This window comes from Pseudonocardia sp. CA-142604 (assembly GCF_050948475.1).
Taxonomy (GTDB): domain Bacteria; phylum Actinomycetota; class Actinomycetes; order Mycobacteriales; family Pseudonocardiaceae; genus Pseudonocardia; species Pseudonocardia alaniniphila.
The window spans coordinates 5962374-6074167 of the sequence record NZ_CP192045.1 but is presented as its reverse complement, the minus strand read 5'-3'; the positions used below and the strand labels follow the sequence as shown (position 1 = coordinate 6074167).

Sequence of the window (111794 nt, the reverse complement as noted above, 5' to 3'; positions counted from 1 at the left end):
TCGATCTCCGCGGTGAGCGCGCCGGGTTCGGCCGCGGCGAGCGCGGGCGTTCCGATGACCTTGCGCATCAGCCAGATGCCCGCGATCAGCGAGAGCAGCAGTTCGGAGCGCTCGCCTGCCGCGGCGCCGCTGAGTTGCGCGGCGACGCGGCCGCCGACGTGCCGTTCGATACCGGCGCGGATGATCTCTGCGGCCCGCGGATTGGGCGCCGACCGCAGCATCAGGAGGAACGGGTCGAGATGCTCGGCCTCGGGAGCGGTCCTGGCGACGAGTTCGGTGGCGGCTCCGTGTGCCAGGCCGGGCCCGTCCTCGACGAGGATCGTCCGCGGCGCGAAGGCGATATCCACCACTTCGGCGAAGAGTTGCTCCTTGGTGCCGAAATAGCGGTTGACCATCATCGCCGTCACGCCGGCGGCCCCCGCGATCTCCCGGAGGCCGGCCCCGTCGTAACCGCAGCGCGTGAAGGCGCTCACCGCGGACCGCAGGATGGCCTCGCGGGTGGCGGCGGCATCGCGCCGGTGTGCGCGCGGTCGGTCCTGATCGTCGCCGATGACGTCGTGAGTCATATATACGACTGTAGACTTTGCTGGTCACTGCGGTCTACGGTGGAAAACATGGATCTGCGACTCACCGGCAGGCGCGCTCTGGTGACAGGGGCGAGCGCGGGGCTCGGCCAGGCGATCGCCACGACCCTCGCCGCCGAGGGTGCCGCCGTGGTGGTGCACGGCCGCGACGAGGGCCGTGCCGCAGCCGTGGCCGCGGCGATCCGTGCGGCGGGCGGGCGCGCCGACATCGCGATCGGGGACCTCGCGACCGACGCGGGAGCCGACGCGGTGGCCGCCGCCGCGCTGTCCGGCGGCCCGATCGACATCCTGGTCAACAACGCCGGGAGCTACGACCACCTGTCCTGGGCCGACGCGACGCCCGAGGTGTGGGCCAGTGCCTACGAGGTGAACGTGATCTCCGGCGTGCGGATGATTCAGCGGCTGGTGCCGGAGATGCGGGAGCGAGGCTGGGGCCGGGTGATCCAGATCGGGGGAGGGCTGGCGATCCAGCCGACGTCCGGCCTGCCGCACTACAACGCCACGCTCGCCGCGCGGCACAACCTCGCGGTGTCACTCGCACGGGAGCTCGCGGGGTCGGGCGTCACCTCGAACGTCGTGGCGCCCGGAGCGATCATGGTCGACACGGTGCGTGCCCATCTCGCGGACATCGCTCCCGGCCGCGGCTGGGGGGAGTCCCCGGAGGAGATCGAGGCGGCCGCGGCCGCGGACTGGATTCCGAACGACGTCGGCCGTTTCGGCCGTCCGGAGGAGATCGCCGGCGCCGTGGCCTACCTGGCCGGACCGCACGCCGCGTACGTCAGCGGGGCGACGTTGCGAGTCGACGGCGGCACGATCCGATCGGTCCACTAGCGGCCGCGCCCACGGCCCGCGGCGTCAGGCGCGCGCGTCGTCGAAGGCAGTGGAGACCGCGACGTCGCGCCATGCGTCGAGCTCGGCGTGGATGGCGGCGAGCCGCTCCTCGACGCGCGCGACGCAGTCGGCGCCGAGCTGCAGGCGCACGGGCTGCTCGGCCGCCTCTGCGACGTCGACGATCACCTTCGCCGCCTTGGCTGGGTCGCCCGGCTGCTGGTGGTTGGCGCTGGTCGCCCGGTTGCGGACCGGCCCGACGGTCGGGGCGTAGTCGCTGAGTACGGCCTTCGCGGCGTGGAGGCTGCTGCCGTCGAGGAAATCGGTGCGGAACACCCCGGGCTCGACGATCGTGACCTGCACGCCGAGCGGGGCCAGCTCGCGACGCAAGGCCTCGGAGATGCCCTCGACCGCGTATTTGGTGCCCCCGTAGATGCCCCAGCCCACGCCGCCGGCGATGCCGCCGACGGAGCTGAGGTTGAAGATCCGCCCGGAGCGCTGCCGCCGCATGATCGGCAGGACGGCCAGGGTGACGGCGAGCAGCCCGAACACGTTGGTCTCGAAGATCGCCCTGACCTCGGCGTCGTCGGCCTCCTCGACCGCGCCGAGGAGGCCGCGGCCCGCGTTGTTCACGAGCACGTCGATGCGTCCGAACTGCTCCATGCCGGCGTCGACGGCCGCCCGCACCTGCGCCTGGTCGGCCACGTCCAGCGGTGCGACCAGCAGCGCATCGCCCGCGTCCGGGAAGGCGTCGTGCACAGCCTGCGGGTTACGGGCCGTCGCGACGGCCTGCTCCCCGCGGGCGAGCGCCTCGCGGATGATCTGGGCACCGAAGCCTTTCGAGGCTCCGGTCACGAACCACACGCTCATCTGGCTCTCCTCGGCGGCAGCAATAGTGAACTGTACGGCTAGTTTAGTATGGCGCCGGGGATCATGAGAGAAGGGCCGCGACGCATGTCCGCGTCGCGACCCTGGATGCGAGGTTCTCGGAGCTGTCGGGGACCGTCAGGAGACGTGCCGCTTCTGGTGGTTCCAGTACCGGTCCCGCAGCTGACGCTTGAGGATCTTGCCGGCGCCCGACATCGGCATGGAGTCTACGAACTCGAAACTGCGCGGAACCTTGTAGCCGGCGATGCGTTCCCGCACGTGCCTGCGCAGCTCCTCCTCGGTGGCCCGGACGCCGCCTGCCGGCAGCACCACGGCGTGCACGCGTTCGCCCCACCGTGGATCCGGAACGCCGATGACCGCGCACATCCCGACGCCGGAGTGGGTGGCCAGCGTGTTCTCCACCTCGGTCGAGTACACGTTCTCGCCGCCGGAGATGATCATGTCCTTGACCCGGTCGACCACGAAGAGGTAGCCGTCGTCGTCGAGGTATCCGGCATCGCCGGTGTGCATCCAGCCGTTCGCCAGCGCCTCGGCGGTCTCCTTCGGCCGGTTCCAGTAGCCGAGCATCCGGCCGCCACCACGGGCGACGATCTGGCCGGCGGTGCCGGGCGGCACGTCGTTGTCGTCCTCGTCGACGATCCGCATCTCGACGTGCGGGGCTGCTCGTCCTCCCGAGCGCCGCAGGAGCGGATCGTGATGCTCCTCGGGTCCGAGCAGTGTGATGACCGGCGACATCTCGGTCATCGCGTACGCCTGCGTGAGACGGGTGCCGGGCAGCCGGGCGATGGTCCGTTCGATCAGCGCCTCCGACATCGGGGAGCCCCCGTACAGCAGGCGCTGCAGGCTCGACATGTCGGCGTGGGCGGCCTCGGGTGAGTCGACCAGCATCTGGATCATCGTGGGCACGAGGATCGTGTCGGTGATGCGGTGCTCCTCGATCATCCGCGCCACCGCCCCGGCATCGAAGCGGGGTGTGAACACATGGGTGCCGCCGACGAGGTTCACGGCGACCCATCCGGAGATGTCCGCGGCGTGGAACATCGGAGCGGTGTGCAGGTAGGTGGCCCCCGGCCGGGTCCAGTGGCCGGAGGCCATCGAGCCGAGCGCCGAGACGATCAGGTTGTCATGGCTCAGCATCACGCCCTTGGGCACGCCGGTGGTGCCGCCCGTGTAGAAGATGGCGGCCAGGGCGTCACCACCGCGACGCACATCCGCAACGGGCTCACTGCCGGCGATGAGCTCCTCCACGGAGGACGAGTCGTCCGGGCCCGAATCGTCGCCGTCGAACAGGACGTGCTTCAGAACCGGAGCCTGCGTGCGGAGATCGAAAATCGACGAAGCGAAGTTCTCGTCGACGAGCAACACCGCGGTGCCGGCGTCCTGCAGCGAGAACGCGATCTCCGCAACCGACCACCGGGTGTTCACGGGAACGAACGCCGCGCCGATCCAGCACGCCGCGAGCATGAACTCGTGGTAGATATCCGAATTGGCCGAGAGGATGGCCACGCGGTCGCCGGTCTGCACGCCGAGCCCGCGCAGGGCGCCGGCCAGCCGGGCGATCCGTTCGGCGGACTCGGCCCAGGTCCGCGTCCGTCCCATGAAGACGGTGGCTGGTGCGTCGGGGCCCTGTTGCACTGCGCGCAGCAGCCCTTGGGTGATTTCCATGGGGATCCCCTGTTCGACCGCGGATTTTCTGTGATCCTGCGCGACATCCGGTGCGCCAACCGTACCAGGCCGGTAGGAAAGCTAAACGTTCGACAAATCACCACAGGAGGATCGCCGCAATATCGGAAGAAAGCATTCAGGTCGGTCGATCGGGCTTTTCCGGCCGTGCGGGATCTCAGGTGCGGTACAGCCAGTCCACGTGCCGGTAGTCGGTGGGGTCGCGATCGCTCAGGTAGGCATTGCGCACGGATCGGAAGAGTCCGTCGCAGTGCCACAGCTCGCCCCAGGTGCGAGCCACCCGCTGGACCTGGGCCGTGCGGTCGGTGCGCAGGTCCGCGTAGTCGGTGAGCGCGGCGTCCCACGCGTTCCGGCCGGAGGTGCCGGCGCCGGCGTGCTTGGTGATCTGCCCGGCGAGGCAGTCGGCGTCCTCGAGGGCCTGGCAGGCGCCCTGGGCGAGGTACTGCAGCATCGGGTGGGCGGCGTCGCCGGTGAGAGCGAAGCGGCGGTCGACCCAGCCGGTGATCGGCTCGCGGTCGTACATCCGCCACCAGCGATCGCGCCACAGGTCGGGCAGGGCGGCGCGGATGGCCTCGCAGGAGCCGGCGAACGCCGCGTCCAGCTCGTCGGGGGTGCCCCAGTCGGGCTCGCCTGCGAGTGCGCGTGGTGAGCGGAACACCGCCACCTGGTTGAGGATCTCGCCACGACGCAAGGGGTACTGCACGAAGTGTCGTGTCGGCCCGATGTAGACGACGACGTCGTCGAGGGTGTGTGCGCTCGTGTCGGGCAGGGCGTCCACCGGCAGCGTTCCCCGGTAGGCGACGTAGGCGGAGCTCACCGGCTCGTCGTCGCTGAGCAGCCGGCGCAGCCGGGAGTTCAGCCCGTCGGCGGCCAGCACGAGCCTGCCGGTGTCCCGCCGCTCGCCCGACACGGCCGTGGCCTGCTCGTCGTCGATCTCGATGTCGGTGACCGCGGCCTCGGTCACCAGGTCCACGCCCGCCCCGCGGCAGGCCTCCAGCAGGATCGAGTGCAGGTCGCTGCGGTGGATCACCACGTACGGCGCCCCGTAGCGGCGCTCCAGGTCGGCCACGTCCAGGTGGGTCAGCTCCCGCCCGTCGAGGGCATCGCGCAGGACGAGCCGCCGGGGGAGCACGCCGTGGGCGACGACCTGGTCGAGCAGTTCCCACGAGCGCAGGATCCTGGTGGCGTTGGGTGCCATCTGCAGCCCCGCGCCGACCTCTCCGAACTCGGATGCCTGCTCCAGCACCCGCACCTGCAGCCCGGCGCGGGCGAGCGCGAGTGCGCTGCCCAGCCCGCCGATCCCGCCGCCGACGACGACCACGTCGACGTCCGTGTCACCCGAGGACACCACCATCCGTCCACCTCCGCATCGAGCATGCCGCTAGCCGCCATGCGATCGGCACCCCGGTGCCCAAGATCTGGACCGAGGTGCCGATCGCAGGGTCGATGGCGGCTCAGCGGAGCGAGACGGCCACCTGCTCCAGGTGGTCCAACGCCTCCTGCATCCCGTCCTCCATGCCGGAGTTGATGTGGCCGTCGCGGTTCTCCTGGTTCTGGTGCTGCACGAGGACCGTGAGCGTGGAGCGCCCGTCCTTCTCGGTGATCGTGACTGTGTTCACGGCCTCGGCGTCGGGTATGCCCTCGTAGACCTCAGTGGCGACGATGCGCTCGTTCGGGACGATCTCGCGGTACTCGCCGTGGAAGCCGAACTCGGCTCCGTGCGCTCCCAGCACGAAGCGCCAGGCGCCGCCGACCCGGAGGTCGACCTCGGCGATCGTGACCTCGCCGCGTTCCCCACCCCACCAGCGCTTGATCAGTTCGGGCGTGGTGTACGCCCGGAACACCAGATGCCGGGGTGCATCGAATTCACGGGTGATCAGGATCTGCGTGTCCGTCGGGAGCGTCACCACGGCGCTACGGCTGCTCGTTCCGCTGTTCATCGTCGCCATTGTCCTCATTCTCCAGTCTCTTGAGATCTTCGAGTACGACATCGAGCCGATCGAAACGCTGCGACCACCACTGCTCGTAGTTCTGCACCCAGTCGTGAATGGTTTTGAGGGGGCGGCCGTCGAGCCGGTACATCCGCTGCCGTCCTTCGTCGCGGACGCTGACGAGTCCCACCTCGCGCAGTACGCGCAGGTGCTTGGACACCAGCGGCTGTGCCAGGCCGAGCAGTGCGACGAGTTCGTTCACGGAACGCTCCCCGCCGGCGAGGACGTCGAGGATCTGCCGTCGCCGGGGCTCGGCCACTGCGTTGAACGCGTCCGACGTCGTCGGTGCCCGTGCCATGAGGGAATCATATACCCATATGGGAATACGTCAAGACGCCGCTGCGGTCCGGATACTTCGGTCCATGGACGAGCCGGCCTCCAACGAGATCACTTTTGCGGATCTCGAGATGTTCGTGAGCTTCGCCGAGCGCGAACACTTCGGGCGCACCGCCGCTGACCTGGGCGTCAGTGTGGCCACCGTCCAACGTGGAGTTCGCGCCCTCGAGCGCAAGCTCGGCATCGCGCTCGTCGAGCAGGCCGGCCGCCAGGTCCGGATGCTGAACGCGGGGCGCGTGCTCGTGCGCGAGGCGCAGGCCGTGCTACGCGCCCGCCTCGACGCCGTGGACACCACCCGGGCCGAGGCCGGGCGCCCGCAACGGCTCCTCCGGATCGCGCACACCTACTCGCTGGGGCTCGGCTTCGTGCCCGGTGTACTCGCCGAGCTGCTGCAGCAGCAGGCAGGACTGCGGTTCCACTGCCGGCAGAGCTCCGCCAACGAGGTGGTGTCCACGTTGCTGCGCGGCGAGTGCGACGTCGCGTTCACCTCGGTCTCGCCGACCGAGGCCGACGTCGTGGTGGAGCCGCTGTTCACCGAGTACGTGCTCCTCGCGGTCCCGGCCGACGACCCACTGGCGGGGCGTGACCAGGTGTCGTTGCGCGAAGTGGCGAATCGGCCGTTCATCTCGATGGAGCTCGGAGCCAGCAGCCGGACCCACATGATCAACGCGTGCGCGCGCGCCGGGTTCGTGCCCCGGTTCGCGATCGAGGTCAGCGACCTGTTCGTCGTGGAGGCGATGGTGGGCGCCGGGATCGGTGTGTCGGTGGTGCCCGAGGGGATGAACGACCATCGGCATCCGCGGGTCGCCCGGATCCGGATCCACGATCCGGACTGGGCCGGGCGCACGATCTTCCTCGCCTACCAGCGCGCGATCGGGCAGCACCCCACCGTCCAGGCCCTCGCCCGCATCGCACGGAGACGGGGCCGGGAGCGCGTCTCGGCCCGTGGCTCCGCAGGGTGAGCATCGGCCGAGTCGATCATTGCGCTGGGTGCAACGGTTCCGGCCGGGGATGGCGTTGTTCCGTCGCCTTCGCGTTTCTAGCGTCGCTCCCATGCTCCCCGCTGTGTCCGTCGGCTCCACGACGTCCGAGTTCTGCACGCGGCTGGTGGCCGCAGGTGCCACCCCGCTGCCGCCGAAGGTCGCCCGGGCCGCGCGACGCAGCCTGTTCAACGTGCTCGGCACCGCCATCGGCGCGGCCAGGACGGCCGCTGTGGACGTGCTGCTGGCGACGGCGCGGGAGCAGAACGGCGCAGGGGACGGCGGTGCTGAGAACAACGTGAGCGTCGCCGGGCGCGACGACACCGTGGACGCCTACTGGGGCGCCCTGCTCGCGGGCACGGCGGCTCACCTCGACGACTTCGACGACACCCACCTCGCCACGGTGATCCACCCCGGTGCCGCGATACTCGGGACGCTGCTCGCGCTCGCTCCCGAGCTCGATGTGGAGGGGGAGCGCTACCTCGCCGCGTTCGCGCTGGGCTGCGAGTCGCAGCTGCGCATCGGGAACGCCGTGTCCCCGAACCACTACGACCGGGGCTGGCACATCACCGGCACGTGCGGGGTGTTCGGCGCGGCCGTGTCCGCGTCGCTGCTGCTGGGACTCTCGGCAGCGCAGCTGGAACACGCGCTCGCCATCGTCTCGACGATGGTGCTCGGGCACCGCGAGGGGTTCGGCTCGATGACCAAGCCGTTCCACCCCGGCAAGGCAGCTGTCAACGGTGTGCTGGCCGCGCGGCTGGCCGCCGCCGGGATGACCGGCGTCGCCGACCCGCTGGGTGACGGGGGAGTGCTCACGGTGTTCGCGGACGTCGTCGACCGCTGTGCGCTCGGCGGCAGCTGGGAACGGGACTGGGAGCTCGAGTACAACGCCTTCAAGCCCTATCCGTGCGGGATCGTGGCGCACCCGGCGATCGACGCCGCCCGGGCCGCGTCCGCCCAGCTCGACGATCCGGCGGCGATCACCGCGGTGGAGCTGATGTGCCACCCGCTGGTGCCGGAGTTGATGGGCAGACGACAGCCACGTGACGGGTTGCAGGCGCGCTTCAGCGCGTACCACGCCGGAGCGGTCGGCCTCCTGGATGGGGAGGGCGGGCTGGCGCAGTTCGGCGACGACCGCGCGGTTGCCCCCGACGTGGAGCGGCTGCGGGAGCTGATCACGCTGCGGCCCAGCGACGACTGTGCGCGTGACGAGGCGACGATCCGGGTGAACCGGGCCGGCCGTGACCCGATCTGCGTCCACGTTCCGCACGCCCGCGGGAGCCTCGAGCGGCCGCTGACCGACGAGGAGCTCTTCGAGAAGGTCGACCGGCTGGTAGAGCCGGTTCTCGGCACGGGGGCAGCGCGACGTGTCGCCGCTGCCGTCGATGCCCTCGCCGGGGCGGTGGGGTTCGACGCGGTGATCGCCGCGATCCGCCCGGGCGGGATCTGCGAGGGGGAGAAGAACCAATGAGGGGGAGACAAACCGATGATCACCACCACCGAGGTCGTGGACTTCGTCCGGGAGACCGCGCCGCCGCCCGCGGCCCTCGACCGCGCGGTTGCTGAGCTCGGCCGCTTCCGGCAGGCCGCCCGCCGCGGATCCGACGCGGCCCCTGTGCGCGCACTGAAGCAGGTCGCGGTGCGCCCGAGCAGTCTGCTCTGGACCGCGTGGATCGACGGTGCGGCCGCGGCGGCGGTCCACGACAGACCGGCATGGGTCGCGGTATGCGCCGCCGCGAACGCGCTGGCCGCCGACGATGCCGCCGCCGCGGAGGCGATCGCCATCGGTGAGGTGGTGGCCGACCGCATCCGTGCCGATCTCGGTGACGCGCACAGCGAGTCCGGATGGAGTGTGCAGGCCACGGCCGGAGCCATCGGCGCAGCCGCGGCGGCCGGTCGGGCGCTCGGCTTGGAGGTCGGCCACCTGCACCACCTGGTCGGTATCTGTGCGACGCAGGCGACGGGCCTCGCCGCAGCAGCCGAGACCGACACCGGACCCGTGCAGATCGGCAAGGCCGCGGCCAACGCGGTGGAGGCCGCGCTGCTGAGCCGGAACGGGTTCACCTCCGCGGCCCAGCCTCTCGAAGGCCGACGGGGCCTGTTCGCGTTGATGTCCACCCTCCCCGGAGCGGAGGAGCAGGACACGGAGAAGGCGCGGCCCGCGCGCCTGGGCGAGGGCTGGCTCGCCATGGGCTGAGCCCTGCAGGACGACGAGGTCCGCTACCTGATGAAGGGACGACGGCGTGAGCCGCAGCGTCGGCGAGGTCGCCGAGCGGCGCCGTAACGCGCTCGGCCTCTGTACCAAGGAGCTGTGTTCCGCTCTGTTCGTGTCCGGACGTCGCGGGTCCGACGTCGTCGAGCACGACCTGAGAATGCTGTGCACCCGGTTGGCAGGCGGCGTCCTCGATCCCGATGAGATCGCGTTCGCCGTCGGCCCGGGCATCGTGGTCGGCGCGTTGTCCGACGGGAGCAGGCAGCGTGCGGTCGCGTCCGGTGACAAGGGCGCGGCGTTGGTCGCGTCCGGCCGGCCGGATGTCTCCGGACGCCCGCTTCGAGCCCGCGAGCTCGACGCGAGGGAGTGGCCCCGGGGGGACGGCTTCCGAGCCGTTGCGGGGTACGCACCGCTGCACGATGCGGTGCGTACCCACCTCGCGACCTCCGGCGGCCGCGGTGTCGCCGTGGTCCACCGTGGCGTGCTCGTCGCCCAGGACTTCGCGCCGGGATTCGGCCCCGCGGTCCCGACTCGGGGCTGGGAGACGGCCACGACCTTGACTGCTCTGATCGTCGGGCGGCTGGTGCAGTTGGGACTGCTCGACCCCGAGGCCGCCCCCGTCCCGATCCCCGCCTGGCACGGCGACGGCGACGTGCGGGCGGACATCAGCGTCCTCGACCTGCTCGGCCTGCAGAGCGGCCTGTCGGTCACGTGCTCCGAGGACGGCTCCGACGACATGCTCATCGACGCCGACGAGTACTTCGCCCCGTACTTCCGGCCGGTCTCGGTTGCCCAGATGATGGGGGTGGCGCGCAGCACGACCTCCCCGGGCAAGACGTTCTCCTACAAGAACATCGACCATCTCGCGGTGTCGCTCACGTTGCGCGAGATCCTCGGCCCGGACGTCCACGGCTTCCTCAGCGGCACGGTTCTTCCCGCGCTGGGGCTGCGGCACTCGGTGCTGGAGACCGACGCTGAGGGGGTGCCGCTGCTCTGCGGTGCCTGGTACACCACGCCGGGCGACCTGGCCCGGATGGGCGCGCTGCTGCTGGCACGGGGGCGGCCGGCCGGGGAGCAGGTGCTCCCCGGGGCCTGGGTCGACACGATGCTCACCGAGTCGGAGGCCTCCGGCGCCGGCCGCACGGAGGGGCCTTCGGCCATGTGCCACCCCTACGGCGCCTCGGTGTGGCTCAACCGCGACGGCCACCTCGCCGCCGCACCACGCCGCACGTTCTACGCGCTCGGCAGCTTCGGCCAGGCGGTCCTCGTCCTGCCGGAGCAGGACCTGGTGATCGCCCGGACCGGGCTCGACCACACACCGGACCACAACCGACTGATCGGCGCGGTGCTGACCGCGCTGTCCCTCTGCGAGGTGTCACGATGACCGTCACCGCGAGGCTCGACCGCATTCCCTGGTCTTCTTATCAGCGCCGGGTGGCCGGCGTCCTGGCCCTGTGTTTCGCCTTCGAGCTAGCCGACATCAACACGTTCGCCTACGCCGCTCCCGCTCTGCGCACATCCCTCGGCATCAGCGTCAGAGAAGTCTCGGTGATCACGTCGGCCGGGTTCTTGGGGATGTTCCTCGGTGCCGCCGTCGGTGGCCGGGTGGCCGAGCGGTTCGGCCGCCGCCGGTCGCTCCAGGCCGCGGTGGCGTGGTTCTCCGTCTTCTCGCTGCTGAACGCCGGGGCGTTCGACGCCACCACCCTGTTCGTGGCGAGGATCGCGACCGGCATCGGGCTGGGCGCCATGACGATCACCGCCATCACCTACCTGGCCGAGCTGGCACCGGCCACGCAGCGCGGACGACTGCAGTCGATCACACTGGCCATGGGCCTGCTGGGCATCCCCGCGATGTCGTTCTTCGCGCGCGGAGTGATCGGAATCAGCCCTGACGCCTGGCGACTGGTCTTCATCTTCGGAGGGCTCGGGCTGCTGCCGCTCCTGCTGATCCGCAGGCTTCCGGAGTCGCCGCTGTGGTTGCTCGCGCGCGGCCGCAGCGGAGATGCCGAGCGGGTGGTCGACGGCATCGAGGTCGAGGTGGCGGGCAAGCACACGCTGCCCCCGGTCATCGCGGAGCCTGCGCCGCCCGAGGCGACCGGCCGGCCGAGCGTGCGGACCCTGTTCCAGGGTGCGCTGGCGAGGCGGACGATCATGCTGATGCTGGTGTGGACGTTCCTCACCACCAGCTACTACGGGTTCGCCTCCTTCGCCCCGACCCTGCTGCACGAACACGGGTTCACCGTCACCGCCAGCGTCGGCTACTCGGCCCTCACCACGCTCGGAGCGGTGCCCGGCGCACTTCTGGCCTGGCCGGTTGCCGACCGGTTCGGACTACGCGGGCCGGTCGCCGTGTTCGGACTGGCGTTCGCCGCCTGCGGGCTCGCCTACGGGCTGACGTTCGAGCCCGTGGCGATCGTCGTCTTCGGCCTTCTCGTCTCGGCGCTGAACCAGACGCTGGTCGCGCTCATGTACTCCTACACCCCGCGGTTGTTCCCGAGCGGCGTCCGCGCCACCGGCACCGGCTTCTGCTACGGCGTCGGCCGCGTGCTCAACGCAGTGGGTCCCCTGGTGGTGGGGCAGATCTACCTGTCGCTCGGGTACGTACCGGTCTTCGTGTTCATCGGAGCTTGTGGCGCGATGATCACTCTCTCCGTCGTGCTGCTGGCCCCCGCCCGGAAACGCATCGACATCGACAGAGACACGGACACCGGCACACGCATGCAAGCCGGCCCCGCTCGGCCCGCAACGGCCTGAGCGGGGCGCGCAGGTCCTACTCGGCGAACTCGGGGAGTTTCAGCTCGTGAGCGCGTGACCAGGTGAACCCGCAGCTCGGGCACCGGTAGTGCGCGTCGAGCCTGCCGCCCGAAACCACGGCCGCGTACGGCGCGGGAATCGGAACGGGGCCCGAGCACTCGACGCATGCGTCGGCGAAGGGGAGCGCGGCGCTCATCTCGCAGACGACCTCGAGCCACCGCGACTGCTCGAGTTCGTCGCCCGCGCGGCGGGACGCCTGGCTCAGCGCGTCGAGCGCCTTGCTCGCCTCCGCGTACTCCGGGAGATGGACGACGGCCGTGTGGTCGAACGTGTCGATTCCCGTGGGGTTCTCGGTGGTGACGCGCGGGGTCATGAGGGGTGGCCTCCAGGCGGGGAGCATTGGGGGTACACCTGATCTTTCCGACGCCGGTGCAGGATCGTTACTCGATGTGGGTTACCCGATCGAGGGATATTGCGGACGATCGCGAGTCCGGTAGAGGCACATCACGCCCCGGTCGCCACCCGCCCCGCCGCCGCCAGACGCGGGCCGATGATCGTCCCGAAGGCCGTGACGTCGGCCGCCGGCAGGTCGTATCCGGTCTCCGCGGTGTGGGACGGGAAGAAGAACACCCGCTGCACCCCGGACTCCTCGTGGGCGCGCAGCAGGCGGTCGGCGCAGTACTCCGGCGGCCCGAACAGCCCGAAGGCGTCGCACACCCGCGCCGCGAGCTCCGGGGAGAGGTCCTCGGGCCGGTGGTCGGCGGGAATGTCGATCCCGGCGGCGTGCAGCCACCTCAGGTTGGCGACGCTCGGGTAGTTGAGGAAGGGCTGGCCGGGGCGGAACCAGCGCCGCGGCCACTCCCGGGCCGTCTCGAAGTCCTCGACCGCCGTGGGAACGATGAAGATCTCCTCCACCTCGGCGGCCGAGCGTCCGGCACGCGCCGCCCCCGCGCGGACGTGCTGCCGAGCCGCCTCGATCCCGTCAGGGTGCAGCCCGACGAGCATCACGACACCGTCGGCCACCTCGCCCGCGAGCTCCAGCATCTTCGGGCCGGCGGCCAGGATGAAGATCTTCGGGGCAGGTGTCGCCACGTTGTTCATCCGCAGCTCCTGGCCCTCCACCACCGCCGGGCGTCCCGAGAGCAGCAGCCGCAGAGCGGTCACCACCTCGCCCAGCTGCTGGCGCCGGGCCTGCGGTTTGCCCGCCTTCTCGACCGACAGGAAGCCGGGCGCGAGGGTGAGCATGATCCGTCCGGGCGCGATCTCCACCAGCGAGTTGGCGATCGCGGCGAGCACGAGCGGGTGCCGCGTGACCGTGTTGGTGGTGGCCGGGTAGAGCGTGAGGCGCTCGGTGGCCGCGGCGGCCAGGGTGAGCGCGGCGTACACGTCGCGACCCGAATGGTGGTGGTCGTGGATGCCGACACCATGGAAGCCCGCGTCCTCGCAGGAGCGGATGAAGTCCATCAGCTCGGGCAGCGGGCGGCCAACGGGCACGCGGATGTCCACCTCTACGGCCATCGTTCTCCTCGTCGTTCGTCGTGCTGGTTCGTCGTGAGGGGCGAGCGGGGTCACTCGGGGAGCGGCTCGCCCTTGGTCTCGGGCAGGAACAGCACCGCGAGGATGCCGACCAGGTAGATCGGAGCGAAGATCGCCGCGGCACGGCCGAACCCGCCCAGTGCGGTGGCGAGGCTGCCGGTGAGCACCGCGCCCGCCATCGCGATGTAGCGCGAGCCGCTGAACACCACGCTGATCGCCGTCGCGCGATGCCGCGTGGAGAAGAGCTCGGGCGTGTGCACCGTGTACCAGCTGTAGACACCGCCGGTGAGGAAGCCGGCCGCCAGCTGTAGCCAGGTCGCGGCCACCGCGTCGTGCACGGCGAGGAACACGACCGGCACGATCACCAGGCAGCCCACGAAGTACAGCTGGATGGAGGCCTTGCGGCCCCAGGACTCCGCGAGGAAGCCGAACGCGATGCAGCCGACGATCTCGCCTGCGTTGTAGAGCGCGGCGGCCCAGCCGGTGAAGAACGCGATGCGGCTCGGGTCGTGGACGAGTCCGCCCACGAAGCTCGGTAGGTAGGAGCTCACCGCCCACCACCCGCCGGTGATCGCGATGGACACCACCAGCGCACCGAGGAAGTTGCGGCGCACGCCGCGCCGGAGCAGATCGGCGATCGACGTCCTCGACCGGCGCCTCGCCCACATCGCGGACTCCGGGATGCGCCTTCGCACCAGCAGCACGAGAACCAGCGGCAGGATGCCGAACAGGTACATCCAGCGCCAGGACAGCTGCAAGGTGGAGCCCATCAGCACCCAGAGCGCCGAGACCAGGAGCCCGCCGACCGAGAAGCCCGCCTGCAGCAGGCCCGCGCCCTTGGCGCGCCATCGCTGCGGCCACACCTCCTGCAGCAGGGAGGTGCCGACCCCCCACTCGGCGCCGATGCCCACCCCGGTGAGGAACCGCGCGATCCCGAAGATCCACCAGTTGCCCGCCAGGCCGGACAGCGCGGTGAACACGCTGTACACGACCACCGCGATGATCATCGTGCGCCGTCGGCCCAGCCGGTCGCCGACGATGCCGCCGATGATCCCGCCGGTCGCCCACCCGGCGAGCGTGATGGCCACCAGGTAGCCCTGGTAGGCGGGAAGGTTGTGCAGCTGGTCGGCCGGCAGCAGTTCGGTGAGCGTGGGGCGGGCCGTGATCAGCAGGACGAACGTGTCGTAGCCGTCGGCCACCCAGAACACCATGGTCAGCGCGAGCACGCCCCATGCGCGACGGTCGAGCCCGGCCTCGGGCTCCGCGAGGAGCTGTTCGGTCACGTCAGGTCCGGGAGTCGGCGAGTGCGGAGGACCCGAACAGCTCGGCCATGGCCGGCGGCTCGGACACCAGGCCCTGCTCGGCCAGGTAGCCGGCGAAGGTGTCGAGCGTCTCCCGGTTCTCGGCGTAGCCGTAGGACCAGGGGTCCTCGCCCAGGATCTCGGCCTGACGTTCCAGCGTGTCGAGGAGGAAGGGAATCGTGTAGCGCAGGGCCGGCCGGTCCGCCGCCTCCTCCACTGCGATGCGTTTGGCCTCGCTGAACGCCTTGTACAGGCTGCGCACCACCCACGGATGGGCGCGGTGCACGTCGGCCCGCACCACCATCATGTGCATGATCGGAAAGATCCCGGTGCGGGTGAAGTACTCCGCCTCGCGCGCGGCGTAGTCGGGCCACAGCCGGCGCATCCGGGAACCGATGCGGAACTCCGACGGCACGCGCGCAGCCATCAGGGCGTCGATCGAGCCGTCGACCAGCGCCTGCGAGAGCGGCTGCTCGACGTGCTCGATGCGCACCCACTCGGGCAGTTGCAGCGTCCGGGGCTCGACGCGTCCCGGCTGCTCCAGCCCGCCCGTGCACCAGACGATGCCGGAGGTGTCCACGTCGAAGTCGTGGCGCAGCAACGCCCTTGCCCACACCGCGGCGGTCAGCTGGTACTCGGGCACCCCGATGCGTTTCCCCGCGAGGTCACGGGCGTCGGTGATGTCGGAGTCCTTGCGCACGTACAGCGTGGAGTGCCGGAAGCTGCGGGACAGGAACACCGGCACCCCGACGAAGCGGTCGTCCCCGTTCGCGTGGGCGATGGCGTAGCTGGACAGCGACATCTCGGAGGCGTCGAACTCGGCGTTCGTGAGCATCCGCGAGAAACACTCCTCGGGTTCGAGCCTCACGAGGTTGAGGTCGATGCCCTCCGGCCGGACGCGGCCGTCGGCCAGCGGCCACACCCGGTCGTAGTCGCCGCAGGCGAGCGTCAGGGGAACGCGCGTCATGGGGTTGTTCCTCAATCGTCGAGATAGGTACGGATCACCGAGAACCGGAGGTACTCGTCGTTGACGTGCGCCACGGTGACGGCGACGGGCTGCTCGTCGGCACGGATGTGGATGTGCCGCAGCCGCAGCAGCGGATGGGTCGCGGGGACCCGCAGGGTCTCCGCCAGCGCGGGGGAGGGGAGCACGGGACGTACCTCGGCCACCGAGTAGCAGACCGGCGGCCCGGCGTGGGCCTCGACGAACTCGAAGGTCGACCGGCGCGCGTCCAGGTGTTCCGGATCGTCGCCGAGCAGGTGGGCAGGCACGAGGTCGACGCTGTGCACCGCGGGCTTGCCGCTCGCGTCGAACACCCGCTCGATCCGCACCGCCTGCGCCCCGGCGTCGAGGCACAGCGACGTCGCGTCGCCCTCATCCAGTTCGACGACCTGCTGGCCCACGACCCGCATCGACGGCTCGTACCCGGCGCGGCCGAGCAGGTCGACGAACGGGCCGGCCTCGGCGAGGTTGGCGCCGACGCCGAGCGCGTACCGGTTGATGAACGTGCCGCGCCCGTGCAGCCGGCGGATGCGCCCTTCCTGCTGCAACGCCTGCAGGGCCGAGCGCAGGGTTGCCCGGCTCACGCCGAGGGCGGCCGAGAGCTCCGCCTCGGACGGCAGCCGGAGCGTGCCGTTCGCGCCCAGCCGGATGACCATCTCGCGCAGCTGGTCGCGCACCTGCCGATAGCAGTCGGTGGTGATGGCCTCGACCTGCAGCAGCTCGGCGAGCGCCGCGTCACCGGTCTTCCTGATGGCCATGGGATCAGCCGTCCGACGGCTTACCGATCGGTCCGTGGTAGCCCCGCAGCCACTCCACCAGCTCGGCGAGCCTGGTCACGATGTGGTCGTGGTAGCGCTTGCCCTTCTCCTCGGAGAGTCCGAGGGAAGAGCTGAAGCTCCCGGTCGGGGTGAAGGCGCGCTGCTCGTCGCCCGACCAGATGATCTCCACGCCGTCCGGGGCGGGACCGAACAGATCGTTGCCGACGAACCCGCCGAACACCTCGTCGAAGTCGACGGAGGCATCGGTCACGCGGTCGGTGCGGATCTTGCCGGGGAAGCGGTAGTGCACGTGGGAGAGCTCCAGCTCGCCGGCGTGGTGCTCGTTGGTCTCCTTGATCGTGGGCGCGCTGGAGCGGGCCAGATGCAGGGGGTCGGCCACGGCGAAGAGCACCTGCGGCAGCTCCTCGTCGTGCAGCACACGCACCGCGCTGTTCAGAGCGGGAAGGTTCGAGCCCTTGTGCCCGTTGAGCAGGATGATCCGATCGAACCCGTGGCGCGCCAGGCTGCGGGCCACGTCCCGGATGAGCAGGGTGAGTGTGTCCGGGCGGATGGTGATCGTGCCGGGGAAGCCACCGTGGTGCGACGAGTCGCCGTACCAGATCGGGGGCGCCACGAGCACGCCCGTGCGCTCGGCCACGTCCTCTGCCAGCGTGATCGCGACATAGGTGTCGACGCCGAGCACACCGGCAGGCCCGTGTTGCTCGGTGCTGCCCACCGGCACGATCGCGATTCGATCGTGCTGGAGGTAGGAATCCACTTCTTCCCACGTCAGGTCCTGGATCCAGACCGACGGTCGGCTCCCCGTCATGGCACCTCTCACTCTTTAGGCTAGACGTCTGACGTCTAACCTAGACTCGCTCGCAGTCGCGAGCGAGGAGTGTGATGGACGGCTCTACCAGCACGGATGAATCCACCGGGGACGTGCCACGTCGGGTACGACTTCGGGTGCCCCCGTTGCTCGGTGCCGCCGTACTGATGGCGATGAGTGCCGCAGGCCCGGGCTTCATCACCCAGACCGCCTCGTTCACGGTGCTCTACGGCGCCTCGTTCGCCTGCGCCGTGGTGGTCTCGATGCTCATCGACATCGCCGTGCAGCTGAACGTGTGGCGGATCCTCGGGATCTCCGGGCAGCGGGCCCAGGATCTCGCCAGCAAGGTCTTCCCCGGCGCGGGCCAGATCCTCAGCGCGTTCGTCGTGCTGGGCGCGATCGTCTTCAACATCGGCAACGTCGCGGGCGCGGGCCTCGGGCTGCACGACCTGCTCGGCATCGATCCCCGGATCGGCACCGCGATCAGCGGCTGCCTCGCCATCGCGATCTTCCTCGGCAAGTCGGTCTTCACGGCGGTCGACCGGGTCATGGTGGTGCTCGGCCTGGTCAAGATCGGGCTGATCGTCGCCCTCGTCGCCGTCACGGCTCCGCCCGTGGGTGAGGCCGTCATCGGCACGGTGGACCCGCAGGGCCTGCCGTTCTTGCCGATCCTCACGCTGATCGGCGGCACCGTCGGCGGTTTCATCACCTACTCCGGTGCCCACCGCCTCATCGACAGCGGGATCACCGGGGCCCGGAACGTCTCCCGTATCAACAGCGGAGCTCTCACCGGCATCCTGGTGGCGTGCATCCTGCGGATCGTGCTGTTCCTCGGGTTCTTCGGTGTGGTGGCCACCGGGGTGCATCTCGCCAACCCCAACGACGCCGCAGGCTCGAGCTTCCTGGCCGCGTTCGGCCCCGTCGGACTGCACCTGTTCGGACTGGTGTTCTGGGCGGCCGGGATGACGAGCACGATCGGCAACTCCTACACCACCGCCACCTTCCTGCGGTCCTACGCAGCCCCGATCCGCCGGCACATGAACCGCACGGTGATCGTGCTGATCGCGCTGGCCACCGTCGTGTTCGTGGCCGCGGGGCAGACGCCGCAGTCGATGCTGGTGTTCGCCGGTGCGATCAACGGCCTCGTCCTGCCGATCGGACTCGCCATCATCCTGTGGGTCGCGCTGCGCCGCCGCGACCTGATCGAGCGCTACCGGTATCCCACCGTGCTGCTCACCGCCGGCATCGCCGCGTGGCTGTTCACCGCCTACGCGGCGGTCGTCTCACTGACTTCCATCGGATCGATCTTTCACTGAGGAAGCGCCATGACCATTCCAGCTCAATCCACTTCGGCACCGGCTCTCCCGGTCCCTGGCCCTGCCGCTTCGACGGTCGGCCCCGCCGAGGCACGTAGCCGCTTCCGCGCAGGCGTGCGGGTGCCGACCGCGGGCTGGGCGCCCGGCTATGCGCAGGCCAACATGATCGTCGTCCCGCGCGAGTACGCCTACGAGACGCTCCTGTTCGGACAGCGCAACCCCAAGCCGTGCCCGATCATCGACGTGACCGAGCCGGGCAGCCCCTACACCGCGCTGGCCGAGGGTGCCGACCTGCGCACCGACCTGCCCGCCTACCGCGTGTGGCGCGACGGCGAGCTGGTCGACGAGCCCGACGAGATCACCCGCTACTGGTCCGACGACCTCGTCGCGTTCCTGATCGGCTGCAGCTTCACCTTCGAGACGCCGATGCTGGCGGCGGGCATCGAGGTGCGCCACATCAGCCGGGGAAGCAACGTCTCGATGTACCGCACCAACCGGCAGTGCCGGCCAGCCGGGCGCCTGAGCGGCCCGCTGGTGGTGTCGATGCGGCCGATCGCCGCCGACCGCGTGGCCGACGCGGTGCGCATCAGCGCCCAGTTCCCCTCCGTGCACGGCGCCCCCGTGCACATCGGCGAACCGGAGGCGCTGGGAATCACGGACCTGTCCGCTCCCGACTTCGGCGCCCGGGTCGAGATCCGCGACGGCGAGGTGCCCGTCTTCTGGGCCTGCGGGGTGACACCCCAGGCCGCGATCATGACGTCCCGGCCGCCGTTCGCGATCACCCACGCGCCCGGGTACATGTTCATCAGCGACGTGCCGGACCACACCTACGCGGTCTGACGCGCCCGGTCGTCCGCTGCTGTCAGGGCAGCTGCTCGAGGTCGACGCCTGCCAGGTCGGTGTCGATGTAGCGGCTTGCGTCCCGCGTGACCAGTGGCCACCCGCGATCCCGCGCGCAGAGCAGCGCGTGGGCCTCGAGCAGTTCGCCACCCGCCCAGCCGACCGTGCGGGCACGCGCGGCGGTGAGGTCGTCGATGACGGCCACCGGTAACTGCAGCAGAACCTCCAGCACCGGACGGTCCTTCTCGTCCAGCAGCGCCCATGCCGCTGCGACCCCCGTGGAGGGGATCGAGAGCACGAGCCCTTCCTCGACGGCGGTCCACACCAGGGCGGCGGAGTACACCGACCGCCCGGAGGCGAACGCGACCACGGCTGAGGCGTCGAGCACACGGCCGCCGATCACGCGGACGCGAGTCCCAGGTCGCGGCGCACGGTGTCGAGCACCTCACGCGGTGGGCGTCCGCCGAGCACGCGCTCGAGCTCGGCCAGTGCGTGGGCCCGCGTCAGCTGGTTGCGCAGGGCGTCGGCGACGAACGCCGACAGGCTCTCGGCTGCGCCGGCGGCCACTGCTTCGCGGGCGCTGCTCAGTATGTCCGGCGGGAGACTTACCGTCACACGCTCAGCAGTCATACTCAGAGCTTACTTCAGTCATACCGCACCGCTTGCAGCGTTCCTCCGTCCGATACCGCGCCGGGGGTCCGCCTACGGCCGCCCGGCGGCTTGGCGGGTCCGCTGCACGCTCACGTCCGCCCCCACCCCGTCCGCCTCGGCCGCGGCCAGCACGCTCGCCAGCAGGCCGGGAAAGCGTTCCTCGATCTCGTCGCGGCGCAGGCGCACGAAGCAGCGTGTGCCTTCCTTCCGGGTGCAGGTGACCCCGGCGTCACGCAGGAGCTTCAGGTGGTAGCTCAAGGTCGATTTGGCGACCGGGGTGCGCAGGTCGCCCCATCCCTGCTCCGAGCCGTCGGCGAGCGCGCGGACCAGCCCGATGCGCGTCGGGTCGCTCAGCGCGGTGAGCACACGGGGCAATGTCATCTCGCCGGTCTCCTCCATGTGACCATGCTACCTTCGTTCTATGGTCGACGAACATCGAACGAATTCCCTCGCCGGGCTCGCCGTGATCGTGACCGGGGCGGGTTCGGGTATCGGGCGGGCGGCAGCGCGCGCGCTCGGCGCGGCGGGGGCCGACGTCCTCGTCGTGGGCCGGCGCCCCGAAACGCTCGCCGCCACGGCGGAAGGGCTCTCGTCGATCGTCCCGCTCGCGGCCGACGTGCGGGCCCCGGACGCGGCCGGAGCGATCGTGGCGGCGGCCGCGGACCGGTGGGGCCGGATCGACGTCCTGGTCAACAACGCCGGAGTGTTCGCGGCGATGCCGCTGGCCGACGTCACGGCGGAGGGCATCGCCGACCTCGTCGACACCAACATCACCGCACCGAGCCTGCTGGCCGCGGCTGCCCTGCCGTGGTTGTGCGAGAGCCGCGGCGCGATCGTCAACGTGTCGAGCACGTTCGGCCACCTGCCCGCCCCCGGCTTCGCCCACTACGGCGCGTCCAAGGCGGCGCTCGAACACCTCACCCGAAGCTGGGCGCTGGAACTCGCGCCGCATCGCGTGCGGGTGAACGCTGTCGCGCCCGGACCGACCGAGACCGGCGCCCTCACCGCGGCCGGGCTGTCCGAGGCGGTCATCGCCCAGGTAAAGGACGAGGAGGCCGCACGCATCCCGCTCGGCAGGCGCGGTGAGGCCGACGAGGTGGCCATGTGGATCGTGCAGTTCGCCGACCCGTCGGCCTCATGGGTCACGGGCCAGGTCCTGTCGGTCGACGGTGGGCTCGGGCTGACGTGAGCGGGCCGGCACCGCTGCTGACGCGTCGGTGCGGCTGGGCCGGCTCGGGAGGTGGGCGAGGGGTCGGCGGGCCGGTCGTTCGTCCACCCGTTCGGTCCGGGCGGTCTCATGATCACCGATCCGGGCTCGGCAACCGGGTCCTCTTGGCGTCCAAATGTGTGGACAGCCAGCCGAAGATCCGTTGGGCGGTCTGGCGAGGCGCGAGGGGCTGGCAGTGGAAGTTCGCCCCGTCGGCCACGCCGAACGGCGCGAGCTCGTGCGGCGCCGTCAACAGGTCCGCGAGCTGCTGGGACTGGCCGGGCCAGAACTGCTCGTCCTCCGGGTCGGTGATCAGCAGGGGAGTGCGGATCTGGGCAGCGACATCGCGAAGCTGGTAGGTGCGCACCGCGGTGAACAGGTCGAAGGGGTCGTCGATGCCGTAGGGGCGGGCGCGGAAGGCGAAGGTGCGCTCCAGCTCGGGATCCTGGCCGGCGGCCTCGGCCATGTACGCGTTGAAGGTGTCCTTCTGGCCGTTGTCGAGCAGCGCGATCATCTCCCGTGGCATGTAGCTCATCCAGGAGGTCGACACGTCGACGACGCCCGGATCGGCCACGGCCGCCACGAAGCGGTGCTCGAACGCCAGCGCCCGGGGGAGCCAGTACCCGGCCTGGCTGATCCCGTACGCCGTGAGTGCCTGCGCGTCCACGTCAGCACGGCCGACGAGCACGTCCACCACCGGCGTCAGCACGGCCTCCCAGTCGGGCCGGAACGTCACACCGCGTTCGAACAGCAGGGACTGCTGGCCCGGGCCGTCGTACACGAAGGCGTTCCACCCTCGCGCGAGTGCTTCGGCCGCGCCGCTCGACCAGAGGCCGGTGAGGGCACCGTCGCTGCCGTTGGTCATGACGAAGGTCGGGCGCGGCGCACCGGAGGCGTCGGGCCGCAGCAGGTAACCCGGCAGCCTCGCTCCCTCGTAGGGGATCTCCACGCGGACGAATCGGCCGCCCGACGAGTCGATCATCGCGTTCCAGCTGCGGCGTGAGCTGCGGAACGTCGGAAGCATGAGGTCAGCGGCCTCCCCGGCGGGGAGCCCGTCCACCGCGGCGAGGGCCCGGGAGTAGGCGGCCGACGCGGACAGGTGCGCCCACATGGCCCCGGGTGGGTCGGCGGCGCTCGCGACACCGAGCGCGGCGAACAGGTCGCCCCTGTGCGTCCACGCGGAGAACCAGCCCCGCCAGTCGCCGTCCGCGATGCCGTTGACGGTGGCGAGCACGCTGCCCGGGTCGCCGACGCCGTAGGCGGTGGCACCGAGGGCGAGGCGCGTCTCGAAGTCGAAGTCGGTGTTGGCGAAGAACCCGCCGGTAAGGGCACGGGAGCCGGTGGCGGCGGGACGGACGGACTGGGAGGTCGTCATTGTCGGTCCTTCCGGGCTGGTTCGGGTCGGCCGTGATGGCCTCCGCGGCTTTCGCCGGATGTGCCGTCACGCGTGCGGAATGCCCCGTGCGCCGCGGCACGAGTCCTCATCGGGGCCGGGCAACTCCATCGGCTGACACGTACGGCGACGCTGGTCAGGCGGTTCGAGGCCGGTCGGACCGGGGGGTGGCGTGCGTCTGAGCCGCCTCGTGCGGGCCCTTGCTGTTTCGGATGGTGTAGCTGACCGCCCACCAGATCACCGCGATCGGCAGGATCCAGTTGAAGAACAGATCGATCGGCCTGCTCGGCACGCCGACGTCGGTCCCTACGGAGATGAACAGGGCCGCCAGGAGGTGACTCGCCGCCATCACGGCGATCGCGACGCCCCAGGCTGCGCTGATGCGGCGGTTGATCGACCGGAACCGGGCGGTGTGCCAGTACTCGCGGGGCACGCTCTCCCGCGCATATTGCTCGGTGAACGGCATGAACGGCAGCATCGCGAAGATCACGATCGCCAGCGTCCAGGTGGCGAGTGAGCGCCCGTAGGTGGCGAGGAAGGCATCCGCCCTCGGATCCACGAGGGAGGCGATGGCGATCGCCGCGAACGCAATTGCTGCGGTCACCTCGAGCACCTTGGGCGACTCGCCGCGGCGAGCGTCCCGAATGATGAACAGCACGGCGACGACGCACGCCAGGAACCCGGCCGTGGCCACGGTGCCCGTGCCTGTTCTGGTGGCGAACAGGCTGAAGACGATCCACGGGATGAACCCGGCAAACACCTTGAGTTTTGACATGTGACGACTGTTACGCCGCTTCGCCGCGGAAAACAGCCCCCGATCCGCTCGTTTCTGCTGGTGATCTCCCGGTGTGAGGGAAACGCTCGCCTCGAGCGCGCACAGCTCCGCGGTCGATCGCAGAGCGGGCGGCAACGGTCTCACTTCGGGTGATCACAATGCCGGGTCGGGTGTGTCCGGAGAGTGGTCATCCTCCCGCCATGAACGCGTGGTTCTTGCGTCACCAGATGATCACTATTACAGTTTCGAACACATCATCTGTGTGCTGAGTGTCAATCACAGGTAAAAGCTGGGAGTCGATCCAGGAATGGGGGACCGCGTGGCCGACGGCATTTCCGGCGTGCCGACATCGCCTCCCCATTTCCGGCGAGCCGCGAAGAGCCCGGGCCCGGGACGGGGAAACGGTCCGTCCTGTGGTGGTCCGCCCAGCCGGCAGGCGGACGGCTGTGCCGGACGCCCGGTGCGGCTGCGGAAACCAGGGGCGTGGCCGCAGTCCTCGACGGATGGTCCGGTCGACGGTGCGGATCGGCAGCGGACGCAGGTCCGGTCGGTCGGCGCTGACCGACCGGGTGGACTACATGTCCATACCGCCGTTGACCGACACGACGGACCCGGTGATGTACCCGGCCTCGTCGTCGACGAGGAACTGCACCGCGCGGGCGATCTCGTGCGCCTGCGCCAGCCGTCCCACGGGGATGCCGGAGACGATCTTCTCGAGCACCTTCTCCGGCACCGCGGCCACCATCTCGGTCTCGACGTAGCCGGGAGCCACGCAGTTGACGGTGATCCCCTTGCGGGCCACCTCCAGGGCCAGGCTCTGGGTCATGCCGAACAGGCCGGACTTCGACGCCGCGTAGTTGACCTGCCCGATGTTGCCCTTCTGCCCGATCACCGAGCTGATGTTGACGATGCGCCCGGAGCCACGCTCGAGCATGTGGTCGAGCACGGCCTTCGACATGTAGAACGCGCCGGAGAGGTTGATCCGCAGCACCGCGTGCCAGTCGTCCACCGACATCTTCCGCATGGTCTTGTCGACGGTGATGCCGGCGTTGTTGACCAGGTGGTCGACCCGGCCCCGCTCGGTGAGCACCTCGTCGACCACCCGGCGGCAGTCAGCGGGTTCTCCCACGTTGCCCTGGTGCACCGACACCGAGCAGCCGTCGGCCTTGAGCTTCTCGGACAGTTCGTCGGCGGCCTGCCGGTTGGTGCTGTACCCCGCAGCCACGTGCACGCCCGAGTGGGCCAGCACGCTGGTGATCGCAGCGCCGATCCCGCGCGCGCCCCCGGTTACGATGGCCACCTTCTGGTCGGTCATGTCGAGCCCCTTTTCGTCGACGTCCACCCGCCCGCGGCCTCCTGGCTCGGGCCACGTATTTCTGGTCTTTCCCGGGGGTGTACCCGGGACATGACGCCGCTCACGTCGCGCTACTGTCCGAACGCGACCCGAACGTCCTCGCTGGTGGGGTTGGGAGGTGTCCGCGGCGCGGGCAGGTCGGCCACGGCCGGCTCCGGGGCTGCGATCGCGGGGTCCATCGTGAGCACCGCGTACCCGCCGACGGCACCGGCGCCGAAGCCGGGCGCGAACACCCTGGTCGGACCGGTGATCACGCCGTCGCGCACGGCGTCGTACAGCGCGATGGGGATGCTTGCGGCGGAGACGTTGCCCATCTCGGCGATGTTGAAGTAGAGCTGCTCCTCCTTGAGGCCTGCCTTGCGCGCGAGGTCGACGACCATCGTCTTGTTCGCCTGATGGGGGACGATCAGCTCGATGCTCTCCAGCAGGCTCCGGTCGGCGGAGTCGGGGTCGCTCTGCTCCTCCAGCTCGGAGATCATCTGTGCCAGGTAGCGTCGCACCAGCGACTTCACCTCGGGCCCGTACACCGTGATGTCGTTGTCGAACTCCGGGTTCGGCCAGACGATCGAGTTCACCTCGCTGGCCGGGCCGCTGGCGTAGGTCTGCAGTACCTGCACGTCACCGGCCTCGTCCGCCGTGGCAGGCGCGACGACGATCGCGGCGGCGCCGTCGCCGAAGATCATCCGGGAGGTCCGGATGCTGCCGATCTTGTCGGAGAACTTCTCGACGCAGACCAGCAGGACCGGGCGTCGCACCTCCTGCAGCTGACGCACCGCTTCGGCGAGGCCGTAGGGCAGACCCGCACAGGCCGCGACCAGGTCGACCGACGCGTGCGTCTGCAGGATTCCGAGCTCGCCGGAGAGCCAGCACGCCGTCGACGGGATCAGGCGGTCGCTCGTGCAGGTCGCGACGAGCACGGCGCCGATCTCCTCCGGTGCACGTCCGGCGTGCGCCAGCGCGGCCCGCGCGGCGTCGAGCGCGAGCTGCTCGAGCGGACGTGCCGAGTAACGGCGCTGCTCGATGCCGGTCTTCGCGCTGATCTCCGCGGCACTCATCGGCGACCACGAGAAGCACGAGTTCCGGATGACGTCGTCGTTGCTGCAGACGTGCTCGCCTCGGACGACCGACAGTGCCTCCAGCTTCGGCAGCACCGCGAAGGCCTCGCCCACGCGGACGGGCGGGTAGGGCCGGATCGGGGGCCGCGCCTCGGTCACCGTCCTGCCCGTCGACCCGAACGCGACCGGTGCGTCCTCCGCGCCCTCGGCCCGGGCCCGGTCGATGAACGCCGCGACCTCGCGGCTGCGCGGGTGCAGGGCGATCACGAAGTCGTCGTCGCCGATGGTGCTCACCGGACGCAGGGCGGTGTGCTCACGTGCCCAGGGGTACTGGTTGTGCAGCACCATCGCCCACCGCAGGAGCGCCTCCAGCTCGGGCACGTCCTCGTTGGCGTCGAGGATCTGGCCGGAGCGGAACACCGGGTAGTCCGGGTCGTGCTGGTGCAGCACGTAGGTCAGCGAGTCCGGCCGCGCCGTCATCTCGGCCACGGTCGGCGGGATCACCGGAAGCTCGGTGGCCTGGTGGCGCTTGTTCCGGAACACGTCGAAGAGCAGGTCGAAGATCCGGCCCTCGGCGTCGGCGTCCCACGCCGCGGGCAGCTCCTTGTAGGCCTGCTCGACGGCGGCCACCTTCCGGTCGGCGTCCTCCCAGGGGTGGAGCAGGGGGAGAAAGACATCGGAGCGGTTCCGTGGCATGTCGCGCCAGCGGGTCGGCCGCTTGTCGAACATCGGCAACGCGTACCGGTTGACCCAGTACAGGTTCTGACCGAGGTCGCGCAGCAGCGCGAAGCGGTTCGGGTACTCGCCGGAGTTGACCCGGGCGAGGATGTCGGTGCCGGTCGGGGCCTTCGCTTCGAAGTCGCGTCCGATCACGGCTCTGAACTGATCGATTGTGTCGAGTACTGAGAAGTCGAGTGCTCCGAGGACGTTCGCAGGGAAAACGATCCGTCCGTGCCGGTTCACGACAAAGGGCTTCATTTCGGGTTACCCCCTCCTGCGGCGGGGCCAACTGAACTCGCCGGAGCCACACGCGCACAACCGACGAGTGGGGGAACCGGATCCGCCGATTGCGCCGATCAAGAAGCGGTACCGTTGGCGAGCCGTTGCCTGTCATTGGTCTTCGTGGGGGATCCTCGGGTCAGCCGGCACTCTCTGTGGTGAACGACACTGCCTACTCTGCGATATGTCAGGACATCCAGTTGGGACGTGTGTTGCTGTGGATACGCTGAGGAGATAGGTGATCTCGGTGTTTTCTCAGGGTCGCTTCAGGCGGCCTTCCTTACAATCTCGCGTCATGCACGTAACGAGCTCGCTTTGCCATGGCGTATGCCCGCTTACGGGCGGATTTATCGGGACCGTCGCGATCGCGTCGGGCTTTCCGTTTCAGGGGGATCAGACATGATGGTGCGCCGCACCGAACTGGAGGGCGTTCTGCTCTTCGAGCCCACGCCGCACCGTGACACGCGGGGCTTCTTCAGCCGCACCTTCGACGCCGGCGTGGCGGAATCGGTAGGGCTGCGACCTGCGACGTTCCGGCAGGACTCCCAGTCCCGCTCGCATCGCGGCGTCGTGCGCGGTCTACACGGCCGGCAGGGCTCAGGTGAGGGAAAGTTGGTGCGTTGCTCGTTCGGCGCAGTCCACGACATCGTCGTGGACGCGCGGCCGCAGTCGCCGACCTTCGGACGGTGGATTGCGTTGCGGCTCGATGACCGGGACATGGTGCACGTGTACGTCCCGCCCGGATTCCTGCACGGCTTCCAGGCGCTCTCCGACGTGGCCGACGTCTGCTACCGGATCGATCGGGAGCACGACCCCGCCGCCGACGTCGCCGTCCGCTACGACGACGCCGTGCTCGGTATCCGCTGGCCCCTCGACGTCAGGGACGTCAGCGCACGGGACCGGAAAGCGGGCAGCTGGTCGGATCTCTGCGAGCTGCTGAGTGCCCCCGCCGCATGATCGCTCACGACGAGAGGGGTTCGATGACTGCGTCGGGCGGTGCCGCGGGCGGGAGTGACCGCGTGGTCGACTTCGTGATCGTCGGGTCCGGGTCCGCAGGTTCGGTGCTGGCCAACCGGCTCAGCGCGGACCCGGCCAACCGCGTGCTGCTGCTGGAGGCCGGACGACCCGACCACCTGTGGGACGTCATGGTCCACATGCCGGGCGCGTTGGGCTTCCCGGTGGGTAGCCCGTTCCACGACTGGCGCTACGAGTCCGAGCCCGAGCCGCACATGCACGGCAGACGCATGCAGCATCCGCGCGGCAAGCTGATCGGCGGCTCCAGCAGCATCAACGCGATGGTCTTCCAGCGCGGGCACCCCCTGGACTACGAGCGGTGGGGCGCCGATCCCGGCATGGAGGACTGGGACTACGCCCATTGCCTGCCCTACTTCAAGCGGCTGGAGACCAGCGCGATCGGGTCGGCCGGGTCCGTCCGCGGCTACGGCGGCCCCCAACGGCTCGAACGCGGCCCCGTCACCAACCCGCTGTTCGCCGCGCTGTTCAGCGCCGCGCAGCAGGCCGGTCATCGGTTGGCTGCGGACCTCAACGGGACCGACCCGGAGGGGTTCGGCGCGTGGGAGCGCACGATCCACCGCGGCCGTCGGCTGTCGGCGGCCCGGGCGTTCCTGCACCCCGTGGCCGACCGGCCCAACCTGAAGGTGCGCTCGAACGTCCTGGTCACGCAGGTCCGGGTCGACGGGGACCGGGCGATCGGCGTGCGCTACGAGGAGCGGTCGGGCCGGATGGTCGACGTCACCGCGGGCGAGGTCGTGCTGGCCGCGGGCGCGTTCAACTCCCCGCAGCTGCTGCAGCTGTCCGGGATCGGCAACGCGAGCGAGCTCGCTGCCGCCGGTGTCCGGGTGGTGCACGACCTGCCGGGCGTCGGGGACAACCTGATGGATCACCTGGTGGCCAAGGTCCAGCACGCCTGCGCGCAGCCGATCTCGATGGGCGAGATGCGGCGCAAACGCAACTGGCCCGGTATCGGGCTGCAGTGGCTGGCCGGGCGTGGACCTGCGGCGACCAACATCTTCGAGGCCGGCGGGTTCCTGCGCAGCAACCCCGGGGCGGCCTATCCGGACCTCATGCTCGGCTTCGCACCCGTCGCGATGCGGTTCCACGACGACGCCCCGGAGCACGGCTACCAGCTGATCATGGCCGGGATGCTGGCCGAGGCCACCGGCACCGTGCGGATCACCTCGCCCGATCCGCACAGCCCGCCCGCGATCCGGATGAACTACCTGTCCACCGAGGCCGACCGGCGGTTCTGGGTGGACGCGCTGCGGATCACTCGCGAGATCTTCGCGCAGGAGGCGTTCCGCGACCTCGACGCGGGCGAGACCTGGCCAGGCCCGGACGTGGCAACCGACGAGGACGTCGTGGACTGGGTGCGGCGCACCGGTGAGACCGACATGCATCCGACGTCGACCTGCCGGATGGGCACCGGCCCTGGCTCCGTGCTGGACCCATCGACGATGCGGGTCCATGGTCTCGACGGTCTCCGCGTGGTGGACGCGTCGGCGATGCCCTACTGCCCGAACAGTGCCACGCACGCGCCCACGATGATGCTCGCGGAGAAGGCGGCGGACCTGATCCTCGGCAACACGCCACTCCCGGTGGAGCGACCGGCGGGAGTCGGTGGGGCGAGCGGGCGCGGGTCGGGCTGAGGCTCTCAGTGTCGCCGATCACGGCGTGGGAGCCGGTTGGCTCCGGGTCGGACGTTCGGTTCGACGGCGCAAGGTCGCCTGGACGTCGTGCTCGTGGATCCAGGCGATCTCCTGCGGGAGGCGCGCCAGCGCCTTGTTGCGTTCGTCGGCCGCGGCGCCGTCCGGCAGATGCAGCAGGGAGTTCGTGAGCCACGACAGGCGCTGGATCCGGCGGGTCCGGCCGCGCCGCAGCGCCTGGTAGGTCGCGAACGCGCTGGGCAGCTCGATCGTGTCCGGCACCTGTGCGAGGAGCGCGGCCAGCGTGAAGGCGTCCTCCACGGTCGTGTTCGCGCCTTGCCCCTGGTGGGGCAGCATGGCGTGGGCGGCATCGCCGAGCAGGACGGCACGGCCTCGGTGCCAGCGCGGGAGCGGGCGCACGGCGAACAGGCCCCAGCGCACGGCGTGCGTCACCGCGCCGATCATCGCGGTGGCCGCCGGATGCCACCCGTGGAACGCGCGCAGCGGTTCGTCAGCGGCGACGTCGTCGACCCAGCCGTCGGTGCGCGCCCACGCCTGCGGGCCTTCGACGACCGCGAGGAAGTTGACGCTGTCGCCCGTCGGACCGATCGGGTAGTGCAGCAGGTGCGCGCCCGGACCCGTCCAGAACTGGATGGACTGTGGATCGGGCAGGCCCGGTAGTCGGTCGACGGGCACGATCCCACGGAAGCCACTGGTGCCCGAGTAGATCTCGTGGTCGTCGCCTGCCACCCAGCGCCGGACGGTGGAGCGGATCCCGTCGGCGCCGACCACGACGTCGGCGTGCGCGGTGTCCCCGTCGGGGAACCCGAGCACGAGCCCATCGGGTCGCTCGGTGAGGCCGACGAGCCGGCGCCCCAGGTGCAGCGTGCCGGCGGCGAGCTCGCTGCTGAGGATCACCTGCAAGTGCGCGCGACGGATGCCGTGGACGGGGGCGTGGAACCGGTTCCGGTACCACGATCCGCTGCGGACGGGGTGCGCGGCGAGCCTGGCGCCGTCCCGCCAGTGCCGGTGGATCAGTTCCTCGGGAGTCGTCGACGCCGCGGCGAGCCGGTCGCCCAGGCCGATGCGTTCGAGCTCGCGCGTGGCGTTGGCAGTGAGCGCCACCGCGGCCCCGATCTCGGTCAGTTGTGGTGTCTGTTCGTACACGTCCGCTGTGAGTCCGTGCTCGCGCAGCGCGAGAGCAAGGGTCAAGCCGCCGATTCCGCCGCCGATGATCGCCACTCTCAGTGTCGAAGCCATGACAGAACGGTAGATCGGGCTTTTGTCGTTCGTCCCCGGTTTCGATCACAAACCGACGCGCGGCGCGACCGGTGGCTCAGCCGACCACCCCGACCGCCGACCACGCGACCGCCCTGATCTCGAACGGCGCCGGGGGCAGCAGTTCGGCGCAGTGGGCCCGGAGCGCCGCCCGCCGTTCGACGTCGAGCTCGGCGATGTAGGTCCCGCCCGGCCCGACCCCGAGCATCATCGGATCCCACCAGTCGTCGAAGGTCGGGTAGGCGACCGTGACGTGGAGCTCCGACGAGCGGATGTCCCGCAGTCCGGCGGCGGCGAACAGCTCGGCCAGCTCGCCCTCGCGTGAGCCGGGACGGTCGGATTCGCCGGGTGCATCCGGGTCGAGGTCGTACACCGCCCGCCAGAGCGGCGACAGCGGTCCGCGGTCGCCCGCGTGGTCCCAGACGCAGGCGGCGACGACGCCGCCGGAACGCGTGACGCGGGCCATCTCGGTGAGGCCGGCGCCGGCGTCCGCCATGAAGTGCACGACGAGCTGCGCGGCTGCGACGTCGAACCCGTCGTCCTCGAACGGCAGGTGCTCCGCGACGCCCTGCCGGATGTCGACGCCCGGCAGGCGCGACCGCGCGGCGGCCACGAACGGCTCGGAGGGGTCGACCGCCGCAACGGCACCGGCTCCCAGGCGCTCGACGAGCACCGCGGTCAGGACTCCGGGTCCGCAGCCGACATCAAGTGCCCGCTGCCCGGCGCGGAGCCGGAGCGAGTCGGCGAACCCGCCGGCGAGCGGTTCGGAGTAGCGGCCCATGTATCGCTCATAGGCATCAGGGGCGACGACGAAGCTCATGCAGGCGATCGTGCCCCGCGGGGCCAGGGGCCGCGACTGCCGGAGGCCGGCCCGGTGCGTCACCACGCTGTGTGACGCAGGGGCTGCGCTACCAGATCGGGCGATCGATCCATACCCCCGATCCGGCCCAATGGCTCGCTGTAGCCTGCCGGAACTCGCCGAGTCCGCCATCCTGCTCGGCATGCGCTCGAGACGACTGCTGATCCTCGGCCTGCTCTGTGTCCCGCTCGCTGCCTGCGGAGGTGGCGGTACGGCTCCGGCGGCGCCCCCGTCTCCCGCTGCACCGCCGGCCGCCGGCGAGACCATCCGGGCGAGCGGCACGTTCGCGGCGCCGCCTCCTGGAGTGGCGGTGACCTACGACCAGACGCTGGTCCCGGTCGGTTCCACGGCCGTCGTCGACGCCACCGAGGGCGACGGCCGCACCACCGTCACGATGGACGTCACCGGGCTCGAGCCGAACCGGCGCTACGGTGCCCACGCGCACACGAAGCCGTGCGGTGCCACGGGCGCCGATGCCGGACCGCACTTCCAGTTCACGCCCGACCCGGTTCAGCCCAGCGTCGACCCGGCCTACGCCAACCCGCAGAACGAGATCTGGCTCGACTTCACCACCGACGCACAGGGCGCCGCCACGGCCACCTCAACCGTGAACTGGGAGTTCCCGGAGGATCGGCGTGCCGAGTCCGTCGTCATCCACACCATGCCCACCTCCATGGAGCCGGGCAAAGCCGGTACCGCGGGGGACCGCGCAGGCTGCATCACAGTGGGGTTCTAGGCGCAGCAGGGGTCTGGGCGGCCCACGACGTCGGCAGTCCCGTCAGTAATGGATGGTGCCTCGGCTGCCGCCGCCCACGGGGATGGCGTCGCCGGTGATCGCGACGCTGCGCGGTGAGGCGAGGAAGGCCACGACGTCGGCCACCTCCTCGGCGGTGATCAGCCGCCCGATACTCGTGGAGGCGGCGAAGCGCGCGGCGATGTCCTCCGCGGTCACACCGGCGCGCTCGGCCATGCCGGCGAAGAGCTCGGGGATGCGCTCGGTGACCGTCGTCCCCGGGTGCACGGCCGTGACCGTGATGCCGCTCGGCCCGAGCTCGTCGGCGAGGTTCTTCGTCATCGCGACCACGGCCACGTTGCGGATGGAGCCCACGATCGAGCCGGTGAGGCGGGCGGCGAGCCCGCTGACGCTGACGATGCGGCCCCACCCACCAGCGCTCATGTGTGGCGCGACGGCACGTGCGCAGCGCAGGTAGCCGAGAACCTTGGTCTCGACCTCCGCACGGAGCGCGTCGTCGGGGAGCTCCGCGAGCGGAGGCACGGGGCCGCCTGCAGGTTCTGCCGCGGCGTTGACCAGGATGTCGACTCCGCCCAGCGCGGCGACGACGTCCTCGACCATGGCGCGCACATCGCCGTCGTCGCGGGTGTCCGTGGGGCGGACGAACACGGCGGTGCCGTGCCGCGCGACCTGTTCGGCGGCCTTGTCGAGTGCGACGCGGTCGCGAGCGACCAGCGCAACGGACGATCCTTCTGCGGCGAGCCGGTCGGCGACGGCCAATCCGATACCGCGGCTGCCGCCCGTGACGACGGCGCGCTTGCCCTTGAGTTCGAGATCCACTCGGTCCTCTCTACCAGGTGCCGGAAGAGAGGGTTCGCATACCACATGGGGGATTGAAGACGTACGCCGGGTACATCACCCTTGCCTGAGGGCTCCGATCGGGTGATGATCTTCTTGCACCGACAGGAGCGCTCCGATCACGGAGAGTGATAAGCGGTGAGCACGGCGGTCAAAGGGGACGTGGATGTCGAGCGATCACGAGTACACCGGTGATTACGGCTACGACCTGCTGCACGAGGTGCGGCGGATGAAGGTCTTCGTCCCGGCCGCCCGGACGCCCCTGCCGGTTCGTGGTGTTCGTGCCTCCGGCAGTGACCTCGACCCGGACGGCGACCTCGGGTACGACCAGGCCCACGAGAAGTAATTCGCATTTTTCGAGCGCGACAGTATTCCTCGGTTCGCCGCGCTGACTCCGGCTGTTAGTGTCAGTGATACCCCCTCGGGGCTTCGTGCGGCAGAGTTGTCCTTTTCGGGCCGTGGAATTTCGGTGTCCGGATCGTGTTCGTCCGCCTCGGGGGCGGAATTCCTGTGGCGATGTCGCCCGCGCCCCGCTCGAGGAGTGAGTATGACCACTGCGGCCACCCGTCCTTCCCCGAGGGACGTGGACCCCCTCGCGCTCCCGGACGTACTGCGCCCGGCCATCGAAGCTCAGCGCGCAGAGATCGAGAGCCAGCGGCGATTGCCATCGGAGCTGGTGGCGACGTTGCGCGCGTCGGGGGCCTTCCGCATTTTCACCCCACGCGAATACGGCGGTTTCGAATCCACCCTGACCGACATGGTGACGGTGCTCGAGGCCATCGGCCATATCGACGCCTCTGTCGTATGGACGATGTGGAACGGCAACCTGGGATTCTTCGCCGTATGGCTTCGCGATGCCGGGGTCGCGAAGATCTGGGACGCGCAGCCCGACCCGATCATCGTCAACTCGACCCGCCTGACGGGCAGTGCCACCCCCGCGGAGGACGGCTACACGTTGTCCGGGCGGTGGGACATCGTCACCGGCGTGGACGCCGCCGACTGGATCGCACTCTTCGCACTTGTCCCCCCACCGGGCGGAAGCGACGATTCCGAGCACCCGGAGGTCAGGGTGTTCTGTGTGCCTCGGGACGCCGTCACGGTCGTCGACACCTGGCATGTCGGGGGGATGCGCGGCACGGGGAGCAACAGCGTGGTCGTCGACGAGCTGTTCGTTCCCACCGAGTTGACGAACGACGTGTTCGCCCCGTTCCGGATCGACCGGCCGCTCTACCGCATCCCCGCCTTCACGCTCGCCTCGACCGGTGGCGCGGGCGCGGTGCTGGGCATCGCCAGGGCCGCGGTGGACGAGATCGTGGAGCTGGCCGGCACCAAGATCACCGAGATCGGGACGCCCCTCGGGCACGGCGAGCACGTCCAGGATGCGATCGGACGGGCGGAGGCCGCTCTGCGGTCAGCGCGGCTGCTGCTGGCCGCTGCGACCGGAGCGATCGACGATGCCGCGGCGGCCGGTGACCCGATCACCGAGGCGATGCGCGCCGAGCTGCGGGCGGCGATGAGCAACGCCGGCGAGATCAGCCGCACGGTGCTGACCAGCATGTACGAGCTGGGCGGATCGTCGTCGCTCTACACGGGGAACCGGCTCGAGCAGCTCTTCCGCGACGGCCTCGCGGGTACGCAGCACGGCATCCTGGGCCGGGCGCAGTTCGCGCTCGCCGGCCGGGTGCGCCTCGGTCTCGACCCACAGAGCCCGATCTTCTGACGGGGCGATCACGCCGGGGACCGGGCCTCGTCGGGCATGCTGAACGGCCAGCGCCGCCCGATCCCGACGTAGAGGACCACGGAGGTGCCGATGCTGTTGAGGGCGACGTGGCCGACCCAGTCCTGAGGAGTCGCCTTCGTCCACGACAGGCTGTCGGCGCAGACCGTGAGGACCATGTAGAGGGCCGCGGCCAGGAGTACGACGATCAGGAACGAGCCGATCTGGGAGCGGATCCAGCCCTCGAACAGCATCCCGATGACGAGCCCGGCAGCGATGACGGAGCCCGCCCCGGCGGTGATCACGGCCGAGGGCACACCGGCGAGATCGTGGACGACCGCGTAGGTCAGCAGACCGCCGCCGATCACGACGATGTTGCCGGCAACGATGCGCTGCCAGCGCCGCCGCCACTCCGCGAAGGGCCATCCGCGCCAGACGACGAAGAACAGCACCTGCCATGCCCCGATGACGGCGAGGATGGCACCGACCTCGGCTCCCGGCAGCGGCCCGCTGTGGGCGGTGAGGCCCGAGCCAGGGGCCGCGTCGACGTCGACGACGGCGGCGTAGAGCGCGAGGGCGACGACCCACGACACCACCAGCGCGGCGACCCCCGCCGGGAACCGCCCCAGCCGCCGCAGCGGCCAGCCCTCGCAGACGAGCGTCAGCTGGAGGATCGCGACGAACGCTGTGCCGGCCAGCGGGAGCGTGGCGGGGTAGGTCGTGAAGTGCCCCGGCGCCGGATCGAAGATCCCGCGCACGTCCAGGTGGCCCACGACGATCTGGCCGAGCATCGCCAGCAGGATCGCCGCGATGATGACGAGACCGGTGTCGAGCAGCCCGGACCAGCCCGGACGCAGGCTCGACCCCGGCCAGTCCTCCCACCAGAAGGCGATCATGGCCACGGCCGGGAGCGCGAACGTCACCAGCGGCCCGAGCACCAGCGCCGAGGGTTCGGGGCCGCCCGCGCCGACCGCGATCAGGACGGCCACCGGGACGACGAGCAACAGACCGGCCAGGCCGAGCGCAGGTTGCCGGGCGAAGCGTCCGCGGCCGGGGTCGGCGGGCGTGCGCCCGCGCGCGGCCGGGTTGCTGATCGTCGGGCGGTGTGGCAGAGCGCGTGAGGACATGCCGGCGTCCGCGGGCTGCGCGAGCGGGACCTCGGGCGGGGGAGTGGTCATGCGGGGACGGGTGCCGTGTCCATGACCAGCTCGGCTGCCATGGGTAGCTCCCTGATCCGGCGCCCCGTGGCGTGGAACACGGCGTTGGCGATCGCCGCCGCGACACCGACCTGCCCGATCTCGCCCACGCCCTTCACGCCGAGCGGGTTCACGATGCTGTCGCCGACCTCGACGAAGTCGACGGTCACCTCCGGTGCATCGGCGTTGACGGGCACCAGGTACTCGCCGAGGTTGCTCGCGCCCCAGCGCCCGTACCGTGCGTCCATCCTGTTGCCCTCCAGCAGTGCCTGTCCCAGGCCCCAGATCATTCCGCCCATGAGCTGGCTGCGGGCCAGCTTCGGGTTGAGCACGCGCCCCGGCGCGAACACCCCGACCATCCGCCGGACCCGCACGAGCCCGATGTCCGGATCGACGGCGACCTCGGCGAACTGCGCACCGAAGGTCAGCAGGCCGTGCGGTGTGTCGAGCGCTGGTGGCGTCCAGCTGCCCGTCGCCTCGATGGTCGCCTGCCGGTTGCGCTGCATCAGCTCCGCGCAGGTCTCGCTGCTTCCGAGGCCGTCCCGGCGCGCGATGCGCCCGTCGCGCACCTCGATCGACGCAGGGTCGGCTCCGTGCAGTGGCGCCCCCGGATCGGCGAGCTCCAGCGCGACGACCTGGTCACGCAGCGCCCTCGCCGCGGCGTGCACGGCCGCGCTCACCATGCCCGCTCCCGCCGACCCGACCGCCGCCGTGGTGTTCGGCAGGTCCGTGTCGCCCGCTTCGAACCGCACCGAGCCCAGCGGGAGGCCCAGGCCGTCGGCGGCGACCTGCGTCATCGCCGTCAGGACCCCGGTCCCGAACTCCTGGGTCCCGGTCTGGACGACGGCGCTGCCGTCGGCGTAGAGGCGTGCCCTCGCGTGCTGGGTCGGCATGAACAACGCCACCGGGTACGCGGCCGCCGCCATACCGGTGCCGATCAGCTGGTCACCGTCGCGGCGTGACCGCGGTGTCGGGTGGCGATCGCTCCAGCCGAAGAGCTCAGCGCCGCGGCGCATACACTCCTCCAGCCCGTCGCTCGACCACGGGTTGCCGTGATCGTCCGTGTCGCCGTGGTTGCGGACCCGCAGCTCGATCGGATCGACCCCGAGGTCGTGGGCGAGCTCATCCATCGCCGTTTCGAGCACGAACACGCCGAGCGACTCACCCGGCCCGCGGGTGAACGTGGGCGTCATCGTGTTGCCGTGGATCAGCCGGTGCTCGCCGAGGTAGTTCGGGCAGGTGTAGAGCTGCGACGAGACACCTGTGGCCGGTTCGGCCCAGTCGTCGAACGGCGAGGTGATCGACAGCTTCTCGTGGTGGATCGCGGTCAGGAGCCCGTCCCGTGTCGCGCCGACGGCCATCCGTTGCTCCTGTTCCTCCCGGTGGCCTGCGGAGGTGTACATCTGCGGGCGGGTGAGGCTGAGCTTCACCGGGCGGCCGACGTGCCGGGCGGCCATCGCGGCCAGCGTGGAGTGTGGCCAGACCATCGCCTTGCACCCGAACCCGCCGCCCACGAAGTGGGTGACGACCCGCACGTCGGAAAGCGGCATGCCGAGCAGCTGCGCCACCGTGAGCTGGCTTGCCCGGATGCCCTGCGTCGACTCGTAGATCGTGAGTCGTCCGTCTTGCCACACCGCCGTGGTGGCGGAGGGCTCGATCGGGTTGTGGTGGTTGGCCGCGAACCGGTAGACGACGTCGACCCGCACGTCGGCCGCGGCCAGCGCCGTCTCGACGTCGCCGCGCTCGTTCCGTCCGGGGAGGAGCCCCCCGAACAGCCTCTCGGCGTCGTAGGCGGCTGTGCGTCCCTCGTCGATCGTCGTCGTCGAAGGGGTTCGCTCGTACCGGACGTCGACCAGCGATGCCGCGTACTGAGCGCTCTCGTGGCTCTCGGCGACGACCAATGCGACCGGCTGCCCGGCGTAGTGCACGACGTCGTCCTGCATCGGGAAGAAGCTCTCGCCGGGGGCTGCGGCGCCGACGAGGGAGGGCAGCAGGTGCGGCTGCGCCGCCACCTTCGGCAGGTTCGCGTGGGTGAGGATCGCCAGGATCCCGCCTGCCGCGCTCGCCCGCGTGGTGTCGATCGCGGTCACCGTGCCGCTCGGGATCGCAGCGCCGACGATCGCGGCGTGCGCCAGGTGTGGCAGCGGGATCTCGGCGGAGTAGCGGGCGGCGCCGGTGACCTTCTGGTGGCCGTCGACCCGGTCGAGCGGGGTGCCGATCGCCGGGCTCATCGCGGGCCTCCCGGTGCCGCCGCGGCCATGGCCTCGCTCAGGCCGCGCACGATCGCCCGCTGGGCGAGCGGGACCTTGAACGCGTTGTGCTCGCGCACCACCGCGAGGCGCAGCTCGGCGGCCGCCGCGTCGGCGAACGACGTCGTGGTGGCGGGCGCGCCGATCAGCTGTGCCTCGGCTCGCCGCGCCCGCCACGGGATGGTGCCGACGCCGCCGAGAGCGAGCCGCACGTCGGCCACCAGACCGTCCTGCACCCGCAGTGCGGCGAGCACCGACACGAGTGCGAACTCGTAGGACTGACGATCGCGGAACTTCAGGTAGAGCGACTGCGCGGCGAGGGGGAGCGCCGGAACCTCCATGGCGACGATCAGCTCACCGTGCTCCAGCGGATGTTCGATGTGCGGTGTGTCGCCGGGCTGCAGGTAGAAGTTCTCGATCGCCACGGTCCGGGTTCCGCTCGGGCCGATCGAGTGCACCTGCGCGTCGAAGGCCACGAGAGCCACCGCGACGTCGGAAGGGTGGGTGGCGATGCAGTGCTCGCTCGTGCCGAGGATCGCGTGGCCGCGGTTCTGCCCGTCGAGCGCCGAACACCCCGTCCCTGGGTCCCGCTTGTTGCACGGCGAGACACCGTCCCGGAAGTAGGCGCAGCGCACCCGCTGGCAGAGGTTGCCGCCCATCGACGCCATGTTGCGCAGCTGCTCGGACGCCCCCAGCAGCAGCGCCTGCGAGATCCCCGGATACCGCGCGACGACCCGGGGATCTCTCGCCACGTCGGTCATCCGGGCCAGCGCGCCGATCCGCAGGCCGCCACCGGGCAGGTCCTCGATGTCGTCCAGCGGCAGGTCGTTGATGTCCACGAGCAGGTCGTGCGGGGCTACGCCGAGGCGGACGAGATCGACCTCGGTGGTGCCGCCTGCGAGGAACGCACTCGCAGGATCCGCGCTGACCGCCGCGACGGCCTGTGCGACCTCGGTGGCCCGCGTGTAGCGCAGCGGTCGCATCGGTCTCAGCCCTTCGCGCCCGCGTCGCGAACGTCGCGGATCGCGGCGCGGATGTTGGGATACGCCGCGCAGCGGCAGATGTTGCCGCTCATGGACTCGGCGATCTCCTCGTCGGTCGTCGCATTGCCCTCCTCGATCAGGGCGACGGCGGACATGATCTGGCCGGCGGTGCAGTAACCGCACTGGAACGCGTCGCGTTCGATGAACGCCTGCTGCATCGGATGCAGCGTCCCGTCGTCGGCGGCGAGCCCCTCGATCGTGGTGACCTCCCGGCCCTCGCACGTGATCGCGAGCGTCAGGCACGCCAGCACGCGCCTGCCGTCGACCCAGACCGTGCATGCGCCGCAGGTGCCCTGGTCGCAGCCCTTCTTCGAGCCGGTCAGCTCCAGGTGTTCGCGCAGCGCGTCGAGCAGGCTCACACGAGGTTCGAGACCCACCACGTGAGACGCGCCGTTGATCCGCAACGTCACCGGGACCGTGGCCGGGCCGCAAATCCCGGGCGGCGCCGGTGCGGCTGCGACGGCCGCGGTCGTGCCGGAGGCGGTTGTGGCTGTGGGCGGGGCCATCACGGTTCCTCGGGTGCTCGGTATCCGCAGGTCATCGGCGGGATGTCACGACCGAAACCACGACGGTCCGAAATTCTCCGCAGGTAAGTCGATGCCGGCGACGGCCACCCGGACCAACCCGGTCGCCGTACGGACTGCCCTGGATGGCGCCCTTCGGGCTTCTCCGCGGCACCCGTGGGGACGCGCCGGACGTGAGACTCCCGGCCACCGTGCCCTCCAGTCTCCTGCCGGAGACGAGAGCGACGGTGACCGGGAGCCGGATCCTCCTGAGGCCGCGATCAGGAGGTCGATCCACGGGCGGGCGGTCACACCCGCAGCGGGTTGCGCAGGCCTCGAACGGCGATGACCACCCCGATCATGATCAGCCAGACGAGGCTCGGGTAGCTGGCGACGCGCTGCATCCCGCCACTGCCGAGGCCCAGGTAGAGGGACGTTCCCGCGTACTCACCGATGGTGCCCATCACGGTGCCGAAGAGTCCGATGGCAGCCAGCACCATGCCGATGCGGCTGAGCACCGGATCGCTGCGGAAGAGCACCATGCTGAGCAGGAGGATCCCGAGGGCGCCGAGCTGGACGTTAAGACAGCCGACCAAGTGAAGGCCGATGTTGGTGTTCTCCGGGGCAAGGCCCACGAGGATCTTGCCGAAGCCGAGCATGACCCACAGCACGGTGGCCGTATCGGCGAGCCACCCGGTGGGCCAGTGCTTCCAGAGCAGCAACGCTCCGACGATCACCAGCACGCCGTTGAGCACGAACGACGCGTTCATGACCGCATGCAGGGGGGAGCAGACGTAGATGGGCTCCCCGTTGGGGACCGAGAACAACCCGCACTGTGTGTTGGCGAGATCCCCGATGTGGTTGCGGGACCAGCTGTAGGCCGGGTTCCACGCGGCCGCCACTGCTACGTGGGCGACGACGAACTGCACCGCTGCGAGCGCCCACGCCGCGCCTCCGACCACGACGGCGCTCTGAGGAACCTCCCACGTATCGCCGCCGGTTCTTGGTCGGAAGAAGGTCGCGTTTCCTGCCGTTGTCACTGGGGTGGTCGCCTGTCTCTCGTCGTTGCGCCTGAACCGCCCTAACGGTCGATGCGGGCGGTGTCTACTGCATGGAGTATTCCGTCCGACGATGTGAGTCGACATCAGTCATGTGACTGCATGACTGAGGCCCGGCGACAGAACGACGGCGACAGGCTCAGGCGGCGAGCCCGAGGCGGCGCTTGCGGCTGTGGTAGCGGGCGATCAGAAGTGGTCGCAGCGCCCGGGTGGAGAACGGGATGCTGTTCAGCATCGAGGCGTAGCCGGCCGTCGGCGTGGGATCGGACATGAGTCCGAGCACCAGGTCGGGCCGCGCCGAGGGAGCGCTCCTCGCCATCGCCGCGCGCAGGGTCCGCACAACCGGGTCGTCGAGCAGCGCGAGCAGCGCCTTGAGGAGCGCCTCCTCCTCGTCGAGGTGGTCGGAGATGCTCACCGCCGCGGACTCCAGCGCCGCCAATGCGGCCTCGGCCATCGCGCGTGCCTCCGGCGAGGCGGCGACGGCGCTGAGCTCCTCGAGACGGTCGAGGCGCCGCGCGAGCCCGTCCAGTTCCCGGTCGATCGCGACGTGCTGAACGCTGAGGTCGTGGAGCTCGACCACGTCGGGCGGGGAGGCCTGCGCGAGCGGCCTCCACAACACCTCCTCCTCGCGGCGCTGGTGGGAGTGGACGAACTCGATGAGCCATCGCCCCACCCCGACACAGCTGTCGACCTCGCCGGCGGTGGCCGGTGCGTGCTTCAGCGCCGCCCGCATGAGGTCCACGCCCCGGCGCATGATCGTGTGCGCGGCGATGAGCTCGTCGTAGATCTTGTCGCTCTCGGACTCCGCGCTCCGCATCCGATCCTCCTCGGTATACACACTGTTCGTTTATCCGAGTGTGGATCCGCCTTACCGTGGCGGGCATCGGTCAAATGACTCCGGGCCTTCCGCCCGATGTGACCTGCGTCAACGAAGTGTCGGCGATCACGCGGGAGCGCCCGGCCGAGCGGGTTCGATCCGGCTTGTGAGGTGACAACCCGTCGCGCATGATTCAGTTCCGGAGCGTGACGATCACTGGCGATCAGCGTCGCCTGCCCGGCTGCCGTGCGGCGTGCCGGAGGAGGAACGGAGGGGACCACCACCCATGACGGCCGACCCGGCGCCGCCCCTGTGCCCGCGTGTCCCGATGGGCGAGGGACTCTCCGCCACGCGAGTCGTCGCCATCCTCCGGGCCGGCGATGCCTCCCGCGCGGAGGCCGTGGTCGACACGTTGGTCGAGGGCGGTATCCGCTGCCTCGAGCTGACGATGACCACCCCCGGCGCCCTCGACGTCGTCGAACGACTTGCGGCCCGGCTGCCCGCCGAGGTCGAGGTGGGGATGGGCACGGTGCTCACCGCAGGGGAGGTGGACCGCGCCGTCGCGGCCGGCGCGCGTTTCGTCGTCTCGCCGTCGGTGGTGCCCGCCGTCATCGACGCGGCGTTGCGCCACGGCATCGCGAGCTACCCCGGGGCGCTCACGCCCACCGAGATCCACAGCGCGTGGACGGCGGGTGCGAGCGCGGTGAAGCTGTTCCCTGCAGGTTCGCTCGGTCCCGGGTATCTGACGGCGGTCCGTGCGCCGCTGCCGGACATCCCCGTCGTGCCCACGGGCGGGATCGACATCGCGGCGGTGCGGGCGTGGCTGGGTGCGGGCGCCTGTGCCGTCGGAATGGGTGGACCGTTGATCGGCGACGCCCTCGGCCCCGCCGGTGACCTTGCCGCGCTCGCCGGACGGGTCGCTGCCGTCCGTGCCGCGGTGGCCGAGGTCTCCGGAGCACAGCGGTGACCGCACCCGGGGACATGCCCGCCGCCGGCCTGGTCACCCTCGGCGAGACGCTCGGGCTGCTCGTCGCCGAGGACACCGGGCCGCTCGCGCTCGCCCACGGGATGCGCCTGAGCATGGGGGGTGCGGAGTCGAACGTCGCCATCGGGGTGTCGCGGCTCGGGGTGCCCGCCACCTGGATCGGACGTCTCGGCCGCGACCCGGTCGGCGACCTCGTGGAGCGCCACCTGCTCGCCGAGCGGGTCCGGCCGGTGGTTCACCGTGACGACGCACCCACCGCGCTGATGCTGAGGGAACGGCGCACGGGCACCTCGTCGCACGTGTCCTACTACCGGCACGGCAGCGCGGGTTCGCACCTGTGCCCCGCCGACCTGCCCGAGCGCGTGATCGAGGAGGCCGGCATCCTGCACGTCACCGGGATCACCCCCGCGCTCGGGGCGGAACCCGCCGCGGCCGTCCGCGAGGCCGTGCGGCGGGCGCGGGCGGCGGGCGTCCTGGTCTCGGTCGACCTGAACTTCCGGTCACGGCTCTGGGGTGCGGCAGAGGCGGGCGTGGTGTTCCGGGAGTTGGCGGCCGCGGCCGACATGCTGTTCGCGGGCGACGACGAGGCGCGGATCGCCCTCGGCATCGACGACCCTGCGGCGGCCACGCCCGCGGACCTCGCGACCGCGCTCGCCGATCTCGGGCCGGGCGAGGTGGTGGTGAAGAGAGGCCGCCACGGCGCCACCGCCAGGATCGACGGCACCGTGATCGACGTGCCTGCCGTGCCGGTGACGGCCGTCGACACCGTGGGCGCGGGTGATGCCTTCGTCGCCGGCTACCTCGCCTGCCGGCTCACCGGGCGCGACGTCGACGAGCGGCTCTCCACCGCCGCGATCACCGGGGCCTTCGCCGTGACCGTGCCCGGCGATTGGGAGGCGTTTCCCCGTCGTCACGAATTGGATCTCCTCACCGCGGAAGAGACGGTGCATCGCTGAGTCACGCGTCCGATCTCCGGGGTGGGACGGACCGGATGGTGATGTTCGCGAACAAGCAGTGGCTCTGCACCTTCGTGCCGGAGTGATGATGTTCAGCTACTCCGCGCTGCTGATCGCGATCAATCGCACGATGCTCCCGAAGTGGATCCGCATCAGCGGTCCGCGGGTGGCTGGTGCGGCAGCAGATCGGCGACCTCACCGCCTTTCCTGGGGGCGGGTTCCGTTCGTCCTGACGCATCGGCGGCGCCCCTGCAGATCGCTCCCTATTCACCGGTTCCCCACAGGCCCAACGGAAGTGCGCACGAATCGACGCGGTGGTCCGGTCACTCGCTTGGAGGTGTCCTTCGTCACTCCGCGCGGACAGGCCCCCGTTCGTCCTATGCCCGATCCACCCAGATGGAGGAGACAAGGTCCCTTCGGTGACATGTGTCGATGTAATGCCGGGTACGGAGCGCTGTCCGTATGCAGTATGTACGTCGGGTTCATGTCGAAGCGTCGGGCGGTGATCCGGCTATAGCGGTGACGGGCGTCACAAGATTCGTCTCCGAGTCCCATGGCACAACGGGAGCCGCAGCGCAAATCGCGGATATGTGAGCCTTCGTTGACAAGTGCTCGCCACCCGGTCGGCGTCCTTGCTGAGGGGGATTCCCGCCGGTTAGGTTGTCCTTCCCGCCGAGGAGATCGTGCTGACCCGGTGTTTCGCAGCACCGGGCCCTGGGTGCTGCAACACCTGGGTTCCAGTGTCGTATCAGTCACGCCCTCGGCCTCGCGGCGAGCGCCGTCCCTCATGGGAGCGTCGGCGTCGTGATCGGATGCGGTCGATCACTGGGGGCCTGCGCTCCCGGCGTGACCACTGACATCTCTGGAGGCATGTGTTGAGCGATCCTGACCCTGGTCGGGCGGGCATCGCCGCCGGCCTGGTCGGACGTGACGAGGACCTCGAGCGGGTCTGCTCGTTCCTGAAGTCGGCGGCGGCCGGCGGTGCGGCCCTGCTCCTGGTCGGGGAACCGGGCGTGGGCAAGTCGGTGCTGGTGGACGTCGCGGTGGCAGAGGCGTCGGAGCTCGGAATGCTCGTACTGCGCGCAGGTGGCGCGGAGTTCGAGGCGGATGTCAGCTTCTCGGGCCTGAACCAGGTGCTGATCCCGTTGCTGGGTGAGTTCGGAAGGCTGCCGGAAGCGCACCGGGCGGCCCTGTCGGTGGCTCTGGGTATGGAGGAGGGGTGTACCCCGGACCGCTTGGTGGTGTCCAGCGCGACGCTCGGGTTGTTGCGCGCGGTGGCTGCACAGCGAGCGGTCCTGGTGGTGGTGGACGACGTCCACTGGATGGATCGGGCCAGTGCTGCCGTGCTGGCGTTCGTCGCCCGGCGGCTGGCGGGCAGCCGCGTGGGGTTCCTGGCCGCCTCACGGCCGGGCATGGAGAGCTTCTTCGAGGGTGCGGGCCTGCCCGAGCACGAGCTACGGCCGCTGGACGACGACGCGGCGCTGGCGCTGATGGGCTACCGGTTCCCGGCCCTCGGCACGAAGGTGCGTCGCCGCGTACTGGCCGAGGCGCGCGGCAACCCGCTCGCGCTGCTCGAGCTCCCTGCCGCGCTGACGGGACCGCAGCGTCCGGCCCTCCGGGCGCTGCCCGCCGTGCTGCCGCTGAGCCGACGGTTGCAGGCCCTGTTCGTGTCGCGGATCTCGGAGCTTCCCGCGGCCTCCCGCCAGTTGCTGCTGCTCGGTGCGCTGGACAGCACCGCCGACCTGCGCGTGCTGAAGGCGGCCACCAGTGAGCCCGACGACGAGGACCCACTCGCGCCGGCGGAACACGCACAGCTGCTGCACGTGGAGGAGAGCACCGGGCGGCTGACCTTCCGCCATCCGCTCACCCGCTCGGCCGTCGTCGAGCTGTCGACAGCCGACCAGCGCAGGCGGGCCCACATGACGCTGGCCGACATGTCACAGCGGCCCGAACACCGGGCATGGCACCTGGGCGAGGCGACCATCGAGCCCGACGAGAGGGTGGCCGGCCTGCTCGAAGAGGCCGCCGACCGGATCCTCGGCCGGGGGGACCCTGCCGGAGCCGTCGCCGCGCTGAGCCGGGCGGCCCAGCTCAGCCCCCTACGTTCCGACCGCAGCAGGCGGCTGGCCGAGGCCGCCTACGTCGGCCTCGAGACCGGTGACATGGAGGTCGCGTCCCAGCTGCTCGGTGACGCCCGGCGGGCCGACCCTGCGCACGGCGGCGGGTCGCTCTACGCCGCCGCGACCGCCGCATACCTGCTCAGCGTCGGGGACAACGACGTCGAGACCGCACATCGCCTGCTGGCGCGGGCGATCGAGACCCGTACCGATCCCGACGACGGTGCGCTGGTCGAGGCGGTGTGGACCCTGTTGCTGCTGTGCTGGTTCGGCGGCGAGGCCGAGATGTGGAGGCCCTTCCACACGGCGGTTGCCGAACTCGGATCGCGGCTGCCCCCGGACCTGGCGCTGATGAGCGCGACCTTCCCTGATCCGGTCCGCACCGCCGGCCCGGTGCTCGACCAGCTGAACAGTGCGATCAACGGGCTGCGCAACGAGGTCGATCCGGTCCGCATCGCCCGCATCTGCCACGCCGCCGTCAACGTCGACCGGCTCGCCGGCTGCCGCGACGCGCTGTGGCGGGTCGTGAGCCGGGCCCGCGAGGTCGGGCCGTTCCCGCTGGCCGTGGTCGCGTTGATCCACCTGTGTCTCGACGACTACATCAGCGGACGGTGGGACCAGATCTCCGAGCTCGCCGACGAGGGTCTCGAGACGGGTGATGCGCAGGGCTACCGCCACTTCGCGTGGCCGTTCCACTACTTCCTGGCGCTCGTCGCCGCGGCCCGCGGCGACCAGGACACCTCACGGGCCCAGATCGACAAGGCGTTGCAGTGGGCCACGCCGCGAGGGGCGAGGGGTGTGCAGCACTACGTGCACCACGCGCAGGCCGTGGCCGCTCTCGCGCGGAGCGACTTCGAGGACGCCTACCGGCACGCCGTGGCGATCAGTCCCGCAGGGGAGTTCGCCTCGCACGTGCCCACCGCCCTCTGGGCGATGATGGACCTGGTCGAGGCCGCGGTACGCACCGACCGGCGGGCCGAGGCGGCGGCGCACGTGAAGGCGATGGAACAGGCGAAGGTCGCGGAGCTGTCCCCCCGCATGGCCCTGCTGGCGACGGGATCGGCGGCCATGGCCGCCGACGACGACAGCGCAGGCGAGCTGTTCGAGAAGGCGCTCGCTCTTCCCGGTGCGGACCGCTGGCCGTTCGAGGCGGCCAGGGTTCGCCTCGCCTATGGGGAGCAACTGCGCCGCGCCCGCGCCACCAGCGAGGCGCGGGTGCAGCTCACCGGCGCGTTGGAGACGTTCGAGCGACTGGGTGCCCGGCCGTGGATGGACCGAGCGGGCCACGAGCTCCGTGCCGCCGGGCTCGGCACGGCCCATGCCTCGGGTGCCGGGCTTCTCACGCCTCAGGAGCGTGAGATCGCCGTGCTCGCGGCCGCAGGTCTTTCCAACAAGGAGATCGGACAACAGCTGTTCCTGTCGCATCGCACGGTGGGTGCGCATCTGTACCGCGCATTCCCGAAGCTCGGAATCACGTCGCGCGCTGCGCTGCGGGACGCGCTGGCTACCCTGCCGACCGGTCCTAGTGAGAGTTGAAGCGCTGTAAAAACAATTCGTTCCCGCTGTCTGATATGAATGAATTCGATTTCTTGATCGCCTGTGGATCGGGTTAGGCTGGGTCGGTGTCGGGGGGATTGGCAGCTGCGGCGGTGCCGGAGAAAGTCGAAGCCGCATTCATGTACCAGCTGGAGTCCGGTACGCCCGCGCCCGTCGCGACCGACATGGGAATGGCCTCGGAGTGGATCGGCGGCGGTGCCGTGCTCGCGATGCGCCGGGACGTCACGGAGTACTGGAACAAGGCGCTGGGTTTCGGATTCGACGAACCGGTCACCGCCGAGCTGATCGGCCGGGTGTGCGAGTTCTACCGGGAGCATGACGCCCCGATGGCCGTCCTGCAGCTCGCGCCCGCCGTGCTGCCCGACGACTGGGACGACATCCGTGCCCGCTACGGCCTCGAGCCCGGTGGGGCCGTGGTGAAGTCGACGCACGACCTCGTGTCCATCGACCCGCCGAAGACGGACCTGCGGATCGGGGAGGTCGACGTCCACAGCGGGCGGCAGTGGGCGTCCACGCTCCTGCGCGCTTTCGGCATGCCCGAGGAGGGGCTGGCGGAGATGAACGCCGCCGCTGTCGGGAGCCCGGGCTTCCGGTGCTACGCGGCCTGGGACGGTGACGAGATCGTCGCCGTCGGCGGCGCATTCGTCCACGGCGACGTCGCCGAGCTGTGGGGAGGCGCCACGCTGCCCTCCCACCAGCGGCGCGGCGCGCAGTCCTCGTTGCTCGCCATCCGCCTCCTGGACGCGAAGGCCGCCGGGTGCCGGATGGCCGTGGTGGAGACGGGGGCCGAGGGTCCCGGCGAGCGCAACCAGTCGTTCCACAACGTCATGCGGCTGGGCTTCTCCCCGCAGTACGAGCGGCGGAACTGGGTGTGGCGCCCGGCCCGTCAAGCGCGCTGAGCTGCTGGGTCTCTTCTGGGGACCGTATGATTCGCCCATGAGGCGCACATCATTCGCACAGTGGCCGTGCTCGGTCGCTCGCACCATGGACCTGTTGGGCGACTGGTGGACCCCTCTGGTGTTGCGTGACGCCTTCTACGGCATCCGGCGGTTCGACGAGTTCCAGCAGGGGCTCGGGATCGCCCGCAACACGCTGGCCGATCGCCTGCGCCGGCTGGTGGACGAGGGGTTGCTGGAGAAGCAGCCGTACCAGACCGACCCCGTGCGCTACGACTACGTGCTCACCGAGAAGGGCCGCGACTTCTGGGGCGTGCTTGTCGCGATGGCGCGCTGGGGTGATCGCTGGCTCGCCGGGGAGGGCGGACCGCCGGTCACGTTCCACCACGATCGCTGCGATCACGACGCACACGCGGAGGTGGTCTGCTCGCACTGCGGGGAGCCGCTGACCGCCGAGGACACGACCATGCGGATGGGGCCGGGCTACCCCCCGAAGCTGGCCCGCCACCCGGAGGCGCTGAAGCGGTTCGGCGACGGTTTGACAGGTGGGTCTATCTAGGCAACTCTACTGGTGAGGCGCTCACGCAACCCCGAGGAGTGCGCACGCCATGGAGTGGACCGGTGCCCGTTACGCGGACAAGCCGACGGTCGAGGCCGAGACCTGGATCGACGCTCCGCCGGAACGGGTGTGGGCGATCGTCGCCGACGTCGAGCTGATGCCGACGATGAGCAACGAGCTGGAGTCGGTGCAGTGGTGCGACGGCGCCACCGGGCCGGCCGTGGGCCACAGGTTCGTCGGCCGCAGCAGGCACGACGCTCTCGGAGAGTGGGCCACCACGTCGCACGTCGTCGAGTGCGAGGAGCCGCGGGTGCTCGCGTGGGCGGTGCACGACCCGGAGAACCCCACGGCGCTCTGGCGGTTCACCCTCGAGCCCGCCGAGGGCGGCACCCGGCTGTGCGAGTGGATGCAGATGGGACCCGCCCGCTCGGGGCTGAGCCACGCGATCGATCGGATGCCCGACAAGGAGCAGAAGATCGTGTTCGTCCGGATGCGTGAGTTCGAGAACTCGATCATCCACACGCTCGCTGCCATCAAGAAGCGGGCCGAGGGCTGATCCGGATGCGCACCGCAACCACGATCGAAGCCTCAGAGGCGGACGGCTGGCCGGAGACGGTCGAGTTCGTCCTGGAGGCCGAGCGTCTCGGTCTCGACGTCTGCTGGGTGGCCGAGGCGTGGGGTGCGGACGCGCCGTCGGTGCTGGGCTACCTCGCGGCGCGCACCGAGCGCATGCTGCTGGGTTCGGGTGTGATCCAGCTCGGCACCCGTACACCCGTCGCGATCGCGCAGGCGGCGCTCACACTGGCCCAGATGTCGCAGGGACGGTTCCTGCTCGGCCTCGGTCCCTCGGGTCCGCAGGTGATCGAGGGCCTGCACGGGGTGCCCTTCGCCGCCGCTCGCACCCGGGCGCGGGAGACGGTGGAGATCATCCGCCAGGCGTTCGCCGGCGAGAAGATCTCCTTCTCGGGCACCCGGTTCCGGATCCCGCTGCCGGGCGGGGAGGGCAAGCCGATGCGGCTCTCGATCGCCCCCAACCCGGACATCCCGATCTACCTGGCCGCGATGTCGCCCCGGCTGCTGGAGCTGACCGGCGAGATCGCTGACGGGTGGCTCGGCACGAGCTTCGTTCCCGAAGGCTCGGCCGCCTACTTCACCCACCTCGACGAGGGCCTTGCCTCCTCGGGGCGGACCCGCGCCGACATCGACGTCTGTGAGGGCGCCGAGGTCGCCTTCGCCGAGGACGAGAGCGAGCTGCGGGAGATGGTGGTCCCTCGGAAGAAGAAGCTCGCGTTCAGCCTCGGCGGCATGGGCTCGGCCAGCACGAACTTCTACAACGACGCCTACAGCCGGCAGGGCTGGGCCGAGGCGGCCGCTGCGATCCACGAACGCTGGCAGGCCGGCGACCGGGACGGGGCCGCCGAGCTCGTGACCGACGAGATGGTGCTGGGCACCACGTTGATCGGCACCGAGGAGATGGTCGCCGCGCGCCTGCGGGTCTGGCGCGACGCGGGCGTCGACACCGTCCGGCTCTACCCGGCAGGCGACACCCTCGATGCCCGGCTCACCACCCTCGGCCGTGCGATCGACATGGTCCGGGCCCTCGACGCTCTCGACCCCGCCTGAGTGACAACAGGAGAAGACATGCCTGCCGACTGGCACAAGACCGCGTGCAGCCTCTGCTACCTCAACTGCGGGCTGGAGGTGCAGATCGAGGACCGGTCGATCACGCGCGTGCGAGGGGACAAGCAGCACCCGCGCTCGCAGGGGTACCTGTGTCAGAAGGCGCAGCGGCTGACCTTCCTCGGGAACCACGACGACCGGTTGACCACTCCGCTGCGGCGCCGGCCCGACGGCACGCACGAGCCGATCGACTGGGACACCGCGTTGAGCGAGATCGCCGACCGCCTCACCGCGCTGCGTGACGCCGACCGCGCCGCGGGACGCCCGGGATCGCTGGCCTATGTCGGCGGTGGTGGGCAGGGCAACCACTCCGGTGGCGGCTACGGAAAGGCGCTGCTGAGCTGGATGGGCGGCACCCGGTACTTCAACGCGCTGTCGCAGGAGAAGACCGGGGACTTCTGGGTCAACGGCAGGATGTTCGGGGACCAGACCTGCCACACCGCAGAAGGCGTCGAGGAGTGCGACCTGCTCGTCGTCCTGGGCTGCAACCCCTGGCTCGCCCACGGCTTCAGCAACGCCCGCAGCGCGCTCAACACGATCAAGAACGACCCGGCGCGGAAGATGATCGTGGTCGATCCGCGCCGCACCGAGACCGCCCAGGCGGCGGAGCTGCACCTCGCGCTGCGGCCGGGCACCGACGCCTACCTCCTCGCCGCGATGATCGCGATGATCATCGAGCGGAACGGGCAGGACGCGGAGTTCCTCGCTGCCCGCACCGAGGGCTTCGCCGAGGTCGCCGAGGTGCTCGGACGGGTGCCCGTGGACGCGTGGATCGCCCATGCGGAAGTGGAGCGCACCGACGTCGAGCGCGCGGTCGACATGATCCTCGACGCGCGGGCGATGACGGTGCGGGTCGAGCTCGGCATCCAGCAGGGACGCCACTCCACGCTCAACAGCTACCTCGAGAAGCTGCTCTACCTGGTCACCGGCAACTTCGGCCGCGTCGGCACGAACAACCTGCACACCTGGCTGCTCCCGCTGTGGGGCAACTCCCGCGGCCAGCGCTCGGAGATCACGGGCTTCGAGTACATCGGAGGCCTCCTGCCGACGAACACGATGGCCGAGGAGATCCTCACCGACCACCCGCACCGGATTCGGGCGCTGTGGGTGGAGTCGTCGAACCCCGCCAACACCTACGCCGACACCGCGCGCGTCGAGGAGGCCATCCGCGCGTGTGAGCTGTCGGTGGTGGTCGACGTCGCCTACACCGAGACCGCGGCGCTGGCCGACTACGTGCTGCCGGCGGCGGCGCAGCACGAGAAGTGGGAGTTCACGCTCTTCGACTTCGAGTGGCCCACCAACTACTTCCAGGTCCGGCGCCCGCTGTTCGAGCCGCTCGCCGGCACCCTCGTCGAGGCGGAGATCTACGCCCGGCTGTTCGAGAGGCTGGGTGTGCTGCCCGACGCCGCCACGCTGGCCGAGCTCGCCGAGACCGCCCGCAGTGACCGGACGAACCTGCTGCGGCGCGCGGGCGAGGTGATGTCGGACCACCCTGGTCTGGCGGAGATCGTGCCCGTGCTGCTCTATCGCACGCTCGGTGCGACGCTGCCCGACGGCGCCGCGTCCATCGCGCCCCTCTGGGCGGGATGCCAGCGGCTGGCGGGGCGGATGACCACCCCGCTGCAGCGGGCGCTCGGCTCCGACTCGACCGGGCCCGAGCTGGGGAACGAGCTGTTCGACCGCATCCTCGCCTCGCCCAGCGGCACCCCGTTCAGCCGCCACACCCATGACGAGGTCTGGGAGCTGGTGAAGCGCGAGCGGGTGCAACTCGCGGTGCCGGAGCTGCTCGAGTGGCTCGACCGCCTCGATCCCGACACCGAGCGCCCCGACCCGCAGTACCCGTTCTCGCTGGTCAGCGGACAGCGCCGCTCGCACAACGCCAACCAGATCCTGCGGCCGCCCGCATGGCGCAAGACGGATCTCGACGGCGCGCTGCGGGTGCGCTCTGCCGACCTGGCGTCGATCGGCGCCGACAACGGCGACTGGGTGGCGGTCGCCACCCGCACCGGGCGGATCGTGGTGCGCGCCGAGGTCGACGAGAGCATGCGCCCGATGCAGCTGGCGCTGCCGCACGGCTTCGGCATGTCCGTGCCCGACGGCCAGGGCGGCCGGGTGGTCAACGGACCGCGGATCAACCTGATCACCGACGCCGCCGATCGCGATCCCATCGCGGGCACGCCGCACCACAAGGACGTCCCGGTGCTGCTGGAGCCTGCCACCGCCGCGGAGCGTGAGCTGGCGGAGCGGGACAGCCTGCGCGTGCGTGAGGTCGTCGCTGCGACCAAGGGCTGAGCGCGCCTTCCGGGTGTCTCAGGCACGCCCGGCGGCGAACGGCCCTCCGGCGGCGAAGGCCGCGGCGGCGAAGCGCTCGCCGATGCGGCGGTGCGTGGCAGCGTCCGGGTGGAGCTGGTCGGGCAGCGGGAGCTCGGCGAAGTCGGCCTCGCCGTAGAGGTCGCGGCCGTCGAGGTAGTGCAGGTTCGCGTCGTCGGCCGCCCGCTGCTTCACGATGCGGGCCAGCTCGTCCCGGATGACGGACAGCGTCAACTTCCCGGCTGCCCGTTCCGCCGGGTCGCCCATCGCGCGGAACTGCAGTCTCCCTTCCGCGAGGTTGCTGAAGTCCGGGGCGCTGGGGCCGGGGGTGTCCTCGTGGATGGGGCACAGGATGGGCGAGACGACCAGCAGCGGAGTGGTGGGATGCCCGTCGCGGATGGTGTCGAGGAAACCGTGCACCGCCGGGGTGAAGGCACGCAGGCGCATCACGTCGGTGTTGACCAGGTTGATGCCGATCTTGATGCTGATCAGGGCGGCCGGGGTGTCCCGCAGGGTTCGGGCGGTGAACGCGTCGAGCAGGGCGCTTCCGCCCAGACCGAGGTTGATCAGCTCCACGCCGCCGAGAGACGCTGCCAGCGCCGGCCAGGTCGTGGTGGAGCTCGCTGCGTTGGAGCCGTGGCTGATCGAGCTGCCGTGGTGCAGCCACACGCTGCGGCCCGCCTCCGGCACGGGTTCGACGGGGGCGTCGGTGCGCAGGGCGACCAGCTGTGTGATCTCGTTGTAGGGCAGCCAGATCTCGACGTCCTTCACCCCGTCGGGCAGACCGGGGAATCGGACGGTGCCGACCGGGCCGGGCCTGGTCTCCGCGGATCCGGTGGCCATGTCCACCATCAGGACGTTGCCGCCGGTCACGCAGGCCTGCCCGGTCAGGCGGCCGTCGACGAGCAGGTCGTACACGCCGTCCGGTCGGGGCGGGGTGCCTTCGTATGCCACCTTGGTGCGGAGTGCGTCCAGCTCGATGGCCGTGGCCCGGGTGCGGAACACCACCCGTACGCCGGAGGGCTGGGCCTCCGCCATGGCCAGTTGCCCGTCGGCGCACTGTGCGCGAGCCCTGGCGGGCAGCCGGTGCGGCAGCACCCCGCGCTCGGTGCGCTCCACGTCGAGCGCGCCGCGCAGGAGGTCCGCGGTGACGGGTGTCGTGGTCCAGTCCGTCGATCCGGACGGGGTCGAGGAGTCGTGCGGGGAGCTCATGAACTCACCCTGTCAGGCGATCCGTGATCCGCACCTGAATTCGGGCAGGGGCGTCAGAGATCCGCGAGGGCGGTGGTCACGTCGGGATGCAGCGGCAGGATCTGCTGCAGGTTCATCGTCTCCCACGGGCGGATCACGGCCTGGTTGTCGGGCGGCGCCACGAGGCGCAGCGCCGGCCGGGGAGTCTGGCTCGGGGCGGGATAGGGGCCGGGGCCCCGGCTTGCCGTCGTACGGGTGGCGAGCTCGGCGAGCGTGCCCAGCCCGGAGGAGCCGAGGAAGCTCACCGCTGTGAGATCGATCACCAGCGCGCTGAGGTCGGGCCATGCCAGCGTCTCGTCGACCACGGACATGAGCTTGCGCGCGGTCTGCAGGTCCAGCTCGCCCGTCACCGTCACCACAGCCGCGGATCCGATGCGGGTCGCGTTCAGTGTCAGCAGGTCGGCGGGCGCGGACGACGCGTGGTCGGGAGCAGCGTTGTCGCGGTCGGTCACAGCATCACCGTAGTGGCTCAGGGTCGCCACGCCGGATTGCCGCGGCGGCGCGCGCCGTGTCAAGCCACCGGCGGCGTCACCCTGTGTTCATCCGATGTCATCCGCGAGAAACCCCAAACTGTATACCGTTTGATCGTGATGGCTTCCGGGATCAGATCGACGGCGGGGGTAAGCGCCTTGGACGACCGGCAGCGCGCGGTGCTGACGCGCGTCGCCGACGCCGAGCGGGCCGCGATGCCGGCCCTGCCGACCGACGATCCGTGCGATGCCGAGCGCCGCCGCAGGGTGGAGGCGACTCGCGATGAGCTGCTCGCGCAGCCCGCGGTCGTGGACCGCAACTGGGCGGGCAACCGTGACGTCCTCGACGAGGTCGCGCCGATGATCGCCGTTCGCGAGCTCGACCGCGCCTTCCTCGTGGGAGTGGGCGACTCGCTGGCCGTGCCTGCGGCAGCCCGGATCGTGCTGGAGGCGATGCTCGGCGTGCCGTGCGAGCCGGTGCAGAGCCTCGATCTGGCCTCCTACCTCGCGCCCGCGGTCACCGAGCGGTCGCTCGTGATCGCGCTCTCGCGTTCGGGCGAGACCACGCGCACGGTGGAGGCCGTGCTCGTCGCGCAGTACGCCGGAGCCCTCACCGTCGCCCTCACCGACACGGCGGGCTCGACCCTCGACGAGGAGAGCAACTACGCGCTGCACGTCGACGCCGCGCGGCTGGGCTGGCCCACCCAGTCGTCCACCGCAGCGCTGGCCCTGCTGTTCCGGCTGGCCGGGCTCGTCGGCCGCGCCCGCGGTGCGGCCGGAGCCGATGCCCTCCTGGCGGAGCTCGCCATCGTGCCCGGGCTGATGTCGGCGGCACTCGCGATGAGCGACCCGATCGTGGCCGAGGTGGCGAGGCGGGAGGCCGGGCGGCACGTGTACCTGTTCTCCGGCGCCGGGCCGAACTGGGCCTCTGCGGTGCTGGGCGCGGCGAAGGTCGAGGAGTGCACGCCGGACCACGCCATCGCCGTCCAGCTGGGGGAGTGCCACCGCTACAACTCCCAGAAGGCAGGCGATCCGCTGTGGCTGCTCGTGCCGAGCGGCCCGTCCATCGAGAGCGCGGTCGACACGGCCAGGAGGGCACGTAGGTTCGGCGGGCAGGTCTACGTGGCCACCACCGCGGGTGAGCACGCGTTCGACGGTCTCGCCGACGCGGTGGTGCGGTTGCCCGACGTCGCCGAGGTACTCAGCCCGTTGCTGTACCTGCTGCCCGCCCAGCTCATGGGCTACCACGTGGCGATGGCGAAGTTCGCGGCCGCCTGCGCCTGATCGGGCGTGCCGCAGGGTGATCGGCTGAATACGGAACTTGTCGATTGACCCGCCGAAGGCCCGTTTTTGCTGACGTTGAATACAAACTGTATACAGTTGCGTGGGTGCAAGCGAGACACCGCACCGCTGCGTGTCGGTGCCCACATCTCGCGCAAGGGGCTCGGCCGGCACGCGGTCGCCGCGCTCTGCGTCGGCCGAGGTGCGCCGGGTCAGGCCGGCTCGTCGTGGATGTCGCTCGACGCGCGCAGCGCCCGCAATGAGTCGAGCCGGTAGTGCTCGATGTGGGTGTATGCGACGGCCTCCGCCACGCGCTCGTCGCCCGACTCGATGGCGGCGAGCAGTTCTTCGTGGCCGTTGTGGGCGTGGAGCGGGCCGGGCTCGTGTGTCATGAAGAACAGCCACATCATCCGGCCGGCGAGCGAGCGCATCACCGCTCGCATCAGGGCGTTGTCGGTGAGATCCACGATCCCCTCGTGGAACCGGGTGCTGTCGTCCGCGATGCGGTAGGCGTCGCCGCTCCCCACGCTGCCCCGCGCGGTCTCGAGCGCAGCCCGTAGCGGGGCGATCGAGGCGCCTGCGGCGATCCTGCGTGCGGCGTACCGGGCGGCGCCGACCTCGAGGCACAGCCGCAGGTCGAACAGGTCGTGCACCGATCTGATCGTCCACGTGGTGACGATCGCGCTGCGGCGGGGCAGTGTGGAGACGAACCCCTCGATCTCGAGCACGGGCACGGCCTCGCGCAGCGGGACGCGCGATACCTGCAGTTCCTCGGCCAGCCGCTGTTCCGCGAGCCGGGAGCCCTGCGGGTAGCGGCCGCGGATGATGCCTTCGCGCAGGGTGGCGTAGATCTGGCGCGAGAGCGAATCCGGCCTGGTAGTGGGGTCGATCGGCGCCGCCATGACGGGATTGTCCAGCACCGGTGGGGCTCCCTCCAAGCCGCAGGATCCGCTCTTGACCACAGACGCGATCGACTTCACTATGGGCACCTAACTGTTAGGGGCCCTTAGTTAGGAGATCGCGTGAGCTCAGGACCGAGCGGTGAACGCAGGGACGAAGACCTCGGCGTGCTTCTCGTGTCGGTCTCGGCTCGTCTCACCCGGCTCTACGGCCGGGTGCTCGGGCAGCTCGACACGCCGTTGACGTTCCGTCAGCACCGGATGCTCCGACGGGTCTCGGAGGGGCACACGTCGATGGCGGCGCTCGCCGCCTTCGGAAATCTCACCGTCCCGACGGTGTCCGAGAGCGTCGAGGTGCTCGTGCGGCGAGGCCTGATGAACCGGCAGGAGAACCCGCAGAACAGGCGGTCGCTCCTGCTGAGCCTCACTCCGGAGGGGCAGGCCGCCAAGGAGGCGGCCGACGTGGCGCTGGCCGATGCCGGCGAGCAGCTGTTGCAGGCAGTGCCGGAGGAGCGGCGGCAGCTCCTGCAGGAGTCGCTCGCGTCGATCTTCGACGCGGCCACGGAGATCTTCCAGCAGCCGAGCACGGCCGGCCCGGCGACGGCGGCCGCGCGGGGGTCGAAGTAGCAGCTACAGGTGCGAGAGGAGATCACAATGAAGTGTTCGAAACGGTGGCGCTGGCAGGTGGCGCTGCTGGGGGTTGCGAGCCTCGCCCTGGCCGCATGTGGCGGCGGGGGTGGTGATGCGGGGTCACCCGAGGCGGCGAGCTGCGCGCCGCTCACGTCGAAGCAGCCGCTGAAGCTCGGGGTCAACCCGGGTGCGCAGGATCTCGTCACGTTCGTCATGCAGGAGCAGGGCTTCGCGGCCAAGCACAACCTCGAGGTAGAGGTCAGCTCGTTCCAGAACCCGTCCGCGCTGCACGCGGCGATCGGGCAGCACACCGTCGACGTCGGGTTCGGCGGGCTCACCGCGATGGCGGTGGCCCGTCAGCAGGGGCGCGGCGCGATGATCTTCGACGTCCTGACCAGCCCGTCGAACGTCGTGATCACGCGCAACGACTCCGACATCCGCACCTTCTCCGACCTGCGAGGACGCAAGCTCGGGGCGTTCGGCGGCCGGTCCAGTGCCACGTTCGCGATCACGTCGATCGTGGCCAAGGAGAAGTACGGGATCGACGATCTCGGCGGCCAGGTCGACATCATCGAGGCCCCCGACGCCGCGATGCTGGGCCTGCTGGACGCCGGCAACATCGACGCAGCCCTCATCGGCACGACGGCGACGGTGCAGGCTCTGCTCTCGGGCAAGTACCGCACGCTGAGCGACATCTCCGAGGACTACCAGGCCGCGTTCGGCAAGCTCCCTGGTCACGTTCTCGGGGCCACCACCGACGAGTACGCGGAATCGCACTGCGGCGTGCTCAACGCGTTCAGCGGGGCCCTCGACGACACGGTGGCGTTCATCCAGACCGATCCGAACGTCTGGGCCGACTACGCGAAGAAGATCGAGCTGACCGACCCGCGGGCGCCGCAGATGCTCAAGGAGCGCGTCGGGTCGCGCTACATCGCCGACTGGAACCAGGAGCAGGCCGACGCCGAGTCCAAGCTCATCGAGCAGCTCATCCCGGTGCTCGGCGCGGACAACTTCGTGCCGGCCGTTCCTGAGGGTCTCTTCCGCACCGACCTGCGGACGGCCACGTCATGAGCACGCTGCACAGTGACAGCGAACCGGATGTCTCGCTCGCCACGGCCGTGGTGCCGGTCGCGGGTGAGGCCGACCTCGTGCCGGTGGTCCGCCGCTCCTGGCGGGGCGTGTGGCTGCGGGCCATGTCGCTGGCCGCGCTCGTGGTGGTCTGGTTCATCGCGTCGCTGTTCTTCGACGAGAGCGTGCTGCCCGGGCCGATCCGCGTGTTCGGCACGCTGGTCCAGAACCTGGGCGACTCCGAGACCTACTTCCACCTCTGGACCACCGTCTACCGGGTCGTCGCAGGCATGATCATCGCCGTCGCCTTCGGCCTGATCATCGGTCTGGCGATGGGTCTGTCGAAGTTCGGCGAGGAGTTCCTCGACTCCTGGGTGCTCGTCGCGTTCACCGTGCCCTCGGTGGTGTACGGCATCCTCGCGATCCTCTGGTTCGGGCTGAACGACCTCGCGGCGATCGTCGCGATCGGCGTCACGGCCGTCCCGGCGGTCGCGATCAACATGTGGCAGGGCGTCAAGGCGATCGACCTGTCCCTCGTGCGCATGGGGCAGGCGTTCCACTTCTCGCGCGGCGCGATCCTGCGCAAGCTGGTGGTCCCGCAGGTGATCCCGTACCTGCTCGCGGCGCTGCGCTACGCGCTCGGGTTGTCCTGGAAGATCGCCACGGTCGTCGAGCTGATCGGCTTGTCCAGCGGCGTCGGCTACCAGCTGAGCTACTGGTTCGGGCTGTTCAACATGACCCAGGTGCTCGCCTGGACGATCTTGTTCACGATCGTCCTGCTGCTCATCGAGTTCCTGATCCTCAAGCCGACGGAGCACTGGCTCACGCGTTGGCGTCCGTCGATGCAGAACTGACCAGGGAGCCATGGTGTCCGAAAAGGTGTCCCGTAGCGACGGTGACCAGCCCTACCTCGTGATCGACAACGTCCGCAAGCAGTTCCCGCGCCGCGGGGAGCCGCCCCTCACCGTCATCGACGGGCTGAACGTGGCGGTGGAGCACGGCTCGCTGCTCTCCATCCTGGGCCCGTCGGGATGCGGGAAGTCGACCCTGCTGAACATGATCAACGGACTGGACGACGTGACGTCGGGCCGGATCATGATCAACGGGCACGTCGTCACCGCCCGCTCGCGCTCGGCGGTCCGCATCGGCGTCGTGTTCCAGGAGCCGCGCCTGCTGCCGTGGCGCACGGTCCGCGACAACGTGCGGCTGCCGCTCGACGAGCTGGACGTGCCGCGCGAAGAGGCCGACCGGCGGGTGCAGCGCTACCTCGACCTCGTCGGCCTCGGCGAGTTCGGCGACTACTTCCCGCTGCGGCTCTCGGGCGGCATGCAGCAGCGGGTGGCACTGGCGCGGGGTCTGGCGATCGAGCCCGACCTGCTGCTGGCAGACGAGCCCTTCTCCGCGCTGGACGAGATCACCGCCCGCAAGCTGCGCCAGGAGTTCACCGACATCTGGCGTGCCACCGGGCGCACCGTCCTGTTCGTCACACACAACATCCGGGAGGCGGTGTTCCTGTCCACGCGGATGCTCGTCGTCACCGCGCGGCCGTGCACCACGCACATGGACATCGCGATCGACGTCCCGTACCCGCGGGTGCCGGAGGACGACCGCCTCTTCGAGATCGAGAAGCAGGTCACCAAGGACTTCATCCAGATGGAGGAGGCGGCGGCCGTATGACCCCAGTGGTCGAGCGAAAGGAAACGAAGTGAACGGAGCAGACGACGTCGAGCAGGAACTGCGCTATACGAGAGTGCGCGCAGCGATGGCCGAGCAGGGCCTCGACCTACTTCTTGCCTACGGTCCGGGCTGGCGCCGGGAGAACATCCGCTACCTGACCGACGCACGTGTCACGGGCAGTGCCGCGCTCGTGCTGGTGCCGGCGACGGGGGACCCCTCGGCGTTCTCCGTGCGACCGGCCGACCTCGCCGTGATCGCGCAGCGCGGATGGGTCACCGACGTGTCGCGGCTGGACTTCCCGGCCGCCACGGTGCTGACCGAGCGGCTGCGTGACCTCGCCCCGACGCGGATCGGGGTGGCTCACCTCGAGTTGCTGCCGCAGGCGCTCGCCGACGCGATCGCCGCGGGCGCGCCCAACGCGGAGGTCGTGTCGGCCACCGGCCTGCTCGACAACGCGCGCATGGTCAAGAGCGACTGGGAGCTCGCGCAGATGCGCCGCTCGGCCGCTGTCTGTGCGGCGGGCTGGCAGAAGTTCGTCGACGTGCTGGAGCCGGGCCTGCCCGAGTACCGCATCGTCGCCGAGGTGGAGGCCGAGCTGAAGCGCCTCGGCGCCGAGGACAACTTCATGCTCATCGCCTCCGGCGGCGACGAGGTGATGGGGATGACGCCGCCCGGCCCGCGGCTGCTCGAAGAGGGCGACATGGTGCGCACCGAGCTCACCCCGCAGATGAACGGGTACTGGCTGCAGATCTGCCGCTCGGCGGTCGTCGGGAAGGCGAGCGACGCCCAGCGCCGTTCGTTCGACCTGTTCAACGAGGCCGTGGAAGCCGGGCTCTCGGTCGTGCGGCCGGGGATCACGGCGCACGAGGTGGCGGTGGCGGAGAACGACGTGTTCCGCAAGTACGGCTACGGCGAGTACTGCACGGCCAAGTACACGCGCGTGCGGGGTCACGGCCACGGGCTGCACCTGGACGAGTCCCCGATCATCGAGGGCAACCACACGGTGCTGCCGGAGCGGGCCGTGTTCATCGTCCACCCGAACACCTACACGCCGATCGCCGGCTATCACGTGCTGGGCGACCCGGTGGTGGTCACCGCCACCGGATACGAGGTGCTGATCGAGACGGAACGGGTGCTCTTCGAGACCCCGCAGGGAGTGGCGGCATGAAACGCGGACTCGTCGTACTGGACACGGCGGAGGTGCCGGAGCAGGAGCGCCCCGACCGGGTCGCGCGGCTGCAGCGGCGGCTCAAGGACGAGGGTGTGACGATCGGCCTGGTCTACGCCGACGTCCACCGCTCCGACGACGTCGGATACCTCACGAACCTCTGCATCTACTGGAACGAGGGCATCCTCGCGGTCCCCGCGGAGGGTGACCCCGCGTTCCTGATGAAGCTGTCGCCGCGGGTGCACCCGTGGATGCGGCGCTCGTCGACGCTCACCGATCTGCGCAGCGGCAAGGGGTTCACGGCTCTCGTGCAGGGGTTCGTCGAGAACGCCGCCGAGCCGGGCGTGATCGGACTTGTCGACGGCGCCCTGTGGCCGACCACCACCGTGGACGAGGTACGGGCCGCCGCACCCGGCTGGGACGTCCGCCCGCTCGGCGGGCTCGTCCGCGAGCAACGGCTCGTCCCGTCGGCTGCGGAGCTGGGTCTGCTGGGCACGGCCGCCGGTCACCTGCGCACCGCGCTCGACGCCGTGGTCGGCCCGGACCTGCCGGACGGCGAGCGCATCGCGCTGCTCGAGCAGGCGCTGCGCGGCGCCGGCTACACCGACCTGATGGTCGAGGTGGTGCACGGTCCGGACGAGGTGTCGGCCGTGGAGGTGACCGGGCAGTTCCGGTTCAGCTGGCTGCGTGCCGCGCGGCTGGTCACTTCGGCTTCCGGCGCGCCGCAGTGGGCCGCGTCGCTGCAGGACGCACTGGCCGCCGCCCGCGGTGCCGTCGCACCGGGAGAGGCGGCCGCCGTGCCCGCCGCGGCCGCGGAGAAGACGCTCACCGGGCTCCCGGCAGGCGCCACGGCGCACGCCACCGTCGTGCACCAGGCCGACCTCTCGACGGGCGGCGACTACGCGAATCCCGACGAGCAGCTTCCCGTCGGCGCCGTCGTGGTCGTCTCGGTCGAGGTGCTCTTCCCCGACGGCGGCCGGGTGGCCGTCGCCGACACCGTTCGCGTCGGAGAGACCGGCGCCGAACAGCTCGATGACAAGGAGCTGCACGCATGAGGGTGCTGTCGAACGCCGACATCGAGCAGGTGCTCACCCCGGCGGAGTGTCTCTCCGCCCTGGAGACCGCCTACGTCGAGCTGGCGCAGGGCAAGGGCGCGAACCGCCCGCGCAACCACACCTACTTCCCGGTGGAGGACGCCCGGCACCCCGGGTTCCGCTTCCGGTTCAAGTCGCAGGAGGGCGGCACGGTCAGCAGCGGCGTGTGGGCCCTGCGGATCACCTCCGACATCGCGGGCGTCGAGACGCTGGCCAACGGGGTACAGCGGCGCCGCCTGATCCCCGCGGCACCGGGCGGTCGCTACGTCGGCCTTGTGACGCTCTACAGCATGACCACGCTGGAGCCGCTCGCGATCCTGCACGACAGCGTCGTGCAGAAGATGCGGGTCGGCGCCACGTCGGCCCTGGGCATCCGGGAGCTGGCGGCCACCGACGTCACCGTCGCGGGGATGTTCGGTTCGGGCTGGCAGGCCGAGGCCCACCTGGAGTGCCTGCTGATGGTGCGCCCGGAGATCGAGGAGGTGCGGGTCTACAGCCCCACCCCCGGCAACCGGGAGAAGTTCGCGGCCACCTGGAGCGAGCGCACCGGCAAGCGGATCGTGGCTGTGGACTCCCCGCGCGGAGCGGTGGAGGGCTGCCGGATCGTCACGTGCGCGACCGCGGCCATGGACCCCTGCTTCGAGGGTGCCTGGCTGGAGCCGGGCAGCCACGTCACGGCGATCACCTCGCCGGACGGCACCGCCACCCGTCGTGAGCTGGACGACGCCACGTTCGACCGCGCCGACCGCATTGTCGTGCTCTCCCGCGAGCAGGTGCACCACGACAAGCAGTACGACATCCTCGGCCCGGTCGACCGGGGCCGGATGAGCTGGGACGACATCAACGAGCTGGGCGACGTGCTGGCCGGCACCGTGCCCGGCCGGACCCGCCGCGACGAGACCACGATCTTCGCCAACAACACCGGCATGGGCCTGCAGTTCGCCGCCGTCTGCGCCAGGGCGCTCGCGCTGGCGGAGGAGCGCGGCCTCGGACACGAGGTCCCGACGGACTGGTTCCTGGAGGAGACCTCACCGTGAGCACGGAAATTGGTAAGCAGGGTGTCGTCGGTGGGACGGCGATCGTCTTCGGCGACGACGTCAACACCGACGTGATCATCCCGGGCCGCTACCTCGTCAGCATCGATCCGGCCGAGCTCGCCGAGCACGCGTTCGAGCCGCTCGGGGCCGAGGTCCAGCAGCGGCTGCGGGCGAGCGACGTGGTGGTGGCCGGGCGGAACTTCGGCTGTGGCAGCGCCCGCGAGCAGGCCTCGACGTGCCTCATCGGGGCCGGGATCAGCGCGGTCGTCGCGCGGTCGTTCTCCCGCGTGTTCTTCCGCAACGCGATCAACACCGGGCTGGTGGCCGTCGAGTGCCCCGACGCCGTGGATGCCGTCGAAGACGGTGCCGAGGTGCTGGTCGACTACGCCGCGGGGACGGTCACGGTGGGCGAGCGGAGCTTCGGCTTCGCCCCGTACCCGCCGGGCCTGCGCGTGATCCTCGAGGCCGGCGGGCTCATCCCGCACCTGATGCAGCAGGCTGCGGCGGCGAAGGACAAGGCAGGTGCAGGACAACGTGGGTAGGACGTTCGCGCAGAAGGCACTGGAGCGCGCGTCGGGGGAGAAGGACCTTCAGCCCGGCCAGATCGTCGACGCCTTCCCCGACCTCTACATGAGCCACACCGCCAGCTGGCGGTGCATCCGGACGCTGGAGCGGATGGGCGTCGACGAGCTCTACGACGTCGACCGGATCGCCATGGTGATGGACCACATCGCCCCGGCGGACAACGCCAAGACGGCGGGTTACCACGCGCTGTGCCGGGACTTCGCCGACCGGATGGGCGTGCGCAACTTCTTCGACGTCAACGCGGGGATCGCGCACGTCGTGCTGATGGAGCGCGGGCTGATCAAGCCCGGCGAGCTGATCATCGGCACCGACTCGCACTCCACGATCTACGGCGCACTCGGTGCGCTCGGCACCGGCGTCGGGTTCAGCGAGATCACCGCCACCTGGGTCACCGGCAAGCTCTGGATGAAGGTCCCGGAGTCGATCAAGGTGGAGGTGGACGGGCCGCTCCCGCGCGGCACGTACCCCAAGGACGTCATGCTGAAGCTCATCGGCGACCTCGGGGCCGACGGCGCCACCTACTGCTCCGTGGAGTTCCACGGCACCTACGTGGAGCAGATGTCGGTGTCGGAGCGGATGACGCTCTGCAACCTCGCGATGGAGATGGGCGCGAAGAACGCCTTCGTGCCCCCTGACGAGATCACGCTCTCCTACCTCGACGACGCGGGCGCCGACCGTGCCTCGTACGACGTGCTGCTGCCCGACCCGGACGCCCAGTACCGGCAGGTCGAGCGCGTGGCGGGAAGCAGCCTCCTGCCGCAGGTGGCGGTGCCGCACAACGTCGACAACGTCGTGGGGGTGGACCAGGTCGCCGGCACGAAGGTGGACCAGGTCTTCATCGGCTCGTGCGCCAACGCGAAGTACGACGACCTCGTGATCGCGGCCGAGGTGCTCGCGGGCAAGAAGGTGGCACCGGGCGTGCGCCTCATCGTCACGCCCGCGTCGGCCAAGATCATGGCGAAGGCGGCGTCGGACGGCATCGTGACGACGCTGCTGGAGGCCGGAGCCACGATCACGAACCCCGGATGCGGGGCGTGTGCGGGCAGCGGCGGCGCGATGGCCGACGGGGAGGTCACCTTCTCCACCGCCAACCGCAACTTCCAGGGCCGGATGGGCAGCTACCAGAGCAGCATCTACCTGGGCAGCCCCGCGACGGCAGCGGCGTCGGCGATCCGTGGTGTCATCAGCAACCCGCAGGAGCTGCTCGCATGAACATGGTGGAGAAGATCCTCGCCCGGGCCAGTGGGCGCCGCTCGGTGGAGCCGGGTGACGTCGTGGTGGCCGAGGTCGACCTGCTGATCATGCACGACCTCTCCGGGTATCTGACCAGCCGTGTGTTCGACAAACAGGTGGGTGGGCCCGTTCGCCACCCGGAGCGGGTGGCGATGGTGTTCGACCACCACTACTCGCCGCCCACCGAGGACGCCGCGGAGATGCTCAAGGAGAACCGCGAGTGGGCGCGGCGCAACGGCATCCACCTGTTCGACTGCGGCAACGGCAACATCCACCACACCGTCGTGCGGCGCGGGCTTGTCCGGCCCGGCGCGATCATCGTCGGCTCGGACAGCCACACGCCGGTGCACGGTGCGCTGGGCGCCTTCGCCGCGGCGCTGGGCAACGACTCGCACGCCGGCACCGTGCTGCCCTACGGCAAGGCGTGGTTCCGGGTGCCCGAGACGGTGCGCGTCGAGCTCGAAGGCACGCCGCAGCCAGGCACCACCGCCCGTGACATCGCACTGTGGCTCGTCGGGCAGATCGGCGAGGGCGGGCTCATCTATGCGGCGGTCGAGTTCGCCGGCCCGTACGTCAAGGAACTGTCGTTCTGGGACCGGTGGCTCTTCCCGCTGCTGTGCGTCGACCTCGGCGCGAAGTGCAGCTTCGTCGAGCCCGACGAGGTGACCGAGGCGTTCGTCCGCTCGCTCCCGTCCGGCTCCGCACAGGATCGGCTGGAGCAGAGCGACGGCGGCGAGGCCGCCCGGGTGCTGCGCTTCGACGTGGGAGCGGTGGCGCCGCAGGTGGCGTGCCCGCCGACCGTCGGCAACCTCGCGGACGTCACGGCCGTGGCCGGCACGCCGGTGCAGTACGCGGAGCTGGGTGGGCACGCAGGCGGACGGCTGGAGGACTTCCGTGCCGCCGCGGAGGTGCTGCGCGGACGAAGGGTGCACCCCGACGTCCGGTTCAACGTGGTGCCGTCCAGCCGGGAGGTCTTCACCCAGGCTGCGCAGGAAGGGCTGGTGCTCGCGCTGCACGAGGCGGGGGCCACGTGGTTCCCGCCGAGCACGGGCTCCAACCAGGCCTACAACATGGGTGCCATGGCCGCGGGCGAGGCGATGATCTCCACCCACGCCCGCAACTTCCCCGGCCGCAACGGCAGCGCCGAGGCCAGCATGTACCTGGCCGCGGCTCCGACCGTGGCGGCGTCGGCCGTCGCGGGAACGATCACCGACGCACGGGAGCTCGCATGACCACCGATGTCCCCGCGCTGCAGGCCAGCGGCCGGTGCTGGACGTTCGGGGACAACATCCCCACCGACCGGCTGGTGAAGACGAAGTACGTCGTCGAGCCGATGTCGGTGATCGTGCAGCACGTGCTGGAGGACCTGAACCCCCGCTTCCCGCTGGAGGTCCAGCCGGGCGACATCGTGGTGGCCGGCAAGCACTTCGGGCAGTCGTCCGGGCGGGCCATCGCGGTGAAGGCGCTCAAGGCCACGGGCATCGGCTGCGTCGTCGCCGACACGTTCGCGCGCACCTTCTACCGCAACGCGTTCGAGGTCGGGCTGCCGGTGCTGGAACTGCCGGGTGTCACGGGGCTGGTCTCCGACGGCGACGTCCTGTCGGTCGACGTCGTGGCGGGAACGTTCCGCAACGAGACGACGGGACAGGAGCGCACCGTGCCGCCGCCGGACGCGTTCCTGCTGGAGATGATCAGGGCGGGCGGCCTGATCCCACTGGCCAAGGCGCGCACGGATCTGTTCGCCTGATCCCCAACGAGATCCGGGTTTCAGGCCTCACGAGGGCCGAAACCCGGATCTCGTCTTTTCACCGGGGGACCCGGGAGAAGTGGTCGCGCACGGCCGGACGGGTCACCGCCCAGAGCAGGGCCAGGAGCACGAGCGCCTGGATCACCTGCTCGACCAGCACCCACGACGGGTACTGGCCCGAGGTCGCCAGGTAGACGATGCCCGCCAGGCTGACGACCGAGAGCACCAGCACGCGGAAGTAGGCCCGCCGCACGCCCCGGCGCAGCCGTCGGATGAGGAAGACGTACACGACCCCGACGATGATCACGGCGAACGCGCGTGACCACAGCCCGGCGCTGAGGCTTGCGCGCACCGCAGCGCCGTCTGCCGAGGCGGGGAGCGCCAGGTGGGCGATCTGGTAGTCGAGCAGGGTGTCGTGGAACGCCGCGAACAGCACCGCGAGCACGGCGCTCAGCCCCAGGTTGACGAGCAGGAGCGCGATCACGCGCCGTAGCTCGGGCGGTGGCGTGGCAGTCGAGACGGTCATGAGGTTGATCGTCGCGCCGCGTCGGTGCACACACCCATGACCGCTGTCACGGATTCGTGCGCGGGTCCGCAAGCGCGCACCGCCCCCGCTGCGACATGGTCACGTGACGCGGAATCTGTCCTCTCCGAACAGCGACATGTGTCCATGTCGCCCCGTGCGCCGGACACGTCCGGTTTGTCGCCAAAATTGTTGACAATTTGGTTGCCACTTTGATCCGGACGGTCATATGCTCTCGGCGGCCCCGGTGACCGGCCTGCAGAGCCGCGCCCCCCTCCCGGAGAGCGCGCTGTCGCGGTGTGTCCTCCGGCGACCGGTGGCGGCGAAACTCGATGAGGAGTCGACGAGGCAGATGCGGTTGCGAGCACGTTCTTCGCGGGTGGTCGCGGCGATGGCCGTGGCACTCTCCGTTGCCCTGCTGGGGGCAGCATGCGGCGAGGTCAAGCAGGGCGCCCCAGGCGCCACGATCCAGCCGATCAACCCATATGGTGGAAACTTCGCCGCGGAGGGCACGCCGAAGAGGGGCGGCACGCTGCTGGTCGGCGAGGACCGGGAGATCATCGGGTTCGACCCCACGATCCAGAACCAGAACGCGGCTGCCGCAGCGGTCTACGACTCGCTGCTCAAGGCCAAGCCCGACGGCACCGTGGAGCCGTACCTGGCCAAGTCCATGGACACCTCGGACAACGGCCTGACCTGGACGATGGGCCTGCGCCCTGACGTGAAGTTCTCCGACGGCACGCCTTTCGACGCGCAAGCGGTGATCATCAACACCCAGCGGCACATCGACAAGGTGAGCTCACCCGCCCACGCGGCGGCGTCGCTGATCGAGTCGATGACCGCTCCCGATCCGCTGACCGTGGTCTTCAAGCTCAAGCAGCCGATGGGCGACTTCGCGCTCAACTTCGGGGGTGCGTTCTTCGGCGGCACGCTGGGCATGATCATCTCGCCCGCCGCCCTGAAGAAGTACGGCGACCAGATCGCGAGCCACCCGGTCGGCGCCGGTCCGTTCACCTTCGTCAGCTGGACGCGCGACTCCAAGCTGGAGCTGGCCCGCAACCCCGACTACTGGCAGCCGGGCATGCCCTATCTGGACGGCATCGAGTTCCGGCCGCTCCCCGACACCGAGACCAGGTACTCCTCGATGCAGAACGGGGACGTCGACATGATCTTCGGGGGGTACAACCAGGAGCTCGTGCGCGGCCTGGCCAACCCGAACCTCAACGTCTACTACGGGCCGGGCAGCGCGGGTGAGTACATGTACTTCAACCTGACCAAGGCGCCGTTCAACGATCGGAACATGCGCGAGGCGATCATCCGGGCGATCGACCTCAAGGCGCTCTCGGCCAGCCAGTACAACAACCAGATGGTCCCGGCGAAGAGCCTGTTCATCGAGGACAGCCCCTTCCACACGCAGGCCGCCTCCGATGAGTGGCCGACGTTCGACCAGGCGAAGGCCAAGCAGCTCGTCGACGCCTACCGCGCCGCCGGCGGCAACCCCGACTTCACGTTCAAGACCACGACCGCCCGACAGGCCTTCGCCGAGTTCATCCAGGCCCAGATGGCGGCGATCGGCATCAAGGTCGACGTGAAGACCTACGACCTGGCGCAGTTCTCCTCGTCGGTGCTGCAGAGCAACGACTTCCAGCTCACGAGCTGGGTCGGCCCGTTCGACTACCCCGACCCCGCCGTGGCGCGGATCCTGTCCACCACCGGCAACGGCAACTACGGCAAGTACTCCAACCCGCAGGTCGACCAGTGGCTGACCGATGCCGCGGAGACCACGGACCCTGCCCAGCGGACGAAGGACTACCAGCAGGTCGAGCTGCAGGTCGGCAAGGATCTTCCGCTCGCCTTCTTCACCCGCAGCTACCTGTCCACGATCACGAAGAAGGACGTCAAGGGCATCGACCGGTTCATCTCCCGGGACATGTGGTGGGCCACCACCTGGCTGGACCGGCCGTCCGGGCAGTGACCCCGTGCGCTGACCCCGTGGACTGAGGGACGGGCGGCGCCGGACGAGGTACGACGAGCGCGTCGCGCCGGCCAGGTGATGGCCGGCGCGACGCGCTCACGCATTGCCGCTGCTCACGTCCGCGTCACCACGACGACGGGGATGATCCGTTCGGTCTTGGCCTCGTGGTCGGTGAAGAAGGGGTAGGCCGCCGTGAGGATGCTCCAGAGACGCTCGCGCTCCTCGCCGGTGGCAGCCACGGCGGTGGCGTCGTAGGTCTCGTCGCCGACCTCCACGGTGACGTGTGGGTCGGCCTCGAGGTTCCGGTACCAGTCGGGGTGGCGGGGCGCGCCCATGTTGGACGCGATGAGGAGCAGCCGGTCGCCGTCGGTGTGGAACATCATCGGCGTGGTGCGCCGCTCCCCGGTGCGGCGACCCGTCGTGGTGAGCAGCAGGAGACGGTCCCGGTGCATACCGGTGATCTCACCACCCGCCCGGAACTGCTCGATCGTGCGTCGGTTGATCTCCGCGATGTCGGTGACGTCCATTCATCCTCCAGGTCCGAATGCGCCCGATCGGGCACATGATGCTCACACTGCACGTCGCGGCGGGATCAGCAGCGTTAGCGTGACCGCGGCGCGGGCCGCGACCGCGACGACCGGGGAGGGCTGCGGATGAACCTCGAGAAGGTGGTCTTCGGCTTCTTCGTGCTGCTGGCCGCCACCCTGAACTTCGGTTTCTTCATCGGTGACATCTCGAATCCCGACCTGCACAACGTCTACGAGCTGTTCGCGGCCGTCGTCGTCAGTCTCATCGCGACGGTGCTGAAGTTCGGCGACCGCACGCAGATCGGTGCCGTCCACCTGGCCACGAGCCTCGTCGCGGATCTGCAACTCATCGCCGCGGCGATCGCGTGGACCTACGCCACGAACATCTCGACCGAAGGGTTGACGCCTGCGGCGACGGCGAGTGTCGTGTCGCTCTCGGGCGGCGCGCTGTTCGCCAACATCGTGTCGGTGGTGCTGCTCGTCGTCGAGACCGTCTCGTACCACCGCCGGTAGGGACGTCCGACGGTCACGCCCCGAAGCGGGTGACGCGAATGCCCGTGAGAATGATCTGCAGGCCGTCTTCGAAGCCCGCGTCGGTGTCCGGGTCGAAGAGGTCCTTCAGCGCCTGCGTGGTGAGCGGGAAGCGTTCCGCGTCGCACCGGGCGGCGACCTGTTCGGGGTCGTACGGGTTGTCCGTGTCGTACGCCTCGCCGCTCCGCGCCTGTTCCTCGATGGTGAAGCCGATCGTGTAGTGCAGGACGGCCGGGACGGCCCGGGCGGCGTCCCGCAAGGAGAAGCCCGCGTCGTGCAGCGTCCGCAACGTCAGTTCGATCGTGCGGAAGATGACCGGGTCGGTGACGTTGGTGCCGGCGAGTGTGCGGGCGCCGTCGCGGTAGCGCAGCATCGTCCGGCGTAAACCGCGGGCGTGATCGCCGAGCCACTGCGCCCACCCGACGTCGCGCCCGGGTAGCTCCAGCCGTTCGGTGGCCTCGCTGAACAGGATGGTGGCCATCGCGTCGAGGAGTTCCTGCTTGTTCCTGACGTGCCAGTAGAGCGCCGGTGCCTGGACGCCGAGCTCCTTCGCGACCAGCCGCATGGTGAGCCCGTCGAGGCCGACGTCGTTGAGCAGCCCCAGCGCCGTGCGCGCGATCTTCTCGCGGTTGATCTTCATGGGCATCCTCCGGCTTCAGTCGCTTGACACCTTAACACCGTTCGAGTATCCCTTAACAACGTTAATGAATTAACGCTGTTAAGGAGGCGGGCGATGACCGGCACGGACGTGGTTGTCGTGGGTGGTGGCCCGACGGGGCTGATGCTCGCCTGCGAGCTGCGGCTCGCAGGCGTGGACGTGGTGGTGCTGGACCGGCTCGGTGGGCGGACCGGCGAGTCACGGGCGGGTGGCATCCACGCCCGCACCATGGAGGTGCTGGACCAGCGGGGCATCCTGGACCGGTTCCTGGACGCCGGCCGCCGGATGCAGGCGGGCCACTTCGCCGCGCTGCGGCTCGACGTCAGCCGCGTCGAGAGCAGGTATCCCTTCCTGCTCAACGTCATGCAGGCCACCGTCGAGCGACTGCTCGAGGAGCGGGCCGCCGAACTCGGCGTGCTGGTCACCTGGTCGGCCGAGGTGACCGGCATCCAGCAGGACGACGCCGGCGTCGACGTCGAGGTGCGCGGACCGGACAGCACGTATCGGCTGCGGGCCGCCTACCTGGTCGGCTGCGATGGTGGGCGCAGCGCCGTGCGCAAGCTCGCCGGCATCGACTTCCCCGGCACCCCGGCGACGATGACCGAGCTGCTCGGTGACGTCGAGCTGACCGACCCACCGGCCGGCCCGATCTTCCAGGAGCGCCGGCGGCAGGGCTACTTCTCGGTGCTGCCCTTCGAACCGGGCTGGCACCGGGTCATGGTCAACGACTACGACCACGTGGCGGACCACGACGAGCCGGTCACCCTCGACGGGCTGCGCACGGCGCTGGTCAGGGTCGCCGGCACCGACTTCGGCATGCGCTGCCCGCGCTGGCTCTCACGCTTCGGCGACGCGGCCCGTCAGGCGGAGCGCTACCGATCGGGCCGGGTGCTGCTCGCGGGCGACGCGGCGCACATCCACTTCCCGGCAGGCGGGCAAGGGCTGAACCTCGGCGTGCAGGATGCGGTGAACCTCGGCTGGAAGCTCGCCTCGGTGGTGCGAGGCCGCGTGCCTGAGCAGATCCTCGACAGCTACCACGCCGAGCGGCACCCGGTGGCCGCCCGGGTCCTGCAGAACACGCGGGCGCAGGCGGCACTGGGCCGTCCCGGCGCGCAGACGGACGCGCTGCGCGAGGTCTTCGGGAACCTGATCGAGGTCGACGAGGTGAATCGGTACCTCGGATACATGATCACCGCGCTGGACGTCCGGTACCCGATGGGGGAGGGGCATCCCTTGCTCGGCCGCCGCGTACCCGACGTCGACATCACCACGACCGACGGCGACACGCGGGTGGTCGACCTGCTGCACGCGGGCCGGCCGGTGCTGCTCGACCTCAGCGGCGGCGTCGCCGACCTGGCAGGCGTCGTTCACGATTGGACCGACCGGGTCGACCGCGTCGAGGCGATGTGCCCGGCCGAGCACTGGGCCGTGCCGGTGACCGGCTCTGTGCCCGCCCCGGCCGCCCTGCTGATCCGGCCTGACGGATATGTCGCCTGGGCAGCGCCCGCAGGCGAGCCGGTCGACGTCTCGTCCCTGCGTGCGGCACTGGCTGCCTGGTTCGGCCCCAGCCAGGTCCCGGCGGCGCTCCACCGGGGGAACGGCTGGCAGGCGTCTTCCACGGTCCGTACCGTTCGTGCAGGTCACACCGGGTAGGCCGGAGAGCTACCGGTGATCCCGCCATCGCCCGGGATGTAAGGGGGTCGAGATGGGCAACCCGCTGCTCTCGTTCTGGTGGCGCCTCTTCGGGCAGGAGGAACGGGCGACGGGCCGGTTGCGCAGGCCCGTCCCGCAGGCATCGGCAGTGCAGGCCGAGGCCACGATCTTCCTGATCCTGCGCCGGATGCGCGCCCCGCTGATCGTCCTGATCACGATCTTCGCGGTGAGCGTGCTCGGCCTCACCCTCATCCCAGGACGGACGCCGCAGGGGCTGCCCTACCGGATGGGGTTCTTCGACGCGTTCTACTTCATGAGCTACACGGCCTCGACGATCGGCTACGGGGAGCTGCCCTACACGTTCACCGCCGCACAACGGCTGTGGGTGACCGTCACGATCTACCTGACCGTCATCGGCTGGGCCTACGCGATCGGTTCCCTGCTCGCGCTGCTGCAGGACCGCGGGTTCCGCCAGGCGCTCGCCCTGCAGCACTTCACCCGCAAGGTGTCGCGGCTGCGCGAGCCGTTCCTGCTGATCGTCGGCTACGGACGCACCGGTGAGCTGCTCTCGCGTGCCTTCGACGACATGGGGAGGCGATTCGTGGTGATCGACGTCGAGAGCGAGCGCATCGACGCGCTCGACCTCGCCTCGTACCACACCGACGTGCCTGGGCTCGTGGCCGACGCCCGCGACCCGAGCCATCTCGGGGTGGCCGGCATCGGGAACCCGCACTGCGAGGCGGTACTCGCGCTCACGAGCGACGACGAGGCGAATCTGGCCGTCACCATGACGGCGGCGCTGCTTCGCCCCGAGCTGCCGGTGATCGCGCGCACGGTCTCACCCGCGATCGCCGAGCGCATGCACGCCTTCGGCACCCCGACGGTCGTCAATCCCTTCGACCGCTTCGGAGACCACCTGCGGATCGCACTGCGCGCACCCGCCAGTTTCCAGCTGATGATGTGGCTCGAGAGCGGCCCGGGTGCCGAGCTGCCGCCACGGAGCTCCCCGCCTCGCCGCGGGCGGTGGGTGGTGTGCGGCTACGGCCGGCTCGGGCGCGAGCTCATCGAGGACCTGCACGCCGAGGGCCTGGAGTGCACGGTGGTCGACCCCGCCGTCGAGCCGTCACCGGTGGAGGAGGTCACCACCGTCGTGGCAGGCCGCGGGTACGAGCCCACCGTGCTGGAGCAGGCCGGCGTGGCAGACGCGGTCGGGTTCGTCGCGGCCACGGACAACGACACCACCAACCTGTCGCTCATCGCCGCCGCCCGGCGGGCCAACCCGTCGTTGTTCGTGACGGCGCGGCAGAACCGCCCGTCCAGCGGCCCGCTGTTCGCCGTGATGGACGTCGACTCGCTCCTCGTCCCGGCCGAGGTGGTGGCCCATGAGGTGTACGCCCAGCTGAGCACGCCGTTGCTGTGGCGCTTCCTGCAGGAGGTGCCCGGGCGTGGGAACAGCTGGGCAGCCGATGTCGTCGACCGCCTGACCGAGGTCTGCGGCCGGCACCTGGGAACCCTGTGGAAGTTCCGGCTCAACCGGACCGACGCGCCGGCGCTGGGCGGCTGGCTGGCGGCGGGCGATGCCCGGCTCGGCGAGCTCCTGCGCGATCCCGACGTGCGGGAGGAGCGACTGGAGGCGGTGGTCCTGATGATTCTTCGGCCCGGTGAGTGCCTGCTGATGCCGGACGACGACGTGGTGCTCGCGCCGGACGACGAGCTGCTGGTTGCCGGGCGCCCCTCCGCCCGCCGTTCGCTCGACACGACGCTGTGGGTCGACGCGGTCCGGGAGTACGTGGTCACCGGGCAGCACGTGCCGGAGAGCTGGATCTGGCGACAGATGTCGCGCGCCACGCGGAACGGGGGAGAGTGATGGTGCCGCCGTCCGCTAGGAGGAGAACGTGACCGAGCACAACACCGATCGTGACTACCCCGAGTCGACCATCCCGCCCGGCGGCGTCGAGCCCGCGCCTCGGAGGGTGCGCGGCGTGCTGGGCGGCCAGGTCGTGTTCGACACCGTGCGAGCGCAGTACGTGTGGGAGTGGCCGTACTACCCGCAGTACTACATCCCCCGCTCCGACGTGGATCCCGACGTACTGGTCGACGAGCAGCACGTCCAGCACCTGAAACACGGGACGGCGCAGCGCCACGGGCTGCGTGTCGGCGACGTCGAGCGGCCGCGCTCGGCACGGGTGTTCACCGGGGAGGCCGAGAACGGGCTGGCCGGCACGGTGCGCTTCGACTGGGCCGCGCTCGACGCGTGGTTCGAGGAGGACGAGGAGGTCTTCGTCCACCCCCGCAACCCCTACACAAGGGTGGACGCGCTGCGCTCCAGCCGTCCGGTCCGGATCGAGCTCGACGGTGTGGTGCTGGCGGAGTCGGCCTCGCCGGTGATGGTGTTCGAGACCGGCCTGCCCACCCGCTACTACCTCGACCGCACCGCGGTGAACTTCGAGCATCTCGAGCCGACCGACACGGTCACTGCCTGCCCGTACAAGGGCCGCACCAGCGCGTACTGGTCGGTGCGGGTGGGTGACGAGCTGCATACGGACCTGGCATGGGCCTACGACTTCCCGACGCGTCAGCTCCTGCCGATCGCCGGCATGGTCGCGTTCTACAACGAGAAGCTCGACGTGATCGTCGACGGCGAGCGCCTGCCGCGGCCGGACACGCACTTCTCCCGCTGAACCCGCGACGGCCGGCTCTGTGACCGCCGGCTCTCCGGTCACGGGTCACATCCGGCAGCGCCCGACGCTCGTGCCTCGGTAAGGTCTCGATCGGCCGAAACGGCCTCACCGTCGCAGAGGACGGGCTGGTCCGGGCCGGGAAGCAGCCCCCGCGACCAGCCGAACGTCAGTCGCCCACACCGCGCGTCCGACCTCGCACGGCACCGCCGCCTTGTCGCGGAGCGGAAGCCTGCACGAGAACGGATGCCCCACGCACGATGAGCACGACGTTGGACTGCACGGTCCCTTCCGAGCCCCGCGTCGCCCGCGGGCGCGACCATCAGCGCGTTCACCTGGTGCTGATGCTGGCGCTCACGTTCTCCACCGGTGTGATCGACGCGGTCGGCTACCTCGGCCTGGATCGGGTGTTCAGCGCCAACATGACGGGCAACGTCGTGATGCTCGGGATGGCGCTGCTGGGCGGCGAGAACCTGCCGGTCGCCAGGCTTGCACTGGCTCTGGTCGGGTTCGTCGTCGGAGCGCTGGTGGCCGGGCGGGTACTCCGCAGGGCGGCTCCGGGGTGGTCGACGCGCACGACCGTGCTGCTCGGGATCGACTCCGCCGCCGTGCTGGTGCTGTCGCTGGTGCTGCTCCGGTTCGGGGTGCACCCCGCCGACCCCGCCGGATCGGCCATCACGTCGGGACTGGCCGTCGCCATGGGGATTCAGGCGGCCACGGCCCGGTTCCTCGCGGTGCAGGACGTCACCACGGTGGTGCTGACCTCCACGCTCACGGCGCTGGCCGCGGACAGCTGGCCGGGCGGCAACGCCGGGCTCTGGTACCGCAGGGCGGCCGTGATCGGGCTGCTCCTCCTGGGTGCTGCCGCCGGTGCGGGGCTGCTGAAGTGGCACATCACATCAGCGCTGCTGCTGGCGGCAGTGATCGTCGGAGCCGTTGCGGTCGTCGGCCACCGCGTGGCGAGGAGCTGAGACCCACCGTCGCCGCCCGCGGTTGTCAGGAGTGAATCGGCGCCCCGATCGGGCATCCTCCGCGCGAACGGTTCGCATCGTCGATATCTGTCGGGTATGTCCGAATCGGTGGCACCGACTGCCGGTGCCACACGGAAGGGGCAACCTGACATGTCCGAGCGCGACATCGCACTCCGCAGCCTGCACGACATCGGGCTCGCGTCCTGGTTCGGCGGATCGCTGGCCGGTGTTGTCGCGGTCAACGGGGCGGCCGGTGACCTGCCCGACGAGCGGCAGCGCTTGCGCGTCGCCTGCGCGGGGTGGGCGCGCTGGGCCCCGGTCAACGTCGCGGCGATCGTCGCCTACCTCGCCGGCGCCACCGGGCTCCTGCTGGCGGACAAGGACCGCGTGCTCGGCAAGGAGCGCACGGGTGCCACCGCCGTGGCCAAGGTGGCGCTCACCGGTGTCGCGCTCGGGGTGACCGCCTACAGCGGAGTGCTGGGCAGGAAGCTCGGCCAGGCGGAGGGCGTGCCGGTCGACGGCGCCACCGATCCCAACCCGGACACCCCACCCGACGTCGCGTCGACGCAGCGCCAGATGGCGGTCTGCCAGTGGATGGTCCCGGCGCTGACCGGCGGCCTGATCGTGCTCGATGCCGTGCACGAGCAGAAGCGGCGACAGAACCGTGGACTGCCCGCAATCCTCGCAAAACTCGCACGAACCCGTCACCGTGGTAACTGATTCATATTTCCGTGAACCGTTCTGCCGTCGGCGTCGTGTCATCTGTAAAGAGGGGCCGTAACCCGCGGTTCGTGGGAAGGCCCTGAGGTGACGAAAGCGCCTTCCGGATGACCGCGGTCGGATTCGGGTGACGCGCCTGCCCGGAGACGAGGTGAACGGTGATCGCTGTGTGCTCTGAATCATCACGATTCCTTCACCGCGCAGGTGGAGGGACATCTGCGGCGCCGTGCTGCGGATCACTCCCGGCGGACGGTGGATCACACGATCAATCGGACGTTGTCGTCCATCGGAGGCTCGTCCTCGCACAGCACCAGGTGTTCCCGCACGAGGGCAGGGGCACAGCATGATCAGGGGAGAGGCCTGAAATGAGCACGCGCACCAGCATCGAGGTGGCCGTCGAAGGGGGCCGGCGGGCGACCGCCGCGCAGGCGGCACCGTTGATCTGGAAGTTCGGCGGCACATCCGTCGCCGATCACGACCGACTACGCGCGGTCGCCGAGCGCATGGTCGCCGCGCAGCAGTCCGGACGCGGCGTCGTCGCGGTCCTGTCGGCGATGGGGAAGTCCACCGACCATCTCGTCGACGAGGCGTACGCGATGTCGTCGCGCCCACCGGTGCGTGAGCTGGACGCGCTGCTGTCCGTCGGCGAGGCGATCTCCTGCGCGCTGGCGTCGATGGCGGTTGCCGAGCTCGGCTCCCACGCGGTGTCGCTCACCGGCCCGCAGGCGGGAATCAGCACCGATGACAGGCACGGCAACGCACGGCTGGTCGGCATCAACCCGCAGCGCATCCGCGACGCGCTGGCCGGCGGGTCGATCGTGCTGGTCACAGGCTTCCAGGGGCTCGGCCCTGACGGGGACGTGACGACGCTGGGCCGGGGCGGTTCGGACGCGTCCGCGGTCGCTGTCGCGGCTGCGCTGGGCGTCGGCGAGTGCGAGATCTTCACCGACGTCCCCGCGGTGTTCACGGCGGACCCGCGCGTGGTCCCCGACGCGCGCAGGCTGTCCTCCATCCGGCACGAGGAGATGCTCGAGATGGCCGAGGCGGGCGCGGCGGTGCTGCAGCCGCGCTCGGTGGAGCTGGGTCTGGCGCACGGCGTCGACATCCACCTGCGGTCGAGCTTCAGCACCGAGCAGGGCACCTGGATCCGGCGCGAGGGGGCAGGCTTCGAGGACGGGGCCGAGGTCGCGGGCATCGCGCACCGGCGGCAGGAGAGCCTCTACGCCGTCGACGGCGCGGGTGCGGGACCGGTCGTGGCCGCCCTCGCCGAGAGAGCTGTCACCGTGGGCGCGATCGTGCCGACCGACGCCGGGGTCCGCTTCTCCGCACCGGGCGCGGACGCCCACGAGGTCACCGCGGCGCTCGAGGCCGTGGGCTTGGTTGCCAAGGTCGACGAGGAACTGGGTTCGGTCTCCGTGGTGAGTCTCGGCATCGCCCGCAAGCCCGACATCGCCGTCCGCGCGCTCGCCGCGCTGGAGGCCGACGGCATCATGCCGCGCCTGGTCACCTCGACTCCCGGCCGCATCTCGGTCTCGGTGCCCTCTGGCCAGATCGATGACGCGGTGCGGCTGCTGCACCGGATCTTCATTCCCGCGGCCGAGCGCACGTCCGTTTCCGACCTGAATGCGCCCGCTGACGCAGCGTGATCCGGAAATTACGGACAAGCGGTCGGAACGGTTCCCTCGACTGGGGGTGCCGGCTTGCACCCGGGCGGACGTTATTGCTCCGTTAATGCTGTGACCAGCGCGGATAGCCCAGGTGGCCGTATAGCGTGAGGCTGTTCGGAATTGGAGCGAAAGAGGAGGACCCTCATGCCCTACGTGACCGTCGGCCAGGAGAACTCAGGTCCGATCGACGTGTATTACGAGGATCACGGCTCCGGTCAGCCGGTCGTGCTGATCCACGGGTTCCCGCTCAACGGCGCGTCATGGGAGAAGCAGACACCGGTCCTGCTGGATGCGGGATACCGCGTCATCACCTACGACCGGCGTGGCTTCGGCAAGTCCAGCCAGCCCACGGTTGGCTATGACTACGACACCTTCGCGGCCGACCTCAAGACGCTGATCGACACCCTGGATCTGCGCGACATCGTGCTCACCGGGTTCTCGATGGGCACCGGCGAGGTCACGAGGTACATCGGCAGGTACGGCACGGACCGCGTGGCCAAGGCCGCGCTCTTCGGCCCGATCCCGCCGTTCCTGCTCCAGACCGGCGACAACCCCGAGGGCGTGCCGGGCAGCGTCTTCGAGGGTTTCAAGGACGCGATCCGCAAGGACCGTCCGGCCTACCAGAAGGCGTTCCTGGACGATTTCTACAACGTGGACAAGCTGGGCGGCACCCGGATCAGCGAGCAGGCGTGGCAGACCAGCTTCATCACCGCCGTGGGGGCCTCCGCGATCGGCACGCTGCAGTGCGTCGACGCCTGGCTCACCGACTTCCGTGACGACCTGCCGAAGTTCGACGTCCCCACGCTGATCGTGCAGGGCGTCGAGGACCGGATCCTGCCCATCGACGCCACGGGCAGGCGGCTTCCCGCGCTCATCAAGGGCTCCCGCCTGGTCGAGGTCGAGAACGGGCCGCACAACATCGGCTGGACCCACCCGGAGGAGCTGAACACGGCGTTCCTCGACTTCCTGGGTGAGTAGGCGCACCACGGCAACTCGACGCCCCCGGCGCACTGCGCCGGGGGCGTCGTCGTGAAGGGCGGTGGTGGGGAGCGGCGGGACGTTGGAACCGGAGCCCCGGCCGGCTCCAGCGGCTCGTCCGGGACCCCAGCAGACATGGGCGGCGGGGCCGCAGCGACAGCCGGATCGCGGTGGGGTCCTCCGGTCCAGCTGGTGTTGTCGCTGTTCACAAGGTTGTCAGCGGGAGTCCGGTTGCTCGATGGGGCGCTCCCCACAGCTGCCGGTGAGCTCCCCCGGGCCGATGTGGGGCTGCCCCTGCGGGTCAGGCGGACCGGGTCAGCAGGGTCAGTGCGTGGCGGCGCAGTGTGGCGAGCTCGCTGGTGGCGCGGGGCCGGTCGGGTTCCGGTGAGGCCACGCGCCTCAGCTCGGCCGTGCGGGCCGCTGACTCGTCGCGCAGGTGCTGCTGGGCGGTGCGCACCGCGTCACGGGTGTACTTGGTCGCGCCCAGGAGGAAGCCGTCGGCGCAGTTGCGGACGAGCGACTTTGCCCGGGAACGGCGGGCGTCGAGCTGTCGCTTGCGCTCGCCGCTCATGGCCGCCCCACCCATCAGCAGAGCCGCGAGCAGCGCGGCGCCCACGACGATCCCGATCGGGAGGTGGATCCCGGCGAAGCGCGGCAGGACCAGCGCCATCATGAGGCCGCCGTATCCGGACATCACGAGGCTGCGTCCTCGCGCGGCCAGGGGCCGGCCCTTACCGGCAGGCGGTTCACGGGGCGGCAGCTTGCCGAAGAGGTCGGGCACCGCAGGGGGGTCGACGGGCTGCAGCGCAGGGCCGCCGACCTCGGCGCCGACAGCCGCGGCGACCTCGGCCGTGCGCGACGCCAGCAGCGCGCGTGTCTGCCTGCCCTCGTAGTCGAGCCGCTCGCGCAGCCACGTGTGCATGGCGTCCCAGTCGCGCGCCGGATCGCTCTCGTCGATGGCACGCTCGGCCTCGGCCACCACGGTGCGCACGCGGGAGCGCAGGTCGAAGTCGACGTCGGATGAGACGGCCCCGAAACCGTCACCGAGCACCTGTGCCCAGCGGCCCCGGCCGGTTGAGCCGGGAGCGGTCTCGGCGGGGGCGGGGCGGCGGGGACGGGGTGGGGAGGTCGACTCCATCTCGACGACCGCGTCCAGCACGTGCTCGGCCACGGCGCGCGCCGAGCCGAGCTCGGCCTGCTCGGCCAGGTCGAGCAGCCACTCGGCGAGGGCGGGAATCCCGGACGTCGTGGCGAGTGCGGGGTCGTCCGCGGAGAGGGCGCGGGCATGCTGGTCGACCGACACCGCGAAGTGGGTGTCGGGGACGTCTGCCGAGCGCAGTAGATCCAGGTCGGCCTGGAGGACGTCCGGCCAGTCGGGGTGCCGGTCGGTCTCGGTCAGGGCGAACACGACGGTGGGAGAGCGGTGGCGCAGGGCGCTGAGCTGGTCGACCTCGGTCGCGGAGAGCACCTGCTCGGCTGCGGCGATGAAGACGACGACGTCGACGGCCTCCGCAAGGCCTGCGTCGCCCGTCTCGGCGATGGTGATGCGGGGAGGGGCGGAGCCGGCGCGCAGCAGAGCGGCGGCCATCGAGGCCCTGCCCTGCTGCGCGCCGCCGGCGACCTGCACCGCGACCGACGGTCCGCGTAGCAGGCCGCGGGCCTCGGAGAGCCGGTCGACGATGTCGAGCCGGCCTCCGGCCTTGGCCGTGCCGATCGCCGTGTCCAGGACGTCCTGCGGCCTCGAGGTCGCGTGGTCCTTCGACGGCGGGGCGGTCATCGGTACTCCTTGGTTGTTGCGGTGAGGGGACGTCAGGCGTCGTAGTCGTCGTCCGAGTCGTCGTCCTCGTCCTCGTAGTCCTCGTCCGAGTCGCTGTCCTCGAAGTCCGCGTCCTCCTCGTCCTTCCAGGCGGTCGCCTCGTAGTGGATCTCGTAGTACTCGGTGCCCTCGAAGTCCTCGTCCATTTCCAGATCCTTCCGTCAGTGGGTCGCGGATTCTTCTTCCGCTGTTTTCGAACCCACGACAACGATGACGGCGACGGATCGGCGTAAACAGCGAGAAAGCCCCACGTTTGCCGGAGCGAACCCCCATTGTGTCGAGTAGGGAGAACCCTTCGTGTGCAGCCGTCGTGCCTGCCCCGGACATGCAACGAGCCCGGTCGCGGGAGGCGACCGGGCTCGGGAGGAGAAGCTGAAGTCGGGTCAGGAGCTGAGTGCGGCGCCGATCTGGAGCAGCCGGGGCGTGTACTCGCGGGCGTGATGGGCGCAGAACAGCAGCTCACCGCCGGTGCGCAGCATGGCCCTCACGTGGGCCGCCGCCCTGCAGCGGTCGCAACGATCGCGTCGGGTGAGTACGGGGGAGGGGACGGTGGACGTGGTCATGGCGATCACGCTGCTTCCAGGATGGCGTGGCCCGAGGGGGTGAGCCGGGCAGGCCCAGCGCCCGTGGCCGCTGCGATGAGACCGGCCTTGGTGAGCCGGGGTCCGGCGAACTGGTCGCTGAAAGGGAGACCGTCGACAACGAGCGCATTGCTCGTGGTGGAGATCTCGCAACGCCCCGCTGCGACGGCGCGGAGAACGGCGCGGTCGCGGTGGGTGAGGGCGGCGGTCGTGGTGTTCATCGTCGTTCTCCTTTCGTCTCGGAGTCGTGTTTGCGACTGGTGAAGGGTGCGCCGCAGCAGCTCCGGGATACATTCCGTTTCCCCTACATACGGCTGGGTCGACCCGCCGGTTCACGTAGGGAAAACCCCCTTGGCAACCAGGCCGGCGCGGGGCATGTACTGACCGACTGCGGCATCGACGCCGCGCGGTACCGAGTGTCCGAGAGGGGGTGGCATGCGGCATCGGTCATTCGACTGCCACGGCGTGACCTGGCTCCCGATCCGGCCTGCGGTGCCGGCCGCATCTCTTGCGGCGAAGATCCCGTTCGCTGCCCGGCTCAGCCCGTGTGCAGGGTGGTCAGGGTGCCGTCTGCGAGGTTCGAGACGTAGGCGATGGTTCCGTTCGGCAGCAGGGCAACCGACGTCGGGGACTTGCCCGTCGGGATGGTCGCGGTCACCGACATCGTGTCGGGGCTGATCACCGAGACCGTGTTGTCGGTGACGTTGACGGCGTACGCGAAGCGGCCGTCAGGTGCCCAGGCGATGTCCTGCGGGTTCCGCCCCACCGCGATGGCGGAGATGACCTTGTTCGTGTTGGTGTCGATCATCGTGACGGACGCCGAGTCGTAGTTCACGTTCGCCACCAGCGGTCGGGTGGGGTGCACCGCCAGGCTGTGCGGGCTCTTCTGCACGGGTATCTCCGCGAGGATCGCGAAATTCGACGTGTCGATCACGGACACCAGGTTCGACTCGTGGTTGGCGGTGTAGGCGCGCTTGCCGTCCGGGGAGAACTCGACCCAGTGCGGGTTGGGCGGCACCTTGATCTCGTTGGTGACGGCGTTGGTGGCGGTGTCGATCACCGAGATGGTGCCGGAGTCGTGGTTGGGCACGTAGAGCTGCTTCCCGTCGGGCGTGACGGCGGCGAGGAAGGGCCGGGTACGCACCGGGATGGTGGAGGTGATCGAGTTCGTGGTGGTGTCGAGCACACCGACGGCGGCGATGGTCCTGGCGTCGTTCCAGATGCTGACGTAGATCGTGCGCCCGTCGGGGGAGAAGGCCAGGTACTGCGGGGGTCCGGTGGCGACGGGGATCGTGGCCGTCACCGTGTTCACCGCCGTGTCCACGACCGTGACGACGCCTGCGTTGCGGTTCGCGATGTAGGCCTGGCGTCCGTTCGGCGAGACGACGACGAACCCCGGGGTGGGCCCGGCTGCGACCGTGGGCCCGATGGACGGGATGGGCAGGCTGGCCGCGACGGCGGGCCGGCCCGCGGGCGGCGCGGCGGCCGGAGGCGCCTGCGCGGCGGGGGGCGAGGGGGACGCAGTGGTCGGAGCCGCGCCGAACTGGTTGGTAAGGAAGTAGACGAGGCCTGCGATCAACGCGGCCACAATGACCGCCGCAGCCGCCAGGGCGAGGGGCCGGCGACCGATGCCCGGGGCAGGCCGGGACGACGGTGGGGGCGGCGGCCCGGCCGGTTCCTCCGGACCCCCGCCGCCCGGGCCGCCAGGACCGGGCGGGCCGGATCCTCCTGACGGCGGTCCGCCCGGGCCTGCAGGCGTCTGCCGTTGTGCCGGGATCTGTGGTGGGGGCCCTGTGCGCTGGGCCGGGACGTCCGCGGCGGTCGCTGCGCCCGCGGGTCCGCGCTCGGCGTCCACGGCGACGGCGGCGCCTGCGGACGTGTCGTCGCTGCGCCCGCCGCGCGGGACGGGAATCGTCGCCGCCGGTGGGGCGCCGCCTGCAGCCGGGATCGCTCCCGCCCTGGCGAGGGTGGCGGCGCCGAGCGCGACGGCGTACTTGGGGTGGGCGTCCACCACGGTGGGGCGGCCCAGCTCCTCGGAGATCATCCGGGACACCAGCGGGATCCGGGACGAGCCGCCGACCAGCAGCACCGCGGACAACGTGTTCGCGTCGACCTGCGCGGAGCGCAGCGTCCGGATCAGCGTGCCGATCGTCGACTCGATGGGGGCGCGGATCATGTCCTCGAAGTCGGCCCGGGTGACCCGCACGTCGAAGTGGCGGTGGGGCAGGAACACCGGGATGGTCGTCTCGGTGTCGATCGAGAGCGCCTCCTTGGCGAGCACGCAGTCCTGACGCAGCCGGGCCAGCGCCACGGAGGTCTGCGGGTCGCCCATGTCCAGCTCGGACAGCGCTCCGCTCGACGAGTAGTTGACGTAGGAGAGGATCGCCTCGTCGAAGTCGACGCCACCCAGGCGTTCGATCCCTTCGGGGATGCCGAGGATCTCGATGCCGGCGGAGCGCTTCTGAAGAATGGTGGCGTCGAACGTGCCCCCGCCGAGGTCGTAGACGGCGATGATCTCGCCGTCGGTGAGGTGGCGCGACGCCGCGTAGTGGGCAGCGGCGGCCTCGGGCTCGGTCACCGTGCGTGGCGCTGTGAGCCCCGCGACCTGCGGTACCTCGTCGAACAGCTCGCGGCGGAACGGTCCCCAGTTGGCCGGGTGGGTGAGGACGATGCTCTCGGGCTTCGTGCCCTCGGTCTCGGTCACCCTGGTCACCACGTCGTGCAGCAACGTGCCGAGCAGAGTGGTGACGGGATAGGCGGAGCCCCCGAGCACCACGGGCGTGGGGTCACCGAGACGGCGTTTGAACTCGCGGCCGATCCGGTCCGGGCTGCTGACGGCGCGGCGGGCTGCGGCGTCACCGGAGACGAGGGCGCCGTCCTCGCGCAGGTACACCACGGCCGGGGTCACCACGGTGCGGTCCCCGAGGGTGAACATCTCGACATTGGACCCGTTCGCGATCGCGGCAGCGACGAATGTCGTGCCGAGGTCCACTCCGAGGTGATATCCCACGCGGCCTCCTGGGAGCCGGCACCGTACCTCGTCTCGGATACCCGCGATAGCGCTGGTCAGGGTCGGTCCTGGATTCGCTCGCCCTCCGGTCGCGAAGCGTTACACCTCTGACCGTCGGGAGACACCAAGGGTGGGGAGAGCCCTACCCGGGGTGGGGTGCACCCCATTCCCGCGTGACCTCGCACGCCGGACCATACGAGGATGATGCTCGAGCCAGCGCAGTGCGCCGGCGACGCTCCCCGCACACCTCACGAGCAGGGCCCGCCCGACGCACCGTCATCAGCCACACCTCCCCCGGCCGACCCGCCGACCGCCGACCCTGCCACCAGGCTCCCCACTCCTGCCCCGGACGCCCGCCGCCGCGCCGAGCGCGAGCAGTGGATGCGTCGCCGCCGCCTCGAACGGCAGCTGCACGACGGTGCCGCGTTGCGGATCTCCGCGCTCGCGCTCCAGCTCGGCCTCTTCCGGCACCGCGTGCCCGACGCGGAACCCGACCTGCACGCGTCCATCGACAGCCTCCAGGACGAGCTGCACGCCGTGCTCCAGGAGCTGCGTGATGTGGCAGGCAAGATCTATCCGTCCCTGCTCGACGAGGCCGGACTCGGCCCGGCCCTGCGCGAGGCGGCCGACCGCGTGGACATCCCGGTGCAGGTCGACGCCTCCGCCGACCGGTTCGATCCGGCGGCAGAGGGCGCCGCCTACTTCTCCGTGGTCGAGTGCTTGGCCGCGATGGATGCCGCCTCAGCCGCCGAGAGGGCTGCCGGCGGCGAACCCGGCGAGGAGCCCGTCGAGGTCGCGGTGCGCCGCGTGGGTGACGAATCTGACGGTTGGGTGCTGTCCGTGGAACTCAGAGGAGTGAACGTGGCGCACGCCGGAGCGATGCTGGACCAGGTGCGGCGGCTCGGCGGCACCATCGATGTCGCCGGAGGGCCTGGCCCCGGCACGATCACAGCGAGGATTCCATGCGAGTAGCGCTGGCCGAGGACGGTGCCCTGTTCCGCGAGGGGCTGCTGATGCTCCTCCAGGCGGCGGGGCACGAGGTCGTCGGCAGCACGGCCGACGGTGACTCACTGGTCGAGCTGCTCTCGACCGAGCGCGCCGACGTCGCGATCCTGGACATCAGGATGCCGCCCGAACCGGACGGCGGGCTGGTGACGGCGGAGCGGCTGCGCGGCCTGCATCCCGATATGGGCCTGCTGTTCCTGTCCCACTACGCCGAGTCGCACTACCTGATGCGCATCCTGCAGATCGGCACCGACTCCATCGGCTACCGGCTCAAGGAGAAGGTGGGCAGCGTCGACGTCCTCACCGACACGCTCAGCCGCATCGAGGCCGGCGAGATCGTCATCGAGCCGGTGCTGGCCAAGCGGCTGGTGGAGCGGCCCCGCGGCGACAAGAAGGGGGCCATCGCCTCCCTGTCCGAGCGCGAGCTCGACGTGCTGCGCCTCATGGCGGAGGGCCGGTCCAACACCGGTATCGCCGCGCAGCTGTTCGTGACGCCCAAGGCCGTCGAGAAGCACATCGCCAACATCTTCGGGAAGCTCAACCTCCATGCCGACACCGCCGAGCACCACAGGCGGGTGCTCGCCGTACTGACCTACCTCCGATCGCAGCGCGACGGGGACTGAGGCTTGGCCGCGCACGTCAGGACGCTTAGCGTGACTCCGAACCCGGATCCGATCCGGGTGGAACCGGTGGTGCGTGATGAACCGGACGAGCGTGGCGAGGGTGCTGCGGGCAGCGGTGGTGGCCTGCGGCGTCGCCGCGCTGCTCCTCCTACTGGTCGACGGCGTCCCCTGGCTCTTCGGGTACTCCGCAGCCGGGTCCGGAACCGCGGTACTGCTGCCGTTCGTCGCCGTCGGTGTGTGTGCGGTGGGGCTCGGGTTCGTGCTGCCCCGCGTGGACGCGGCGGTCGGGCGGCTCACCCACCACCGTGAGGTCACGCCGTATTCGGCGCTCGCGGCGGCGGCCGCACGGATCCGGGCCGGGTCGCTGGAACAGGCGCTGCCCGGTCTCGCCCAGGTGCTCGCCGACGGCACCGGTGCCACCCGTGCCGTGGTGTGGCTCGCGGTCGGCGACCGCCTGGTCGCCGCGGCGGAGCACCCGCCGCGGGACTCCACCGATGCGGACGAGGAGCACGTGCCGAACCTGGCGGTGCTGCTCGCCCGACCGGACACAGACCACGTCGTGCCGGTGCTCGACGGCGCGGAACTGCGTGCGGCGCTGGCGATCGGGAAGCCGGACGCTCCGATCACCCCGGCCGACCAGCTGCTGGTCCAGGACGTGGCGAACGGTGCCGCCCTGCTGCTGCGGGGTGTTGCGCAGAACGCCGAGCTGGCCGAACGGGTACGCCGGGCGGATGACCTCGCGACGCAGCTGGACGACTCCCGGCAGCGGCTCTCCCAGGCCCGTGAGGTCGAGCGCAGGCGATTGGTCATGGAGCTGTCCCACGCCACCGGTGACCGGCTGGCCGCACTGCGTGCCGAGGTCGATCGCGCTCAGGGCGCGCTGAAGTGCCGGCCGGAGGTGGCCGCCGCGGCCCACGAGGCGCTCGTGCATGCCCGTGGCGGGCTGGACGAGCTGCTGGACCGCTTCCGGGTGATCGCCCGTGGCGTGTACCCGGCTGTGCTGCGCGACCAGGGCCCGGCCGCAGCACTCGACGAGGTGGCCACCGACCTCCCACGACCGGTGCGGCTGACCGGCAGCCTCGGTGGGCGGCTGGACTGGGAGATCGAGTCGGGGCTCTACTACGTGACTGCCGCCGCCCTGCACGCGCTCGCCGGCGGCCCGGCGGAGAGCGAGCTCGTGGTGGCCTTCGGGAGGACCGACGGCCGGGCGACGGTACGCATCGACGACGCAGCTCCGGACATCACCCCCGACCGTCTGCGCACCGCGCTCGCCGACGACGTCGAGCGGCTCGTGGCGCTGGGCGGTGATCTCGAACTGATCCTCCCGGACGGGCCGGAGCGGCCCCTCGGTATGCGTGCCTGGGTGCCCGACCACCTCGAACCGGTGGTCGAGAGCGGCGCAGGTGCGGATCTGGGGTTCCGGTGAACAGCCCGCTGATCGGTACCGCCGTCCTCGATGAGCCCGTCGACCAGGACCGGGACAGCGGAACGCGTGGCCTGCTCGCCGGGGCGACGTACGTGGTGCTCCTCGTGGTGGTCACGCTGCTGTCGTTCGGGTGGCTGGCCATGGGGGCCGTGGTCGGCGCCGCGGCGTACGTCCCGGCCGTCACCGCGGGCTTCTCCTCCGCTGCCGCGGAGGGGAGCCGATGGGCCCAGGGTGTGCTCGTCGCGATCCCGCGGAGCGAGCCGTTGGGTCAGGCCGTGCTGGACTACGCGCTCAGCCTGATCAGCATCGGCGTGGCGGTCGCCCTGCTCGTGTACCGGGGCGGCAGCTGGTCGGTCCGCTTGCTGGTGCTCGCCATGGTCGGCTCGGCGGGAGCGTTCAACCTCCAGGCGCACGCCGCCGACACCGCGGTGTACACAGCCACCGGCCTGGCCGTCGGCAGCCTCCACCAGATCTTGCTGCACGGCGTGGCCTGCGCGGCCTACATCGTTGCGCTGCTGGTGTTCCCTCCCGACCGGCGCACGGTAGCGGCCGCCGGGTTCGGGCGAGCGGTACAGGTGGCGGCCGGGGTGGGGACTCTGCTGGTGGTGGGGTTCGGCACCGCGCTGCTCCCGCACACGATCAGCTGCGTGCTGTTCTTCGGGTTCCTCGTGCCGCTCGCCGGGCTGGTGGTGCTCCCGCGTCGCATCAGTGCCGGTACCACCGCCACGGCGCGCGCCCAGGCCCGGCTGCTGTTCAGCGTGCTTGCGGCGGCCTTCACGATCACGATTCTGCTGGCGATCATCACGCTGCTGCTGTGGCTGATGGACTTCTCCGGCCTGACCATCGTCGACCCGACCGCACACGGTCGGGCGGAAGAGCCGACGGGGCTGCTGTTCTGGTTCTCGCGGCTGGCCTGCATCGCGATCGCCGTGGCTGTGTTCCTCGCGATGCGGCCGGAGGGCCTGTGGGCGGCGGAACGCCTGTTCAGCCGCGGGCTCGCCGCTGCGCTCGTCACGGCCGTGATCGGCGGCGGCTACGTCGTGGTGCGCACGCTCATCGAAGAGGCGATCGGCGACCCCGTCGCGGCGTTCACCGGGTCGACCATCGCCGTCCTACCGGCGGCGCTGGCGTTCCTCCCGGTCTACGTACGGGTCGAGCGGGTGGTCGACCGGATGCTGTTCGGCGCCCGGCCCACGCCGTACAGCGTGCTCGCCGGGATCGCCGCGCTCTCGCGGGCCGGCGCCACCGACGCGCCCGACCTGGAGCGCGTCGCCGAGGCCGTCGGGCGGGGCGTGGGCGCCATCACCTGCAGGCTGACGGTGGTACGGCCCGGGCTGCACGACCGGGCCTACACCTGGGTCGCACCGGGTGCGCAGGCCTCGGACGAGCTCGCGGAGGTCGCCGTCCGGCACGGGACCGAACCCATCGGCACGATCGCGGTCGACCACACGACGGTCGCCGGGCTGCAGGGCCCCCGCCGCCATCTCCTGCAGGACATCGCCGACAGTCTCGGAGCCGTCTTCCAGGCGAGCCGGTCCGGGATCGAGCTCGAGCGGCAGCTGCGCGCGGCCGTCGCCCACGCGGCGGAGATCGCTGCGTCGCGCCGCGCCGTGGTCGCCGAGATGGACACGGAGCGCCGGCGGATCGAGCGCGACCTGCACGACGGAGCGCAACACCACCTGGTCTCGCTGCGGCTGACTCTCGGTCTCGTCGAGCACCAGGTGTCGACCGGCCAGTTCGGCCCGGCCCGCGGCCGCCTGGAGCAGGTCGCCGAGCAGATCGACACCGCCGAGTCGATCCTGGCCGAGACGGCGACGGGCGTGTCGTCCCCGCTGCTGGCCGAACGCGGCCTGGTGGGAGCCCTGCGCGTCGAGCTCGCCGGTGGGCACCCGCCCGTCGCCTTCGACTCCGACGGCGTGCCCGCCGATCTCCCGGTCCCGGCCGACGTCGCCGCCGCTGTCTTCTTCTGCTGCCTGGAGTCGGTGAACAACGCGCGCAAGCACGCGGGGGGAGCGGCGATCGGGGTCCGGCTCGCTCCGGTGGACGGGCGGCTGAGGTTCACGGTGTTCGACGAAGGCCCCGGCTGGGATCCTGCCGCGCGTACCGGTTCGCCCGGCCGCGGGATGCGCAACCTGAAGACCCGCATCGGGTCGGTCGGCGGGCGGATCGAGATCCGGTCGCAGCCGGGCGCGGGGACGGTCGTGGAAGGTTCGGTCCCCCTTCCGCAACCCGCGACCGAGCCGTCCACCGAGGCCCCGGCCGCCATCGCCGCCCCCGCCCCCGCTGTGGCGGTGGCCGACCTCCCGCTGATCGACCAGGTTCGCGACGCACTGCGTACCGCGCGCGAGCTCTACCACGGCACGCCGCAGGCCGAACCGCTGCGCGCTCTGGCGCAGCGCCTCGACGAGCCGCTGCGGGTCGCGGTCTCCGGGCCGCCAGGAGCGGGCACGTCCACGCTGGTGGAGGCGCTGCGCGCGGCCGCCGACCGCGAGCCGGGCGCCGAGCTGGACGTGACGCTGATCGACGTCCCGGGCCGGGAGCCGAGATCGGGTGCGGCACCGCAAGCCGGCTCGGACGACGAGCTCGCCCCGCTCGCCGACGCGTTCGTCCTGCTCCTCCGGCGCCCTCCCGACGAGGACGGGGCGCTCCCCGTGCTGCCGGAGGGTCCGGACCCGCCTCGTCCTGCGCTCGCGATCGGGGTGCTGGCGCGAGCCGACGAGATCGCCGAGGCGGACCAGGTGGCCGCGGACTGGTGCACCCGCCTCGAGGTCCGGAGCCTCTGCCACGTGGTGGTGCCCGTCGCGGGGCTGGTTGCCCGCGCGGCCGCGACCCTGCGCGACGCGGAGTACCGCACGCTTCAGGAGATCTCCGAGTCCGACGGGGATGCCGGCGAGGTCGCGGCCGCGACCGGTGCGCCTGCCGCCGCGTCGTCGGGCTCCACCTCCGTGCTGTCCTCCTCGTCCGCGCCGGGAACGGCGACCGAGTCGGTGTTGCACGTCGTCGACGGCCACGAGGAGCTGCTGCAACGCTTCGGGCCGGCCGGCGTACGGACGGCCGTCGAGCTGATCCGGTGCGGGCGAGCGCCCACGTCGGCCGCGCTCGCGTCGGAGCTCCTCGACTCCAGCGGTGTGCCGCTGCTGGTCGAGCTGATCGACTCCCGGTTCGGCCGGCGCGCCGAGGCCGTCAAGGCACGGACCGCGCTGCTCGCGCTGGAGACCCTGGTCCGCGACCAGGCACCGCCGTCGGGCGGCAGCGCGCTCGTCTACCGGCTCGACCGCATCCGGTCCGGGGCACACGAGCTCACCGAGAACGACCTGGTCGACGCCCTGCGCTGCGGCGCGCTCGACCTGCCCGACGGGGAACGCGATGTCGCCGAGCGGCTGCTCGGCGCCACTGGAACGGCGCCGCGTGCCCGGCTGGGCCTGCCTGCCGACGCCGTCCCCCACGAGGTCGCCCGGGTCGCGGGGGAGCAGTTGGCCCGGTGGCAGGGGCTCGCGGCGCACCCGATGTCGGTCAAGGACGCCCGTGACGTGGCGGCCGTGCTCGTGCAGACCTGCGAACAGCTGCTCGCGCGGGCCGCGCGCAACGACGGTCGGATGGGAGGAACGACATGACCGTCTACATTCTGGTCACGATTCTGCTGGTTCTGGTGCTGGTGCTGGCCTGCTCCAGTCTTCGTGTCGTCCGGCAGTTCGAGCGAGGTGTGGTGTTCCGGCTCGGGAAGGTCCGTGACGCCGTTCAGGGGCCGGGTCTCGCGGTGATCACGCCCATCGTCGACCACCTGCACAAGGTCAACATGCAGATCGTCACGATGCCGATCCCCGCCCAGGAGGGCATCACGCGCGACAACGTCACCGTCAAGGTCGACGCCGTCGTCTACTTCCGGGTGACCGACCCGGTGCGGGCGCTCGTCGATGTGCAGAACTACGAGTACGCCATCGGGCAGGTCGCACAGGCCTCCCTGCGATCGATCATCGGAAAGAGCGAGCTGGACGACCTGCTGTCCAACCGGGAACGGCTCAACCAGGGCCTGGAGCTGATGATCGACAGCCCGGCGCTCGGGTGGGGCGTGCACATCGACCGCGTCGAGATCAAGGACGTGGCGCTGCCCGAGTCGATGAAGCGGTCGATGTCGCGGCAGGCGGAGGCCGAACGGGAGCGCCGCTCCCGCGTGATCACCGCCGAGGGCGAGCTGCAGGCGTCGGAAAAGCTGGCGCAGGCGGCCGGCATGATGACCGCCCAGCCCGCTGCGCTGCAGCTACGTCTGCTGCAGACCGTGGTCGAGGTGGCAGCCGAGAAGAACAGCACCGTCGTGCTGCCCTTCCCGGTCGAGCTGCTCCGCTTCCTCGAACGCTCGACGCCGCCCGAACCCTCCACCGCTGAGTCGCCCGAGGCGAGCTCCACGCCGACCACCGCCCTGACCTCGGAGGTGATCACCGAGCGGATCTCTCCGGGCGTGGTCGCCCCGGAGGACGTGGCTGCGGTCGCCCAGCCCCCGTCACCCGAGGCCAACGGCGAGACACGCACGGCCGCGGGCCACGGATGACCCCGGAGGTAATTGATTGGTCGCGCGGGGACCGTGAAGGTCACCGGGTGTGGAGATCGCCATCGTCGTCATCCTGCTGGTTGCGGGCCTGATCAACGGACTGCCGGTGATCGGTGTCGCAGGGGCCGGACGCCTCGCCCGGCTGTACGGCCTCACGATGACCGATCCGGACCTGCTGGTGCTGATGCGCCACCGGGCGCTGCTGCTCGGGCTGCTCGGTGCCGCACTGGTCGGGGCGGCGTTCGTGCCGGGCTGGCGGGCGCCCGCCATGGTCGCAGGCCTGGTCAGCATGCTCGCGTTCGTGGCCCTCGCCCGGGTCGCGCCCGGACCGAAGATCCGCACCACGGCGATCGTGGACGTCGTGCTGTCGGCCGCACTCACGGTCGCGCTGGTTCTGCACCTGCTGCCCCGCTGACCCTCCTCCGACGGCACACACCTCGTGGCCACCGTGCACACGTTCGGACATGTGCGCGGCGGCCACGAGATGTGTGCGGTTCGATCTCGCTTTGCTGCGGCAAGCTGGCAGGTGTGAGCGAGAACGTGGAGATCGGCGGGGCGACCAGCGACGTGCGGACCTTCGTTTATCAATACTGGGCCAGATGTGGCCAGTCGCCGAGCGTCGCCCAGATCGGGGAGTACGCCGGGTTGGGAGTTGCCGATGTCGAGAGGGCGCTGCTCTCCCTTCATGGGTCACGCGACCTCGTGTTGGCCGGCGATGATACGTCGAAGATAGTCATGGCGCACCCATTCTCGGCGATACCCCAAGGGTTTTCGGTGATGGGCGACGAAACGCTCTGGTGGGGAGGGTGCGCCTGGGACTCCTTCGCGATACCGCATCTGGTGACGACGGTCCACGATGTACTGGTTGCAACCCGCTGCCCGGCCTGCGATAACGCCCATTCATGGGTGGTGGGCCGGGGTCGTCCGCCGGCTGGTGAGCAGGTCGCCCATTTCCTGACACCGGTTGACGACATCTGGTCGGATGTGGTCACGGCATGCGCGAACCAGAGAATTTTCTGCTCGGCGCTGTGTGTGGAGACATGGCTGCTGGATACCGGTAACCGTCGCGGCTACGTCATGGACCTCGACACCCTGTGGAAGTTGGCTCGCAACTGGTACGACGGCCGGCTCGACCGCGACTACGTTCGGCGGGAGCCGGCCATGGCGGCCGAGTACTTCGCCAGTGTGGGACTCGTCGGCGAGTTCTGGGGCCGCTCAGGCTCGAGTGGGGTCGGCTGAGTCCGTGGTGTGATCCGCGTCGAGTTGTGCCATCGCCCGGAGCGCCCACTCGTGCACCGCCGAGTTCGGCCAGGTTCGTCACGTTTTGGTGTTTCCTGTCGTCCGCTGGACGAGCCGCGTCCGTGCGGTACGGGGAGGAGAAGTGATGACCGAGGTGCGAGAACGACGGCGGACGTCGGCGGCGGACCGTCTGGTGGTCGGCGTCGTCGCGTTCATCGCGCTGGGGATGCTGGTGGCCGGCATCTGGTGCTGGACGGCGCCTGCCTCCTTCGCCGCGTTCACCAACTGGCCCGAGCACGAGCACTTCCTGCACGACGCCGGGGTGTTCCAGATGGGGATCGGGGTGATGCTGCTGGGCGCGCTCTGGTGGCGGGACGTGATCGCCGTGGTGCTGGCGGGTGCGGTGTTCACCAACGCGCTGCACGCGCTGAACCACGCCCTCGACCTCGACCTGGGCGGCCGCCCCTCCGACCCCTGGCTCCTCGGGATCGTGGCGCTGCTCGCCCTGGTCGCTCTCGTGGTCCGGATACGCAGCCTGCGCCCACGGTCGCGGACGGCGCGGTGAGCCTGGTCGTCGTGACGGGTGGCACCGGCACGCTCGGCCGGCGGGTGGTCGAGCAGCTCGTCGCGGCAGGCCGCTCGGTGCGGGTGGTGAGCCGCAGGCCTCACCGGGGCGGCCTGCCCGCGGGCGTGGAGTTCGTGCGGGCGGACCTGCAGCGCCGCGGTGACGCCGACGTCGCCGTTGCCGGGGCGACGGTCGTCGTTCAGTGCGCCACGACCTACGGCCGGCGGGATGTCCCGCTGGCGCGCAACGTGATCGCCGCGTGCCGATCGGCAGGGCGGCCACACATCGTGGATGTGTCGATCGTCGGGGTCGACCGGATCCCGATCTTCTACTACCGGGCCAAGCTCGAGGTGGAACGGCTGCTGGCGAACTCGGGGCTGCCGTGGACGGTGCAGCGCGCCACGCAGTTCCACGACCTCGTCGCGCGGTTGTTCGACCTGCAGCGCCGCTCGCCGGTGATCGTGGTGCCGGCGGGCGTTCGGGTGCAGCCGGTCGACGTCCGCGACGTGGCCACCCGGCTCGTCCGCCTCGCCGACGGTGCGCCGGCCGGTCGCGTGCCCGACATCGGCGGCCCCGAGGTCCACGAGCTGCGCGAGCTGGCGGTGCTCTACCAGCGGATGCGGGGTGGCCGTCGGCCGGTCCTTCCGGTCGGATTGCCCGGGGCGGCGATGCGTGCCTTCCGCGCGGGCGCCAACCTGGTGCCCGGAGATGCCGTGGCGGGCACGAACTTTACGGCCTACCTGACGAAGCACCCATAAGACCACCGACCGCACACACCTCTTGGCCACCGTGCACACGTTCGGACATGGGTGCGGCGGCCACGGGGTGTGTGCGGCGGCCTCAAGCCGGGGTTAGCCGGCCTTCTGGTCTGTTTCCAGCTGGGTTATCGCCCAGAGTGCCCACTCGTGCACGGCCTCGTACTGGCGCAGGCCGAACTCTGCGGCCAGCTGGCCGAAGCCCTCGGGTCCGCGGAAGGACGAGCCCTCGTGTGCGGCCCGGATCTCGCGCAGTTCCGCCGCGGCGGCAGCGGTGCTCTCCGCGACGTGGGCGAGCACGATCTGCGCGTCGGCGGGGTCGAGCGCCGACAGCAGGAACATCCGCAGCACCTCCTCGTTGCGCACCTTCCCGCTCTGCTTGGGCGGCTGCAGCAGCCAGGAGCGCAGCTCCTCGCGTCCGGCGGGGGTGACCGCGTAGGTACGGCTGCCGCGTGCTCCCTCGGACGTCACCTCCACCAGGCCGCGCTCGGCGAGGCGGCCCAGTTCCGGGTAGATGCTCGTGTGGCCGGCGTGCCATGCGTAGCGGCCGAGGGAGAGCTCGAAGGACTTCGTGAGCGCATAGCCGCTGGCGGGCTCGACGGCAAGCAGCCCGAGCAGGGCGTGCGACAGGGACATGCCGCAACCTTACCTTCCAAATTCGACATGTCAGCATTGACATGTCGTTGCTGTGATGTCAGAGTCGGTCCCGTTCGCGACGAAAGGGGCACACGATGACCACGGGCACCGTCCCGCTCTACCTGACCGGCCACATGGCTCCGGTTGCCGACGAGATCGAGGCGTACGAGCTGCCTGTAACGGGCGCCCTGCCGCCCGAGCTCACCGGTCGCTACCTACGCAACGGCCCGAACCCGCTCCCGGGAGAGGATCCCGGGCACTGGTTCGGCGGCCACGGCATGCTCCACGGCATCCGGCTGCGGGACGGGCGGGCCGAGTGGTACCGCAACCGGTGGGTGCGCACGGGCGCCCTCGCAGGCAAGCGGTACATCCACGAGGACGGCACGATCGACCGCACCGCGGTGCACGCCAACACGCACGTGATCGAGCACTCCGGCCGGATCCTGGCCCTGGTCGAGAGCGGCTTCCCGTACGAGGTCAGCGGCGAGCTGGACACCGTGGGCCCCGTCGACTTCGACGGCAAGCTCACCACGGCGATGACCGCCCACCCCAAGGTCGACCCGGTCACGGGCGAGCTGCACTTCTTCGGCTACGGCGTGATGCCGCCGTATGTCACCTACCACCGGCTCTCCGCCGATGGGCAGCTCGTGCAGAGCGCGCCGATCGAGGTGCCCGGGCCGACGATGATGCACGACTTCGCCATCACCGAGAACCATGCGATCTTCCTCGATCTCCCCATGACGTTCCGGCCGCGGCGGGGGATGCCCTTCGCCTGGGACGACGAGTACGGCGCCCGGCTGGGTGTCATGCCGCTCGCGCGGCCCGGTGAGGTGCGCTGGTTCGAGATCGACCCGTGCTACGTCTTCCACGTCGGAAACGCCCACGAGGACCCGACCGGCCGTATCGTGCTCGACCTGGCCCGCTACAGCCGCGACGCCATCGCGAACCTGTGGGAAGGCATCAGCGCCGAGCCCCGACCCGCCGGCCCGGGCGCAGCGGCCGCCGTCACCGGCATGTCCCGGATGAGCCGGTTCACCCTCGATCCCGCCACGGGCACGGCGACGGTCGCCGAGCTCGACGAGCGCGGCGTCGAGTTCCCCACCGTGGACGACGACCGCGTCGGGCGTCCCTCGCGCTACCTCTACGCCGTGGCCGACTCGGGCGCCGGCACCGCCATCGTGCGGTTCGACGGGCAGCTCGGCACGACGACCGCCCACGAGCTGGGGCCGGACGTGGTCCCTGGCGAGGCCGTGTTCGTGCCCGCGAGCGGCGCCGACCGGGCGGAGGACGACGGGTGGCTGGTCTCGATCACCACCCGCCGTGACGGCAGCGCGTCGCAGTTGCTCGTGCTCGACGCCACGGACGTCGCGGGTGAGCCCGTCGCCGCGGTCACGCTGCCGCGCGGGGTCCCCGCAGGCTTCCACGGGTCGTGGATCCCCGACCCTGCCGCCTAGGGCTCAGTCCTGGGTGACCATCACCTTGACCGAGCCCACGGCGTCGGCCTGGGTGCGGAACGCCTCCTCGACGTGTTCGAGGGGCAGCCGGTGGGTGATCAGCGGCTGCATCCGCACCCGGCCCTGGCCGAGCAGTGTGAGGGCCTCGCGGAAGTCCTCCGACGTGACGTTCGCACTGCCGCGCAGCGTGATCTCGCGCTGCACGGCGAGCATCGCGTCGAGCTCGGCCCGGTGGTGGTAGAGCGCGACGAGCACGATGGTGCCGCGCGGTCGGACGAGGTCGACCGCGTGTGCCACCAGGGGCGCCGCACCGCTCGCCTCGACGACGAGCGCCACCTCACGCTCGCCGAGGTGCTCACGAAGCCCGTCGCGGACGGCGTCGAGCCCGCCTGCGCCGTCGAGGGTGACCATGCCGAGGCGGGCGCCCACCTCGCGCCGCAGCGGGGAGAGATCCACCCCGATGACGGGCCCGGCGCCCGCGGCCAGCAGGATCTGGCCGACCTGGAGCCCGATCGTGCCGAGTCCGAGCACCACCGCGGGCTCACCGACCTGCGGCTGCGCCTGCCGGACGGCGTGGGCGGCCACCGCGGTCGGTTCGATCAGGGCGCCGTCGGTGAACTCGGCGTTGTCGGGGAGCCGGTGCACGTTGCCGCCGAGTACGGCGTCGGGGATGCGCAGCCGCTGTGCGAACGCGCCGGGCAGGCCGAAGGCGATGCTGCGGGTGGTCCAGACCTCGCACAGGTGCCGGGCGCCTGCGAGGCAGCGGCGGCAGCGTCCGCACGGCTGGATGGGCAGGCCGGTGAGCCGATCGCCGACCGCGATGCCGTCGACCTCTGGCCCGACGTCGAGCACGGCACCCGCGAACTCGTGGCCCATGATCTGCCCGTCGCGGGTGTGCTGGCCCGACCGGAACGCGTGCAGGTCGGATCCGCAGACACCGCACGCGCGCACGTCGAGCACGACGTCCCGAGGCCCGGCGACCGGGTCGGGCACCTCCTCGAGCGGCATCCGCCCGGCACCCCTGAACACCCCGGCGAGCATGTCGGCCCCCTTTGGTCGATTCCCGGTCGGGGATGCTAAGCCCCGGCCCGGGCTTCGGGCGCCGACGCGCGCGAATCGGCAGGAAGCGGTGCGCGCAGAACCAGGCCGGCGAGATCAGCCGGGCCGGCGGGTGTACTCGTTTCGCAGCTCGACGATCCGACCGTCATCGTCGAGCCGTGCGTGCTCCACGCCGGCCGCCGTCATCAGGGAGCCGTCGGCCATCCGGGCGGCGACCACCCAGGTCGCGCGCTCCGTCCCGTCGGGGAGCACCGTGGTGTTCCAGAAGTGCCGGCTCTCGGCGTGCGCCGCCACGAACTCGCAGTACATCTCGCGGATGGCGGGGCCTGTGACAGGCGTGTCGTCGAGCTGCACGACGGCGTCGGGCGCGAAGAGGGCGACCAGCTCGTCCACGGCGCTCGGATCCGCGATCACCTTGTCGGCGAGGCCGATGTAGCGGTCCAGCACCCTGGTGGGGGACTGCGTCATTCGTTGAATGCTAAGGATCTCCCCGCTCGGCCGCTGTGATGGTCACGACAGGGGTGTGGGCGCGCCGCACAAGAGTGTGCGCTGAACGACATGTCGGCCTGCACGTATCGCCAAGTCGATCCGCCCGGTAGAGATGAGCGACCCCCGGGTGGTTGAACACGTTCGGGTGGTGGGTCAGTCTGGCGGGGAGCCGGCAGATCGGGCGTAGCGCCGGCACGCGATGGTGCAGAGAGAGGGGCGGGGCAATGACTGCCTTGTCATCGGACGAGTCGATGCCGGCCGGCTATGGGCCGGCCATGGGCGAGCGCTGGCAGGTCGGCGGCGGGCCAGAGGGCGGCGCTGATCGACAGGCCGATCGACAGGCCGAGTGGGAGGACGTCCTCGCGGCCACGCACGTGGCGTTCGACGTGCGGTTGCCCGAGTCCGACGCCCGGGGGTTCGCCGGCACGGTGCAGCGGCACCGGCTGGGGGCACTGCACCTGGTCGACTGCGTCTGCACGCCGTTCGCGGGGCAGCGCAGCACGTCCGTGATGGGTGGCACGGGCGAGGACTCGATCGGCCTGCAGATGGTGATCCGCGGCGCCGAGCGTGTGGTCCGCTCGCGCACGCAGCAGCACGTGCTGGAGGCAGGCGCCGTCGGCATGTGGGACGGGTCGCGCGCCGTGGGCGTGGAGGTCGTCGAGCCGTTCACGAAGCGCACGCTCATCTTCCCCAAGGAGATGGTGCACGCCGTCAGCCCACGCTTCGCCGAGGTCGAGTCGCTGCCGTGGCTCGCCGAGCGCCCCGGCACCCGCCTGCTCGTGCGCTATGTCAACGCGCTCGCCGCGGAGCTGCCCGGCCTGGACGAGCGTACGGCCACCGCCGCGGCCGACGTCGTACTGGAACTGTTGCGGGCGGTGGTGGAGCCAGAGCTTCCGCAGGCCCGCACGGCCCGCCGCGAGGCCCTGCGTGCCCGCGCCCGCCGCTACGTGCGTGCCAACCTCACCGATCAGGCACTCGGGCCGGAGTCGATCGCCAGGGCGCTCTCTGTGTCGCTGCGCACCCTGCACGCCGTGTTCGAGGACACCGACGAGTCGGTGGCCGCGCTGGTGCGGCGCGCCCGGCTGGCGCGCTGCCGTGAGGACCTCGCGGAACCGACGGCAGGCTCGATCACCGAGATCGCCTTCCGCTGGGGATTCTCCGACGCCACCCATTTCTCGCACGCGTTCAAGCGCGAGTACGGGATGGCCCCGCGTGATGTCCGGCGAGCGGCGAGCGGCGGCATGCGCACCACTGCGCGGATCGGCAAGTAATCCGGCGCGCAGCCGATGGCCTGACCCGATGCCCGGGATCCAGGCTTCCTCCTCGTACCGCGGAGCCGGGGGGCCGCCGAAATGTGACGAGGAGAGTGGACGATGCGGTTGCGATCGACCCGGGTCGTAGCGGCTGTCTCCGCGGTGTTGTGCGCGACGTTGATCGCCGCGTGCGGCGCGGTGGGCGCGAACACGCGGGGCGCCGCGGACGACGCCACGAGAGTGCGCCAGCTGGACCCCTACGGTGCTGATCTCGCGGCGGAGGGGACGCCCAAGTCCGGCGGCAACCTGATCATCGGCAACGACCGGGAGATCGTCAGCTTCGACCCGGCCCGGCAGAACGGCAACGTCGCCGCCCAGGCGATCTACGACCTGCTGTTCCGGATCGGGCCGGACGGCACGGTGCAGCCGTGGATGGCGTCCTCGATCGACACGGCCGACAACGGCCTGACCTGGCGACTCGGTCTCCGCGATGGCGTCAAGTTCTCCGACGGCACCCCGCTCGACGCCGACGCGGTGATCATCAACACCCAGCGCCACATCGACAAGCCGACCTCGCCCGCCCACGCGTACGCCGACCAGATCGCGTCGATGCGCACGGTCGACCCGCTGACCGTCGAGTTCACGCTCAAGGCGCCGCTCGGCGACTTCCCCGTCTTCTTCGCGCAGGCGTTCAACGCCGGGTCGCTGGGAATGATCGTCTCGCCCGCCGCGATCGCTCAGTACGGCGACGACATCGCGAACCACCCGGTCGGTGCCGGCCCGTTCGTGATGGACAGCTGGATCCGCGACAACAAGATGATCCTGAAGAAGAACCCGAACTACTGGCGCACGGGGCAGCCCTATCTCGACTCGATCGAGTTCCGGCCGCTGCCCGACACCGAGACCCGCTACTCGACGATGCAGAACGGCGACGTCGACATGATCTACGGCGGGTACAACAACGAGCTGGTGCGCGCGTTCGCCAACCCGAACATGAAGGTCTACTACGGGCCGGGTAACGGCGGTTTCTTCTTCTACTTCAACTTCCAGCAGAAGCCGTTCGACGACCGGCGCATGCGTGAGGCCGTGGTCCGGGCGGTCGATCTGAACGCACTCGGTGCGAGCCAGTACATGGGCCAGCTGATCGGCGCCGACGGCCTCTTCCAGGACGACAGCCCGTACCACAGCCCGGAGGCCTCCGCGGCCTGGCCGGCGTACGACCCGGAGAAGGCCAAGCAGCTCGTCCAGGACTATGTCGCCTCCGGCGGCAAGGCGTCCTTCGCCTTCAGCACCAGCCGCAGTGAGGTCTCGCTCGGCGAATTCGTGCAGGCTCAGATGGCCGCCGTCGGCATCACCGTCGAACTGCGGTTCTACGACCTCGCCGAGTTCACCTCGCGGGTGATCCAGAGCGGCGACTTCAACCTGATCAGCTGGGTCAACACCTTCGACTACCCCTACCCCGGGGCCGCGCGGCTGCTCCGCTCCGACGGCAACGTCAACTACGGGAAGTACTCCAACCCCCAGGTCGACCGGCTGCTCGACGAAGCGGGCGCCACCACCGACGCCGCGCAGCGCGCGAAGGACTACCAGCAGGTGGAGCTGCTGTCCAACCAGGACATCGCGGTGGCGTGGATGAGCCGCAGCTACCTCTCGACGATCACCAAGCCCGACGTCAAGGGCGTGGACCGGTACCTCTCGCGCGACCTGTTCTACGGGTCGCTCTGGCTGGACCGGTGACGGACGGGCGCGACCGCGCAAGAGGAGAGCGGATGAGGGACGGGCAGTGAGCGAGCTTGCGAGCGAGTCGTCGGCCATGAGTGAGGGCACGCGATGAGTGCCGACAGTGGGCTCGAGGTGCGGATGCCGCGCCTGTCGGAGTCGATGTCCGAGGGCACGATCGTCCGGTGGCTCCACGCCTCGGGCGCCGAGGTCGAACGCGGCGACGAGCTGGCGGAGATCGAGACCGACAAGGCGATGGTGAGCTTCGAGGCCGACGCGGGCGGGATCCTGGAGATCCTGGCCGAGGAGGGCGCGACGCTCCCCGTCGGTGCGGTGATCGCACGGGTGGGCGGCACAGCCCCCGCAACCGGCGCGGCGCAGCATGCTGCCGCACCCGCGGCGCCCGCCGCAGCGGCGACCGTGGACCCCGCGCCTGCGGCACCACCGTCGGCGGGGCGGACGCGGCGGATCCCGACATCTCCGCTGGCCCGGCGCCGGGCGAAGGAGCTCGGCGTCGACCTCGCCGACGTGCAGGGGACCGGGCCCGGCGGCCGAGTCGTGCGCGCGGACATCGAGGCCGTGGCGTTGGCCCGGACACCGGCAGGGGCGGCGGCGAACGGAGCGGCCGCACCGGCCCCGCCCGCCCCGGCGGCTGCCCCGTCGTCCGCTGTGGACACTCGACCGGCCCCCGTCGCAGTGGGCGGCGAGAACGGTGGCGACCCGCGCGGACCGGTCACGGTCGTCCCGCTCTCGCGGGCCCGGCAGCTGACGGCCGACCGCATGAGCGAGTCGGCCCGCACCGTGCCGTCCTTCCCGCTCACCGCCGAGGTCGACATGACCCGGGCGCTGGAGCTCCGTGCCGGCATCGCCGAGCTGGGGGAGGGCACGGTCGTCCCGACGGTCACCGACCTCGTCGTGGCGGCGTGCGGCCGGGCACTCCGCGAGCATCCGCGGGTCAACGCCTCCTACCGCGAGGGCACGGTCGCGATGTTCGGGCGCGTCAACATCGGTGTCGCCGTGGACGCGACCGACGCGCTGCTGGTGCCGACGGTCACCGACGTCGACGCCCGCTCGCTCAGCTCCATCGCCGTGCGCACCCGTGAGCTGGCCGACCTGGCCCGCGGCGGCCAGATCGGCCCGGCCGACCTGGAGGGCGCCACGTTCACGGTGTCCAACCTGGGCATGTTCGGCGTCACCGTCTTCGAGGCAGTGATCAACCCGCCACAGGCGGCGATCCTCGCGGTCGGCGCACTGCGGCGCCTGCCGCGCGAGGTCGGCGGCGAGCTCCAGGCCCGCCCGATCCTCACCCTCACCCTCACCAGCGACCACCGCGTGCTCGACGGGGCGGAGTCGGCGCGGTTCCTCCGCCGCCTCGTCGAGCTGCTGGAACGGCCGCTCGCATTGCTGCTCGACCACCCGACGACGAGTGAGGAGAGTGCATGAGCGTCGACATCCTGGGTGCGTACTGGACCACTGCCGGTCCCGTCCAGATCCGGACCGGCCGCGAGTGGAGCCTGTTCGACTGGCCCGACCGCTGTGCCGAGGCCAAGCGCGTGGGCATGAGCGGCCTGGGGATCTGGCACACCGACCTGGAGCACCTGCTCGAGCGCTACAGCCTGGCGGAGATCAAGCAGATCTTCGACGACAGCGGGCTGCGGGACCTCGAACTGGAGTTCCTCAACGACTGGTTCGTCCCGCCGGGCGACGAGAAGCGCGTCGCGTCCGACGGCCAGCGCGACCTGCTGTTCGAGGCCGCCGCGGCGCTCGACGCCCACCACATCAAGATCGGGAACCTGGCACGCACGCCGGCGACCGTCGAGCGGCTCACCGAGGCGTTCGGCGAGCTGTGCGCCGATGCCGCCAACCGGCACGCCGCGCCGCTGACCTACGAGCTGATGCCTTTCGACATCAACGCCGCGTCGCTGGAGGCAGTGCTGCGGATCGTGGGCGGAGCGGCTGCCCCCAACGGCGGCATAGCGATCGACACCTGGCACCTCGGCAAGATGCACATCGCGCCCGACGAGCTGCGTGCCATCCCGCCGGAGTACATGACCTACGTCGAGCTGTCGGACGGCATGCAGGAGAACATGCCCGACCACAGCCAGGAGACCACCCGGTTCCGGCGCCTGCCGGGCGAGGGTGAGTTCGACATCCCCGGCTACGTCCGGGTGCTCGCCGACATCGGCTACACGGGCCCGTGGGGCGTCGAGGTGCTGTCCGACGCGCTCCGGGAGCTGCCCATGCCGGAGATGTTCCAGCGGACCGTCGACACGGCCGTCGACCAGATCGAGAAGGGGTTGAAGCCGTGAGCGGCCTCCCATCAGAACGGCTCGTCGAGCTCTACACGCAGATGGTGCGCATCCGCGAGTTCGAGGAGCGGGTCAAGCGCACCTTCGCCGAGCACCCCGGCGTGATCCGTGGGCACACCCACCTCGCCGACGGCGCGGAGGCGTCGATCGTCGGGTCGATCGCTGCTATCGGCGACGGTGACCAGCTGATGGCCACCTACCGCTGCCACGGCTACCCGATCGCCCTGGGCAGCGACACCGCCGCGATGATGGCGGAGATCTACGGCCGGTCCACCGGCACCTGCAAGGGCTACGGCGGCTCGATGCACCTCGCCGACCCGGCCCGCGGCTTCCTGGGAACCTCCGGGATCGTCGGTCAGAACATCCCGCAGGGCACGGGCGCGGCCTACGCGGCGCAGCTGCGCGGGCGCGGCGAAGTGGTGCTCACGTTCTTCGGCGACGGCGCGTCCAAGCAGGGCGCCTTCCACGAGTCGCTGAACATCGCAGCGGTCTGGAAGCTGCCGGTCATCTTCATCATGGAGAACAACAGCTTCTCCGCGACCGTGCGCACCGAACAGGAGGACGCCAACGCGGCAGCGGGCGAGCCGCTGTCGATGAAGGCGAAGGCCTACTCGATCCCCGGTGTCACGATCGACGGCTCGGACGTGCTCGCCGTGCACGAGGCCGTGTCGGCCGCGGTGGCGCGGGCGCGTGCGGGCGACGGGCCGACGCTGATCGAGTCGCGCGTCTACCGGCTCTCGGCGCACGGCAACTCGATCGCCCCGCCCGGGGTGCCTCTGCACTACCCGGAGCACGAGGCCATCTCGAAGTACGGCGCCGTCGAGGAGTACGAGGCCGCCAAGCGCGGTGACCCCATCCCGCGGCTGCGTGCCCACCTCGTCGAGACCGGGGCACTCACCGCCGGGCGCGCCACCGAGATCATCGAGGCGGCCCAGGCCGAGATGCAGCACGCGGTCGAGTTCGGACTCCAGAGCCCCTACCCCGAGCCCCACGAGGCGCTCGCCTACGTGCACGCATGAGTGCAGCTCGCGGAACGAACATCAACGCTGAGGAGGTGTCCACCCATGACGAGTGAGACGACCCGCGAGATCACCTACATCGCCGCGATCATGGAGGCGATTCATCAGGAGATGGCACGCGACGAGGACGTCGTGCTGTTCGGGCAGAGCGTCGGCAACAACCCCGAGGACCCGTTCGTCCAGGCGTACGGGGACGGCCGCGTGCGTGTGACGCCGATCTCCGAGACGGCCGAGATCGGCATGGCCGCCGGTGCGGCGCTCGCCGGCAAGCGGCCGGTGGTCGACTGCACGATGGCCGAGTTCCTGCTGGTCGCGATGGACCAGGTGGTCAACGAGGCCAACCGGTTCCACTACATGAGCGGCGGCCGGGTCACCGCGCCTCTCGTGCTCAAGGCCGGCTACGGCTTCACGGCCGGATGGGCGGGCCAGCACACCGGCTCGATCTATGGGATGTTCATGGGCGTGCCGGGGCTCAAGGTTGCGCTCCCGGCCACCCCCGCCGATGCCAAGGGCCTGATGGCCACGGCGATCCGCGACGACAACCCGGTGCTGTTCCTGCACCACTACCTGCTCACCCTCGAGAGCGGCCCCGTGCCCGAGGGCGAGCACCTCGTGCCCTTCGGCCAGGCGGTCGTACGCCGCGAGGGAGCCGACGTCACGCTCGTGGCCACCGGCTGGACCGTCGGCCACGCCCTGCGTGCGGCCGAGCAGCTCGCCGCCGAGGGCGTGAGCGCCGAGGTGATCGACCCGCGCACGATCGCCCCGCTGGACACCGCCACGGTGCTGGAGTCGGTGGCCAAGACCGGCCGGCTCGTGCTCGTCGACCAGGCAACCCGGCACTCGTCGGTGTCGTCCGTGATCGCGGCGGAGGTGGCCGAGCACGGGTTCTCGTCGCTGCGGGCGCCGATCGTGCAGGTCACGGCCCTGGACGCGTCGATCCCGTACTCGAAGCCGATGGAGGACTACATCCTCCCGGACGAGAACAAGATCGTCACCGCGGTCCGGAAGGTGCTCGGAGCGGGAGTCGTGGCCTGACGTGAGCGGAACGCCGAGCCCGGAGCAGCTCCGGGACGCCCTGCGCCTCATGTGGCGGATCCGGGCCATGGAGGAGCGCGTCGGGCAGCTCAAGCGGGCGGGGGAGGTACACGGCCTCATCCACCTGTCCGTCGGGCAGGAGGGCGTGGCCGCCGCCGTCTGCGGTCAGCTGCGCGACGACGACGCGGTCTACAGCGGGCACCGCGCGCACGGGCACGCCCTGGCCAAGGGCGCGCCCCTCCCGGCGGTGCTGGCCGAGCTGATGGGCCGGGTCGACGGGCTGTGCAAGGGGCTCGGCGGGTCGATGCACCTGGTGGACGTCGAGCACGGGCTGCTCGGCGCCACCGGTGTGGTCGGCGGCAACATCCCGATGGCGCTGGGCAGCGCGCTCGCTGCCCGGATGCGTGGCAGCGACGCCGTCGCCGTGGTGTTCTTCGGCGACGGCGCGGTGCAGGCGGGGCAGTTCAACGAGTCGATCAACATTGCGACGCTGTGGAAACTGCCCGTGGTTTTCGTGTGCGAGAACAACGGCTTCGCCGAGTTCAGCCCGCGTTCGTCGCACACCAACGTCGAGCGCGTGAGCGACGTCGTCGCCCCGTACGACCTGCCGCGCGAGACGGTGGACGGCAACGAGCTCGCCTCGGTCTGGACGGTCTTCGGGCGCATGCTCGCGGCCGTCCGGGCAGGGGAGGGGCCCGCGCTGCTGGAGTGCCTCACCCACCGGCTGCGCGGGCACTACGAGGGCGACCCGGACCGCTACCGCGAGGCCGTCTCCAAGGCCGAGTGGCAGGAGAAGGACCCGATCCTGCGGCTGCAGCGTCAGGGCGCCGCGGACGGCTGGCTCGCCGAGAGTGACCCGGCGGAGCTGGAGGCGGCCGCGCGGGCCGAGGTGGACGAGGCCGTCGAGGCGGCCCGGCGCAGCCCGTTCCCCGATGAGGCGCTGGCGGCGTCGCTGGTGCGGCCCGGAGGTATGGCATGAGTGACACGCACGAGACGACCTACGCCGCGGCGGTCGCCGGCGCGATCGGTGACGCCATGCGCGTCGATCCGACCGTGTTCGTGATCGGCGAGGACGTCACGGCGGGCGGGCCGTTCACGACGACGGCCGGGCTCGCCGACGAGTTCGGCATCGAGCGCGTGCTCGACACCCCCATCAGCGAGGCCACGATCTGCGGGATCGCCGTCGGGGCGGCGCAGTCGGGCCTGCGGCCGGTGCTCGAGATCATGTACATCGACTTCATCACCCTCGCGCTGGACCAGCTGGTCAACCAGGCCGCGAAGGCGCACTTCATGTCCGGTGGCCAGTTGACCGTCCCGATGGTGCTGCGGACGCAGGGCGGCGCAGGCCACCGCTCGGGGGCGCAGCACTCCCAGAGCATGGAGAGCTGGCTGACCCATGTCCCGGGGCTGAGCGTGGTGATGCCCAGCCGGGCCGTCGACGCGGCCGGGCTACTGGCCAGCGCGATCGCCGACCCCGGGCCCGTGGTGGTGGTCGAGAACAAGACGCTGTACTTCCGCAAGGAGACCGTGCCGGTGCACATCGAGCCGGTCCCGATCGGGAAGGCGGCGATCCTGCGCCCCGGCCGCGACGTCACCGTGGTTGCGCTGTCGCGGCTCGTGCACGAGGCCCTCGCCGCTGCCGAGGACCTCGCCGCCGAGGGCATCGAGGTCGAGGTGATCGACCCGCGCACGCTCGTGCCGCTCGACCTGGAGACGATCCTGGAGTCGGTCGGGCGCACCAACCGGCTGGTCGTGGCCCACGAGGCCGTGCAGCACGGCGGGTTCGGTGCCGAGATCGCCGCCGCGGTGCAGCACGCCGGGTTCGACGATCTCGACGCCCCGATCGAACGGGTCGGCGCGCCGTTCCAGCCGATCCCGGTCAGCCCGGCCTTGGAGGACGCGTACCTGCCGGGCGCGGCGGAGGTGCGGGCGGCCGTGCTCGCGACCCTCGGCCGGAGTGGTTAGGCCTCACGTGGCGCCGATCACCTGACCCGTCCATTTCTGGCTGATCGCGGCGTACGTTCCGTCGTTCTGCGCGATGTTCAGCCACTGGTCGACCCATTGCTGCAGGGCAGGGTCGCTCTGCGGGATCAGGTACGCCTTCTGCTCGAAGGTGAAGGGATGGTCGATGCTTTCCCCGCAGAGTTGTGGGTTCGCCTTCGTCTCCCACCTGATCTCGCTGGCATCGGTGAACATGGCATCTGCCTTGTTCGCGACGACCTGACCGAAGATGGTGTTGTTGTCCGGGTAGTTCTCGATACTGGCGTGGTGGATGTTCGCTTTGTCGAAATCGGCGTTCGTGCCGTCCGGGTTCACGACGACGCGCACCCCCGGCCGATCGATGTCGGCGAGCGTCCGATACTTCGAGCTGTCGGCGCAGCGAACGATGGCCGCCTTGCCGTCACGCAGGTAGGGCGCGCTGTAGAGCGCATGCTGCGCCCGGTCGAGGGTGACGGTGATTCCGCCCATCGCCACGTCGCAGCGGGTGCCCAGATCCTTCATCATCGTGCCCCACGTCGTCTGGACGACGTCCAATGTGACGCCCAGTCGCTTTGCCATGTCCTGGGCCATATCGATGTCGATTCCGCTCCATTGCCCCTGCGGATCGCGGTAGGTGAACGGGCGGTAGTCCCCGGTGCTGCACACCCGCACCGTGCCGCGCTGGACGATGTCGTTCAGATTCGGAACCTGTGCAGGTGCTGCGGGGGCCGGCGCAGCCGAGCAGGCCGCGCCGAGCAACGCAATGATCACTGCCGCCGCGCCGAGCGCGCCGATACGCCACGGGCTTTTCATGGACCGACACCTACCAGCAGATCGGCGGGCCGAGTGTATTGGCTGACGATGCAATGACGGCCGCGTTGTATCCGTGGGGTCCGCACCTGGGAATCCGCTGGCTGTGACGTCGGCCACTTGTCCGTGCAACGGACCAATCGGGCGGCGCCGGAAATGGCCGGGACGAGCGCGATCGTCGCAATGACCCGAGCGGGGGTGTGTCCCGCCACTAGCGCTGGGGACAACGGTACTGCGGCGTAAAATAGGTAGCATTGCCAACTAGGGGCGAGCGCTTACGAGCTTGCTGTTCTCCGACTCTCCTCCGAGGAGCTCCAGCAGTGACCAATGTGGTCCCTTCCGGTTCGAAGACGGTCGGCTTCCGCTCGGAGCGCGGACCGGTCCTCATCGCGGTGATGCTGAGCACGGCTCTCGTGGCGCTCGACAGCACGATCATCGCCACGGCGGTCCCCTCGATCGTCAACGACCTCGGCGGCTTCGAGCAGTTCCCCTGGCTGTTCTCGATCTACCTGCTCACCCAGGCCGTGACCGTCCCGCTGTACGGCAAGTTCGCCGACGTGCTGGGCCGCAAGCCGGTGATGCTCTTCGGCATCACGGTGTTCCTGCTCGGCTCGGTGCTCTGTGGCGCGGCGTGGAGCATGCCGGTGCTGATCATCTCGCGCGCCATTCAAGGGATCGGAGCCGGTGCCGTCCTGCCGATCAGCATGACCATGGTCGGTGACCAGTACACGGTGGAGGAACGGGCGAAGGTGCAGGGCTACCTCGCCAGCGTGTGGGCCGTCGCGTCCGTGATCGGCCCGACCCTCGGCGGGATCTTCGCCGAGTACCTGACGTGGCGGTGGATCTTCTTCGTCAACGTCCCGGTCGGCGCTGTCGCCATGGTGATGCTGGTCCTGAAGTTCACCGAGAGCGTCCAGCGACGCAAGCACCGCATCGACTACCTGGGCGCCACGCTGCTCACCCTCGGCTGCTCGCTGCTGATCCTCGGTCTCCTGGAAGGCGGCGTGGCCTGGCGATGGGGCTCGGTCGCGAGCGTGCTGATCTTCGTCGCCAGCGCGGCGATGCTGATCGGTTTCGTGTTCGTGGAGCGGCGGGCCGCCGAACCCGTGGTGCCGCTGTGGGTGTTCAGCCGGCGCACGCTGGTGGGCGGCAACCTCGTCTCCCTGATCATCGGAGCCCTGCTGATCGGCATGAGCTCCTACCTGCCCACCTTCGCCGAGGGCGTCATGGGCACCGGTGCGCTCGTCGCCGGCCTGACGTTGGGGGCGCTCACCGTCGGCTGGCCCCTCTCGGCCTCGCAGGCCGGGCGCATCTACATGCGGCTCGGCTTCCGTGACACCGGTCTGATCGGGAGCGTCGTCGTCGTCGCCGGAGCGCTGCTGGTCGCCCTGCTGCCGATCGGGGCCACGGTGTGGCAGGCCGCCGCCGCAGCCTTCGTGCTCGGCATCGGCCTGGGTCTCTCGTCGGTCCCCACCTTGGTGGCCGTGCAGTCGACCGTCGGGTGGAGCCGGCGCGGAGTGGTGACCGGCACGAACATGTTCAACCGCTCGATGGGCAGCGCCGTCGGGGTGGCGGTGTTCGGAGCGATCGCCAACACCACTCTCGCCAACCGTTTCGCCCATCCGCCTGCGGCCGTGGCCGGGCAGTTGCCGCCGAGTGCCGACGCCACCAGCCTCGTGCTGAACGGGCACCCTGATCCCGCCTCACCGGTCGACGCTTTCGTCCGCGAGGTCCTCTACGCCGCCACGCACCAGGTCTTCGTGGTGATGTTCGTGGTCAGCATCCTGACCGTGGGGGCCACTCTGCTGATGCCGCGCCGGACGGAGCAGCTGTTCGTCGAGGAGGCTCAGGCGCCCGCGGAGTCGCCCAGCATCCCGACCGCCTGTACGCAGAGCCAGCGCTCCGCCTCGTCGTAGGGCCACCCGCAGTCCTTGACGAGCGTGCGCCACGCGGTGAGCCCGAAGCAGAACCACAGCCTGTCCGCCGCTGCGCCGACGTCCAGGCCGGGGGCCAGCAGGCCGTGCCCGTGGAGGTGCTCGGCGACCCGCCGTAGCGTCTCCCGGTAGTACTCCGTGGCCTGCCGCCAGACGTCCTCGGCCGCCTCGTGGCTCGCCATCGAGGAATACAGGATGTCGAG

General features: G+C 70.6%; 106 protein-coding genes (2 of these 106 cut by a window edge). 62 read left to right on the top strand and 44 right to left on the bottom strand.

All coding sequences use genetic code 11. The annotated features are described in order from the left end of the window. A protein-coding gene (locus ACQPZQ_RS27595) for a TetR/AcrR family transcriptional regulator (RefSeq protein WP_433285396.1) crosses the window boundary here: on the bottom strand, positions 1-566 show its 5' portion. It extends 64 nt beyond the left edge of the window; only the first 566 of its 630 coding nucleotides appear in the window; the start codon lies at positions 564-566; its stop codon lies beyond the left edge, outside the window. A 48-nt stretch (positions 567-614) separates the two neighbouring features. On the opposite strand from ACQPZQ_RS27595, the gene ACQPZQ_RS27590 reads away from it, so the two are divergent. After that, positions 615-1415, top strand: coding sequence for an SDR family NAD(P)-dependent oxidoreductase (locus tag ACQPZQ_RS27590; protein ID WP_433285394.1), 801 nt, complete (start codon positions 615-617; stop codon positions 1413-1415). Positions 1416-1439: 24 nt separating this feature from the next. Here the strand turns inward: ACQPZQ_RS27590 and ACQPZQ_RS27585 are convergent, their stop codons facing one another. From ACQPZQ_RS27585 to ACQPZQ_RS27565, 5 genes are all read right to left on the bottom strand, one after another. After that, positions 1440-2282 carry an oxidoreductase gene (locus ACQPZQ_RS27585; protein ID WP_433285392.1) on the bottom strand — a complete coding sequence of 281 codons (843 nt, stop codon included), beginning with the start codon at positions 2280-2282 and terminating at the stop codon, positions 1440-1442. 135 nt (positions 2283-2417) lie between these two features. Then, complete coding sequence (locus ACQPZQ_RS27580; protein ID WP_433285390.1) at positions 2418-3965, bottom strand: acyl-CoA synthetase; 1548 nt, start codon at positions 3963-3965, stop codon at positions 2418-2420. Between the two features lie 175 nt (positions 3966-4140). Continuing rightward, positions 4141-5337 (bottom strand): FAD-dependent monooxygenase, encoded by a 1197-nt coding sequence (locus ACQPZQ_RS27575; protein ID WP_433285388.1) that lies wholly within the window; start codon positions 5335-5337, stop codon positions 4141-4143. A gap of 100 nt (positions 5338-5437) precedes the next feature. Continuing rightward, the gene (locus tag ACQPZQ_RS27570; protein ID WP_433285386.1) at positions 5438-5923 is read right to left on the bottom strand and encodes an SRPBCC family protein; all 486 of its coding nucleotides are present in this window, start codon (positions 5921-5923) and stop codon (positions 5438-5440) included. Continuing rightward, positions 5898-6272, bottom strand: a complete 375-nt coding sequence (locus ACQPZQ_RS27565; RefSeq protein ID WP_433285384.1) for an ArsR/SmtB family transcription factor — start codon at positions 6270-6272, stop codon at positions 5898-5900. Before ACQPZQ_RS27565 ends, ACQPZQ_RS27570 begins: the two co-directional genes overlap by 26 nt. A gap of 64 nt (positions 6273-6336) precedes the next feature. Here ACQPZQ_RS27565 and ACQPZQ_RS27560 point away from each other — a divergent pair, with 64 nt between their 5' ends. From ACQPZQ_RS27560 to ACQPZQ_RS27540, 5 genes are all read left to right on the top strand, one after another. Further along, complete coding sequence (locus tag ACQPZQ_RS27560; protein WP_433285382.1) at positions 6337-7272, top strand: LysR substrate-binding domain-containing protein; 936 nt, start codon at positions 6337-6339, stop codon at positions 7270-7272. A gap of 91 nt (positions 7273-7363) precedes the next feature. Next, positions 7364-8761, top strand: coding sequence for an MmgE/PrpD family protein (locus ACQPZQ_RS27555; protein WP_433285380.1), 1398 nt, complete (start codon positions 7364-7366; stop codon positions 8759-8761). A 15-nt stretch (positions 8762-8776) separates the two neighbouring features. Next, a complete protein-coding gene (locus ACQPZQ_RS27550) occupies positions 8777-9487 on the top strand; it encodes an MmgE/PrpD family protein (RefSeq protein WP_433285379.1) in 711 nt (236 codons plus the stop codon). Between the two features lie 46 nt (positions 9488-9533). After that, the gene (locus tag ACQPZQ_RS27545) at positions 9534-10886 is read left to right on the top strand and encodes a serine hydrolase domain-containing protein (protein WP_433285377.1); all 1353 of its coding nucleotides are present in this window, start codon (positions 9534-9536) and stop codon (positions 10884-10886) included. Beyond that, complete coding sequence (locus ACQPZQ_RS27540) at positions 10883-12256, top strand: MFS transporter (RefSeq protein WP_433285375.1); 1374 nt, start codon at positions 10883-10885, stop codon at positions 12254-12256. The genes ACQPZQ_RS27545 and ACQPZQ_RS27540 overlap by 4 nt, the downstream gene beginning before the upstream one ends. A gap of 16 nt (positions 12257-12272) precedes the next feature. Here the strand turns inward: ACQPZQ_RS27540 and ACQPZQ_RS27535 are convergent, their stop codons facing one another. The 6 genes from ACQPZQ_RS27535 to ACQPZQ_RS27510 all read right to left on the bottom strand — a co-directional run bounded on the left by ACQPZQ_RS27535 (position 12273) and on the right by ACQPZQ_RS27510 (position 17683). After that, positions 12273-12629 (bottom strand): hypothetical protein, encoded by a 357-nt coding sequence (locus tag ACQPZQ_RS27535; protein ID WP_241034582.1) that lies wholly within the window; start codon positions 12627-12629, stop codon positions 12273-12275. 131 nt (positions 12630-12760) lie between these two features. Continuing rightward, the gene (locus tag ACQPZQ_RS27530; protein ID WP_433285373.1) at positions 12761-13774 is read right to left on the bottom strand and encodes an LLM class flavin-dependent oxidoreductase; all 1014 of its coding nucleotides are present in this window, start codon (positions 13772-13774) and stop codon (positions 12761-12763) included. Between the two features lie 50 nt (positions 13775-13824). Next, positions 13825-15075 carry an MFS transporter gene (locus ACQPZQ_RS27525; RefSeq protein ID WP_433285372.1) on the bottom strand — a complete coding sequence of 417 codons (1251 nt, stop codon included), beginning with the start codon at positions 15073-15075 and terminating at the stop codon, positions 13825-13827. A 1-nt stretch (position 15076) separates the two neighbouring features. Then, complete coding sequence (locus ACQPZQ_RS27520) at positions 15077-16060, bottom strand: ABC transporter substrate-binding protein (RefSeq protein ID WP_433285370.1); 984 nt, start codon at positions 16058-16060, stop codon at positions 15077-15079. A gap of 11 nt (positions 16061-16071) precedes the next feature. Next, positions 16072-16854 carry a GntR family transcriptional regulator gene (locus tag ACQPZQ_RS27515; RefSeq protein ID WP_433285368.1) on the bottom strand — a complete coding sequence of 261 codons (783 nt, stop codon included), beginning with the start codon at positions 16852-16854 and terminating at the stop codon, positions 16072-16074. A gap of 4 nt (positions 16855-16858) precedes the next feature. Beyond that, positions 16859-17683: a creatininase family protein gene (locus tag ACQPZQ_RS27510; protein ID WP_433285366.1), complete on the bottom strand. Its 825-nt coding sequence runs from the start codon at positions 17681-17683 to the stop codon at positions 16859-16861. Positions 17684-17757: 74 nt separating this feature from the next. Here ACQPZQ_RS27510 and ACQPZQ_RS27505 point away from each other — a divergent pair, with 74 nt between their 5' ends. Both ACQPZQ_RS27505 and ACQPZQ_RS27500 read left to right on the top strand, forming a co-directional pair. After that, entirely contained in the window at positions 17758-18999 is a 1242-nt protein-coding gene (locus ACQPZQ_RS27505; protein WP_433285364.1) for an NRAMP family divalent metal transporter, read from the top strand. 9 nt (positions 19000-19008) lie between these two features. Then, entirely contained in the window at positions 19009-19839 is an 831-nt protein-coding gene (locus ACQPZQ_RS27500) for a putative hydro-lyase (protein ID WP_433285363.1), read from the top strand. 22 nt (positions 19840-19861) lie between these two features. Here ACQPZQ_RS27500 and ACQPZQ_RS27495 read toward each other — a convergent pair whose 3' ends face one another. The 3 genes from ACQPZQ_RS27495 to ACQPZQ_RS27485 form a co-directional block, all read right to left on the bottom strand. Then, positions 19862-20242 carry a hypothetical protein gene (locus ACQPZQ_RS27495; RefSeq protein WP_241034590.1) on the bottom strand — a complete coding sequence of 127 codons (381 nt, stop codon included), beginning with the start codon at positions 20240-20242 and terminating at the stop codon, positions 19862-19864. Further along, on the bottom strand, positions 20239-20469 hold the full coding sequence (locus ACQPZQ_RS27490; RefSeq protein WP_433285361.1) for a hypothetical protein: 231 nt from the start codon (positions 20467-20469) through the stop codon (positions 20239-20241). Before ACQPZQ_RS27490 ends, ACQPZQ_RS27495 begins: the two co-directional genes overlap by 4 nt. A 72-nt stretch (positions 20470-20541) precedes the next feature. Beyond that, positions 20542-20889, bottom strand: coding sequence for an ArsR/SmtB family transcription factor (locus ACQPZQ_RS27485; protein ID WP_433285359.1), 348 nt, complete (start codon positions 20887-20889; stop codon positions 20542-20544). Positions 20890-20911: 22 nt separating this feature from the next. Between ACQPZQ_RS27485 and ACQPZQ_RS27480 the strand changes: the two genes are divergently transcribed. Further along, on the top strand, positions 20912-21679 hold the full coding sequence (locus tag ACQPZQ_RS27480; RefSeq protein WP_433285357.1) for an SDR family NAD(P)-dependent oxidoreductase: 768 nt from the start codon (positions 20912-20914) through the stop codon (positions 21677-21679). Positions 21680-21791: 112 nt separating this feature from the next. Here ACQPZQ_RS27480 and ACQPZQ_RS27475 read toward each other — a convergent pair whose 3' ends face one another. From ACQPZQ_RS27475 to ACQPZQ_RS27460, 4 genes are all read right to left on the bottom strand, one after another. Then, positions 21792-23072: an alpha/beta hydrolase family protein gene (locus ACQPZQ_RS27475; protein ID WP_433285355.1), complete on the bottom strand. Its 1281-nt coding sequence runs from the start codon at positions 23070-23072 to the stop codon at positions 21792-21794. A 154-nt stretch (positions 23073-23226) separates the two neighbouring features. Beyond that, positions 23227-23865: a hypothetical protein gene (locus ACQPZQ_RS27470; RefSeq protein ID WP_433285353.1), complete on the bottom strand. Its 639-nt coding sequence runs from the start codon at positions 23863-23865 to the stop codon at positions 23227-23229. A 574-nt stretch (positions 23866-24439) separates the two neighbouring features. Then, complete coding sequence (locus ACQPZQ_RS27465) at positions 24440-25207, bottom strand: 3-oxoacyl-ACP reductase family protein (protein ID WP_433285351.1); 768 nt, start codon at positions 25205-25207, stop codon at positions 24440-24442. Positions 25208-25290: 83 nt separating this feature from the next. After that, on the bottom strand, positions 25291-27147 hold the full coding sequence (locus ACQPZQ_RS27460; protein WP_433285349.1) for a 3-oxoacyl-[acyl-carrier-protein] synthase III C-terminal domain-containing protein: 1857 nt from the start codon (positions 27145-27147) through the stop codon (positions 25291-25293). Positions 27148-27672: 525 nt separating this feature from the next. Here ACQPZQ_RS27460 and rfbC point away from each other — a divergent pair. Next, positions 27673-28230: a dTDP-4-dehydrorhamnose 3,5-epimerase gene (gene rfbC / locus ACQPZQ_RS27455; RefSeq protein WP_433285347.1), complete on the top strand. Its 558-nt coding sequence runs from the start codon at positions 27673-27675 to the stop codon at positions 28228-28230. A gap of 23 nt (positions 28231-28253) precedes the next feature. Continuing rightward, positions 28254-29939, top strand: a complete 1686-nt coding sequence (locus tag ACQPZQ_RS27450) for a choline dehydrogenase (RefSeq protein WP_433285346.1) — start codon at positions 28254-28256, stop codon at positions 29937-29939. Between the two features lie 18 nt (positions 29940-29957). Here the strand turns inward: ACQPZQ_RS27450 and ACQPZQ_RS27445 are convergent, their stop codons facing one another. Beyond that, complete coding sequence (locus tag ACQPZQ_RS27445; RefSeq protein ID WP_433285344.1) at positions 29958-31196, bottom strand: FAD-dependent monooxygenase; 1239 nt, start codon at positions 31194-31196, stop codon at positions 29958-29960. A 76-nt stretch (positions 31197-31272) separates the two neighbouring features. Then, positions 31273-32034 carry a class I SAM-dependent methyltransferase gene (locus ACQPZQ_RS27440; protein ID WP_433285342.1) on the bottom strand — a complete coding sequence of 254 codons (762 nt, stop codon included), beginning with the start codon at positions 32032-32034 and terminating at the stop codon, positions 31273-31275. Between the two features lie 181 nt (positions 32035-32215). On the opposite strand from ACQPZQ_RS27440, the gene ACQPZQ_RS27435 reads away from it, so the two are divergent. Next, a complete protein-coding gene (locus tag ACQPZQ_RS27435; RefSeq protein WP_433285340.1) occupies positions 32216-32809 on the top strand; it encodes a superoxide dismutase family protein in 594 nt (197 codons plus the stop codon). Between the two features lie 42 nt (positions 32810-32851). Here the strand turns inward: ACQPZQ_RS27435 and ACQPZQ_RS27430 are convergent, their stop codons facing one another. Continuing rightward, a complete protein-coding gene (locus ACQPZQ_RS27430) occupies positions 32852-33646 on the bottom strand; it encodes an SDR family oxidoreductase (RefSeq protein WP_433285338.1) in 795 nt (264 codons plus the stop codon). A 184-nt stretch (positions 33647-33830) separates the two neighbouring features. Here ACQPZQ_RS27430 and ACQPZQ_RS27425 point away from each other — a divergent pair, with 184 nt between their 5' ends. Together ACQPZQ_RS27425 and ACQPZQ_RS27420 are read left to right on the top strand one after the other, a co-directional pair. After that, complete coding sequence (locus ACQPZQ_RS27425; RefSeq protein ID WP_433285337.1) at positions 33831-34010, top strand: hypothetical protein; 180 nt, start codon at positions 33831-33833, stop codon at positions 34008-34010. A gap of 201 nt (positions 34011-34211) precedes the next feature. Then, positions 34212-35384, top strand: a complete 1173-nt coding sequence (locus ACQPZQ_RS27420; protein WP_433285335.1) for an acyl-CoA dehydrogenase family protein — start codon at positions 34212-34214, stop codon at positions 35382-35384. Positions 35385-35392: 8 nt separating this feature from the next. On the opposite strand, the gene ACQPZQ_RS27415 is transcribed toward ACQPZQ_RS27420, so the two are convergent. From ACQPZQ_RS27415 to ACQPZQ_RS27390, 6 genes are all read right to left on the bottom strand, one after another. After that, positions 35393-36559, bottom strand: a complete 1167-nt coding sequence (locus ACQPZQ_RS27415; RefSeq protein WP_433285333.1) for a hypothetical protein — start codon at positions 36557-36559, stop codon at positions 35393-35395. Continuing rightward, a complete protein-coding gene (locus tag ACQPZQ_RS27410) occupies positions 36556-38808 on the bottom strand; it encodes a xanthine dehydrogenase family protein molybdopterin-binding subunit (RefSeq protein ID WP_433285331.1) in 2253 nt (750 codons plus the stop codon). Before ACQPZQ_RS27410 ends, ACQPZQ_RS27415 begins: the two co-directional genes overlap by 4 nt. Then, positions 38805-39809 carry an FAD binding domain-containing protein gene (locus ACQPZQ_RS27405; RefSeq protein ID WP_433285329.1) on the bottom strand — a complete coding sequence of 335 codons (1005 nt, stop codon included), beginning with the start codon at positions 39807-39809 and terminating at the stop codon, positions 38805-38807. Before ACQPZQ_RS27405 ends, ACQPZQ_RS27410 begins: the two co-directional genes overlap by 4 nt. A 5-nt stretch (positions 39810-39814) precedes the next feature. After that, positions 39815-40375 (bottom strand): (2Fe-2S)-binding protein, encoded by a 561-nt coding sequence (locus ACQPZQ_RS27400; protein WP_433285328.1) that lies wholly within the window; start codon positions 40373-40375, stop codon positions 39815-39817. 305 nt (positions 40376-40680) lie between these two features. Further along, positions 40681-41334: a DUF998 domain-containing protein gene (locus ACQPZQ_RS27395; protein WP_433285326.1), complete on the bottom strand. Its 654-nt coding sequence runs from the start codon at positions 41332-41334 to the stop codon at positions 40681-40683. Between the two features lie 235 nt (positions 41335-41569). Next, positions 41570-42247 (bottom strand): hemerythrin domain-containing protein, encoded by a 678-nt coding sequence (locus ACQPZQ_RS27390; protein WP_433285324.1) that lies wholly within the window; start codon positions 42245-42247, stop codon positions 41570-41572. Positions 42248-42533: 286 nt separating this feature from the next. Here ACQPZQ_RS27390 and ACQPZQ_RS27385 point away from each other — a divergent pair, with 286 nt between their 5' ends. The 8 genes from ACQPZQ_RS27385 to ACQPZQ_RS27350 all read left to right on the top strand — a co-directional run bounded on the left by ACQPZQ_RS27385 (position 42534) and on the right by ACQPZQ_RS27350 (position 53289). After that, positions 42534-43214 carry a bifunctional 4-hydroxy-2-oxoglutarate aldolase/2-dehydro-3-deoxy-phosphogluconate aldolase gene (locus tag ACQPZQ_RS27385; protein WP_433285322.1) on the top strand — a complete coding sequence of 227 codons (681 nt, stop codon included), beginning with the start codon at positions 42534-42536 and terminating at the stop codon, positions 43212-43214. Further along, the gene (locus ACQPZQ_RS27380; protein WP_433285320.1) at positions 43211-44188 is read left to right on the top strand and encodes a sugar kinase; all 978 of its coding nucleotides are present in this window, start codon (positions 43211-43213) and stop codon (positions 44186-44188) included. The genes ACQPZQ_RS27385 and ACQPZQ_RS27380 overlap by 4 nt, the downstream gene beginning before the upstream one ends. A gap of 875 nt (positions 44189-45063) precedes the next feature. After that, entirely contained in the window at positions 45064-47841 is a 2778-nt protein-coding gene (locus ACQPZQ_RS27375; RefSeq protein WP_433285318.1) for an AAA family ATPase, read from the top strand. Positions 47842-47927: 86 nt separating this feature from the next. Next, positions 47928-48761: a GNAT family N-acetyltransferase gene (locus ACQPZQ_RS27370; protein ID WP_433285316.1), complete on the top strand. Its 834-nt coding sequence runs from the start codon at positions 47928-47930 to the stop codon at positions 48759-48761. A 37-nt stretch (positions 48762-48798) separates the two neighbouring features. Further along, positions 48799-49317: a winged helix-turn-helix transcriptional regulator gene (locus ACQPZQ_RS27365; RefSeq protein ID WP_433285314.1), complete on the top strand. Its 519-nt coding sequence runs from the start codon at positions 48799-48801 to the stop codon at positions 49315-49317. Between the two features lie 49 nt (positions 49318-49366). Beyond that, positions 49367-49873 carry an SRPBCC family protein gene (locus ACQPZQ_RS27360; RefSeq protein WP_433285313.1) on the top strand — a complete coding sequence of 169 codons (507 nt, stop codon included), beginning with the start codon at positions 49367-49369 and terminating at the stop codon, positions 49871-49873. 5 nt (positions 49874-49878) lie between these two features. Continuing rightward, entirely contained in the window at positions 49879-50940 is a 1062-nt protein-coding gene (locus ACQPZQ_RS27355; RefSeq protein ID WP_433285311.1) for an LLM class flavin-dependent oxidoreductase, read from the top strand. 18 nt (positions 50941-50958) lie between these two features. After that, positions 50959-53289 carry a molybdopterin-dependent oxidoreductase gene (locus ACQPZQ_RS27350; RefSeq protein WP_433285309.1) on the top strand — a complete coding sequence of 777 codons (2331 nt, stop codon included), beginning with the start codon at positions 50959-50961 and terminating at the stop codon, positions 53287-53289. A gap of 18 nt (positions 53290-53307) precedes the next feature. Here ACQPZQ_RS27350 and ACQPZQ_RS27345 read toward each other — a convergent pair whose 3' ends face one another. Together ACQPZQ_RS27345 and ACQPZQ_RS27340 are read right to left on the bottom strand one after the other, a co-directional pair. Continuing rightward, positions 53308-54519, bottom strand: a complete 1212-nt coding sequence (locus ACQPZQ_RS27345) for a GDSL-type esterase/lipase family protein (protein ID WP_433285307.1) — start codon at positions 54517-54519, stop codon at positions 53308-53310. Positions 54520-54572: 53 nt separating this feature from the next. Continuing rightward, positions 54573-55010: an STAS domain-containing protein gene (locus tag ACQPZQ_RS27340; protein WP_433285306.1), complete on the bottom strand. Its 438-nt coding sequence runs from the start codon at positions 55008-55010 to the stop codon at positions 54573-54575. Between the two features lie 138 nt (positions 55011-55148). Here ACQPZQ_RS27340 and ACQPZQ_RS27335 point away from each other — a divergent pair, with 138 nt between their 5' ends. Further along, positions 55149-56312 (top strand): SIS domain-containing protein, encoded by a 1164-nt coding sequence (locus ACQPZQ_RS27335; protein ID WP_433299388.1) that lies wholly within the window; start codon positions 55149-55151, stop codon positions 56310-56312. 209 nt (positions 56313-56521) lie between these two features. Here the strand turns inward: ACQPZQ_RS27335 and ACQPZQ_RS27330 are convergent, their stop codons facing one another. Continuing rightward, positions 56522-57229: a GntR family transcriptional regulator gene (locus ACQPZQ_RS27330; RefSeq protein ID WP_433285304.1), complete on the bottom strand. Its 708-nt coding sequence runs from the start codon at positions 57227-57229 to the stop codon at positions 56522-56524. Between the two features lie 102 nt (positions 57230-57331). On the opposite strand from ACQPZQ_RS27330, the gene ACQPZQ_RS27325 reads away from it, so the two are divergent. Genes ACQPZQ_RS27325 through ACQPZQ_RS27275 form a run of 11 tightly spaced genes read left to right on the top strand, consistent with a single transcriptional unit; the run spans position 57332 to position 67447 of the window. Then, positions 57332-57835 (top strand): MarR family winged helix-turn-helix transcriptional regulator, encoded by a 504-nt coding sequence (locus ACQPZQ_RS27325; protein WP_433285302.1) that lies wholly within the window; start codon positions 57332-57334, stop codon positions 57833-57835. A gap of 27 nt (positions 57836-57862) precedes the next feature. After that, positions 57863-58909: an ABC transporter substrate-binding protein gene (locus ACQPZQ_RS27320; RefSeq protein WP_433285300.1), complete on the top strand. Its 1047-nt coding sequence runs from the start codon at positions 57863-57865 to the stop codon at positions 58907-58909. Continuing rightward, positions 58906-59760, top strand: coding sequence for an ABC transporter permease (locus tag ACQPZQ_RS27315; protein ID WP_433285298.1), 855 nt, complete (start codon positions 58906-58908; stop codon positions 59758-59760). The genes ACQPZQ_RS27320 and ACQPZQ_RS27315 overlap by 4 nt, the downstream gene beginning before the upstream one ends. Before the next feature lie 13 nt (positions 59761-59773). Then, entirely contained in the window at positions 59774-60583 is an 810-nt protein-coding gene (locus ACQPZQ_RS27310; protein WP_433285296.1) for an ABC transporter ATP-binding protein, read from the top strand. Positions 60584-60611: 28 nt separating this feature from the next. Beyond that, positions 60612-61751, top strand: a complete 1140-nt coding sequence (locus ACQPZQ_RS27305; protein WP_433285294.1) for a M24 family metallopeptidase — start codon at positions 60612-60614, stop codon at positions 61749-61751. Then, positions 61748-62806: an aminopeptidase P family N-terminal domain-containing protein gene (locus ACQPZQ_RS27300; protein ID WP_433285292.1), complete on the top strand. Its 1059-nt coding sequence runs from the start codon at positions 61748-61750 to the stop codon at positions 62804-62806. The genes ACQPZQ_RS27305 and ACQPZQ_RS27300 overlap by 4 nt, the downstream gene beginning before the upstream one ends. Then, the gene (locus ACQPZQ_RS27295; RefSeq protein ID WP_433285290.1) at positions 62803-63882 is read left to right on the top strand and encodes an ornithine cyclodeaminase family protein; all 1080 of its coding nucleotides are present in this window, start codon (positions 62803-62805) and stop codon (positions 63880-63882) included. The genes ACQPZQ_RS27300 and ACQPZQ_RS27295 overlap by 4 nt, the downstream gene beginning before the upstream one ends. Further along, positions 63879-64424 (top strand): 3-isopropylmalate dehydratase, encoded by a 546-nt coding sequence (locus ACQPZQ_RS27290; RefSeq protein ID WP_433285288.1) that lies wholly within the window; start codon positions 63879-63881, stop codon positions 64422-64424. Before ACQPZQ_RS27295 ends, ACQPZQ_RS27290 begins: the two co-directional genes overlap by 4 nt. Beyond that, on the top strand, positions 64405-65679 hold the full coding sequence (locus ACQPZQ_RS27285; protein WP_433285286.1) for an aconitase/3-isopropylmalate dehydratase large subunit family protein: 1275 nt from the start codon (positions 64405-64407) through the stop codon (positions 65677-65679). Before ACQPZQ_RS27290 ends, ACQPZQ_RS27285 begins: the two co-directional genes overlap by 20 nt. Then, the gene (locus ACQPZQ_RS27280) at positions 65676-66932 is read left to right on the top strand and encodes a 3-isopropylmalate dehydratase large subunit (RefSeq protein WP_433285284.1); all 1257 of its coding nucleotides are present in this window, start codon (positions 65676-65678) and stop codon (positions 66930-66932) included. The genes ACQPZQ_RS27285 and ACQPZQ_RS27280 overlap by 4 nt, the downstream gene beginning before the upstream one ends. Next, positions 66929-67447, top strand: coding sequence for a 3-isopropylmalate dehydratase (locus ACQPZQ_RS27275; RefSeq protein WP_433285282.1), 519 nt, complete (start codon positions 66929-66931; stop codon positions 67445-67447). Before ACQPZQ_RS27280 ends, ACQPZQ_RS27275 begins: the two co-directional genes overlap by 4 nt. A gap of 58 nt (positions 67448-67505) precedes the next feature. Here the strand turns inward: ACQPZQ_RS27275 and ACQPZQ_RS27270 are convergent, their stop codons facing one another. Further along, positions 67506-67973: a hypothetical protein gene (locus tag ACQPZQ_RS27270; RefSeq protein ID WP_433285281.1), complete on the bottom strand. Its 468-nt coding sequence runs from the start codon at positions 67971-67973 to the stop codon at positions 67506-67508. Between the two features lie 349 nt (positions 67974-68322). On the opposite strand from ACQPZQ_RS27270, the gene ACQPZQ_RS27265 reads away from it, so the two are divergent. Beyond that, entirely contained in the window at positions 68323-69945 is a 1623-nt protein-coding gene (locus tag ACQPZQ_RS27265) for an ABC transporter substrate-binding protein (protein ID WP_433285279.1), read from the top strand. Positions 69946-70058: 113 nt separating this feature from the next. Here the strand turns inward: ACQPZQ_RS27265 and ACQPZQ_RS27260 are convergent, their stop codons facing one another. Further along, positions 70059-70472 (bottom strand): nitroreductase family deazaflavin-dependent oxidoreductase, encoded by a 414-nt coding sequence (locus ACQPZQ_RS27260; RefSeq protein ID WP_433285277.1) that lies wholly within the window; start codon positions 70470-70472, stop codon positions 70059-70061. Between the two features lie 126 nt (positions 70473-70598). Between ACQPZQ_RS27260 and ACQPZQ_RS27255 the strand changes: the two genes are divergently transcribed. Next, complete coding sequence (locus tag ACQPZQ_RS27255) at positions 70599-70985, top strand: DUF6394 family protein (protein WP_433285276.1); 387 nt, start codon at positions 70599-70601, stop codon at positions 70983-70985. Positions 70986-70998: 13 nt separating this feature from the next. Here ACQPZQ_RS27255 and ACQPZQ_RS27250 read toward each other — a convergent pair whose 3' ends face one another. Then, on the bottom strand, positions 70999-71643 hold the full coding sequence (locus ACQPZQ_RS27250; RefSeq protein WP_433285275.1) for a TetR/AcrR family transcriptional regulator C-terminal domain-containing protein: 645 nt from the start codon (positions 71641-71643) through the stop codon (positions 70999-71001). A 93-nt stretch (positions 71644-71736) separates the two neighbouring features. Here ACQPZQ_RS27250 and ACQPZQ_RS27245 point away from each other — a divergent pair, with 93 nt between their 5' ends. The 7 genes from ACQPZQ_RS27245 (at position 71737) to ACQPZQ_RS27215 (ending at position 80328) form a co-directional block, all read left to right on the top strand. Then, positions 71737-73314 (top strand): FAD-dependent monooxygenase, encoded by a 1578-nt coding sequence (locus ACQPZQ_RS27245; RefSeq protein WP_433285273.1) that lies wholly within the window; start codon positions 71737-71739, stop codon positions 73312-73314. Between the two features lie 52 nt (positions 73315-73366). After that, positions 73367-75181 carry a potassium channel family protein gene (locus ACQPZQ_RS27240; protein ID WP_433285270.1) on the top strand — a complete coding sequence of 605 codons (1815 nt, stop codon included), beginning with the start codon at positions 73367-73369 and terminating at the stop codon, positions 75179-75181. A gap of 28 nt (positions 75182-75209) precedes the next feature. Further along, positions 75210-75995, top strand: a complete 786-nt coding sequence (locus ACQPZQ_RS27235) for a DUF427 domain-containing protein (RefSeq protein WP_433285268.1) — start codon at positions 75210-75212, stop codon at positions 75993-75995. Between the two features lie 257 nt (positions 75996-76252). After that, complete coding sequence (locus ACQPZQ_RS27230) at positions 76253-76963, top strand: YoaK family protein (RefSeq protein WP_433285266.1); 711 nt, start codon at positions 76253-76255, stop codon at positions 76961-76963. A 150-nt stretch (positions 76964-77113) separates the two neighbouring features. After that, positions 77114-77683 carry a hypothetical protein gene (locus tag ACQPZQ_RS27225; protein ID WP_433285265.1) on the top strand — a complete coding sequence of 190 codons (570 nt, stop codon included), beginning with the start codon at positions 77114-77116 and terminating at the stop codon, positions 77681-77683. 365 nt (positions 77684-78048) lie between these two features. Beyond that, on the top strand, positions 78049-79329 hold the full coding sequence (locus ACQPZQ_RS27220) for an aspartate kinase (RefSeq protein ID WP_433285263.1): 1281 nt from the start codon (positions 78049-78051) through the stop codon (positions 79327-79329). A 165-nt stretch (positions 79330-79494) separates the two neighbouring features. Continuing rightward, a complete protein-coding gene (locus tag ACQPZQ_RS27215; protein WP_433285260.1) occupies positions 79495-80328 on the top strand; it encodes an alpha/beta fold hydrolase in 834 nt (277 codons plus the stop codon). A gap of 301 nt (positions 80329-80629) precedes the next feature. On the opposite strand, the gene ACQPZQ_RS27210 is transcribed toward ACQPZQ_RS27215, so the two are convergent. The 5 genes from ACQPZQ_RS27210 to ACQPZQ_RS27190 form a co-directional block, all read right to left on the bottom strand. Next, positions 80630-82105, bottom strand: coding sequence for a hypothetical protein (locus tag ACQPZQ_RS27210; protein WP_433285259.1), 1476 nt, complete (start codon positions 82103-82105; stop codon positions 80630-80632). Positions 82106-82137: 32 nt separating this feature from the next. After that, positions 82138-82290, bottom strand: coding sequence for a hypothetical protein (locus ACQPZQ_RS27205; protein WP_433285258.1), 153 nt, complete (start codon positions 82288-82290; stop codon positions 82138-82140). Between the two features lie 237 nt (positions 82291-82527). Next, positions 82528-82707, bottom strand: a complete 180-nt coding sequence (locus ACQPZQ_RS27200) for a DUF7455 domain-containing protein (RefSeq protein ID WP_344729886.1) — start codon at positions 82705-82707, stop codon at positions 82528-82530. Positions 82708-82712: 5 nt separating this feature from the next. Next, a complete protein-coding gene (locus tag ACQPZQ_RS27195; protein ID WP_433285255.1) occupies positions 82713-82946 on the bottom strand; it encodes a hypothetical protein in 234 nt (77 codons plus the stop codon). Between the two features lie 317 nt (positions 82947-83263). Then, positions 83264-85735, bottom strand: coding sequence for an Hsp70 family protein (locus ACQPZQ_RS27190; protein WP_433285254.1), 2472 nt, complete (start codon positions 85733-85735; stop codon positions 83264-83266). Positions 85736-85936: 201 nt separating this feature from the next. Between ACQPZQ_RS27190 and ACQPZQ_RS27185 the strand changes: the two genes are divergently transcribed. The 9 genes from ACQPZQ_RS27185 (at position 85937) to ACQPZQ_RS27145 (ending at position 95897) form a co-directional block, all read left to right on the top strand. Next, complete coding sequence (locus ACQPZQ_RS27185; RefSeq protein ID WP_433285252.1) at positions 85937-86707, top strand: sensor histidine kinase; 771 nt, start codon at positions 85937-85939, stop codon at positions 86705-86707. Next, positions 86698-87363, top strand: a complete 666-nt coding sequence (locus ACQPZQ_RS27180; protein WP_433285251.1) for a response regulator transcription factor — start codon at positions 86698-86700, stop codon at positions 87361-87363. The genes ACQPZQ_RS27185 and ACQPZQ_RS27180 overlap by 10 nt, the downstream gene beginning before the upstream one ends. A 76-nt stretch (positions 87364-87439) precedes the next feature. Next, positions 87440-88789 carry a hypothetical protein gene (locus ACQPZQ_RS27175; RefSeq protein WP_433285249.1) on the top strand — a complete coding sequence of 450 codons (1350 nt, stop codon included), beginning with the start codon at positions 87440-87442 and terminating at the stop codon, positions 88787-88789. After that, complete coding sequence (locus ACQPZQ_RS27170; RefSeq protein WP_433285247.1) at positions 88786-92403, top strand: histidine kinase; 3618 nt, start codon at positions 88786-88788, stop codon at positions 92401-92403. The genes ACQPZQ_RS27175 and ACQPZQ_RS27170 overlap by 4 nt, the downstream gene beginning before the upstream one ends. Beyond that, on the top strand, positions 92400-93335 hold the full coding sequence (locus ACQPZQ_RS27165) for a slipin family protein (RefSeq protein ID WP_433285245.1): 936 nt from the start codon (positions 92400-92402) through the stop codon (positions 93333-93335). The genes ACQPZQ_RS27170 and ACQPZQ_RS27165 overlap by 4 nt, the downstream gene beginning before the upstream one ends. 49 nt (positions 93336-93384) lie before the next feature. After that, positions 93385-93750 (top strand): hypothetical protein, encoded by a 366-nt coding sequence (locus ACQPZQ_RS27160; RefSeq protein ID WP_433285243.1) that lies wholly within the window; start codon positions 93385-93387, stop codon positions 93748-93750. Positions 93751-93863: 113 nt separating this feature from the next. Next, positions 93864-94574 (top strand): organomercurial lyase, encoded by a 711-nt coding sequence (gene merB / locus ACQPZQ_RS27155; RefSeq protein WP_433285241.1) that lies wholly within the window; start codon positions 93864-93866, stop codon positions 94572-94574. A 145-nt stretch (positions 94575-94719) separates the two neighbouring features. After that, on the top strand, positions 94720-95139 hold the full coding sequence (locus ACQPZQ_RS27150; RefSeq protein ID WP_433285240.1) for a hypothetical protein: 420 nt from the start codon (positions 94720-94722) through the stop codon (positions 95137-95139). After that, positions 95136-95897, top strand: a complete 762-nt coding sequence (locus ACQPZQ_RS27145) for an SDR family oxidoreductase (protein ID WP_433285237.1) — start codon at positions 95136-95138, stop codon at positions 95895-95897. Before ACQPZQ_RS27150 ends, ACQPZQ_RS27145 begins: the two co-directional genes overlap by 4 nt. Positions 95898-95990: 93 nt before the next feature. On the opposite strand, the gene ACQPZQ_RS27140 is transcribed toward ACQPZQ_RS27145, so the two are convergent. Then, on the bottom strand, positions 95991-96530 hold the full coding sequence (locus ACQPZQ_RS27140) for a PadR family transcriptional regulator (RefSeq protein ID WP_433285235.1): 540 nt from the start codon (positions 96528-96530) through the stop codon (positions 95991-95993). A gap of 95 nt (positions 96531-96625) precedes the next feature. On the opposite strand from ACQPZQ_RS27140, the gene ACQPZQ_RS27135 reads away from it, so the two are divergent. Continuing rightward, complete coding sequence (locus ACQPZQ_RS27135; RefSeq protein ID WP_433285232.1) at positions 96626-97984, top strand: carotenoid oxygenase family protein; 1359 nt, start codon at positions 96626-96628, stop codon at positions 97982-97984. Positions 97985-97987: 3 nt separating this feature from the next. Here the strand turns inward: ACQPZQ_RS27135 and ACQPZQ_RS27130 are convergent, their stop codons facing one another. Together ACQPZQ_RS27130 and ACQPZQ_RS27125 are read right to left on the bottom strand one after the other, a co-directional pair. Continuing rightward, a complete protein-coding gene (locus ACQPZQ_RS27130) occupies positions 97988-99025 on the bottom strand; it encodes a zinc-dependent alcohol dehydrogenase (protein ID WP_433285231.1) in 1038 nt (345 codons plus the stop codon). A gap of 114 nt (positions 99026-99139) precedes the next feature. Further along, entirely contained in the window at positions 99140-99511 is a 372-nt protein-coding gene (locus ACQPZQ_RS27125; protein ID WP_241034321.1) for a nuclear transport factor 2 family protein, read from the bottom strand. A 245-nt stretch (positions 99512-99756) separates the two neighbouring features. On the opposite strand from ACQPZQ_RS27125, the gene ACQPZQ_RS27120 reads away from it, so the two are divergent. The 8 genes from ACQPZQ_RS27120 to ACQPZQ_RS27085 all read left to right on the top strand — a co-directional run bounded on the left by ACQPZQ_RS27120 (position 99757) and on the right by ACQPZQ_RS27085 (position 108832). After that, on the top strand, positions 99757-100803 hold the full coding sequence (locus tag ACQPZQ_RS27120) for a helix-turn-helix domain-containing protein (protein ID WP_433285228.1): 1047 nt from the start codon (positions 99757-99759) through the stop codon (positions 100801-100803). A 102-nt stretch (positions 100804-100905) separates the two neighbouring features. Further along, positions 100906-102522 carry an ABC transporter substrate-binding protein gene (locus ACQPZQ_RS27115; RefSeq protein WP_433285226.1) on the top strand — a complete coding sequence of 539 codons (1617 nt, stop codon included), beginning with the start codon at positions 100906-100908 and terminating at the stop codon, positions 102520-102522. A 93-nt stretch (positions 102523-102615) separates the two neighbouring features. Further along, entirely contained in the window at positions 102616-103947 is a 1332-nt protein-coding gene (locus ACQPZQ_RS27110) for a dihydrolipoamide acetyltransferase family protein (RefSeq protein WP_433285224.1), read from the top strand. Beyond that, positions 103944-104813, top strand: coding sequence for a sugar phosphate isomerase/epimerase family protein (locus ACQPZQ_RS27105; protein ID WP_433285222.1), 870 nt, complete (start codon positions 103944-103946; stop codon positions 104811-104813). The genes ACQPZQ_RS27110 and ACQPZQ_RS27105 overlap by 4 nt, the downstream gene beginning before the upstream one ends. Then, entirely contained in the window at positions 104810-105832 is a 1023-nt protein-coding gene (locus ACQPZQ_RS27100; protein ID WP_433285220.1) for a thiamine pyrophosphate-dependent dehydrogenase E1 component subunit alpha, read from the top strand. The genes ACQPZQ_RS27105 and ACQPZQ_RS27100 overlap by 4 nt, the downstream gene beginning before the upstream one ends. Before the next feature lie 45 nt (positions 105833-105877). Then, positions 105878-106867 (top strand): alpha-ketoacid dehydrogenase subunit beta, encoded by a 990-nt coding sequence (locus ACQPZQ_RS27095; protein WP_433285218.1) that lies wholly within the window; start codon positions 105878-105880, stop codon positions 106865-106867. Between the two features lies 1 nt (position 106868). Continuing rightward, positions 106869-107846, top strand: coding sequence for a thiamine pyrophosphate-dependent dehydrogenase E1 component subunit alpha (locus ACQPZQ_RS27090; protein ID WP_433285216.1), 978 nt, complete (start codon positions 106869-106871; stop codon positions 107844-107846). Continuing rightward, entirely contained in the window at positions 107843-108832 is a 990-nt protein-coding gene (locus tag ACQPZQ_RS27085; protein WP_433285215.1) for an alpha-ketoacid dehydrogenase subunit beta, read from the top strand. Before ACQPZQ_RS27090 ends, ACQPZQ_RS27085 begins: the two co-directional genes overlap by 4 nt. Positions 108833-108835: 3 nt before the next feature. Here ACQPZQ_RS27085 and ACQPZQ_RS27080 read toward each other — a convergent pair whose 3' ends face one another. Next, on the bottom strand, positions 108836-109660 hold the full coding sequence (locus ACQPZQ_RS27080; protein WP_433285213.1) for a transporter substrate-binding domain-containing protein: 825 nt from the start codon (positions 109658-109660) through the stop codon (positions 108836-108838). A gap of 317 nt (positions 109661-109977) precedes the next feature. On the opposite strand from ACQPZQ_RS27080, the gene ACQPZQ_RS27075 reads away from it, so the two are divergent. After that, entirely contained in the window at positions 109978-111573 is a 1596-nt protein-coding gene (locus ACQPZQ_RS27075) for an MDR family MFS transporter (protein WP_433285212.1), read from the top strand. Here the strand turns inward: ACQPZQ_RS27075 and ACQPZQ_RS27070 are convergent. Next, positions 111504-111794: the 3' end of a TetR/AcrR family transcriptional regulator gene (locus tag ACQPZQ_RS27070; protein WP_433285210.1), read on the bottom strand. The gene runs 339 nt beyond the window's last position; 291 of the gene's 630 nt are visible here — the last part of the coding sequence; its start codon lies beyond the right edge, outside the window — the gene reads right to left on this strand; its stop codon occupies positions 111504-111506. The two genes, ACQPZQ_RS27075 and ACQPZQ_RS27070, sit on opposite strands and share 70 nt — an antisense overlap.

What these genes read in the sequence shown, in the direction of transcription:
- ACQPZQ_RS27590 (WP_433285394.1), top strand. Translation starts at nt 615, where the DNA reads ATGGATCTGCGACTCACCGGCAGGCGCGCTCTGGTGACAGGGGCGAGC.
- ACQPZQ_RS27585 (WP_433285392.1), bottom strand. Translation starts at nt 2,282, where the DNA reads ATGAGCGTGTGGTTCGTGACCGGAGCCTCGAAAGGCTTCGGTGCCCAG.
- ACQPZQ_RS27580 (WP_433285390.1), bottom strand. Translation starts at nt 3,965, where the DNA reads ATGGAAATCACCCAAGGGCTGCTGCGCGCAGTGCAACAGGGCCCCGAC.
- ACQPZQ_RS27575 (WP_433285388.1), bottom strand. Translation starts at nt 5,337, where the DNA reads ATGGTGGTGTCCTCGGGTGACACGGACGTCGACGTGGTCGTCGTCGGC.
- ACQPZQ_RS27570 (WP_433285386.1), bottom strand. Translation starts at nt 5,923, where the DNA reads ATGAACAGCGGAACGAGCAGCCGTAGCGCCGTGGTGACGCTCCCGACG.
- ACQPZQ_RS27565 (WP_433285384.1), bottom strand. Translation starts at nt 6,272, where the DNA reads ATGGCACGGGCACCGACGACGTCGGACGCGTTCAACGCAGTGGCCGAG.
- ACQPZQ_RS27560 (WP_433285382.1), top strand. Translation starts at nt 6,337, where the DNA reads ATGGACGAGCCGGCCTCCAACGAGATCACTTTTGCGGATCTCGAGATG.
- ACQPZQ_RS27555 (WP_433285380.1), top strand. Translation starts at nt 7,364, where the DNA reads ATGCTCCCCGCTGTGTCCGTCGGCTCCACGACGTCCGAGTTCTGCACG.
- ACQPZQ_RS27550 (WP_433285379.1), top strand. Translation starts at nt 8,777, where the DNA reads ATGATCACCACCACCGAGGTCGTGGACTTCGTCCGGGAGACCGCGCCG.
- ACQPZQ_RS27540 (WP_433285375.1), top strand. Translation starts at nt 10,883, where the DNA reads ATGACCGTCACCGCGAGGCTCGACCGCATTCCCTGGTCTTCTTATCAG.
- ACQPZQ_RS27535 (WP_241034582.1), bottom strand. Translation starts at nt 12,629, where the DNA reads ATGACCCCGCGCGTCACCACCGAGAACCCCACGGGAATCGACACGTTC.
- ACQPZQ_RS27530 (WP_433285373.1), bottom strand. Translation starts at nt 13,774, where the DNA reads ATGGCCGTAGAGGTGGACATCCGCGTGCCCGTTGGCCGCCCGCTGCCC.
- ACQPZQ_RS27520 (WP_433285370.1), bottom strand. Translation starts at nt 16,060, where the DNA reads ATGACGCGCGTTCCCCTGACGCTCGCCTGCGGCGACTACGACCGGGTG.
- ACQPZQ_RS27515 (WP_433285368.1), bottom strand. Translation starts at nt 16,854, where the DNA reads ATGGCCATCAGGAAGACCGGTGACGCGGCGCTCGCCGAGCTGCTGCAG.
- ACQPZQ_RS27510 (WP_433285366.1), bottom strand. Translation starts at nt 17,683, where the DNA reads ATGACGGGGAGCCGACCGTCGGTCTGGATCCAGGACCTGACGTGGGAA.
- ACQPZQ_RS27505 (WP_433285364.1), top strand. Translation starts at nt 17,758, where the DNA reads ATGGACGGCTCTACCAGCACGGATGAATCCACCGGGGACGTGCCACGT.
- ACQPZQ_RS27500 (WP_433285363.1), top strand. Translation starts at nt 19,009, where the DNA reads ATGACCATTCCAGCTCAATCCACTTCGGCACCGGCTCTCCCGGTCCCT.
- ACQPZQ_RS27490 (WP_433285361.1), bottom strand. Translation starts at nt 20,469, where the DNA reads ATGACTGCTGAGCGTGTGACGGTAAGTCTCCCGCCGGACATACTGAGC.
- ACQPZQ_RS27485 (WP_433285359.1), bottom strand. Translation starts at nt 20,889, where the DNA reads ATGGAGGAGACCGGCGAGATGACATTGCCCCGTGTGCTCACCGCGCTG.
- ACQPZQ_RS27480 (WP_433285357.1), top strand. Translation starts at nt 20,912, where the DNA reads ATGGTCGACGAACATCGAACGAATTCCCTCGCCGGGCTCGCCGTGATC.
- ACQPZQ_RS27475 (WP_433285355.1), bottom strand. Translation starts at nt 23,072, where the DNA reads ATGACGACCTCCCAGTCCGTCCGTCCCGCCGCCACCGGCTCCCGTGCC.
- ACQPZQ_RS27470 (WP_433285353.1), bottom strand. Translation starts at nt 23,865, where the DNA reads ATGTCAAAACTCAAGGTGTTTGCCGGGTTCATCCCGTGGATCGTCTTC.
- rfbC (WP_433285347.1), top strand. Translation starts at nt 27,673, where the DNA reads ATGATGGTGCGCCGCACCGAACTGGAGGGCGTTCTGCTCTTCGAGCCC.
- ACQPZQ_RS27450 (WP_433285346.1), top strand. Translation starts at nt 28,254, where the DNA reads ATGACTGCGTCGGGCGGTGCCGCGGGCGGGAGTGACCGCGTGGTCGAC.
- ACQPZQ_RS27445 (WP_433285344.1), bottom strand. Translation starts at nt 31,196, where the DNA reads ATGGCTTCGACACTGAGAGTGGCGATCATCGGCGGCGGAATCGGCGGC.
- ACQPZQ_RS27440 (WP_433285342.1), bottom strand. Translation starts at nt 32,034, where the DNA reads ATGAGCTTCGTCGTCGCCCCTGATGCCTATGAGCGATACATGGGCCGC.
- ACQPZQ_RS27435 (WP_433285340.1), top strand. Translation starts at nt 32,216, where the DNA reads ATGCGCTCGAGACGACTGCTGATCCTCGGCCTGCTCTGTGTCCCGCTC.
- ACQPZQ_RS27425 (WP_433285337.1), top strand. Translation starts at nt 33,831, where the DNA reads ATGTCGAGCGATCACGAGTACACCGGTGATTACGGCTACGACCTGCTG.
- ACQPZQ_RS27420 (WP_433285335.1), top strand. Translation starts at nt 34,212, where the DNA reads ATGACCACTGCGGCCACCCGTCCTTCCCCGAGGGACGTGGACCCCCTC.
- ACQPZQ_RS27415 (WP_433285333.1), bottom strand. Translation starts at nt 36,559, where the DNA reads ATGACCACTCCCCCGCCCGAGGTCCCGCTCGCGCAGCCCGCGGACGCC.
- ACQPZQ_RS27410 (WP_433285331.1), bottom strand. Translation starts at nt 38,808, where the DNA reads ATGAGCCCGGCGATCGGCACCCCGCTCGACCGGGTCGACGGCCACCAG.
- ACQPZQ_RS27405 (WP_433285329.1), bottom strand. Translation starts at nt 39,809, where the DNA reads ATGCGACCGCTGCGCTACACGCGGGCCACCGAGGTCGCACAGGCCGTC.
- ACQPZQ_RS27400 (WP_433285328.1), bottom strand. Translation starts at nt 40,375, where the DNA reads ATGGCCCCGCCCACAGCCACAACCGCCTCCGGCACGACCGCGGCCGTC.
- ACQPZQ_RS27390 (WP_433285324.1), bottom strand. Translation starts at nt 42,247, where the DNA reads ATGCGGAGCGCGGAGTCCGAGAGCGACAAGATCTACGACGAGCTCATC.
- ACQPZQ_RS27385 (WP_433285322.1), top strand. Translation starts at nt 42,534, where the DNA reads ATGACGGCCGACCCGGCGCCGCCCCTGTGCCCGCGTGTCCCGATGGGC.
- ACQPZQ_RS27365 (WP_433285314.1), top strand. Translation starts at nt 48,799, where the DNA reads ATGAGGCGCACATCATTCGCACAGTGGCCGTGCTCGGTCGCTCGCACC.
- ACQPZQ_RS27360 (WP_433285313.1), top strand. Translation starts at nt 49,367, where the DNA reads ATGGAGTGGACCGGTGCCCGTTACGCGGACAAGCCGACGGTCGAGGCC.
- ACQPZQ_RS27355 (WP_433285311.1), top strand. Translation starts at nt 49,879, where the DNA reads ATGCGCACCGCAACCACGATCGAAGCCTCAGAGGCGGACGGCTGGCCG.
- ACQPZQ_RS27350 (WP_433285309.1), top strand. Translation starts at nt 50,959, where the DNA reads ATGCCTGCCGACTGGCACAAGACCGCGTGCAGCCTCTGCTACCTCAAC.
- ACQPZQ_RS27345 (WP_433285307.1), bottom strand. Translation starts at nt 54,519, where the DNA reads ATGAGCTCCCCGCACGACTCCTCGACCCCGTCCGGATCGACGGACTGG.
- ACQPZQ_RS27335 (WP_433299388.1), top strand. Translation starts at nt 55,149, where the DNA reads ATGGCTTCCGGGATCAGATCGACGGCGGGGGTAAGCGCCTTGGACGAC.
- ACQPZQ_RS27320 (WP_433285300.1), top strand. Translation starts at nt 57,863, where the DNA reads ATGAAGTGTTCGAAACGGTGGCGCTGGCAGGTGGCGCTGCTGGGGGTT.
- ACQPZQ_RS27315 (WP_433285298.1), top strand. Translation starts at nt 58,906, where the DNA reads ATGAGCACGCTGCACAGTGACAGCGAACCGGATGTCTCGCTCGCCACG.
- ACQPZQ_RS27300 (WP_433285292.1), top strand. Translation starts at nt 61,748, where the DNA reads ATGAAACGCGGACTCGTCGTACTGGACACGGCGGAGGTGCCGGAGCAG.
- ACQPZQ_RS27295 (WP_433285290.1), top strand. Translation starts at nt 62,803, where the DNA reads ATGAGGGTGCTGTCGAACGCCGACATCGAGCAGGTGCTCACCCCGGCG.
- ACQPZQ_RS27280 (WP_433285284.1), top strand. Translation starts at nt 65,676, where the DNA reads ATGAACATGGTGGAGAAGATCCTCGCCCGGGCCAGTGGGCGCCGCTCG.
- ACQPZQ_RS27275 (WP_433285282.1), top strand. Translation starts at nt 66,929, where the DNA reads ATGACCACCGATGTCCCCGCGCTGCAGGCCAGCGGCCGGTGCTGGACG.
- ACQPZQ_RS27270 (WP_433285281.1), bottom strand. Translation starts at nt 67,973, where the DNA reads ATGACCGTCTCGACTGCCACGCCACCGCCCGAGCTACGGCGCGTGATC.
- ACQPZQ_RS27265 (WP_433285279.1), top strand. Translation starts at nt 68,323, where the DNA reads ATGCGGTTGCGAGCACGTTCTTCGCGGGTGGTCGCGGCGATGGCCGTG.
- ACQPZQ_RS27260 (WP_433285277.1), bottom strand. Translation starts at nt 70,472, where the DNA reads ATGGACGTCACCGACATCGCGGAGATCAACCGACGCACGATCGAGCAG.
- ACQPZQ_RS27255 (WP_433285276.1), top strand. Translation starts at nt 70,599, where the DNA reads ATGAACCTCGAGAAGGTGGTCTTCGGCTTCTTCGTGCTGCTGGCCGCC.
- ACQPZQ_RS27250 (WP_433285275.1), bottom strand. Translation starts at nt 71,643, where the DNA reads ATGAAGATCAACCGCGAGAAGATCGCGCGCACGGCGCTGGGGCTGCTC.
- ACQPZQ_RS27245 (WP_433285273.1), top strand. Translation starts at nt 71,737, where the DNA reads ATGACCGGCACGGACGTGGTTGTCGTGGGTGGTGGCCCGACGGGGCTG.
- ACQPZQ_RS27240 (WP_433285270.1), top strand. Translation starts at nt 73,367, where the DNA reads ATGGGCAACCCGCTGCTCTCGTTCTGGTGGCGCCTCTTCGGGCAGGAG.
- ACQPZQ_RS27230 (WP_433285266.1), top strand. Translation starts at nt 76,253, where the DNA reads ATGAGCACGACGTTGGACTGCACGGTCCCTTCCGAGCCCCGCGTCGCC.
- ACQPZQ_RS27225 (WP_433285265.1), top strand. Translation starts at nt 77,114, where the DNA reads ATGTCCGAGCGCGACATCGCACTCCGCAGCCTGCACGACATCGGGCTC.
- ACQPZQ_RS27220 (WP_433285263.1), top strand. Translation starts at nt 78,049, where the DNA reads ATGAGCACGCGCACCAGCATCGAGGTGGCCGTCGAAGGGGGCCGGCGG.
- ACQPZQ_RS27215 (WP_433285260.1), top strand. Translation starts at nt 79,495, where the DNA reads ATGCCCTACGTGACCGTCGGCCAGGAGAACTCAGGTCCGATCGACGTG.
- ACQPZQ_RS27210 (WP_433285259.1), bottom strand. Translation starts at nt 82,105, where the DNA reads ATGACCGCCCCGCCGTCGAAGGACCACGCGACCTCGAGGCCGCAGGAC.
- ACQPZQ_RS27205 (WP_433285258.1), bottom strand. Translation starts at nt 82,290, where the DNA reads ATGGACGAGGACTTCGAGGGCACCGAGTACTACGAGATCCACTACGAG.
- ACQPZQ_RS27200 (WP_344729886.1), bottom strand. Translation starts at nt 82,707, where the DNA reads ATGACCACGTCCACCGTCCCCTCCCCCGTACTCACCCGACGCGATCGT.
- ACQPZQ_RS27195 (WP_433285255.1), bottom strand. Translation starts at nt 82,946, where the DNA reads ATGAACACCACGACCGCCGCCCTCACCCACCGCGACCGCGCCGTTCTC.
- ACQPZQ_RS27185 (WP_433285252.1), top strand. Translation starts at nt 85,937, where the DNA reads ATGATGCTCGAGCCAGCGCAGTGCGCCGGCGACGCTCCCCGCACACCT.
- ACQPZQ_RS27180 (WP_433285251.1), top strand. Translation starts at nt 86,698, where the DNA reads ATGCGAGTAGCGCTGGCCGAGGACGGTGCCCTGTTCCGCGAGGGGCTG.
- ACQPZQ_RS27175 (WP_433285249.1), top strand. Translation starts at nt 87,440, where the DNA reads ATGAACCGGACGAGCGTGGCGAGGGTGCTGCGGGCAGCGGTGGTGGCC.
- ACQPZQ_RS27165 (WP_433285245.1), top strand. Translation starts at nt 92,400, where the DNA reads ATGACCGTCTACATTCTGGTCACGATTCTGCTGGTTCTGGTGCTGGTG.
- ACQPZQ_RS27150 (WP_433285240.1), top strand. Translation starts at nt 94,720, where the DNA reads ATGACCGAGGTGCGAGAACGACGGCGGACGTCGGCGGCGGACCGTCTG.
- ACQPZQ_RS27140 (WP_433285235.1), bottom strand. Translation starts at nt 96,530, where the DNA reads ATGTCCCTGTCGCACGCCCTGCTCGGGCTGCTTGCCGTCGAGCCCGCC.
- ACQPZQ_RS27135 (WP_433285232.1), top strand. Translation starts at nt 96,626, where the DNA reads ATGACCACGGGCACCGTCCCGCTCTACCTGACCGGCCACATGGCTCCG.
- ACQPZQ_RS27130 (WP_433285231.1), bottom strand. Translation starts at nt 99,025, where the DNA reads ATGCTCGCCGGGGTGTTCAGGGGTGCCGGGCGGATGCCGCTCGAGGAG.
- ACQPZQ_RS27125 (WP_241034321.1), bottom strand. Translation starts at nt 99,511, where the DNA reads ATGACGCAGTCCCCCACCAGGGTGCTGGACCGCTACATCGGCCTCGCC.
- ACQPZQ_RS27120 (WP_433285228.1), top strand. Translation starts at nt 99,757, where the DNA reads ATGACTGCCTTGTCATCGGACGAGTCGATGCCGGCCGGCTATGGGCCG.
- ACQPZQ_RS27115 (WP_433285226.1), top strand. Translation starts at nt 100,906, where the DNA reads ATGCGGTTGCGATCGACCCGGGTCGTAGCGGCTGTCTCCGCGGTGTTG.
- ACQPZQ_RS27110 (WP_433285224.1), top strand. Translation starts at nt 102,616, where the DNA reads ATGAGTGCCGACAGTGGGCTCGAGGTGCGGATGCCGCGCCTGTCGGAG.
- ACQPZQ_RS27105 (WP_433285222.1), top strand. Translation starts at nt 103,944, where the DNA reads ATGAGCGTCGACATCCTGGGTGCGTACTGGACCACTGCCGGTCCCGTC.
- ACQPZQ_RS27095 (WP_433285218.1), top strand. Translation starts at nt 105,878, where the DNA reads ATGACGAGTGAGACGACCCGCGAGATCACCTACATCGCCGCGATCATG.
- ACQPZQ_RS27085 (WP_433285215.1), top strand. Translation starts at nt 107,843, where the DNA reads ATGAGTGACACGCACGAGACGACCTACGCCGCGGCGGTCGCCGGCGCG.
- ACQPZQ_RS27080 (WP_433285213.1), bottom strand. Translation starts at nt 109,660, where the DNA reads ATGAAAAGCCCGTGGCGTATCGGCGCGCTCGGCGCGGCGGCAGTGATC.